Origin of the sequence: Nonomuraea sp. NPDC049655 (genome assembly GCF_044465465.1) — a bacterium.
GTDB lineage: Bacteria > Actinomycetota > Actinomycetes > Streptosporangiales > Streptosporangiaceae > Nonomuraea.
Window position 1 is genome coordinate 1 of record NZ_JBITLS010000014.1, and the last position, 113,784, is coordinate 113,784.

The 113,784-nt window shown below is 72.8% G+C and carries 100 protein-coding genes and 1 pseudogene (1 of these 101 only partly in view); 45 read left to right on the forward strand and 56 right to left on the reverse strand.

Annotated elements, in window-relative coordinates:
* The 8 genes from ACIBQ6_RS37460 to ACIBQ6_RS37495 form a co-directional block, all read left to right on the forward strand.
* Nucleotides 1-2,382 (forward strand): response regulator (locus ACIBQ6_RS37460; protein WP_397217896.1); only part of this gene is annotated, 2,382 nt, incomplete at its 5' end.
* Nucleotides 2,383-2,407: 25 nt separating this feature from the next.
* Nucleotides 2,408-4,756, forward strand: coding sequence for a SpoIIE family protein phosphatase (locus ACIBQ6_RS37465; RefSeq protein ID WP_397217898.1), 2,349 nt, complete (start codon nucleotides 2,408-2,410; stop codon nucleotides 4,754-4,756).
* 114 nt (nucleotides 4,757-4,870) lie between these two features.
* The gene (locus tag ACIBQ6_RS37470; RefSeq protein ID WP_358299243.1) at nucleotides 4,871-5,347 is read left to right on the forward strand and encodes an ATP-binding protein; all 477 of its coding nucleotides are present in this window, start codon (nucleotides 4,871-4,873) and stop codon (nucleotides 5,345-5,347) included.
* A 19-nt stretch (nucleotides 5,348-5,366) separates the two neighbouring features.
* Complete coding sequence (locus ACIBQ6_RS37475; RefSeq protein WP_352331477.1) at nucleotides 5,367-5,711, forward strand: YciI family protein; 345 nt, start codon at nucleotides 5,367-5,369, stop codon at nucleotides 5,709-5,711.
* Entirely contained in the window at nucleotides 5,708-6,934 is a 1,227-nt protein-coding gene (locus tag ACIBQ6_RS37480) for an RNA polymerase sigma factor (RefSeq protein ID WP_397217900.1), read from the forward strand. The genes ACIBQ6_RS37475 and ACIBQ6_RS37480 overlap by 4 nt, the downstream gene beginning before the upstream one ends.
* A 32-nt stretch (nucleotides 6,935-6,966) precedes the next feature.
* Nucleotides 6,967-7,554, forward strand: coding sequence for a helix-turn-helix domain-containing protein (locus tag ACIBQ6_RS37485; RefSeq protein ID WP_358299237.1), 588 nt, complete (start codon nucleotides 6,967-6,969; stop codon nucleotides 7,552-7,554).
* 1 nt (nucleotide 7,555) lies between these two features.
* Nucleotides 7,556-8,281, forward strand: a complete 726-nt coding sequence (locus ACIBQ6_RS37490; protein WP_397217902.1) for an SRPBCC domain-containing protein — start codon at nucleotides 7,556-7,558, stop codon at nucleotides 8,279-8,281.
* 7 nt (nucleotides 8,282-8,288) lie between these two features.
* Nucleotides 8,289-8,771, forward strand: coding sequence for a metallophosphoesterase family protein (locus tag ACIBQ6_RS37495; protein WP_352329954.1), 483 nt, complete (start codon nucleotides 8,289-8,291; stop codon nucleotides 8,769-8,771).
* Here ACIBQ6_RS37495 and ACIBQ6_RS37500 read toward each other — a convergent pair.
* From ACIBQ6_RS37500 to ACIBQ6_RS37530, 7 genes and pseudogenes are all read right to left on the reverse strand, one after another.
* Complete coding sequence (locus ACIBQ6_RS37500; protein WP_397217904.1) at nucleotides 8,764-10,857, reverse strand: molybdopterin-dependent oxidoreductase; 2,094 nt, start codon at nucleotides 10,855-10,857, stop codon at nucleotides 8,764-8,766. The two genes, ACIBQ6_RS37495 and ACIBQ6_RS37500, sit on opposite strands and share 8 nt — an antisense overlap.
* Before the next feature lie 93 nt (nucleotides 10,858-10,950).
* Nucleotides 10,951-12,246, reverse strand: coding sequence for a M1 family metallopeptidase (locus tag ACIBQ6_RS37505; protein ID WP_358299255.1), 1,296 nt, complete (start codon nucleotides 12,244-12,246; stop codon nucleotides 10,951-10,953).
* Nucleotides 12,243-16,025: a Pls/PosA family non-ribosomal peptide synthetase gene (locus tag ACIBQ6_RS37510; RefSeq protein ID WP_397217906.1), complete on the reverse strand. Its 3,783-nt coding sequence runs from the start codon at nucleotides 16,023-16,025 to the stop codon at nucleotides 12,243-12,245. Before ACIBQ6_RS37510 ends, ACIBQ6_RS37505 begins: the two co-directional genes overlap by 4 nt.
* Before the next feature lie 217 nt (nucleotides 16,026-16,242).
* A complete protein-coding gene (gene add, locus ACIBQ6_RS37515) occupies nucleotides 16,243-17,181 on the reverse strand; it encodes an adenosine deaminase (RefSeq protein ID WP_397217909.1) in 939 nt (312 codons plus the stop codon).
* 11 nt (nucleotides 17,182-17,192) lie between these two features.
* Entirely contained in the window at nucleotides 17,193-17,951 is a 759-nt protein-coding gene (locus ACIBQ6_RS37520) for a class I SAM-dependent methyltransferase (RefSeq protein WP_358299223.1), read from the reverse strand.
* Nucleotides 17,952-18,301: 350 nt separating this feature from the next.
* Nucleotides 18,302-19,204: pseudogene (locus tag ACIBQ6_RS37525) on the reverse strand (RNA polymerase sigma factor); the annotation flags it as partial.
* Between the two features lie 531 nt (nucleotides 19,205-19,735).
* Nucleotides 19,736-20,170, reverse strand: coding sequence for a hypothetical protein (locus ACIBQ6_RS37530; protein ID WP_397217911.1), 435 nt, complete (start codon nucleotides 20,168-20,170; stop codon nucleotides 19,736-19,738).
* 267 nt (nucleotides 20,171-20,437) lie between these two features.
* Between ACIBQ6_RS37530 and ACIBQ6_RS37535 the strand changes: the two genes are divergently transcribed.
* From ACIBQ6_RS37535 to ACIBQ6_RS37555, 5 genes are all read left to right on the forward strand, one after another.
* Nucleotides 20,438-21,166, forward strand: coding sequence for a hypothetical protein (locus ACIBQ6_RS37535; RefSeq protein WP_397217913.1), 729 nt, complete (start codon nucleotides 20,438-20,440; stop codon nucleotides 21,164-21,166).
* A gap of 49 nt (nucleotides 21,167-21,215) precedes the next feature.
* A complete protein-coding gene (locus tag ACIBQ6_RS37540) occupies nucleotides 21,216-22,208 on the forward strand; it encodes a hypothetical protein (RefSeq protein WP_397217915.1) in 993 nt (330 codons plus the stop codon).
* Between the two features lie 406 nt (nucleotides 22,209-22,614).
* Nucleotides 22,615-23,181: a TetR/AcrR family transcriptional regulator gene (locus tag ACIBQ6_RS37545; RefSeq protein ID WP_397217917.1), complete on the forward strand. Its 567-nt coding sequence runs from the start codon at nucleotides 22,615-22,617 to the stop codon at nucleotides 23,179-23,181.
* A gap of 87 nt (nucleotides 23,182-23,268) precedes the next feature.
* Nucleotides 23,269-25,098, forward strand: a complete 1,830-nt coding sequence (locus ACIBQ6_RS37550) for an MFS transporter (protein WP_397217920.1) — start codon at nucleotides 23,269-23,271, stop codon at nucleotides 25,096-25,098.
* 56 nt (nucleotides 25,099-25,154) lie between these two features.
* Nucleotides 25,155-26,501: a carotenoid oxygenase family protein gene (locus ACIBQ6_RS37555; protein ID WP_397217922.1), complete on the forward strand. Its 1,347-nt coding sequence runs from the start codon at nucleotides 25,155-25,157 to the stop codon at nucleotides 26,499-26,501.
* Nucleotides 26,502-26,610: 109 nt separating this feature from the next.
* On the opposite strand, the gene ACIBQ6_RS37560 is transcribed toward ACIBQ6_RS37555, so the two are convergent.
* Nucleotides 26,611-27,084: a MerR family transcriptional regulator gene (locus ACIBQ6_RS37560; RefSeq protein ID WP_397217924.1), complete on the reverse strand. Its 474-nt coding sequence runs from the start codon at nucleotides 27,082-27,084 to the stop codon at nucleotides 26,611-26,613.
* 19 nt (nucleotides 27,085-27,103) lie between these two features.
* Nucleotides 27,104-27,976, reverse strand: a complete 873-nt coding sequence (locus ACIBQ6_RS37565) for an SDR family NAD(P)-dependent oxidoreductase (RefSeq protein ID WP_358299198.1) — start codon at nucleotides 27,974-27,976, stop codon at nucleotides 27,104-27,106.
* Nucleotides 27,977-28,416: 440 nt separating this feature from the next.
* Here ACIBQ6_RS37565 and ACIBQ6_RS37570 point away from each other — a divergent pair, with 440 nt between their 5' ends.
* A complete protein-coding gene (locus tag ACIBQ6_RS37570; RefSeq protein ID WP_397217926.1) occupies nucleotides 28,417-29,109 on the forward strand; it encodes an L-2-amino-thiazoline-4-carboxylic acid hydrolase in 693 nt (230 codons plus the stop codon).
* Nucleotides 29,110-29,323: 214 nt separating this feature from the next.
* On the opposite strand, the gene ACIBQ6_RS37575 is transcribed toward ACIBQ6_RS37570, so the two are convergent.
* Entirely contained in the window at nucleotides 29,324-29,545 is a 222-nt protein-coding gene (locus tag ACIBQ6_RS37575) for a hypothetical protein (protein ID WP_397217928.1), read from the reverse strand.
* 381 nt (nucleotides 29,546-29,926) lie between these two features.
* Entirely contained in the window at nucleotides 29,927-30,571 is a 645-nt protein-coding gene (locus ACIBQ6_RS37580) for a TetR/AcrR family transcriptional regulator (RefSeq protein ID WP_358299192.1), read from the reverse strand.
* A gap of 91 nt (nucleotides 30,572-30,662) precedes the next feature.
* Between ACIBQ6_RS37580 and ACIBQ6_RS37585 the strand changes: the two genes are divergently transcribed.
* The gene (locus ACIBQ6_RS37585; protein WP_397217931.1) at nucleotides 30,663-31,325 is read left to right on the forward strand and encodes a hypothetical protein; all 663 of its coding nucleotides are present in this window, start codon (nucleotides 30,663-30,665) and stop codon (nucleotides 31,323-31,325) included.
* Between the two features lie 248 nt (nucleotides 31,326-31,573).
* Nucleotides 31,574-32,113, forward strand: a complete 540-nt coding sequence (locus ACIBQ6_RS37590) for a hypothetical protein (protein ID WP_397217933.1) — start codon at nucleotides 31,574-31,576, stop codon at nucleotides 32,111-32,113.
* 678 nt (nucleotides 32,114-32,791) lie between these two features.
* Here the strand turns inward: ACIBQ6_RS37590 and ACIBQ6_RS37595 are convergent.
* The 4 genes from ACIBQ6_RS37595 to ACIBQ6_RS37610 all read right to left on the reverse strand — a co-directional run bounded on the left by ACIBQ6_RS37595 (nucleotide 32,792) and on the right by ACIBQ6_RS37610 (nucleotide 35,973).
* Nucleotides 32,792-33,358: a DUF4291 domain-containing protein gene (locus ACIBQ6_RS37595; RefSeq protein ID WP_397217935.1), complete on the reverse strand. Its 567-nt coding sequence runs from the start codon at nucleotides 33,356-33,358 to the stop codon at nucleotides 32,792-32,794.
* 175 nt (nucleotides 33,359-33,533) lie between these two features.
* Nucleotides 33,534-33,776: a hypothetical protein gene (locus ACIBQ6_RS37600; protein ID WP_397217937.1), complete on the reverse strand. Its 243-nt coding sequence runs from the start codon at nucleotides 33,774-33,776 to the stop codon at nucleotides 33,534-33,536.
* A gap of 494 nt (nucleotides 33,777-34,270) precedes the next feature.
* Entirely contained in the window at nucleotides 34,271-34,846 is a 576-nt protein-coding gene (locus tag ACIBQ6_RS37605; protein ID WP_397217939.1) for an exonuclease domain-containing protein, read from the reverse strand.
* Between the two features lie 71 nt (nucleotides 34,847-34,917).
* Nucleotides 34,918-35,973, reverse strand: a complete 1,056-nt coding sequence (locus ACIBQ6_RS37610) for a winged helix DNA-binding domain-containing protein (RefSeq protein WP_397217942.1) — start codon at nucleotides 35,971-35,973, stop codon at nucleotides 34,918-34,920.
* Nucleotides 35,974-35,982: 9 nt separating this feature from the next.
* Between ACIBQ6_RS37610 and ACIBQ6_RS37615 the strand changes: the two genes are divergently transcribed.
* Entirely contained in the window at nucleotides 35,983-37,161 is a 1,179-nt protein-coding gene (locus ACIBQ6_RS37615; RefSeq protein WP_358299171.1) for a cysteine desulfurase-like protein, read from the forward strand.
* A gap of 48 nt (nucleotides 37,162-37,209) precedes the next feature.
* Complete coding sequence (locus tag ACIBQ6_RS37620) at nucleotides 37,210-37,806, forward strand: NUDIX hydrolase (protein ID WP_397217944.1); 597 nt, start codon at nucleotides 37,210-37,212, stop codon at nucleotides 37,804-37,806.
* Between the two features lie 25 nt (nucleotides 37,807-37,831).
* Here ACIBQ6_RS37620 and ACIBQ6_RS37625 read toward each other — a convergent pair whose 3' ends face one another.
* From ACIBQ6_RS37625 to ACIBQ6_RS37635, 3 genes are all read right to left on the reverse strand, one after another.
* The gene (locus ACIBQ6_RS37625; RefSeq protein WP_397217946.1) at nucleotides 37,832-39,421 is read right to left on the reverse strand and encodes a thiamine pyrophosphate-dependent enzyme; all 1,590 of its coding nucleotides are present in this window, start codon (nucleotides 39,419-39,421) and stop codon (nucleotides 37,832-37,834) included.
* Nucleotides 39,422-39,537: 116 nt separating this feature from the next.
* Nucleotides 39,538-39,846 (reverse strand): hypothetical protein, encoded by a 309-nt coding sequence (locus ACIBQ6_RS37630; RefSeq protein WP_397217948.1) that lies wholly within the window; start codon nucleotides 39,844-39,846, stop codon nucleotides 39,538-39,540.
* Nucleotides 39,847-39,939: 93 nt separating this feature from the next.
* Nucleotides 39,940-41,901 (reverse strand): HelD family protein, encoded by a 1,962-nt coding sequence (locus ACIBQ6_RS37635; RefSeq protein WP_397217950.1) that lies wholly within the window; start codon nucleotides 41,899-41,901, stop codon nucleotides 39,940-39,942.
* Nucleotides 41,902-41,967: 66 nt separating this feature from the next.
* Between ACIBQ6_RS37635 and ACIBQ6_RS37640 the strand changes: the two genes are divergently transcribed.
* From ACIBQ6_RS37640 to ACIBQ6_RS37660, 5 genes are all read left to right on the forward strand, one after another.
* Nucleotides 41,968-42,582: a TetR family transcriptional regulator gene (locus ACIBQ6_RS37640; protein ID WP_358299156.1), complete on the forward strand. Its 615-nt coding sequence runs from the start codon at nucleotides 41,968-41,970 to the stop codon at nucleotides 42,580-42,582.
* A 239-nt stretch (nucleotides 42,583-42,821) separates the two neighbouring features.
* Nucleotides 42,822-43,499, forward strand: a complete 678-nt coding sequence (locus tag ACIBQ6_RS37645) for a lysophospholipid acyltransferase family protein (protein WP_358299153.1) — start codon at nucleotides 42,822-42,824, stop codon at nucleotides 43,497-43,499.
* Nucleotides 43,500-43,578: 79 nt separating this feature from the next.
* The gene (locus tag ACIBQ6_RS37650) at nucleotides 43,579-45,153 is read left to right on the forward strand and encodes a penicillin-binding transpeptidase domain-containing protein (RefSeq protein WP_397217953.1); all 1,575 of its coding nucleotides are present in this window, start codon (nucleotides 43,579-43,581) and stop codon (nucleotides 45,151-45,153) included.
* A gap of 87 nt (nucleotides 45,154-45,240) precedes the next feature.
* The gene (locus ACIBQ6_RS37655) at nucleotides 45,241-45,885 is read left to right on the forward strand and encodes a GntR family transcriptional regulator (protein WP_358299147.1); all 645 of its coding nucleotides are present in this window, start codon (nucleotides 45,241-45,243) and stop codon (nucleotides 45,883-45,885) included.
* Nucleotides 45,882-46,349 (forward strand): OsmC family protein, encoded by a 468-nt coding sequence (locus ACIBQ6_RS37660; protein ID WP_397217955.1) that lies wholly within the window; start codon nucleotides 45,882-45,884, stop codon nucleotides 46,347-46,349. The genes ACIBQ6_RS37655 and ACIBQ6_RS37660 overlap by 4 nt, the downstream gene beginning before the upstream one ends.
* A 24-nt stretch (nucleotides 46,350-46,373) precedes the next feature.
* On the opposite strand, the gene ACIBQ6_RS37665 is transcribed toward ACIBQ6_RS37660, so the two are convergent.
* Nucleotides 46,374-46,652, reverse strand: a complete 279-nt coding sequence (locus tag ACIBQ6_RS37665) for a DUF3040 domain-containing protein (RefSeq protein WP_352328164.1) — start codon at nucleotides 46,650-46,652, stop codon at nucleotides 46,374-46,376.
* A gap of 134 nt (nucleotides 46,653-46,786) precedes the next feature.
* Between ACIBQ6_RS37665 and ACIBQ6_RS37670 the strand changes: the two genes are divergently transcribed.
* The 8 genes from ACIBQ6_RS37670 to ACIBQ6_RS37705 all read left to right on the forward strand — a co-directional run bounded on the left by ACIBQ6_RS37670 (nucleotide 46,787) and on the right by ACIBQ6_RS37705 (nucleotide 60,876).
* The gene (locus ACIBQ6_RS37670; protein ID WP_397217957.1) at nucleotides 46,787-47,821 is read left to right on the forward strand and encodes an Rv2578c family radical SAM protein; all 1,035 of its coding nucleotides are present in this window, start codon (nucleotides 46,787-46,789) and stop codon (nucleotides 47,819-47,821) included.
* A 150-nt stretch (nucleotides 47,822-47,971) separates the two neighbouring features.
* Complete coding sequence (locus ACIBQ6_RS37675) at nucleotides 47,972-50,377, forward strand: GTP-binding protein (protein WP_397217959.1); 2,406 nt, start codon at nucleotides 47,972-47,974, stop codon at nucleotides 50,375-50,377.
* A gap of 276 nt (nucleotides 50,378-50,653) precedes the next feature.
* Complete coding sequence (locus tag ACIBQ6_RS37680; protein ID WP_397217961.1) at nucleotides 50,654-53,836, forward strand: PDZ domain-containing protein; 3,183 nt, start codon at nucleotides 50,654-50,656, stop codon at nucleotides 53,834-53,836.
* Nucleotides 53,837-53,970: 134 nt separating this feature from the next.
* A complete protein-coding gene (locus ACIBQ6_RS37685; RefSeq protein WP_397217963.1) occupies nucleotides 53,971-55,329 on the forward strand; it encodes a glycosyltransferase family 4 protein in 1,359 nt (452 codons plus the stop codon).
* A gap of 101 nt (nucleotides 55,330-55,430) precedes the next feature.
* Entirely contained in the window at nucleotides 55,431-55,757 is a 327-nt protein-coding gene (locus ACIBQ6_RS37690) for a PadR family transcriptional regulator (protein WP_397217965.1), read from the forward strand.
* Complete coding sequence (locus tag ACIBQ6_RS37695) at nucleotides 55,754-56,806, forward strand: hypothetical protein (RefSeq protein ID WP_358299126.1); 1,053 nt, start codon at nucleotides 55,754-55,756, stop codon at nucleotides 56,804-56,806. Before ACIBQ6_RS37690 ends, ACIBQ6_RS37695 begins: the two co-directional genes overlap by 4 nt.
* A gap of 79 nt (nucleotides 56,807-56,885) precedes the next feature.
* A complete protein-coding gene (locus tag ACIBQ6_RS37700) occupies nucleotides 56,886-57,599 on the forward strand; it encodes an HNH endonuclease family protein (protein ID WP_358299124.1) in 714 nt (237 codons plus the stop codon).
* 91 nt (nucleotides 57,600-57,690) lie between these two features.
* Complete coding sequence (locus ACIBQ6_RS37705) at nucleotides 57,691-60,876, forward strand: S8 family serine peptidase (RefSeq protein ID WP_397217967.1); 3,186 nt, start codon at nucleotides 57,691-57,693, stop codon at nucleotides 60,874-60,876.
* 129 nt (nucleotides 60,877-61,005) lie between these two features.
* Here the strand turns inward: ACIBQ6_RS37705 and ACIBQ6_RS37710 are convergent, their stop codons facing one another.
* The 3 genes from ACIBQ6_RS37710 to ACIBQ6_RS37720 form a co-directional block, all read right to left on the reverse strand.
* Complete coding sequence (locus ACIBQ6_RS37710) at nucleotides 61,006-61,872, reverse strand: CU044_5270 family protein (protein ID WP_397217969.1); 867 nt, start codon at nucleotides 61,870-61,872, stop codon at nucleotides 61,006-61,008.
* The gene (locus ACIBQ6_RS37715) at nucleotides 61,865-62,428 is read right to left on the reverse strand and encodes an RNA polymerase sigma factor (RefSeq protein WP_358299118.1); all 564 of its coding nucleotides are present in this window, start codon (nucleotides 62,426-62,428) and stop codon (nucleotides 61,865-61,867) included. The genes ACIBQ6_RS37710 and ACIBQ6_RS37715 overlap by 8 nt, the downstream gene beginning before the upstream one ends.
* A gap of 119 nt (nucleotides 62,429-62,547) precedes the next feature.
* Nucleotides 62,548-63,378 (reverse strand): SGNH/GDSL hydrolase family protein, encoded by an 831-nt coding sequence (locus ACIBQ6_RS37720; RefSeq protein WP_358299115.1) that lies wholly within the window; start codon nucleotides 63,376-63,378, stop codon nucleotides 62,548-62,550.
* A 218-nt stretch (nucleotides 63,379-63,596) separates the two neighbouring features.
* Here ACIBQ6_RS37720 and ACIBQ6_RS37725 point away from each other — a divergent pair, with 218 nt between their 5' ends.
* Nucleotides 63,597-64,832, forward strand: a complete 1,236-nt coding sequence (locus ACIBQ6_RS37725) for an isochorismate synthase (protein ID WP_352329030.1) — start codon at nucleotides 63,597-63,599, stop codon at nucleotides 64,830-64,832.
* 6 nt (nucleotides 64,833-64,838) lie between these two features.
* On the opposite strand, the gene ACIBQ6_RS37730 is transcribed toward ACIBQ6_RS37725, so the two are convergent.
* Complete coding sequence (locus ACIBQ6_RS37730; RefSeq protein ID WP_352364154.1) at nucleotides 64,839-65,459, reverse strand: YigZ family protein; 621 nt, start codon at nucleotides 65,457-65,459, stop codon at nucleotides 64,839-64,841.
* Between the two features lie 135 nt (nucleotides 65,460-65,594).
* Between ACIBQ6_RS37730 and ACIBQ6_RS37735 the strand changes: the two genes are divergently transcribed.
* The 3 genes from ACIBQ6_RS37735 to ACIBQ6_RS37745 all read left to right on the forward strand — a co-directional run bounded on the left by ACIBQ6_RS37735 (nucleotide 65,595) and on the right by ACIBQ6_RS37745 (nucleotide 70,592).
* On the forward strand, nucleotides 65,595-67,622 hold the full coding sequence (locus ACIBQ6_RS37735; RefSeq protein WP_397217972.1) for a hydantoinase/oxoprolinase family protein: 2,028 nt from the start codon (nucleotides 65,595-65,597) through the stop codon (nucleotides 67,620-67,622).
* Entirely contained in the window at nucleotides 67,619-69,247 is a 1,629-nt protein-coding gene (locus ACIBQ6_RS37740; RefSeq protein ID WP_397217974.1) for a hydantoinase B/oxoprolinase family protein, read from the forward strand. Before ACIBQ6_RS37735 ends, ACIBQ6_RS37740 begins: the two co-directional genes overlap by 4 nt.
* Before the next feature lie 124 nt (nucleotides 69,248-69,371).
* Nucleotides 69,372-70,592 (forward strand): right-handed parallel beta-helix repeat-containing protein, encoded by a 1,221-nt coding sequence (locus ACIBQ6_RS37745; protein WP_387680324.1) that lies wholly within the window; start codon nucleotides 69,372-69,374, stop codon nucleotides 70,590-70,592.
* A gap of 22 nt (nucleotides 70,593-70,614) precedes the next feature.
* Here ACIBQ6_RS37745 and ACIBQ6_RS37750 read toward each other — a convergent pair whose 3' ends face one another.
* The 9 genes from ACIBQ6_RS37750 to ACIBQ6_RS37790 all read right to left on the reverse strand — a co-directional run bounded on the left by ACIBQ6_RS37750 (nucleotide 70,615) and on the right by ACIBQ6_RS37790 (nucleotide 80,028).
* Nucleotides 70,615-72,120: a PucR family transcriptional regulator gene (locus ACIBQ6_RS37750; protein ID WP_387680322.1), complete on the reverse strand. Its 1,506-nt coding sequence runs from the start codon at nucleotides 72,118-72,120 to the stop codon at nucleotides 70,615-70,617.
* On the reverse strand, nucleotides 72,117-73,172 hold the full coding sequence (locus tag ACIBQ6_RS37755; RefSeq protein WP_397217977.1) for a DUF917 domain-containing protein: 1,056 nt from the start codon (nucleotides 73,170-73,172) through the stop codon (nucleotides 72,117-72,119). The genes ACIBQ6_RS37750 and ACIBQ6_RS37755 overlap by 4 nt, the downstream gene beginning before the upstream one ends.
* Nucleotides 73,169-74,104, reverse strand: a complete 936-nt coding sequence (locus ACIBQ6_RS37760) for a hypothetical protein (protein WP_397217979.1) — start codon at nucleotides 74,102-74,104, stop codon at nucleotides 73,169-73,171. The genes ACIBQ6_RS37755 and ACIBQ6_RS37760 overlap by 4 nt, the downstream gene beginning before the upstream one ends.
* On the reverse strand, nucleotides 74,101-75,432 hold the full coding sequence (locus ACIBQ6_RS37765; protein ID WP_397217981.1) for an MFS transporter: 1,332 nt from the start codon (nucleotides 75,430-75,432) through the stop codon (nucleotides 74,101-74,103). Before ACIBQ6_RS37765 ends, ACIBQ6_RS37760 begins: the two co-directional genes overlap by 4 nt.
* Nucleotides 75,433-75,618: 186 nt before the next feature.
* Nucleotides 75,619-76,035, reverse strand: a complete 417-nt coding sequence (locus ACIBQ6_RS37770; RefSeq protein ID WP_358299091.1) for a nuclear transport factor 2 family protein — start codon at nucleotides 76,033-76,035, stop codon at nucleotides 75,619-75,621.
* Between the two features lie 88 nt (nucleotides 76,036-76,123).
* A complete protein-coding gene (locus tag ACIBQ6_RS37775) occupies nucleotides 76,124-77,083 on the reverse strand; it encodes an alpha/beta hydrolase (RefSeq protein WP_397217983.1) in 960 nt (319 codons plus the stop codon).
* A 107-nt stretch (nucleotides 77,084-77,190) separates the two neighbouring features.
* Entirely contained in the window at nucleotides 77,191-77,946 is a 756-nt protein-coding gene (locus tag ACIBQ6_RS37780; RefSeq protein ID WP_358299085.1) for an ATP-binding cassette domain-containing protein, read from the reverse strand.
* Nucleotides 77,943-78,983, reverse strand: coding sequence for an ABC transporter permease (locus ACIBQ6_RS37785; RefSeq protein WP_387680308.1), 1,041 nt, complete (start codon nucleotides 78,981-78,983; stop codon nucleotides 77,943-77,945). Before ACIBQ6_RS37785 ends, ACIBQ6_RS37780 begins: the two co-directional genes overlap by 4 nt.
* Before the next feature lie 64 nt (nucleotides 78,984-79,047).
* Nucleotides 79,048-80,028, reverse strand: a complete 981-nt coding sequence (locus ACIBQ6_RS37790; protein ID WP_358299080.1) for a sugar ABC transporter substrate-binding protein — start codon at nucleotides 80,026-80,028, stop codon at nucleotides 79,048-79,050.
* A gap of 130 nt (nucleotides 80,029-80,158) precedes the next feature.
* Here ACIBQ6_RS37790 and ACIBQ6_RS37795 point away from each other — a divergent pair, with 130 nt between their 5' ends.
* Nucleotides 80,159-80,797: a TetR/AcrR family transcriptional regulator gene (locus ACIBQ6_RS37795; protein WP_358299078.1), complete on the forward strand. Its 639-nt coding sequence runs from the start codon at nucleotides 80,159-80,161 to the stop codon at nucleotides 80,795-80,797.
* On the opposite strand, the gene ACIBQ6_RS37800 is transcribed toward ACIBQ6_RS37795, so the two are convergent.
* Both ACIBQ6_RS37800 and ACIBQ6_RS37805 read right to left on the reverse strand, forming a co-directional pair.
* Nucleotides 80,794-81,630, reverse strand: a complete 837-nt coding sequence (locus ACIBQ6_RS37800; RefSeq protein WP_397217986.1) for an HpcH/HpaI aldolase/citrate lyase family protein — start codon at nucleotides 81,628-81,630, stop codon at nucleotides 80,794-80,796. The two genes, ACIBQ6_RS37795 and ACIBQ6_RS37800, sit on opposite strands and share 4 nt — an antisense overlap.
* Entirely contained in the window at nucleotides 81,627-82,814 is a 1,188-nt protein-coding gene (locus tag ACIBQ6_RS37805) for a CoA transferase (RefSeq protein WP_358299074.1), read from the reverse strand. Before ACIBQ6_RS37805 ends, ACIBQ6_RS37800 begins: the two co-directional genes overlap by 4 nt.
* Nucleotides 82,815-82,874: 60 nt before the next feature.
* Between ACIBQ6_RS37805 and ACIBQ6_RS37810 the strand changes: the two genes are divergently transcribed.
* The 4 genes from ACIBQ6_RS37810 to ACIBQ6_RS37825 all read left to right on the forward strand — a co-directional run bounded on the left by ACIBQ6_RS37810 (nucleotide 82,875) and on the right by ACIBQ6_RS37825 (nucleotide 85,840).
* Nucleotides 82,875-83,537 (forward strand): GntR family transcriptional regulator, encoded by a 663-nt coding sequence (locus tag ACIBQ6_RS37810; RefSeq protein ID WP_397217988.1) that lies wholly within the window; start codon nucleotides 82,875-82,877, stop codon nucleotides 83,535-83,537.
* Between the two features lie 110 nt (nucleotides 83,538-83,647).
* Complete coding sequence (locus ACIBQ6_RS37815) at nucleotides 83,648-84,373, forward strand: hypothetical protein (protein ID WP_397217990.1); 726 nt, start codon at nucleotides 83,648-83,650, stop codon at nucleotides 84,371-84,373.
* Nucleotides 84,370-85,071, forward strand: a complete 702-nt coding sequence (locus ACIBQ6_RS37820; protein WP_358299068.1) for an HAD family hydrolase — start codon at nucleotides 84,370-84,372, stop codon at nucleotides 85,069-85,071. The genes ACIBQ6_RS37815 and ACIBQ6_RS37820 overlap by 4 nt, the downstream gene beginning before the upstream one ends.
* A gap of 28 nt (nucleotides 85,072-85,099) precedes the next feature.
* Complete coding sequence (locus tag ACIBQ6_RS37825) at nucleotides 85,100-85,840, forward strand: GntR family transcriptional regulator (protein WP_358299066.1); 741 nt, start codon at nucleotides 85,100-85,102, stop codon at nucleotides 85,838-85,840.
* Here the strand turns inward: ACIBQ6_RS37825 and ACIBQ6_RS37830 are convergent.
* The 3 genes from ACIBQ6_RS37830 to ACIBQ6_RS37840 form a co-directional block, all read right to left on the reverse strand.
* A complete protein-coding gene (locus ACIBQ6_RS37830) occupies nucleotides 85,784-86,431 on the reverse strand; it encodes a DedA family protein (RefSeq protein WP_352324749.1) in 648 nt (215 codons plus the stop codon). The two genes, ACIBQ6_RS37825 and ACIBQ6_RS37830, sit on opposite strands and share 57 nt — an antisense overlap.
* 174 nt (nucleotides 86,432-86,605) lie before the next feature.
* A complete protein-coding gene (locus ACIBQ6_RS37835) occupies nucleotides 86,606-87,109 on the reverse strand; it encodes a MarR family transcriptional regulator (protein WP_352364113.1) in 504 nt (167 codons plus the stop codon).
* Between the two features lie 84 nt (nucleotides 87,110-87,193).
* Nucleotides 87,194-89,305, reverse strand: coding sequence for an FUSC family protein (locus ACIBQ6_RS37840; RefSeq protein WP_397217992.1), 2,112 nt, complete (start codon nucleotides 89,303-89,305; stop codon nucleotides 87,194-87,196).
* Nucleotides 89,306-89,597: 292 nt separating this feature from the next.
* On the opposite strand from ACIBQ6_RS37840, the gene ACIBQ6_RS37845 reads away from it, so the two are divergent.
* On the forward strand, nucleotides 89,598-89,996 hold the full coding sequence (locus ACIBQ6_RS37845; RefSeq protein ID WP_397217994.1) for a hypothetical protein: 399 nt from the start codon (nucleotides 89,598-89,600) through the stop codon (nucleotides 89,994-89,996).
* A gap of 25 nt (nucleotides 89,997-90,021) precedes the next feature.
* Here ACIBQ6_RS37845 and ACIBQ6_RS37850 read toward each other — a convergent pair whose 3' ends face one another.
* Complete coding sequence (locus ACIBQ6_RS37850; RefSeq protein WP_397217996.1) at nucleotides 90,022-92,112, reverse strand: alpha-galactosidase; 2,091 nt, start codon at nucleotides 92,110-92,112, stop codon at nucleotides 90,022-90,024.
* A gap of 270 nt (nucleotides 92,113-92,382) precedes the next feature.
* On the opposite strand from ACIBQ6_RS37850, the gene ACIBQ6_RS37855 reads away from it, so the two are divergent.
* Together ACIBQ6_RS37855 and ACIBQ6_RS37860 are read left to right on the forward strand one after the other, a co-directional pair.
* Entirely contained in the window at nucleotides 92,383-92,715 is a 333-nt protein-coding gene (locus tag ACIBQ6_RS37855) for an STAS domain-containing protein (protein WP_358299060.1), read from the forward strand.
* Nucleotides 92,716-92,751: 36 nt separating this feature from the next.
* Nucleotides 92,752-94,167, forward strand: a complete 1,416-nt coding sequence (locus ACIBQ6_RS37860) for an RNB domain-containing ribonuclease (RefSeq protein ID WP_358299252.1) — start codon at nucleotides 92,752-92,754, stop codon at nucleotides 94,165-94,167.
* A gap of 118 nt (nucleotides 94,168-94,285) precedes the next feature.
* On the opposite strand, the gene ACIBQ6_RS37865 is transcribed toward ACIBQ6_RS37860, so the two are convergent.
* The 10 genes from ACIBQ6_RS37865 to ACIBQ6_RS37910 all read right to left on the reverse strand — a co-directional run bounded on the left by ACIBQ6_RS37865 (nucleotide 94,286) and on the right by ACIBQ6_RS37910 (nucleotide 104,713).
* Nucleotides 94,286-94,456 (reverse strand): hypothetical protein, encoded by a 171-nt coding sequence (locus ACIBQ6_RS37865; protein WP_352331507.1) that lies wholly within the window; start codon nucleotides 94,454-94,456, stop codon nucleotides 94,286-94,288.
* A gap of 198 nt (nucleotides 94,457-94,654) precedes the next feature.
* Nucleotides 94,655-95,233: a helix-turn-helix domain-containing protein gene (locus ACIBQ6_RS37870; RefSeq protein ID WP_358299056.1), complete on the reverse strand. Its 579-nt coding sequence runs from the start codon at nucleotides 95,231-95,233 to the stop codon at nucleotides 94,655-94,657.
* A 128-nt stretch (nucleotides 95,234-95,361) separates the two neighbouring features.
* Complete coding sequence (locus ACIBQ6_RS37875; protein ID WP_358299054.1) at nucleotides 95,362-97,011, reverse strand: ABC transporter ATP-binding protein; 1,650 nt, start codon at nucleotides 97,009-97,011, stop codon at nucleotides 95,362-95,364.
* Between the two features lie 574 nt (nucleotides 97,012-97,585).
* Nucleotides 97,586-100,312: a DEAD/DEAH box helicase gene (locus ACIBQ6_RS37880; RefSeq protein WP_358299052.1), complete on the reverse strand. Its 2,727-nt coding sequence runs from the start codon at nucleotides 100,310-100,312 to the stop codon at nucleotides 97,586-97,588.
* Between the two features lie 79 nt (nucleotides 100,313-100,391).
* Complete coding sequence (locus ACIBQ6_RS37885) at nucleotides 100,392-101,276, reverse strand: YegS/Rv2252/BmrU family lipid kinase (protein ID WP_352364096.1); 885 nt, start codon at nucleotides 101,274-101,276, stop codon at nucleotides 100,392-100,394.
* 16 nt (nucleotides 101,277-101,292) lie between these two features.
* Nucleotides 101,293-102,174 (reverse strand): twin-arginine translocase subunit TatC, encoded by an 882-nt coding sequence (tatC, locus tag ACIBQ6_RS37890; protein ID WP_397217999.1) that lies wholly within the window; start codon nucleotides 102,172-102,174, stop codon nucleotides 101,293-101,295.
* Between the two features lie 32 nt (nucleotides 102,175-102,206).
* Nucleotides 102,207-102,557 carry a Sec-independent protein translocase subunit TatA gene (gene tatA / locus ACIBQ6_RS37895; RefSeq protein WP_358299048.1) on the reverse strand — a complete coding sequence of 117 codons (351 nt, stop codon included), beginning with the start codon at nucleotides 102,555-102,557 and terminating at the stop codon, nucleotides 102,207-102,209.
* A gap of 13 nt (nucleotides 102,558-102,570) precedes the next feature.
* Nucleotides 102,571-102,789, reverse strand: coding sequence for a hypothetical protein (locus ACIBQ6_RS37900; RefSeq protein WP_397218001.1), 219 nt, complete (start codon nucleotides 102,787-102,789; stop codon nucleotides 102,571-102,573).
* Nucleotides 102,786-103,754, reverse strand: coding sequence for a WYL domain-containing protein (locus ACIBQ6_RS37905; protein WP_364341813.1), 969 nt, complete (start codon nucleotides 103,752-103,754; stop codon nucleotides 102,786-102,788). Before ACIBQ6_RS37905 ends, ACIBQ6_RS37900 begins: the two co-directional genes overlap by 4 nt.
* The gene (locus tag ACIBQ6_RS37910) at nucleotides 103,751-104,713 is read right to left on the reverse strand and encodes a WYL domain-containing protein (RefSeq protein WP_358299042.1); all 963 of its coding nucleotides are present in this window, start codon (nucleotides 104,711-104,713) and stop codon (nucleotides 103,751-103,753) included. The genes ACIBQ6_RS37905 and ACIBQ6_RS37910 overlap by 4 nt, the downstream gene beginning before the upstream one ends.
* Before the next feature lie 38 nt (nucleotides 104,714-104,751).
* Here ACIBQ6_RS37910 and ACIBQ6_RS37915 point away from each other — a divergent pair, with 38 nt between their 5' ends.
* Entirely contained in the window at nucleotides 104,752-105,819 is a 1,068-nt protein-coding gene (locus ACIBQ6_RS37915; protein ID WP_397218003.1) for a DUF3866 family protein, read from the forward strand.
* On the opposite strand, the gene ACIBQ6_RS37920 is transcribed toward ACIBQ6_RS37915, so the two are convergent.
* The 8 genes from ACIBQ6_RS37920 to prcB form a co-directional block, all read right to left on the reverse strand.
* On the reverse strand, nucleotides 105,765-106,244 hold the full coding sequence (locus ACIBQ6_RS37920; protein ID WP_358299038.1) for a DUF3291 domain-containing protein: 480 nt from the start codon (nucleotides 106,242-106,244) through the stop codon (nucleotides 105,765-105,767). The genes ACIBQ6_RS37915 and ACIBQ6_RS37920 overlap by 55 nt on opposite strands.
* Nucleotides 106,245-106,277: 33 nt before the next feature.
* Nucleotides 106,278-106,925, reverse strand: coding sequence for a helix-turn-helix domain-containing protein (locus ACIBQ6_RS37925; protein WP_358299036.1), 648 nt, complete (start codon nucleotides 106,923-106,925; stop codon nucleotides 106,278-106,280).
* A 19-nt stretch (nucleotides 106,926-106,944) separates the two neighbouring features.
* Complete coding sequence (locus ACIBQ6_RS37930; RefSeq protein WP_397218006.1) at nucleotides 106,945-107,868, reverse strand: FKBP-type peptidyl-prolyl cis-trans isomerase; 924 nt, start codon at nucleotides 107,866-107,868, stop codon at nucleotides 106,945-106,947.
* A 94-nt stretch (nucleotides 107,869-107,962) separates the two neighbouring features.
* On the reverse strand, nucleotides 107,963-108,871 hold the full coding sequence (locus ACIBQ6_RS37935) for an FKBP-type peptidyl-prolyl cis-trans isomerase (RefSeq protein ID WP_397218008.1): 909 nt from the start codon (nucleotides 108,869-108,871) through the stop codon (nucleotides 107,963-107,965).
* 119 nt (nucleotides 108,872-108,990) lie between these two features.
* On the reverse strand, nucleotides 108,991-110,349 hold the full coding sequence (gene pafA, locus ACIBQ6_RS37940) for a Pup--protein ligase (protein WP_125642647.1): 1,359 nt from the start codon (nucleotides 110,347-110,349) through the stop codon (nucleotides 108,991-108,993).
* A 136-nt stretch (nucleotides 110,350-110,485) separates the two neighbouring features.
* A complete protein-coding gene (locus tag ACIBQ6_RS37945; protein ID WP_397218010.1) occupies nucleotides 110,486-111,058 on the reverse strand; it encodes a hypothetical protein in 573 nt (190 codons plus the stop codon).
* Nucleotides 111,059-111,210: 152 nt separating this feature from the next.
* Nucleotides 111,211-112,089 carry a proteasome subunit alpha gene (gene prcA / locus ACIBQ6_RS37950; protein WP_397218012.1) on the reverse strand — a complete coding sequence of 293 codons (879 nt, stop codon included), beginning with the start codon at nucleotides 112,087-112,089 and terminating at the stop codon, nucleotides 111,211-111,213.
* A gap of 21 nt (nucleotides 112,090-112,110) precedes the next feature.
* Nucleotides 112,111-112,959, reverse strand: a complete 849-nt coding sequence (gene prcB / locus ACIBQ6_RS37955; RefSeq protein ID WP_352364073.1) for a proteasome subunit beta — start codon at nucleotides 112,957-112,959, stop codon at nucleotides 112,111-112,113.
* 170 nt (nucleotides 112,960-113,129) lie between these two features.
* On the opposite strand from prcB, the gene ACIBQ6_RS37960 reads away from it, so the two are divergent.
* Nucleotides 113,130-113,784: the start of an extracellular solute-binding protein gene (locus tag ACIBQ6_RS37960; protein ID WP_397218014.1), read on the forward strand. Its footprint extends 710 nt past the window's final position; only the first 655 of its 1,365 coding nucleotides appear in the window; the start codon lies at nucleotides 113,130-113,132; its stop codon lies off the right edge, out of view.

Genomic DNA, 113,784 nt, shown 5'->3' on the forward strand with positions numbered 1-113,784 from the left:
CTCAAGTCCAACCTGGCCCGCATGTCGGGGCTGATGCAGGGCCACCGTGACCTGGCGGCCGTCGCCGAGCTGGTGATGAACGAGCTGGCCCCGCTGGTCAGCGCCCAGTACGGCGCGTTCTTCCTGGCCGAGGAGAACGAGCTCCAGCTCATCAGCGCCTACGGCTACCCGGCCGACCCGGGCAGGCCGACCCGGTTCCGGCTCGGCGAGGCGCTGGTCGGCCAGGCCGCCCGCAGCCGCCGGGTCATCGCCGTCGACGACGTGCCCTCCGGCTCCGTCCGGATCTCGACCGGCCTCGGCACGATCGAGCCCGCCTCGGTGGTGGTGCTGCCGATCGTGGTCGAGGAGCAGGTGCTCGGCGTGATCGAGCTGGCCTCGGTGCAGGCGTTCACGCCGGTCCACCGGGCCTTCCTCGACCAGCTCATGGAGACGATCGGCGTCAACCTCAACACGATCGTCGCCAACGCCCGCACCGACGAGCTGCTGGCCGAGTCGCAGCGGCTCGCGGCGGAGCTGCAGGCCCGGTCGGAGGAGCTGCAGCAGCAGCAGGAGGAGCTCCAGCGCTCCAACGCCGAGCTGGAGGAGAAGGCCACGCTGCTGGCCCGCCAGAACCAGGACATCGAGACCAAGAACCTGGAGATCGAGCAGGCCAGGCAGGAGCTGGAGGACCGCGCCCACCAGCTGACGCTGGCCTCGACGTACAAGAGCGAGTTCCTGGCGAACATGAGCCACGAGCTGCGCACCCCGCTCAACTCGCTGCTCATCCTGGCCCAGCTGCTGGCCCAGAACCACACGCGCAACCTGACGCCCAAGCAGGTCGAGTACGCCGAGATCATCCACTCGGCCGGCTCCGACCTGCTCCAGCTGATCAACGACATCCTCGACCTGTCCAAGGTCGAGGCGGGCAAGATGGACATCAACCCCGAACGCGTGCCGTTGCGGCAGCTGCTGGACTACGTCGAGGCCACGTTCCGGCCGATGACGTCGCAGAAGAGCCTCGACTTCACGATCACCAACGCCCCCGGCATCCCGGTGGAGGTCGTGACCGACGACTCGCGGCTGCGCCAGGTGCTGCGCAACCTGCTGTCGAACGCGGTCAAGTTCACCGAGACCGGCAGCGTCGAGCTGCGCATCGAGCCGGCCGCCCAGGACGAGCTGCCCGCCTCGGTGCGTCAGCACGGCGCGGCCATCGCCGTGCGGGTGGTCGACACCGGCATCGGCATCGCCGCCCAGCAGCTCGAAGCCATCTTCGGCGCGTTCCAGCAGGCCGACGGCACCACCAGCCGCAAGTACGGCGGCACCGGCCTCGGCCTGTCCATCAGCCGCGAGATCGCCCACCTGCTCGGCGGCGCGATCGGCGCGCAGAGCACGCCGGGCCAGGGCAGCGTGTTCACCCTCTACCTGCCGATCGCCCGGCCGGACTTCATCGGGCTCTCCCCGAAGAAGGCCCTGGCCGGCCCCTCGGTGATCGTCGAGGCGGCCCGCGTCACCACGCCCGAGCAGGAGGCGGCCGCGCCGGCCAGGTCCCACCAGCCGCAGCCGCGCCGCCTGCTGGTGATCGAGGAACGGCCGCAGGGCCTGCTCTCGCACGTGGCCGAGAGCGTGGTGACCGAGCTGGCGCTGAGCAAGGACGAGACGATCGAGATCGTCACGGCCGCCGGAGCGCAGGAGGCCGCGGCCACGCTCGCCGCCGACCCCTGCCACTGCATCGTGCTCGACCTCGACCTGCCCGACCAGAGCGCCTACCGCCTGCTGGAGGCCATGGACGGCGACCAGGCCCTGAACTCGGTGCCGGTCCTGGCCTACAACAACTGGCGGGCCAGCTCCCAGCAGGCGGTGCCGTTGCAGACGCGCGAGGGCGGCCAGCCGCTGGAGCTGCTGTCCAGCCTCGACGAGCTGCGCGAGCGCATCGCCCTGCACCTGACCGCCGACCAGCCCGGCGACGTGCTGCCGCTGATCCGGGCCGGGAACGTCAACCAGCTCGCCGGGGCCGAGATCGACACCTCGCTGACGGGCCGGACGGTGCTGATCGTCGACGACGACGCCCGCAACCTGTTCGCGCTGACCAGCATGCTGGAGGTGCACGGCATCGACGTGCTGCACGCCGAGGACGGCCGCAAGGGCATCGACACGCTCGTCGCCCACCCGCAGATCGACCTGGTGCTGATGGACGTGATGATGCCCGAGATGGACGGCTACACCGCCACCGCCCGCATCCGCGCGATGGCACAGTACGCCGACCTGCCCATCATCGCGGTCACGGCCAAGGCGATGCCGGGCGACCAGGAGAAGGCGCTGGCAGCCGGCGCGAGCGACTACGTGACCAAGCCCGTCGAGGCCGACCATCTGGTCGAACGCATCCGTCACTGGCTCGGCGCCTGACCCGTCCCCCTCAAGGAGCAACGCAGTGCACCACCAGCACGATCCGGCGGCCGCCGTGCCGCCGGAGCGTACCGAGCCGCCCAATCTCGGCCGCCTGGCCGCGACGGTCGACCGCCTGCACAACCAGATCCTGGAGGCCCAGCGGGCCGCCGAGGGCCGCGCCCTGGTCGAGGTCGCCAAGGGCGTGCTGGTCGAGCGCCTGCAGTGCAGCCTGGCCACCGCCGCCAGGCAGCTCGCCACCCTGGCCGACCAGGCGGGGGTGACGCAGCTCGAACTGGCCGCCGACATCATCAACCAGGCCGCCCACGACCGCATCAGCGAGGCCGCCCGCGACTTCCTCAGCTCGGCCCGCACCCAGGAGTCGGCGGAGGTGGCGGTGCGGCTGCGCACCGCCGAGAACGGGGCGCTGACCGCCACCGACGCGCAGGCCGTGGCGCAGTCGCTGCTGGAGCAGGCCCTGTCCGCGCTCGGCGCGACGACGGTGGCCATCTGGGAGGCCGGGCCGGACGCGTCGCTCACCCTGGCCGGGTACGCGGGGCTGGCCGACGAGGAGGCCAGGCGCTGGCGTTACGTGCCGCCGGGCGTGGCCACGCCGGCCCGCCGCGCGCTGCTGGAACGCGGCACGGTGTGGCTGGACGACCTGGCCGCCGTCGGCCTGCCCTCGATCGGGCAGCGCCAGACCCCCGGCGCGCGGGCGACCGCCCCGGCCGGGACGGGCGGCCGGATCCTGGGCGTGCTGGAGATCGGCTGGCCGCACGCGATGCCGCAGCCCGACGGGCGAATCGTCAAGCAGATCGAGGTGCTGGCCGACCTGTGCGCCCACACCTTCGAGACCACCGACCAGGCCGTGCACGAGCCGCAGGTGCTGCCCGAGCTGATCGACCTGGCCGACGCGCTGCCGGACGCGGCGCTGGTGCTGCGCCCGCAGCTGGGCACCGAGGGCCGGCTGACCGACTTCCGCATCGTGCACGCCAACCCGCGCTTCCTCGACCCCGCCGGGCGGCCGCGCGGCGAGGTCGTCGGGAGCCTGTTCCTGGAGGCGTACCCGCTGGCCGCCGAGGAGGGCGCGCTGCTGGCCAGGATCGAGCACGTGCACGCCACGGGCGAGACCTTCAGGGCCGAGAAGATGACGATCACGGCCCTGGTGGACCAGATCCCGCTGCACACCGTCGCGGGCATCGCGATCATCCGGCTCGGCGACGGCGTGCTGCTCATCTGGCGGCTGCAGGACCAGGACGCCCAGCTCGCCAACCTGCTCCAGCACGCCCAGCGCCTGGGCCGCATCGGCGGCTTCGAGGAGAACCTGCTCACCGGCGAGATCGTCTGGAGCGCCCAGCTCCACGACCTGTACGGCATGTCCCTCGACGAGCCGCCCATCCCGCTGGAACGCCTGGCCACGCACGCCCACCCCGACGACGCCGTGGCCATCGGCCGGTTCGTCCGGGCCGTGCTGCACCACCGCCGTCCGGCCTCCACCGCCTACCGGCTGCAGCGGTCCGACGGCACGGTGCGGCACATCAGAGTGGTCGCCGAGCCGGTCTTCGACGACAGCGGCCTGCTGCTGTCCATCCGCGGCGCCTACCAGGACATCTCCTCCCAGCACTGGACAGAGGTGGCGCTGGCCGCCACCCGCGACCAGCTCGCCCACACCGAGCAGCAGGCCGCCGAGCGCAACCGGCTGGCCCTGCAGCTCCAGCAGGCGATCATGCCGCCGAGCCGGGAGCCGCTGGAGGCGTTCGACCTGCAGATCGCCGTGCGCTACCGACCGGCCGAGAAGGAGCACCTGGTCGGCGGCGACTGGTACGACGCGGTCGTGCTGCCCACCAAGCAGATCCTGCTGTCGGTCGGCGACGTCGCCGGACACGGCATCGAGGCGGCCACCGGCATGGTCGTGCTGCGCAACGCGCTGCGCGGCCTGGCCGCCACCGGCGCCGGGCCGGGCCAGCTGCTGACCTGGCTCAACCTGGTCGCCCACCACCTGACCGCGAACGTCACGGCCACCGCGATCTGCGGGCTGTTCGACCCCCGCACCCGCGTGCTGCGCTACGCCAGGGCCGGGCACCTGCCGCCCATCCTGGTCCGCGACGGCCAGGCCAGGGAGCTCGACCTGACCAAGGGCCTGCTGCTCGGGGCGGTCGCCGAGGCCGAGTACGAGGAGACGCACGTCCAGCTCGCCTCCGACGACATCCTGCTCATGTACACCGACGGCCTGATCGAACGCCGGGACGTCAACCTGCACGAGTCCCAGCAGCGGCTCCTGGACATCGCCCGGCACCCCGCGGCCACCCTGGAGCAGCGCCTCGACCACCTGCTGACGCACAGCAACTCCGACACCGACGACGACACGTGCATCATCGGCGCCCGCCTCCAGTAGCCGTCCGCGCCGCGGCCGGGCGGCCCGGGAGTTTGCCGGGCTTGCGTCTGGTAAGCAACCAAAGCCGGGTCCCCCGCCACGCCACACCCAGGCAGGACTGATCAGACCATGGGCATGGAACCGGAGCTACGCTGTCCCATCAGCACCGATCTCGACGCCATCCGCCGCCTCGTGCGCGACCACGCCGGCCGCGGCGGGCTGTCCGGTGAGCGCCTGGACAACTTCGTGCTGGCGGTCAACGAGGCGGTCACCAACGTCCTCGACCACGGCGGCGGCACCGGCACCTTGCTGGCCCGCACCGACTCCGGCGGCGTCACGGTGGAGATCGCGGACGAGGCCGGCCGGCTCAGCGCCGCCCACCTGGCCGCGGCCGCGCACGGCCGCGCCCACTCGGCGGGGTTCGGCTTCGGCCTGTGGCTGATCCAGCACCTGTGCGACCGCGTCGAGCTCGACCAGAGCCCGCGGGGCTCCCGGTTACGCCTGCACATGAGCGTGCGGACCGCCGCCGACCGGCCGCCCGGCACCCTCGTCCCCCAGGGCTGCGACTCGGTTGAACCCGGCCGGGCCCGGCCGGATTTCCCGGAACCCTAGGATGAGGCAGGTGAAATACATGCTGCTCATCTACAGCAACCCCGCCGCCCAGCAGGCCGTCGCCGACGGGTTCGACCAGGTCATGGCCGAGGTCGACGCGCTCATGGCCGAGCTGGAGGCCAACGGCGAGCTGGCCGGGGGCCAGGCGCTGGGCGACCCCGCCTCCTCCAAGACCGTGATGGTGCGCGACGGCGTGCCCGCCGTCACCGACGGCCCCTTCCTGGAGGCCAAGGAGTACCTGGCGGGCTATCTGATCGTCGACTGCGCGAGCGTCGAGCGGGCCACCGAGATCGCCGCGCGCTGGCCGGACGCGCGTCTGTGCGCCATGGAGGTGCGGCCCGTCATCGACGAGGTGGCGGAGTGATCGAAGGGCTGCTGCGCGAGCTGGCGCCGCAGGTGCTCGGCGTGCTCGTCCGCCGTTACGAGCAGTTCGACGCCTGCGAGGACGCCGTCCAGGAGGCCCTGCTCGACGCCGCCGTGCAGTGGCCCGACCAGGGCGTGCCGGACAACCCGCGGGCCTGGCTGATCACGGTCGCCTCCCGCCGGGTCATCGACCACTTCCGCAGCGAGAGCGCGCGCCGGCGGCGGGAGGAGAGCGCGGCGGTCGCCGTCCCGGCCGACGAGTTCGTCGAGCCGGCGCCGGGCGAGGAGCGCACGCCGTCCGGCGACGACACGCTGACGTTGCTGTTCCTGTGCTGCCACCCGTCGCTCTCGGAGCCCTCGCAGCTCGCGCTCACGCTGCGGGCCGTGGGCGGCCTGACCACGGCGCAGATCGCGGCGGCGTTCCTGGTGCCGGAGGCGACGATGGCCCAGCGCATCAGCCGGGCCAAGCAGCGCATCAGGTCCACGGGGGTGCCGTTCGGGCCGCCGCCGGAGCCGGAGCGGGCCGAGCGGCTGCGCGTGGTGCTGCACGTGCTCTACCTGATCTTCAACGAGGGTTACACCGCCACCTCCGGGCCCGACCTGCAGCGGCCCGAGCTGACCGCCGAGGCGATCCGGCTGGCCCGGCTCGTCCACCGGCTGCTGCCCGGCGACGGCGAGGTCGCCGGGCTGCTGGCGCTCATGCTGCTGACCGAGGCGCGGCGGGCGGCGCGCACCGGGCCGGACGGCTCGCTGGTGCCGCTGGCCGAGCAGGACCGCTCGTCGTGGGACCGGCGGCTGATCGAGGAGGGCGTCGAGCTGGTCAGCAAGGCGCTGGCCACCAGCGCGCTGGGCCCGTACCAGTTGCAGGCGGCGATCGCGGCCGTGCACGACGAGGCGCCCACCGCCGCCGAGACCGACTGGCCGCAGATCCTGGCGCTCTACGGCGTGCTGGCCGGGCTGGAGGACAACCCGGTGGTGCGGCTCAACCAGGCCGTGGCCGCCGCCATGGTGCACGGCCCGCGGGCCGGGCTCGACCTGCTCGACGGCCTGGCCGCCGACGACCGGCTCGCAGGCCACCACCGGCTGGCCGCGGTCCGCGCCCACCTGCTGGAGATGGAGGGCGACGCGGAGGGGGCGGCGCTGGCCTTCCGCGAGGCGGCCCGGCGCACGCTCAGTCTGCCTGAGCAGCGCTATCTGGAGGGCAAGGCCGCCCGGCTGGCTTGACAACGATTTTTTTCGGTGCGATCGTTTCAGGCATGCACGAAGTGGCAGCGATCGAAGACGCGGCGGCCGCCGAGGCGTCGCTCGACCCGATGCGGTCGAAGTTGCTGGCGGAGCTGGTCGAGCCGGGCTCTGCCACGTCCCTGGCCGCCAAGGTGGGCCTGGCCCGGCAGAAGGTCAACTACCACCTGCGCACCCTCGAACGCCACGGGCTGGTCGAGCTGGTCGAGGAGCGCAGGAAGGGCAACGTCACCGAGCGCGTCATGCAGGCCACGGCCGCCTCCTTCGTGATCTCCCCCACGGCCCTGGCCGCCGTGCAGCCCGATCCCGCCCGGTCCCCCGACCGGCTGTCGGCGCGCTGGCTGCTGGCCCTGGCGGCGCAGCTCGTCCGCGACGTCGGCACGCTGATCACCGGCGCGGCCAAGGCGCAGAAGAAGGTGGCCACGTTCGCCATCGACGGCGAGGTGCGCTTCGCCTCGGCCGCCGACCGGGCCGCGTTCGCCGAGGAGCTGGCGCAGTGCGTCACCTCGCTGGTCAGCAAATATCATGACGAGTCCGCGGAAGGCGGACGGGACCATCGTCTGATCGTCGCCGTGCACCCGTCCGTGAAGAAGGGTTCCTGAGGTGGGGCGCGAGTTCGAGATCCCCCTCGAGTCCATGGTCGAGGCGACGCCCGAGCAGGTGTGGGCGGCCATCACCACCGGGCCGGGCATCGACTCGTGGTTCATGGGCCGCAACGAGGTCGAGGGCGGCGCGATCCGCACCGCCTTCGCCGGGGCCGAGCTGCCCGAGTCCAGGGTGACCGCCGAAGACCCGCTCAAGCGCTTCGCCCACTCCGGCATCCCGGGCCCCGACGGCCGTTTCGTGGCCTACGAGTTCCTGCTGGAGGGCCGCGGCCAGGGCAGCACCCTGCTCCGCATGGTCACCAGCGGCTTCCTGCCCGGCGACGACTGGGAGCAGGAGTACGAGGCGATGTCCACGGGCCTGGCCCTGTTCTTCGCGACGCTGACGGAGTACCTCGGCCACTTCGCCGGCCGGGCCGCGACCCCGATCACCGAGTCCGGCCCGCCGGTGAGCGACTGGCCGCGCGCCTGGCAGGCCCTGTACGCCGCCCTCGGCGGCCGCCCCGAGCCCGGCGACACCGTCCGGCTCGCGCCGCCCGGCCTGCCCCCGGTCCAGGGCGTGGTCTACGTCCGCAACGCCCAGAGCGTCGGCGTCCGCACCCCCGACGCCCTCTACCGGTTCGTCCAGGGCATGGGCGGCAGCCTGCTCGCCATGCACCTGCTGTTCGGCGACCCCGCGGGGCAGGCTCCGGCCTGGCGGGCCTGGCTGGAGGATCTGCGGGCATGACTTCCGGATGAACGTGGTGGCGCTGTCCGACACCCACGCGCCCCGGCGGTGGCGCGCCTGCCCGCCCCGGGTGGCCGAGCACCTGCGCGGGGCCGACGTCATCCTGCACGCCGGGGACGTCTGCGTGCGCTCGGTGCTCGACGAGCTGGCCGCCTACGCCCCGGTGCACGTGGTGAAGGGCAACAACGACGGCCCCGACGTGGTGGCGCCGGAGACGCTGGAGCTGACCCTGGAGGGGCTGCGGATCGGGATGATCCACGACAGCGGGCCCGCCAAGGGCCGCCTGGCCCGGCTGCGCCGCCGCTTCCCCGAGGCCGCCCTGGTGGTCTTCGGCCATTCGCACATCCCGCTCGACGAGTCGGGCGAGGGGCTGCGCATCTTCAACCCGGGCTCCCCCACCGACCGCCGTCGCCAGCCGCACGGCACGATCGGGCTGCTGACCGTCGAGGACGGCGTCCTGACCCGCGCGGAGATCGTGCCCGTCAGCTGAGCGGCTCGACGGTGACCGGCACGCCGTTCAGCGCCGCCGTGCCGGTGAGCTCGTCCAGGAGGCAGGGGTCGGTGAGGTCGTTGGCGCTGGCACCCCCGAGCGTGGCCGCGACCGACAGCAGCACGCCCGGCCGGTCGTGGCCGTAGCCGTGGGGCAGGCTGACCACGCCGGGCATGACGTCCTCGCTCGCGCTGACCTCCACCGTCACCTCGCCGCTGCGGGAGCGCACCCGGACCGGCGCGCCGTCGGTGAGCCCGCGGGCGCGCAGGTCGCCGGGGTGCATGAGCAGGTGGTGCCGGGGCCGGCCCTTGGCCAGCCGGGCGGAGTTGTGCAGCCAGGAGTTGTCGTCGCGCAGGTGCCGGCGGCCGATCAGCAGCAGCCCGGCGGGGGCGGGGGCCAGCAGCTCGGCGCGGGCGCGGGCGAGCCCGTCGAGCAGGACGGGCGGCGCGGCCTGGACTCGGCGGCCCGGCGTGCGCAGCCGGCCCGGCAGGCTCGGCTTGAGCGGGCCCAGGTCCAGCCCGTGCGGGTGGCGGCGCAACCGCGCCACGCTCAGCCGGTACGGCCCCGCCCGCAGCCCGAGGTCCACGATCCGCTCCGGCGAGAGCCGCAGCATGAGCCGGTCGGACAGCGACCCGGCCCGGACCAGGCGGCCGTATTGCCGGGCCAGCTCGCGCAGGATCTCCCAGTCGTGCCGGGCGCCGGGCGTCCTGGGCAGCACGGCCGGGGTGTAGCGGGCGTGGTCGCGGACCGCGACCAGGTTGAAGACGAGGTCGTAGTGGTCGCGTTCGAGCAGGTCGGTGGGCGGCAGGATGACGTCGGCGTGCCGGGTGGTCTCGTTGACGTAGAAGTCGAGGCTGACCATGAAGTCGAGTCCGGAAAGGGCCCGCGACAGCTCGTGCCCGCCGGGGGCCGAGCGCACCGGGTTGCCGGCGATGGTCACCAGCGCCCGCACCTGCCCTGCGCCGGGCGTGCGGATCTCCTCGGCGAGCGCCGCGGCGGGCAGCTCGCCGCCGAACTCCGGCAGGCCGCGCACCCGGCTGCGCCACCTGCCCTCGTGGCCGGGGTCGATCAGGCGGTTGCGCACCGGGTCGACGGCCGGCCTGCTCATCAGCGTGCCGCCGGGCCGGTCGAGGTTGCCGGTGACCAGGTTCAGCAGCTGGATCCCCCACTGGCACAGGGTGCCGAACCGCTGGGTGGACACGCCGATCCGGCCGTAGGCGGCGGCGGTGGGGGCGGCGGCGAACTCGGCCGCGATCCGGGTGATCACCTCGGCCGGCACGCCGGTGACGGCCGCGGCCCGCTCCGGCGTGAACGCCTCCAGCGCCGGGGCCAGCCGGTCGAGCCCGTCCACGTAGGGCGCGGGACGGGCGGCGCCGCCGGCGACGATCAGGCCGACCATGGCCAGGATGAGCGCGGCGTCGGTGCCGGGACGGACGAAGTGGTGCTCGTCGGCGAGGCGGGCGGTCTCCGTGCGGCGCGGGTCGAACAGCACCATCCGGCCGCCGCGGGCGCGCAGGTCGCGGATGCGCCGGACGACGCCGGGCGCGCTCATCACGCTGCCGTTGGAGACGGCCGGGTTGGCGCCGAAGGCCAGGAAGTAGGCCGTGCGGTCGATGTCGGGCACGGGGAGCAGCCACTGGCTGCCGTACAGGTGGCGGGCGACGTACTGGTGCGGGAGCTGGTCGAGGGAGGCGGCGGAGTAGCGGTTGCGGGTGCCCAGCAGGCGGGCGAACGGCGGCGCGTGCGTCAGCGCGCCCAGGCTGTGGACCACCGGGTTGCCGAGGTAGACGGCCACGGCGTCGGGGCCGTGCACGATGCGCGTCCCGGCCAGCCGGGCGGCGACCAGGTCGAACGCGTCCGCCCAGGAGACCTCGCGCCAGCCGTCCGGGGTGCGGACCACGGGACGGCGCAGCCGGTCGGGGTCCTCGCGCACGTCCTGCAGGGCCACCGCCTTGGGGCACAGGTGCCCGGCCGACAGCGGGTCGTCCTCGTCGCCGCGGATGCCGGTGATCCGGTCGCCGTCCAGGTCGACGCGCAGGCCGCACATGGCCTCGCACAGGTTGCAGGTCGCGAGCCGGGTCACCATGCGACCAGGCTATGAGCGGACGGGCCCGTCCCCGAGCCGCCACCCCGGCGACCGTCCGACCAGGTCGGCGCGGTACGCGCGGCTCGGGGCCGGTCAGGCGCCGCGGTCGCGGGTCAGGGCGCCGCCCGCCATCGGCGGCAGGGGCCGGTCGTGCAGCCACGCGGTCAGCAGCGCGCCGGCCGGGACGTGCCGCTCGGCGTGCGCGGCGAACTCCCGCGTGGTGACGCTGCCGTACCGGCGGCTGTCGGCCCAGGAGCGCAGGAGCGTGAAGAACGCCTGGTCGCCGGCCGCCCGGCGGAGGGCGTGCAGGGTCAGCGCGCCGCGCTTGTAGACGCGGTCGTCGAACAGCGCGGCCGGGCCGGGGTCGGCCAGCACGAAGTCCTGCGGCAGGGCGGCGAGCCTGCGGTGCCAGCGCAGCGCGTGCTCGTCCGCGGGCGGGCCGCCCGAGCGTTCCGACCACAACCACTCCGCGTACGTGGCGAACCCCTCCTGCAGCCAGATGTCGGCCCACCCCGCCACGGTGAGGCTGTTGCCGAACCACTGGTGGGCCAGCTCGTGCGCGACCAGCCGCTCGCAGCCGCGCGCGCCGTCCACGTGGTTCCTGCCGAAGATCGACATGCCCTGCGCCTCGACCGGGATGTCCAGGTCGTCGTCGGCCACGACGACGGTGTAGCCGCTGAACGGGTAGGGCCCGAACAGCTCGCCGAACAGCGCCATCATCTCGCCCTGGCGGCCGAAGTCGTGCCGGGCGCGGGCGGCCAGCCGCGCGGGGTGGGCCAGGCGCGCGCCGCCCGCCTCCGACAGCTGGTAGCGCCCGATCTGCACGCTGGCCAGGTACGTCGCCATCGGCTCGGCCTGCTCGTAGACCCACGTCGTGGTCCCCGACGCCCGCCGCCTGGCGGTGAGCACGCCGTTGGCGATCACCTGGTACGCCGGCGCCGTCGTCACCGAGATCCGGTAGGGGGCCTTGTCGTCCGGCCGGTCGTTGCACGGGAACCAGGAGGGCGCGCCGATCGGCTGACCGGCCACCAGCGCGCCGTCGGTCAGCTCCTCCCAGCCGAGGCCGCCCCACGGGCTGCGCACCGGGACGGGCGTGCCCGCGTACCGCACCTCGACGACGGCCCGCTCCCCGGCGGCCAGCGGGCCGGGCAGGGTGAGGCGCAGCTTGCCCTGGCCGTGCGTGTGGCGGACGGCCCGGCCGGCCACCGTGACGCCCTGGACGCGGAAGTGGCCGAGGTCGAGGCCGAGATCGGCGAGCGGCTCGGCGGCGCGGACCGTCAGGCGGGCGGTGCCGTCGAGCCGGTTGGCCGCGAGCCGGTAGTGCAGCGCCAGGTCGTAGTGCTCGACCGCGTACCGGTGGTCGCCGTGCCCGGGGAAGTACGCCGTCATCGCCACGCCGAGACGGGGTTGCCGAACCACCGGCTGCCGCCGGGCAGCGCCTCGCCGCGCATGACCAGGGACGCCGGCCCGACCGTCGTGCCCGTGCCCACCCGCGCGGCGGGCAGGACGACGCCGTGCGGGCCGAGCGTCGCGCCGGCCTCCAGCGTCACCGTGTCGATGCTCATGACCCGGTCGTGGAACAGGTGCGTCTGCAGCACGCATCCCCGGTTGACGCACGCGCCGTCGCCGAGCGCCACCAGATCCGCCTCCGGCAGCCAGTACGTCTCGCAGGTGACCCCACGTCCGATGCGTGCCCCGAGGGAGCGCAGCCACACGTTCAGCGGGGCGGTCCCCAGCCACGGCTGGGCGAACCAGGGCGCGGCCAGCACCTCGACGAAGTTGTCCGCCAGCTCGTTGCGCCACACGAACGAGCTCCACAGCGGCCTGTTCCCGGCCTTGATCCGGCCGACCAGCGCCCATTTGGCGGCCGTGGCGACCGCCGCGGCGAGCACCCCGGCGGCCAGCACCACCAGCCCGCCGAGCGCGGCGGCCACGGCGAAGCCGTGACCGGCGGCCAGCCACTCGAACGCCGCCACCGCCAGCACGGCCAGCGCGACCACGCCCATCGCGGGCACCACCCGGCACACCTCGACCAGCGCCCGCGCCGCCCGGTACCGCGCGGGCGGGTCGTAGGTCCTGCTGCGGTCGGCCTCCTCGGCCGTACGGCGCAGCTCCATGGGCGGCATGCCCACGTACGAGGAGCCCGACTTGGCCTTCTTGGGCGTCGCCGACAGCACGCCGACCAGGCCGTCCTTGGGCACCTTGCGGCCGGGGGCGGTCATCCCGGAGTTGCCGAGGAAGGCGCGCTTGCCGATCCGCGCCGAGGCCAGGCGCATCCAGCCGCCGTCCAGCTCGTACGGGGCCACCATGGTGTCGTCGGCCAGGAAGGCGCCGTCGCCGACGGAGGTCATCGTGGGCAGCGCGAGCACCGTGGACAGCTCGGCGCCGCGGCCCACCTTCATGCCGAGCGCCCGCAGCCAGACGGGCGTCAGGACGCTGGCGTACAGCGGAAACAGCCACACCCGGGCCGAGGCCATCAGCCGGCCGGTCACCCACGCCTGCCAGGCCGGACGGCTGTGCACCGGATGGTGACCGGGGTGCAGCCCCAGGCCGAGCAGCCGCACGCCGGCCAGCGTGACCAGCGCGAAGGCGGCCATGCCGGCGACCGTGGCCAACGGCACGGCGGGCAGGGCGGCGGCCAGCGCGCCGCCGAGCGTCGGCTCGTCCCCGGCGAAGGCGGCCAGGACGGCGAGCGCGACACCGGCCGCGGCCACCGGGAGCAGGCTGAGCACGACCGCGCTCACCCCGTACAGCGCGACCCACGGGCGGGAGCGGGCGGCGCGCTCCGCCGGCCGGGAACGGCGCGGCTTGCCCTGGCGGAAGGCCGGGACGCCGGCCCAGCGCTCGCCCGACGGGACCGTCCCGGCCACCGCGGAACCGGGGGCGACCTGCGCGTTCTTGCCGACGCGCGCGCCGGGCAGCAGGGTCGAGCGGGAGCCGACGGTGGCGCCCGCGCCGATGCGGATCTCGCCGACGCGCAGCAGGTCGCCGTCGTACCAGTGGCCGGACAGGTCGACCTCCTGCTCGACGGAGGCGCCCCTGCCCAGCTTGAGCAGGCCGGTGATCGGCGGAGGCGAGTGCAGGTCGGCGTCCGGGCCGACGGTGGCGCCGAGCAGCCGGGCGTACCAGGCCATCCACGGCGCGCCGGCCAGGTCGGGCACGCCGAGCCGGTCGGCGAACCGCTCGGCGAACCACAACCGCAGGTGCACGCCGCCGCCGCGCGGGTGGGGGCCGGGGCGCACGCCGCGCAGCAGCAGCCGGGCGACCGCCGCCGACAGGCCCATGCGTCCCATGGGGGTGACGAACGCCAGCGCGCCGAGCGTCACCCACCACCACGACAGCCGCGGCGCCCACGGCGGGGCGAGCACGTTGCCGAGCGCGGCCAGCGGCACGACCCAGCGCAGCGCGCCCACGGTGAGCAGCGGGATCATCAGCGCGGTCTGCGCCAGCGCGGCGCGTTTCGGCATGGGGGCGGCCGCGGCGTGCGCGGGGGCCTGCGTCCCGCCCCTGGCGGCCAGCAGCTCGGCCAGTCCGGCGAGGGTCGGGTGGGCGTAGACGTCGCCGACGGCCACGTCGGGGTGGGTGGCCCGGAGCACGGAGACCAGGCGGGCGGCGGCCAGGCTGGTGCCGCCGTCGGCGAAGAAGTCCGCCCCGGGCCCTTCCGGGCGCACGCCGAGGATCTCGGTCCACTGCGCGGCCAGCAGCGCCTGGGCCGGGGTCAGGCCGGGGTCCGCGGCGGCCGGGCCGTCCAGCGGCCACGGGAGCGCGTCCCGGTCGATCTTGCCGGAGGTCCTGGTGGGCAGGGCGTCCACAGGGGCCAGGCGGGGCACGAGCGCGGCGGGCAGCGAGCCGGCCAGCAGCTCGCGGGCCCGTCCGGCGTCGAAGCCGGGCCCGGTGACGACGTAGCCGACGAGCACCTGGTGGCCGCCGCCCGCGGTGCGGACGGCCGCGGCCGCGCCGGTGACGCCGGGCAGCGCGTTCAGCGCGGCGTCCACCTCGCCGAGCTCGATCCGGCGTCCGCCCAGTTTCACCTGGTCGTCGGCGCGGCCGGCGAAGACGAGACCCTCGGGCTCGGCGCGGACGAGGTCGCCGCTGCGGTAGGCGCGCTCCCAGCCCAGGGACGGCAGCGGCGCGTACTTCTCGGCGTCCTTGGCCGGGTCGAGGTAGCGGGCCAGGCCCACGCCGCCGATGATCAGCTCGCCGGTCTCGCCCATGGCGACCGGCTCGCCCGCGCCGTCCACGACCGCCAGGTCCCAGCCGTCCAGGGGCAGGCCGATGCGTACGGGCCCCTCCCCCGTCAGGCGGGCGGCCGAGGCCACCACGGTCGCCTCGGTGGGCCCGTAGGTGTTCCACACCTCGCGGCCGGGCACGGCCAGCCGTTCGGCGAGCTCGGGCGGGCAGGCCTCGCCGCCGAAGACGAGCAGCCGGATGCCGTCGAGGTGCGCGGGGGGCCAGAGCGCGGCCAGCGTCGGCACCGTCGAGACGGCGGTGACGCCCTGCCCGGCCAGCCAGGGGGCCAGGTCCATGCCGGTGCGCACGAGCGCTCTGGGCGCGGGCACCAGGCAGGCGCCGTGCCGCCAGGCCAGCCACATCTCCTCGCAGGAGGCGTCGAAGGCCACCGACAGCCCGGCCAGCACCCGGTCACCGGGGCCGAGCGGCCGGTCCTGCAGGAAGAGCCCGGCCTCGGCGTCGGCGAACGCGGCGGCCGAGCGGTGCGTCACCGCCACGCCCTTGGGCCTGCCGGTGGAGCCGGAGGTGAAGATGATCCAGGCGTCGTCGTCCGGGGTGGGCCGCTCGGGCGTGGCCGCCTGGCGGGCGGGCGTGACCGGGCCGCCGTCGAGCACGGCGTCCACGGCGGCCTCGGCGAAGACGAGTTCGGCGCGTTCGTCCGGGTCGTCGGCGTCCACGGGGACGTACGCGGCGCCGGCCGCGAGCACGGCGAGGATGGAGACGTACAGCTCGGCGGTGCCGGAGGCGATGCGCACGCCCACCCGGGAACCGCGCCCGACGCCGGCCGCGGCCAGCTCGGCGGCGACCCGGTCGACCTCGGCGCGCAGCGACCGGTAGTCCAGGCACACGGCGCCGTCGTCCAGCGCGGGCGCGTCGGGGTGGCGGCGGGTGGTCTCGTCGAGGATGTCGATCAGCGTGCGGGGCGGCGCGGCCAGCATGCCCGCCGGGTATACCGCCGACGCGGTCCTGAGTCTTAAGTCTGCCGAGTCGGTGCGCAAACGCTGCTCCTTCGGTCGGGCGGTCGGCCCCGGCCCGTCGAGGCCGCGGGCTGCCACTGTCGTGGCGTTCGCGCCACCTCCGTTCGCAACGGTCGCCGATTCGCCAACTATTCCACGATGTGACGGAGATCGCCGTGCCCGGCGGGGGCCGGTCGGGTCAGCGGAGCCAGGCGTCGACGGCGGCCAGCAGGTCCGTCTTGAGGGCGTCCGGGGCGAAGGAGGCCCTGATCGAGGCGCGGGCCAGCTCGGCCAGGACGTCGTCGCCGTACCCGAAGACCTCGCGCAGCCGCAGGTACTCGTCGGCCAGCGCCGTCTCGCCGTCGGTGTTGACCGTGACCGCGAGCCCCGCCTCGCGCAGGCGCGGCAGCGGGTGCTCGGCCAGTGACGGCACCAGCCCGAGCAGGACGTTCGACGTGGGGCAGACCTCCAGCGGGACGCCGCGCTCGCGCACCTCTGCCACCAGCGCCGGGTCGTCCAGCACCCGGATGCCGTGGCCGAGCCGCTCGGTGCGGCCGAGGTCCAGCGCCTCGCGGATGCTCGCCGGCCCGGCGGCCTCGCCCGCGTGGTGCACCAGGTGCAGGCCCGCGTCCCCGGCCGCGGCGAACACCTCGGCGAAGGGGGCCAGCGGATGGGCCTCGTCGCCCGCGAGCCCGAGGCCGATCACCTCGTCGTAGCGGGTGGCCAGCTCGTACGTCCGCCACAGCCGCTCCAGGGGCCGCCGCCTGGAGTGGTCGAGCAGCACCCGGGCCTCGACGCCGTACCGCCTGCCCTCGGCCAGGCCGTCGAGCACCGCCTCCAGCGGCATCTCCGGGGCGCCCAGCCGTTCGCCGTGGGCGGCGGCGGTGAAGGTGACCTCGACGTAGCGGGTGCCCTGGGCGGCCTCGTCCTCGCAGAACTCCAGGGCGACGCGCCGGAAGTGCTCAGGGGTGCGCAGCAGGCCGCGCACCTTGGCCCGCTGGTCGGCGAACTCGCGGAAATCGGCGAACGGGCCCTCGGGCTCGGGCGGGCCGCCCAGCTCGCGCACGGTCGCGGGCCGTACGGTGCTCTCCAGGTGGACGTGCAGGTGGGCCTTGGGCAGCAGGCGGAGGTCTCTCACTCTCCGGGAGGTTATCGCCGGGTGATGCGGATTTTCGACTGCTTATGTGGGCCCTGCTCCCAGTCGTCCATGAACGTCGCTTTCAGACCGTGCTTGCGGGCCAGTTCGACCAGCGTCTCGGTGCGGTAGTAGAAGTCCTCGCGCAGGACGTGGTGCTCCTCGCCCTCGGTCCGGTCGAAGGTGAAGTCGAACCAGCCGTCCGGCTTCATGACCCGGCCCACGTTGGCGAAGCACTCCTCGATGACCTCGATCGGCGAGTGCGAGAAGACGCTGTGGGCGTGGACGACGTCGAAGTACTCGTCCGGCAGGAACGCCAGCCGCAGGTCGCGCACCGGCGCCAGGTACGGCAACTTGTCCTGCAGGGCGTGCTTCTCGACCGTGTCCTGGGCGGCCAGCAGGATGTCGGGCGAGATGTCGATGCCGTAGTAGTTGCCGGTGAACAGGTAGCCGATGAACAGGCGGCCGGCGCGCAGGTTCCCGCAGCCGATCTCCAGCATCCGGCAGTCGGGCTTGAGCCCGTGCTCCACCAGGTAGTCGAACTGCATGCGTCCCAGGGCGAGCCAGCGCCGGTGCCGGTGCGACCCCACGGCGCCCTCGGGGTCGCGGGCCGTGTCGGACCTCATGACGGCGCGGTAGTAGGTGACGTGGTCGTGGGTGCGGAGCCGGAACCAGGTGTCGCGGGCCAGCCGGCGCAGGTGGGGGGCGATCCTGTGGGGGTGCCGGAACGCGTAGGCGGCCTGGTGGACGAGGCTCGTACGGGAGCGTTTCACGTTGGGCAGAGTAGGTCCGGCCCACCCGGCCCGCTCCAGGCTCCACACACTCCAGAGCGCCCTTTTACCCGCCCTTTCCCACCCCTGGACCGCTCTTCCCCGTGGGTGACGGGCGCGTCGCCGTGGCGCGCGGCACGCGGCACGCGGGTGCTCGGGTGGCCGTCGCCGGGGTGGACGGAGGTCGTGCCTGTCGCTGGTCGCGCCGGCGTCGCGGCGGCTGGTTCGGTCGACAAGGCGGTGACGCTCCACGTCCACGCGGCGAGCCCTGCTCGGCGTGTCGCGTGATGCCGTTCCCGGGCGGGAACGATCGGCTCAGGCAGCGGCGTGCCGCCGCTCCCGGGACCGGGCGGTCAGCTCAGGTAGTCGCGCAGCGCCATGGCCCGGGAGGGGTGACGCAGCTTGGACATGGTCTTGGCCTCGATCTGCCGGATGCGCTCACGGGTGACGCCGTAGACGCGGCCGATCTCGTCGAGGGTGCGCGGCTTGCCGTCGGCCAGGCCGTAGCGCATCGTGATCACGCCCGCCTCGCGCTCGGAAAGCTGGTCGAGCAGGCTGTGCAACTGCTGCTGCAGCAGCGTGAACGAGACCGCGTCGGCCGGGGAGACGGCCTCGGTGTCCTCGATCAGGTCGCCGAACTCGCTGTCGCCCTCCTCGCCGAGCGGCGTGCTCAGCGAGATCGGCTCCCGGCCGTAGCCCTGCACCTCCGACACCCGCTCGACGTCGAGATCGGTCTCGGCGGCGATCTCCTCGGGGGTGGGCTCGCGGCCCAGGTCGGACTGCAGGCGGCGCTGCACGCGGGCCACCTTGTTGATCAGCTCGACCATGTGCACGGGGATGCGGATCGTCCGGGCCTGGTCGGCCATGGCACGGGTGATGGCCTGCTTGATCCACCAGGTGGCGTAGGTGGAGAACTTGTAGCCGAGCCGGTAGTCGAACTTCTCGATCGTCCGGATCAGGCCGAGGTTCCCCTCCTGGATCAGGTCGAGGAAGAGCATGCCGCGGCCGGTGTAACGCTTGGCGATGGAGACGACGAGCCGGAGGTTGGCCTCCAGCATGCGGCGCTTGGCACGAAGGCCGTCGTCGGCGATCCACTCCAGGTCGGCACGCAGCTCGGAGGGCAGGCCGGGCTCGCTGTCGAGCCGTTCCCTGGCGAACAGGCCGGCCTCGATGCGCTTGGCCAGCTCGATCTCCTGCTCCGCGGTGAGCAGCGGGACGCGCCCGATCTCCTTCAGATAGGTCTTGACCGAGTCGGCGCCGACGGCCGTGCCACCGTCGGCGATGGTGTCGTCCAGTTCGAGAACCTCTGCTGCTTGGGACAAAATTCTCTCCTCGCTCGCGTTGGGTGGACGCTCAGTGACTGAGCCGGCCTGCGGGCAGGGCCGGCGGGGAAACGTAGCGGGCCGATAGGCGTCGGAACCTTCAGGGCATGAGGGAACGGAAGAAGCGGGGCCTGGCAGGGCCGTCTCTGACCAGGCTACCCAACACTTCCTCGAACGTGGCTTCGACGAACACCCGATCATCGCTTCCCCGCCGGCGCCGTCCACCCCCTGACCAGCCCCCCAACCCCGTCCCCTCGCCACCACCCCCGCCGGCCGACGGCACTCCAGAAGACGCCCGTCCCCTCGCCCCGCCCTGGCCTGCTTCACGGCCTGCACGCTTCGATGAGAGCCGGTCGCCACGCGCATGCGAAGCTGCGGACCGCGGATGCGCGTGCTGCCGCCCGGTACGACACGGACGTCCACTGCAACCCCGGTTGCGTCATCCGACGCGGCCTTCCGGCTCGGTCACGCGCCACCCGTCCAGGTGCCGTTACGTGACCGAGCCGGAAGGGACCTACTTCCGATGCACCAGGGGCATTGGATCATGCCGCCGCCGTCTCCTTCGCTGGAGACCTGGCTGAAGTGGATGTAGCGGTCCGGCTGGCCCTGGCCGCCACGCCAGGTGTACCAGCGGTTGTCCCCGCCGCTGTAGTCTCCACGAACCCAGCAGCGCGGGTAGATCTGCGTCCCCGCATAGCAGGTGAAGAGGAAGTTGGGCTGTCCGAGCCGGGGAGAGCTGCGGACGTTGCCGTCGTACTTGCACTTGAAGATCAGGGCGGTGGCTGTGCTGGCCGAGGCCACTGCGGGAGTCGCGGTGAACAGCACACCGACACCACCCAGCGCTACGACGGCGCTGCCCAGACCGGCGGCCAGACGTCGCAGCGGCATTTTATCGATCACGGATTGCCTCTCGCGGCTCGATGAGGAGGCACGCCCCAGTAGGCGTGTCAGGGCTCAGCCTTGGCGGCTGCTGGATTGTCCGGAACCGGGCTTCACCGGCCCAGACAAACGTCGTCCGCGGAGTGGTCGCAGCAGTTCATGACGTCGGGCTCAGGATCGTCACCGAGTTCCGGCCCCGCCCGGGACCCCACGGTCACGGTTCAGCTTGACAGTTGATCTCGTAGGCACAAGATTGTTGCGCCCTCCCACCATCTCCAGAGGAACGTGATGAAGCGGACCGTCATGGGTGTCATCGTGTCCACCGCGAAGGCGGACCACGGTCGCGCCGGGTCCTACACCCTGGCCCTGGACGGCACGGTCGGGTTCGGGCCGCAAGGCGAGATCGCCTCTGACACGTCCCAGCGCGTGCGGTTCAGCAAGACGGTGATGAGCGGTCTGAAGAAACTCGGCATGGCCGAGGACGCCGCCGCTGAAGAGCTGCCCCTGAGGGTGATCTCGTCAGGCCACGACGACTACGTCTCCGGCCCCCGATTCGCCGACGTACTGCCGCAGGGCACGAGCTGGGTGCGCTATCCGCACACCGATCTGCCGGCCAGCAACCCGCTGCTGGAGGTGCTGGAGCCCGCCACGCTCAAGACGCTGCTGGCCCACCGCACGTCCTGGCGGGGCGGGGTGGTGAAGGGCATGATCAAGGCTGACAAGCTGGTCAAGGTGTCGCGTTCTTTCGCCTCGCGCTTTCGCGGCTACTCCTTGAGCGAGCCCGTCAGCACCATCTCCTACACCATCCGCCTGAGCACGGCCGGACTGGTGGAGCGAGTCACGGCCAAGGGGGTCATGCACCACTGGAAGGGGTCCGTGTTCCGGCTCACGGCGGACACCCGCTACTCCACCTGGGGACGGCAGGTCACCGTTGCGCTGCCTCTGCAGAGCGAGGTGCTCGATCAGGAGCAGCTCGAAGGCAAGGTGCCCTACGGGGTGCCTGGTGCCTGGAACTAGCCGCTTGGCGCTGTTGCGACACCATGATCACGTGCGGTATTGATCACGGATGTCCTTGATACGGGTGATCACGGCCGCGGCCGAGCTGCTCGACAAGACCTCGCGGATGCGTCCGGGCCGGTCGTGGGACGATCCCGCGCTGGAGCAGGCGCTGCGCCAGGTGCGGGCCGGACGGCTGGAGGCGGGCCTGGAGCTGGTCCGCCAGGCGCGCGACGACCACGAGGTGCGTGCGCTGCGCGTCGAGCAACTGGGGATCGCCGCCCGTGCGCACACCGAGGCGCTGCTCCGCCTGGCCGGCGACGACCCCGACGCGTTGCTCTGGCTCGGCGCCGCCCGGATCAGGCAGGCATGGGCGATCCGCGGCGGCTCCTACGCCGCGTACGTGGGCGACCAGCGCTTCGCCCGCTTCCACGAGGTGCTGGCGGACGCCGCCGTCCCGCTGCGGCAGGCCGCCGAGGCCCGTCCGGACGATCCCGTTCCGTGGGAGCGGCTGCAGTGGCACGCGCTCGGCGCGCAGGCCGGCCGGCAGGAGCTCGACCGCCTCTGGACGGAGCTGACCGCCCGCGCTCCGCACCTGTATCCGGGCCACTACACCCGCGTCCAGGTGCTGTGCGGCAAGTGGTACGGCTCCGACGACGAGGTGCTGGCCTTCGCCCGCCACGCGGCGGACGCGGCGCCGCCGGGCGACCCGGTGACGGCAACGCTGGCGCTGGCCCACTTCGAAGTCGCGTGGGGCCGGATCGGCGAGTCGGAGCGTACGGCGCGGGAGATCCTCGAAGGCTACTTCGGCGACCCTGAGGTGGCCGGCCCGCTGGTTGCGGCGGCCGACAAGTGGCGCGCGAGCGCCCGGCCGCATCCTAGGGCGCTGGACGCCGCGCACCTGTTCGGCGCGGCGCTCTACCACGGCGGCCACCTCACCGGCGCGCAGCGCCTGCTGGAGGGCTTGGGCAGGCGCATGCCGGAGAACCAGCCGTGGGCGGTCGGCAGCCTGCTACCGGGCCGCCACTACGCCCGCGTGCGGCGGGACCTCGGCCTCGCCTAGGTGTCCGGCCTGCTGCAGCAGAGCCCGGCGCTGGAGGCGGCCGCCGAGCAGCCCGCCGCTCTGGCCCCGCCGGTCACGATCTGGGTCGCTGATCCGGCGCCGCCACCTTGATCTCGAGCGCGATCTGGAAGACGTCCGGCACGGGCACGCGACGGCGACGCCGTCTGTGGGCTCACCGTCCCGGAGACCGCGTTCAGCGCGCGGTACGAGCCGCCGCGGAAGCCGCCACGACTGCGGGGAAGCCCTCCAGCCGGGCCCCACCCGCATCGACGTCGTGGCGACGACCCGGTGCCGCACGGTGAAGGCCGCCCGGACGGTGCCGGCGCGAGCCGTCGCCGCCCCGGATCGGGGGCGGCGGTCGAGTGGCTGGCTTGACGCCAGGAAGTGTGAGTGGTTTATTACTCACATGACGACGAGCCGAGCGCGACAGCTGTCCACCGCCGAGGAGCGCCGGGAGACGGTGCTCGCCACCGCCATCGGCGCCTTCGCGGCCCGCGGCTACTGGGGCACGACCACGACGGAGGTCGCCAAGGCGGCAGGCATCTCCCAGGCCTATGTCTACCGGCTGTTCCCGAGCAAGGAGTCGCTGTTCGTGGCGGTCGTCGAGCACTGCTTCGTGAAGGTGCGCAGCGCGCTGGAGCAGGCGGTGGCCACCCATGCCGGCGGCTCGGCCGAGAGCGTCCTGCGCGCGATGGGCGACGCCTACGCGCATCTGATCAGCGACAACGATCTGATGCTGATCCAGCTGCACGCCCAGGCGGCGGCGGTGTCCGAGCCCGCCGTGCGCGAGGCGGTCCGGCAGGGCTACGCCCGTCTGGTGGAGTACGTGCGCGGCGCCTCCGGTGGCAGCGAGGCCCACGTCCAGGACTTCTTCGCCCGGGGCATGTTGTGCCACCTGCTGGTGTCCACCGGCGCCGACGAGGTGCAGGCGCCCTGGGCGCGGACCCTCTCGGCGGGCATCACGCACTATTGAGCCATCCCGGGCGACGTCGGCGGGGCGCGAGCCCCGCTTCTTTCCCACGCAAGACTGAGTGATTAACCACACACACTGGAGTCGGAGATGCGTAAGACAGCCACTGGCCCAGCGCTCGCCGCCTTGGCCGCGGCGCAGTTCCTCGTCGTGCTCGGCAACTCGATCGTGAACGTGGCGCTCCCCCAGATCCGGGACGGCGCCGGTCTTTCCGACGACGCCACGACGTGGGTCGTCAACGCCTACGGGCTGGCGTTCGGCGCCCTGCTGCTGGCCGGCGGGCGGGCCGCGGACCTGCTGGGCCATCGCAGGCTCCTGCTCGGCGGGCTGGCGGTCTTCGGGACGGCCTCGGCCGCGTCGGGTCTGGCGTCCTCGGCGGGTGTGCTGATCACGGCCCGTGCCGTGCAGGGGATGGGAGCGGCGGCGATCGCCCCGGCTGCGCTGGCCGTGGTGATGGGCCTGTTCCCGCCTGGCCCCGGCCGGGGCAGGGCGCTGGGGGTGTGGGGCGCGGTCTCGGGCGCCGGCGGCGCCGCCGGGGTGCTCCTGGGCGGTCTCCTGGCCCAGGCGTGGGGCTGGCGGGCGCTGTTCTTCGCCGTCACCGCCGGTACCTTCGCGGTGCTGCTGGCCGTCGCGCTCGGCACCCCGCGTGCCCAGCCGCGCCGCGGCGGCCGGTTCGACCCGCTCGGCACCCTCACGATCACTCTGTCCCTGACTGGCCTGGTATGGGGTCTGAGCACGGCACGCGCACAAGGCTGGACCGACGGGCGCGTCCTGGGCGCCCTCGCCGTGGCCGCCGTCCTCGGCGCGGTGTTCGTCCTGGTGGAACGCCGTCATCCCGATCCGCTGGTGCCGCCGCGGCTGGTGCGGGGCGGCCGGGTGGCCGCCGGCAACCTGCTGATGGCCGTGTTCGGGTCGGTGTGGCTCGCGCTGTTCTTCTTCCTGCCGCTCTACCAGCAGGAGGTCCTCGGCGAGAGCCCGCTGGTCACCGGCCTGGGCCAGCTTCCGCTCGCCGGCGCCGTCATGGTCGGTTCCGCCCTCTCCCCCCGGCTCACCGCCCGGCTCGGATCCCGCCGGACGCTGGTGTCCGCCCTGCTCGTGCAGGCCGCCGGGACGCTGTGGCTGGCGCAGATCAGCGCCGCAAGCAGCTACCTCGCCGACGTGCTCGGTCCGAGCCTGCTCATCGGGCTCGGTCTCAGTGTCGCCTTCATCCAGCTCACCGACCTGTCCATGGCCGAAATCGCCAAGGAGGACTCCGGAACGGCCGGCGGGCTGGTGAACACCACCCGCCAGGTCGGCGGCGCGATAGGGCTCGCCGTCCTGGCCACGCTGGCCGGGTCGGTCACCGCAGGCTCCTCTTCACCGCAGCTCCAAGCCCTCACCGACGGCTACCGCGCGGCGTTCGCCGCCTCGGCCGCCGTCCTGCTCGCCACGGCCGTCCTGGCCGCCTGGCTGACCCGTTCGACCGAAAGGAACCCCGAAATGCGCACCATCGACGAGACCGCTCCGGTGATCGTCCGCCTGTCCACCACCATCGACGCCCCGATCGATCGTGTGTGGGCGCTGCACACCGGCATCGACGCCTGGCCGACCTGGAACGACGACATCGACACCGCCACGCTCATCGGCCCGGTGGAGCCCGGCGGCTCCTTCCGGTGGACCACCCACGGCCTGGACATCACCTCCACCGTCTTCGAGGTCGTCCCCGGCGAGCGGATCGTGTGGGGCGGCCCGGCCGGCGGCATCGACGGCGTGCACGTGTGGACGTTCACCGCCGACGGCGACCGCGTCACCGTCCACACCGAGGAGTCGTGGGCCGGGGCGCCCGTCGAGGCCGCCGCCGAGCAACTCGGCCAGGCCCTGCACGCCTCACTCGAATCCTGGCTCGCGGCCCTGAAGACCCACGCCGAGCAGCCCGCCTGATGACGACCCGTGTCACCGCAGAACACCCGCACCACATCAAGGAAGAGGAATTCCCCATGACCACCAAGCCCTACCTGACCGGCCATTACACCCCCGCCGTCGACGAGATCACCGCGACCGGGCTGACCGTCGAAGGCCACCTGCCGCCCGAGCTGAACGGCCGGCTGATCCGTAACAGCCACAACCCCAAGCCGGGCGTCGCCCCGACGCACTGGTTCAAGGGCAGCGGCATGGTCCACGGGATCCGGCTGCGGGACGGCCGGGCCGAGTGGTACCGCAATCGGTGGGTCCGCACCCCCGCCCTGGACGGCGCCCCCTACATGACCGAGCACGGTCCGGACCTGACCGCCAGCCCGGCCGGCACGCACGTCATCGAGCACGCCGGACGCCTGCTGGCCTTGTGCGAGGCGAACTTCCCGTTCGAGCTGGACGCCGAATTGGAGACCGTAGGCGCCTACGACTTCGACGGCAAGCTGCGCAGCGCGATGACCGCCCACCCCAAGACCGACCCCGTCACCGGCGAACTGCACTTCTTCGGCTCCTCGCCGTTCCCGCCCTACCTCCTGTACTACATCGCCGACGCCAAGGGGCAGATCGTGCACAGCGCCGAGATCTCCGGCGCCTCGGCCTCCCTCAAGCACGACTTCGCGATCACCCGCCACCACGTGGTCTTCGTCGAGGGCTCGGTCACCTTCGACCCGACCGAGCACTCCGGCATCCCCTATGGCTGGAGCGACGCCCAGCCCTCCCGCATCTGCGTCATGCCGCGCACCGCCGACGGCGCCGCCAAGATCCGCTGGTTCGACATCGAGCCCGGCAACATGCTGCACGCCGCCAACGCCTATGAGGACGGCCAGGGCCGCATCGTCCTGGAGGGCCCCACCGTCGACCGGCAGGGCTTCCAGTTGTCCTGGAACTGGTGGGTCGGCGCGCCGGGCCGCGGCACCGAGCCCAACACCCGCTCCTACACCCGCCGCTGGGTCGTCGACCTCGCCCAGGGCAGCGTCGACGAGCAGACGATCGACGACCTCGCCGTGGAGTTCCCCACCCTCAACGAGGACTACCTCGGGACCGAGAACCGCTACACCTACGCCATCTCCTTCCCTGACCAGGACGGCTTCGGCGGCTACGGCGTCGTCAAGTACGACCGCGCGACCGGCGCCCGCCGCGTCCACCAGGCCGGCGACGCCCGCCTGCCCAGCGAGGCCGTCTTCGTCCCCGCCGAAGGCGCCACCAGCGAGGACGACGGCTTCCTCCTCACCGTCGTCTCCGATCTCAAGCAGGACGCCTCGCAGCTCCTGGTCCTGGACGCCACCGGCCTCGACCGGATCGCCACCGTCCACCTGCCCCGCCGCGTCACCGGCGGCATCCACGGCTCCTGGATCCCCGACACCGACCAGTAGCCGAGCCCTATGAACCGTCAGGCACGTCAGGCCAATTCGCTCCAGCAGACGTGCACGACACGTTGTCCAGGCTCGTCAGGGCTTGTTGCGCGGTCACCCCGGCGGCCGGTCAGCCTTCTGGGTGCCCGTCGTAAACGCGGATCTTGTATTCGGTCGTCTCCAGGGCGAGAGTGAGCTCGCGGATCTGCCGCACGATGCGGTCGCGCTGGTCGAGCATGATGTGCCGGCGTTCCGGGACGGTGCTCGGGCCCTGCTCGACGAGGGCGATGTAGCGCTTGAGATCCTGCATGGTCATTCCCGACAGCCGCATCCGGGTGAGGAAGATGAGGCGGCGCAGGTCGAACGCCGAGTATTCGCGGTAACCGGAGGCGTTGCGTGCCGGCCGCAGCAGTCCCTCCTGCTCGTAGTAGCGGAGGGTGTGGGGGGACAGGCCGATCAGGCGGGCGGCCTCGGCGACGCTCCTGGGCGTCGCCGAGGCCTCGATCGCGGTGTCGTCCAGGAGTTCGTGCAGCGCGTCGATGACCGACGCGGACGGTTCGTCGCCGGCCGCGAGGATGCGCTCGATCAGGTCTTCGGTGGCCATGTTCGACAGGGTACGGAGCTCAGAACGCGCGCAGCGCGGGCGGCATGCCGGGAAAGTCGGCCGTCTGGCTTACATGCGCCCACTTCTCGACGTCGCTGAGCGCGTTCGTGTAGCTGCGGGTGAGATTGCGCACGGCCTCGGCGCCGAGCGGAAGCCTGAGCGGCGCGCCGGGCGTGTCGAGGATGTCGCGGATGGCCAGGGCGGCGCGTGCCGGGTCGCCCTCCTGGACGCCGTCGGCCTCGGCCATGTTCGCGCGGACGGCGCCGAGCACCTCGTCGTAGACCGGGTGGTGGTCCACGGTCCTGAGCACGTCGGCGGAGTTGAAGGCGGTGCGGAAGCGGCTGGGCTCGGCGATGAGGACGCGGACGCCGAACGGCGCGACCTCGCCCGCCAGCGCCTCCGACCAGCCTTCGAGCGCGAACTTGCCGGCCGAGTAGCTGCCGACGCCGGGGAAGGACATCCGCCCGCCCTGACTGCTCATCTGCACGATCGCACCGGAACGACGCGCACGCATGTGCGGCAGCACCGCGCGCACGTAGGCGGCCGGACCGAAGAGATGCTGGTCGAGCATGTCGCGCAACTGCGCGTCCGTGACCTCCTCCGCGGCGCCCACCTGCCCGGCTCCGGCATTGTTGACGAGTACGTCGACGTGCCCGAACGCGTCGAGCGCACGCCGTACGACCGCCGCGGCCCCGTCCGTGTCGCGCACGTCGTGCTCGACCGGCAGCAGCCGGTCACCGTACCGAGCCCGGAGCGCGTCGAACCGGCCGGCCCGCCGCGCCGTGCCGAGCACCTGCTCGCCCGCGGCCAGCGCCGCCTCGGCCAGCGCCAGGCCGAGCCCGGAGCTCGCGCCGGTGATGATCCATGTCTTGGTCCCGTTCGTCGTGGTCATGACGCCGAAGATAGACATTCGAGCGCGCTCGAAGGCAAACAGGCCTTCCGGCGGCGCGACGATGATCGTCGCTCTTGGACGGCCGGGGATCGTGGGAGGCGGCGTGGCCGGTTCGGTGGACGTTCGTGCGGCCGCAGCGAACCGCTGAGTGCGCCGGCGGAGCAGGCGCACCGGGAAGCGCGAGCCGGCCATGGCTGGGGTGTGCCCTCCCCGACTGACGGCGGGCGGCGGTCGGGCGCGCGCCGGGCTTCGTCGGCCGCCGGATGGACATGATCGTCGGGGGTGTGGCAGGCTGGCGCCGAAACATCACCACAAGTTCGTCAGCGCCTGGTCGGTCGGTGGAGCGCGCTGGCGTGCCTGCTTGGCCGCGGCACGACCAGTCACCCCTCCACGCGGGATCGCGGTCGTGTACGCGCCGAGCCGTACACGAAAGGATGACCATGTCCACCGACCAGTTCGGGCTCGCCGAAGGCGCCTACGTCCCCGCCCCCGACCGGGACACGACCCTGCTCCTGGACGCGTTCTACGACCATCTCGCCGCGCTCCTGCATGAGCGCGCGCTTCCTGGCGATCTCGTGTCCGCCATGCGGGCACGGCAGAGCGAACTCGAAGCGGCTCAGCAGTCCCTGATCGTTGATGAGCCCGCCCGCCACAACCTGCGCATGACCCTGGCCCTGGTGGCCGCCTACGCTTTGCTCCTGCCCAGGCTGGGCCGGGAGGCGGCCGTCGCCGTCGTACGAGCGTCGTTCATCGAACCGCTCGGCGACGCTCTGCAGGAGGGCACCCAGGCGGTGCTGGACAACGCGCCGGACGCCTTCGCCGCCATGGTCGAGCTGAGCAGGTCACGCGAGGAGTACGCGTTCGGGAAGGGATTCGTCTTCGACCGGACCGTCGAGGACGACGAGCGCTACCACCTCGACGTGCACCGGTGCTTCTACCACGACGTTCTGGTCGCCAACTCGGTGCCGGAGCTGACCCCGGTCATGTGCGCGTTCGACATCAACTGGATCGAGTCCATCGCGCCCGACCGGCATGGCTTCCGGTTCGATCGCCGGACCACCATCGGAACGGGCGGCACGCACTGTCCCTTCCACTTCAGTCGAAACCGCAGCCGGAATGGGGCAACGGGCTGATGCTCTGACGGTCACGCCGTCCGGGGGCTTCTTCGCGGTCGCGGCGGAGCCCCCACGCGCCGCGGCGGCCCTTGGGCGCCCCGCGCGATAGGTGAGACATCTCCTGCTCAGGCGCAGCCACAGCGACGGTGACGCCCGGCATCAAGGGTCACGTAGCACCGGTCGCCGCCGCTCGGGCGGCCCCCTCGGGACAGGGCGTCGTCGAAGGCGTCGCTCAGCAGGTGCCGTTGGACGGTGTTGAAGAGCAGGGATCGAGCCCGGCCGCTCCGGCCATCAGCCAGAACTCGCCGAGGGGGCAGGAGACGATCGCACTACGACGCCGGGAGTAGCGCCACCTCGGCGACCGCGAGGTGACCGGCGGCGACGAACTCGCTCCCCAGGCCGCCACCCCGAGGATCGCGAGCAGCGGCGTGTGCGGCCGTCGTCCACCGCTCACGCGGCCTTCGCGCTGAACGCGGCGGGCGACTGGCACGGGTTCCGCACGGCGGCGGCGCCCCGCCGATGGCACCTCATATCATCAGGCTGGGGTCCCCAGCCTCGTCATGGCGGTCACCTCGCCGTGCGGCAGCCGCCTGGAGACACTCGCCGACCGGCCGGAGTCGATGTCCTCCAGCTGAGGATCACCGACTCCACAGGACCGGTGTCAGCGGCCAGGAGGTGGTCGCCGACGCGCCTCAGGGCGCCTGGAGCGCAAGAGCGTCGCCGATCGCACCGACGGCCGGCCTGACCTGATGGTGACAGTCGCAGGCTCTGAGGCGGGCGCGAACCCTGAATCTGCTGCCGGGTGGCCGCTGCCGCTTGCCCGAGCCGTCACTGATCACGTCGGCTGCCTGCGACCTTGGGGGATGAGGCTTTCGATGGCTGTGCAGAGCAGGTGGATGCTTCGGTGGAACTTCTCGTCCTGGCCGTGTCCGGGGGCTTCTTCGAAGGTCAGGGGGAAGCGGGTACGCAGGTCGGCGTAGTGCTCCGGGGTGAGGGCGGGGGGTTCGGAGTCGCTCTGTTCCTGGAGGGCGAATCCGGTGATGTGGCTCAGGAGGGTGTCGGCGGCTGTGACGCGGTGCGGGTCGGGGACGCCGGCGTCCAGCAGGGTTCGCAGGAGGCGCTCCATGAGGGACAGACTCCCGGTGCTGAGCATCTTGGGGCTGTCGGCCAGGAGGATGGCGCCACCGGGGTGCTCGAGGAGGCTTCGGCGGAGGGTGAGGGCCTGGACTTCGATCTCCTCGCGCCAGGTGGATTCGGGCGGAAGTGCCTCCAGGGCGGCTGTGGCGGCGTCGTATGCCTGCCGGCAGACGCGGTCGGCCATCATCGTCAGCAGGTCGCTCTTGCTTTTGACGTGGTAGTAGAGGCTGCCCGCCGTGGCGTCGAGGCGCATGGCCACCTGGCGCATGGACAGGCCGTGGTAACCGCACTCGGCGAACGTGGCCATCCCCGCATCGACGATTCGCTCCTGGGTGAGCTTCATGTCCCCACCGTAACGCATTTTGAACGCTGTTCAAATCTTGTGCTAGCCTCCGCTGCAACGGTTTTGAACGGTGTTCGAAATGGGGTCTGCCTTGAGTGAGTTGCTGTTCTTCGCCACCACGGCCGCGCTGATGGTGATGATGATCAACGCTGGGCTGGCCTTGGGGCCGTGGCGCGGCCGGCCCGTCCCGTGGGTCGCGGTGGTGCTGACGGCGCTGGCCGTGAGCGGAGTGCTGATCCAGCTGGTGTGGCCTGGCGCCATGGACACCCTCGACAACGACCCCGCCAAGACCGGATGGTGGCGAGTCGTGACCTCGGTCTTCATGCAGAACGGCGGCGTCGCCGGAGCCGTGTGGAACATCGCGACGCTCGCCGCCGTGGCGGCCTTGGCGCAGTGGTTCTGGGGTGGGCCGCTGACGGCGGCGCTGTTCGCGGGCGGCATCTTTCTGCCGGAGCGGGTCGACGCACTCCTCGGGATGGGCGGCCCCAGCACCGACCCGCGTAATTTCGCCGGCAGCTCGGGGGCCACCTACTTCCTGGGGGCGACCCTGGCCACGGCCCTGTTGATGCGGACCCGGCTCGTCAAGGAGCGGCTGCTCGCGGTCGGCGTGCCGGCACTGGGACTGGTGATGTGGTTCGCGCAGGGCAACGGACACGGGCTGGTAGCGGTGTACGGATTCGCGGCCGGCCTCCTGGCGTGGGTGGCGTGGCGAGGGATCGCGACCTTCCGGGACCGGCTCCCGCGCGCAGCCTGAGGCCTCCTGGCCGCGCGGCGCGTCTCGCGCGGGCCGACCGCCGCGCCCCGCTGACCCGGGTGAGCCTGGTCATCTCGGGCTCCGCGATGGCCACGTCGAGTCCGACGCGGGACATCGCCGGCTGGCACGGCACCGCTGGACGCGCTGGGCAGGACCATGGTCGTGCTCCCGGCGAGTGCGTCCTCAGCCGGCTTTCCACTCGATGAAGTCGGAGATGGTCCCCGTCCCGGGCTCGGCGCCCGCCGAGCTTGCCCCTGGCCGTACGCGCGCAGCTCTACGGCGAGACCGACCGCATCGACCCGCCGGCCGTGTCACTCGACGAGGACGGCTGGCTGGAGGCGCTCCCGGCCGCTCGGCCGGGGGTCGTGGTCATGGACGGGCTCTACCTGGGGATGACCAAGCCCACCTTCGTCCGGCTGCTGCGCCGGATCACCGCCCACTTCGAGCGCAGCGAGGTCTTCCTGCTGGGCTCCTCCAAGCTCTCCAGCCGGATGATGCGCACAGTCGTGCCGGCCATCAAGACGATCGGAGCTCCCGTCAACGAAGGCTTCGACGACCCTCGCGACGTTGAGCGCTGGAATCCCGACCTGCGTCTGGTCGAGCAACAAAGGATCATCAGCTCTCCCGAGGTGGCGAAGATGCCGCGCGGCGAACGGATCCGCTGCCGGATCATGCGGGCGATCCCCGGCATGGCCCGTATGGACAAGGGCATGCTCCGAAGCCGGTTCTGTAGGTTCCTTCGGGCGAGCACTCGGCGTCGATCTGGCCCGAAACCTGCTCCCCGGTAACGAAACCGAAGATCCTTCCGCCAGCTCGCTCGCAGGTGCCGCGCCAGTGCAGGGTGATGTCCTTGGGGGAGGGCGTTCCGCGGGCACCTGTGAAGGAGAAGGCGCCTTGTGCGGCGGCCTGCGCGGTGTGGGCTTGGGCGGGCGCCACCGCGCCGACCAGCGCGCCGATCGCCGCGGTGGCCACTGTCGTCGCGGCCAGGCGTAGGAGGTGCTTCATGGCGGGCTTGCCTTTCTGCTTGGCTGAGGCGAGCAGGTCGAGGGCGTGCTCGGCTTGGGGGCAGGTCTCTATGTTGCGGTGGGAACATGGCGCCTCCGGGAAGAGCATGATCGGACACTCCCAGCATGCGATAACAATGAGTAGTTGAACTATGGCCGTCTGATCACTTTGCGCTACCGCACCCCACCCCGACACCCGCCGCGGCGACCACGCCATCCCCGCCGGCCGCCTGGAGACGCTGTTCACCGGCCCCGCGCATGCGCTGGGTGAACGGTTGCTGTGGAGGCTGCTTCACGAGACCGCGGCCATGACCGAAGAGATCCTGTCGCCGTCCCGGCCCTGTATCCGTCGTCGTCATCCCTCCGAAGGGCGGGCCCTGCGGCGTCCGCGACCGGCCAGAACCGCGGCGAACGGCACACCCATGCGCTCATGGCACGGTTCGCCTCCTCGCCGACCGGCCGTCATCTGCCCGGGGACAGGAGGCTTTCCAGCGTCCGCGGAAGTGGATACACCCGCTCGGCGGGGAACAGCCGCTGAGCCTTGGCAGCGTGCCCGGTTTGTGTCAATACGGTGGCCTTGCGGACCTGGGAGGTGAGGTCGGTGAGGCTGACGATCCAGTCGTCGGTGAACGTGCGGATCAGCTTGCGGCCGATGCCGACCTGGATGCTGTAGTGGTTCAGTGCCGCTCCGCGCAACGAACGTTCCGGGTCCCACTGGACATGGACGGCTGCCTGGGCCACAGCCGCCGGATCCGCTGTCGTGAGCACGGCCTGGGACAGAGCCTCCTCCCAGCCCCGCCGGGTCATCCGCACTGCGAGAACGCGCTCCTGACCGGCTTTGCGGGCCCAGTTGCTGCGATGCATGAGCCACAGGAACGAAGGCTTGATCCAGGTCATCCTGTGGAAGGAGAACGGCGCGACGAAACGGCCCGCTCGCAGCGCCGCGTCGGCTATGGCGGGTGCATACGCCTGGTAGACCACGATCGTGTCAGCGTCGTAGTCTGCGCGAATCTGGTACTGGGGTGCCATGCGCTGCACCCTGCCATCCGGTGCACTCACATCGCGAAGCCTTTTGCGCCCGTCAAGGCGACTTGCTGACGGCTGTTTCGGGCTCCGGCAGCGTGGCGTCATGTCGATGTCGATGTGATCAAATGCTTGGCGTCCGCACGGACCCGAAGCAGCAGCCGCCCGAGAACGCCGCTCGTCAGCAGGAAGGCCCGGGACCAAGCGATGCGATCCAGGACGCGAAGCCCGCGGCCACGACGTCGAAGCCCGCAGGATCCAGATCGCCCAGACCGGAGGAGAACACGGCGGAGTCCGGGTCGTCGGCACGCAGAAGGAACCCGCAGCCGCCGCTGTCATCGCCGACGAGGAGGAATCCTGGTGCATACTGCGCGACTTCGTAGGTGGCGTTGCGTTCACCGATGTCTCCCGCCGAGTACACCACGACACCGGACTCTGTGTGCAGGCCGTCCCGCACCCTCCACAGTGCCACCAGTGGAGCCGGAAGGCTCATCGCCGTCTCGGCCCGCGCCCGCATCACGTCGTCCGGCGTAGCCGCCGCCGGCCTCGGAACCGCCCCCGCCACCCTGCACCCCTCCCGCCAGAGTCCGGGCCCAACATGATCACCGACGTGCCCGCCCGCAGACGCGGCATCGGCTGCATGATCCGGGAGAAGGCCGTCCAAGTCCCCGTCCCCCAAGAAGCGCGGTTCGCCAGAGCACGTGGCATGGCGACGGGTTACGCAGGTCGATGCTGAGAGGGCAGGGGTTGTGCTCGTCCAGTCCGGCCAGTCGATTTCCTCGTCCGCGCCGAGATCCGCAGGCAGGATCTCGGTCAGCGCTGCGATACCTGTCGGGTCTTCCACGGCGATCCCTTCGACGACGTGGCCGGGGAGTCTACGAGGCCGCACCGACACAACCGGGTCAGTCCCACCAGGAGCTAGAGGCCCGGCCATGCCCCGCGGTCCAACAGGTCGAGGACGAGTGCCGCGATGTTCCACGCGTCGTCCTCGCCGCGGTGATGGCGTCCCTCCAGCGGCAGTCCGGCGATCTGCAGAGCGTGATCCATGCCGGGTTTCTTGCGCAGTCCGTACGCCGCCGCGAACACGGCCTTGGCGTTGGTATGGGTGCGTTCCGTTGGATAGCCGAACGGGTAGGCCACTCCGTCGGCCTGACTCTGCCGAGCGAACTGCCGGCGGTCGTACTCGCCCCAGCTCGCCCAGGGACGCTCCCCGGCGTCGTACTCCTCGGCGAGGATCCGGCAGGCCTCGGCGAAGGTGACACCCCGTTCCACCTCGGCCTGCGTCAGGCCGGTCAGTTCCGTGCAGAAGTCACTCACCGCCGATCGGACAGGGCGGACCAGGATGCGGTGCCGGGACACCCGGCTCCGCGCCGACACGTCCACGACGGTGAGGCCGATCTCGATGATCTCGTTGACGGAGCCGGGCGGCGGCTGCCCGTCCCAGCAGGTGGCTTCCACATCGATGACGTTCAACAGGGCGGATTCGTGACGCATGGGCCGAGGGTAGGGATGCACCCCCGGCTCCGGCATCTCAATTTCACACGTTCGTTCTTCGGGCGGGGTGGTCAGGCGGGTGGGGTGTGTTCGAGGGTGTAGGTGGTCGCGTCCGGTTCGGCGAAGGCGAGGAGCGCGAGCCCTTCCTCCTCCAGGACGTCCAGAGGCGTCGGCGCGGCGAAGGGGCTGATGAGGAGCTTGGCCTTCTTGCCGGACCGCTTGATCTGCCAGGTCCCCGCCGCGAACCCGTCCACCAGGTACGTGGCCTTGATCCGCAGGTTCTTGGTCGCGACCAGCGGCCTGAACTCGTCCGCCAGCACCCGCGTACGGTCGGCGTGCCCCAGGACGAGGTTGTCGAAGTCGGGCAGGAAGCGCACCGGCGCGGGCACGTCGCCGCCCGGCCGCGGCGCGCCGGGCAGGTCGAACAGTTCGCGTCCCGTCTCGTCGGCGAGCCTGTCCAGCTCCATCCCCTTCATGACGGCCCGCATCCCGCCCAGTCCCGACCAGGTCTGGACGTCGGCGGGGGTGGCCGGGCCGAACGCGGCGAGGTACCGCTCGACCAGGCGTTCCATGCTGGGCGCCGGGTCCAGTTCGACGCCGGGCAGCCCGAAGGCGGACTCGCGCGGGAAGCTCCACCGGTCCTGCGTCGGCACCATGACCAGCGGCGTCATCATGCGCACGGCGTAGCCGAGCACCCGTTCGTCCGCGCCGGGGAACTCCTTCACCAGCAGGGGCCGCAGCTCGTTGAAGGTGAGCGGCCCGTCGGCGAGCAGCCGGTCGGCGACCGCGGCGACGGCCTCGAAGTCGACGCCCTCGAACCGGCGTGCCGCGGCGGCCAGCATGGGGCGCAGCAGCGGGCGGAAGGACGCGTAGTCCTCCGCCGTCACCAGGTGCAGCGTGGCCCGCATCATCGTCGCCCGCACCAGGCCGCCCGCGTGCAGCGAGTCGTGCAGGTCGTCGCGCCGGAAGCCGGCCAGCCGCGTCCACACCCCCAGGTAGGGCGGCCGCGGCTCCTGCGCCTGCAGCCCGGCCAGCCGGTGCACGACGTCGGCCGGGCGGCCCTCGTGCCGGGCGAGGAGGTGCTGCCGGGCCAAGGTGGCGCGGTTGAGGTCTCTGAGGGTGAGCATCTACTTATCATGCCTTTCCCCCTGGAGTCCGTACGTTCCTCCTATCCTGCGCTTTCCGATGGTTTCGCCTACCTTGACGGCGCGGCCGGCACCCAGACGCCCCAGCCGGTGATCGACGCCATCTCCGCCGCCTACCGGGCGGGTCTCGGCAACGTGGGCGGGGCCTTCCCCGCCAGCCGCCGGGCGGACGAGATCGTCGCCGCCTGCCGTGCCGCCGTCGCGGACCTGGTCGGGGGCCGCCCCGACGGCGTGATCCTCGGCCCGAACATGACGACGCTGACGTACCGGCTGGCCAGGGCGCTGACCGGGCCCGGCGACGAGGTGGTGGTCTCGCGGCTGGACCACGACGCGAACGTGCGTCCGTGGACCCAGACGGGCGCCGCCGTCCGCTGGGCCGAGGTGGACGCGGTGACCGGCGAGCTCCCGGTCGACCAGTACGCCGACCTGATCGGCGAGCGGACCAAGGTCGTCGCGGTGACGGCGGCAAGCAACATCCTCGGCACCCGTCCCGACGTGGCCGCCATCGCCGAGCTGGCCCACCGCGCGGGCGCCCTGCTGTACGTGGACGGCGTGCACGCCACCCCGCACGGCCCGGTGGACATGCGGGCGCTGGGCGCCGACTTCTACGCCACCAGCGCCTACAAGTGGTCGGGGCCGCACGTGGGGGCCGTCGTCGCCGACCCGGCGCTGCTGGAGACGGTCCGCCCGGCCAAGTTGCGGCCCTCCCCCGACACCGTGCCGGAGAGGTTCGAGACGGGCACGTCCGCGTTCGCCGACCTGGCCGGGGTCACCGCGGCCGTCGACCATCTGGCCGCCATGGTCCCCGGCGCCGGCACCCGCCGCGAACGCCTGCTCGCCTCGATGGCCGCCGCCGAGGAGCACGAGCTGGAGCTGTTCGCCGCCCTGATCTCCGGCCTGGAGACGATGCCGCACGTCACCCTGCTCGGCAAGCCCGCCAGGCGCACCGCGACCGCCTACTTCACCGTCGCCGGGCACACCCCGCGCCAGGTCGCCGAGCATCTGGCCGGGCTGAGGGTGAACGTCTGGAACGGCCACAACTACGCCTGGGAGCTGACCGGCGCGCTCGGCGTGCGCGACTCGGGCGGCGCCGTCCGCGCGGGCCTGGTCCACTACAACGACCGCTCGGACGTCGACCGCCTCCTGGAGGGAGTGGCCGCCCTCTCCTGACGGGCCCTCGGCCCGTCAGGAGAGGGCGGGGCGTGAGATCCTGAGGGGATGCTGCCCCCGATCGACGTGCTGCGCGAGCAGGTCACCGCGCATCTCGCCGCCTTCGACCGCCGGGAGGTGCCGCCCGTCCCAGGGGTGCGCCGGGCGGCCGTGACGGTGTGCGTGCTGGAGGACGCCGAGCGCGTCCCGTACACGGTGCTGATCCGCAGGGCGGCGCGGGGGCGCAACGCGGGGCAGTGGGCGCTGCCGGGCGGGCGGCTCGACGACGGCGAGCTGCCGGTGGAGGCGGCGCTGCGCGAGCTGGCCGAGGAGGTCGGGGTGACCGGCGTGGCGGTGGCCGGGCTGCTCGACGACTTCGTCGCCGACTCCGGGTTCACGATCACTCCGGTGGTGGCGTTCGGGGGCCGTCAGGAGCCGGTGGGCGACGCCCATGAGGTGGCCTCGGTGCACGCGGTGCCGCTGGAGCGCTTCCTCGCGCCCGGCGTGCCGCGCTGGCAGGGCGAGCTGCTGCAGATGCCGCTCGGGCCGGACATCGTGATCCACGCGCCGACCGGGGCGATCCTGTGGCAGTTCGCCGAGGTGGCGCTGCGCGGGCGCGAACAGCGGGTGTTCGACGTCGCCCAGCCCCACTGGACGAGAACCTGACCCACATGCCCCTGGGAACGGCCGGTCAGAAGGGACCGGTGAGTCCGCCGAGCTTGCCGGTCAGCTCCACGTTGGCCGCGTAGTCGACGGGCACCGCGATCACCGACACCGTCTCGTCGGCCAGCGCCTTGCGCAGCGTGGGCAGCAGCTCTCCGGCGCTGGTGATCCGGTAGCCGCGGGCGCCGAAGCTCTCGGCGTAGGCGACGAAGTCGGGGTTGCCGAAGCGGATGCCCGAATGACGGCCGAGCTCCAGGTCCATCTTCCACTCGATCAGCCCGTACGCGTCGTCGACCCACACCAGGACCGTGATCGGGACGCGCTCGCGGACGGCCGTCTCCAGCTCCTGGGAGTTCATCAGGAACGCCCCGTCGCCGGTGGCGGCCAGCACCTTGCGCTCGGGGAAGGCCAGCTTGGCGGCCAGCGCCCCGGGCACCGAGAACCCCATCGAGGACAGCCCGTTGGAGACCAGCATCGTGTCGGGCTCGTACGTCGGGTACATGCGGGCCATCCACATCTTCACCGCGCCGGTGTCGGCCAGCACGATGTCCTCGCGGCCCATGGCCTCCCGGATGTCGGCGACCACGCGCCGTGGCGACAGCGGAAAGCCGTCCTCCGAGCGCCCCTGCTCCAGCTCCTCGCGCATCAGGCGGCGGATCTTCTCACCGGTGCCGTTGAGCTCGAAGCGGCGCGGGACGGCGTCGGCGAGCGCGTCCAGCGACCGGGAGATGTCGCCGTGCACGCCGCCGACGGACACCGGGTAGTGGTCGTCGACCTCGGCGGGGAACCGGTGAAGGTGGATGATCTCCTTGTCGCGGTTGGGGTTGATCTTGACGGGGTCGAACTCCTGCAGCTCGTAGCCGACGCTGATCAGCACGTCGGCCTCGTCGAAGCCGAAGTTGACGTAGTCGTGCCGCATGAAGCCGACCGCGCACAGCGCGTGGGGGTGGTCGTCGGGGAAGACGCCCTTGCCGTTGAACGTGGTGGCCACCGGCAGCCCGAGCCGTCCGGAGAAGCGCACCAGCACGTCGGCCGCGCGGGCGATCTGCGCGGCGGAGGGGTCTTGGGGGCGTACGACGTTGACCGGCAGCGGCCCGAGGTCGGCCGGCACGGAAGCCGACTCGACGTCTTCGGGGATGGCCAGGTAGACGGCGCCGGGCCGCTCGGTCTGGGCGGTCTTGAACGCCTTGCGGATCATCTCGGGCAGGGCCAAGGCCGTGGGGGCGAGGTCGGCCCACTTGGTGATCGGCCGGAACAGCGACACCAGGTCGACCGCCTGGTGCGACTCCTTGTAGATGCGGTCGAGGCCGACCTGGGCGGTGATCGCCACGACGGGGGTGCTGTTGGTGGTGGCGTCGGCCACGCCGAGCTGCAGGTTGATCGCACCGGGGCCGAGCGTGGCCGAGGCCACCCCCGCCTTGCCGGTGAGCCTGCCGTAGATCTCGGCCATGAACGCCGCGCCCTGCTCGTGCCGGACGAGGATGTAACGGATGGAGGAGTCGTTGAGCGCGTCGACGAAGTGGATGTTCTCCTCGCCGGGGATGCCGAAGACGTACTCGACGCCTTCCGCCTCCAGGGCTCGCACGATCAGATGGGCCGCGTCCGCCTGCGGGGACATGGTCAACGCCTTCTTCCATGAGCGACTGCGTCCCTGACAGCATCCGGGAGGCGCGCTTCATTCCGGGACGCGTCCCTGTGCCCGCGCGACGGCGGATCTCACGCGGGCACAGCGGATCAGGAGCCCAGCGCGCGCGTGGCCAGCGCGCCGAGGACCATGCCGACGACCATGCAGGCCGCGGCGGCGATGGCGGCCCACCTGCCCAGGGACTCGCCGCGGGTGTGGCCGACGATGCCGAGCACGATGCCGGCCAGGCCGAACAGGATCGGTATGAACAGGATGGCCACCGCGGCGCTGACGAACCCGATGATCGACAGGACCTGGGCGCCCTGCCGCTGCGGCCGGGTGTAGGGCGGCGGCTGCGGCCGGCGCCCTTCACGCGTGTGCTCGTCGTCGCCCTGGGGCGGGTCTTGCGAAGCGGTCATTCTCCGGCTCCCTCGTGAAGTGAGTCACATCACACACCAGAGCCGGAGACCTGTCGAGCCGCCGAGTCCAGACATCTGCCCATTTCAGAAGGGTTATGACGGGCGGGAAAACTGAGGGGGAAGGGGTTCGGCGTGGACGACGTCGAGCCGGGAGACCGCGCGGGTGAGGGCGACGTACAGGCGGTTGAGCCCGCGCGGCTCGGCCGCGACGACGGCGGCCGGCTCGGCGAGCACCACATGGTCGTACTCCAGGCCCTTGGCCATCGAGGCGGGCATGACGCTCAGCCGCTCGCCGAGGTCCAGCCCCTCGTTCCAGAGCGCGCAGGTGATCGCCTCGACGTGCGCGTCGGCCGCGATCACCCCGATCGACCCCTCGAACCCGCCCGCCTCCCGTACGGCCGCCACGACCCCCTTCTCCAGCTCGGCCGTCGCGATGACGCGCAGCCTGCCGTCGGAGCGGTGGGAGCGGGTGGGGGGCACGTCGGCGTCGAGCGCGGCCAGCAGCGTGTTGGCCAGCTCCACGACCACGCCGGGCACGCGGAAGCCGGTGGTCAGCTCGACGATCCGGCCGCCGGGGCTGCCGAGCAGCTCCAGGTGCTCCGGCCACGACCTGGCCGCCCACGGCGTGGTGCCCTGGGCCAGGTCGCCGAGCACGGTCAGCGAGCCGTGCTCGCTGCGCCTGGCCACGGCGCGGCACTGCATGGGCGACAGGTCCTGGGCCTCGTCCACGATGACGTGGCCGTAGCCGCGGGGACGTTCGAGCAGGCAGGCCAGCTCGTCCAGCAGCACCAGGTCGGCCTCGGTCCACTTGGCGCTCTTGGCCCCGCGCGGCGGGCCGGGCCAGGCGAGCGCGGCGCGTTCGGCGTCGGTCAGCAGGCCCTCGGGCGGGGCGCTGAGGACCTCGTGCAGCACGTCCTCGGGGCGGACGGCGGGCCAGGTCGCGTCGAGCGCCGGGGTGAGCGCCCGGCCGATCCGGCGTTCCCAGGCGGCGTCGCAGGTCTGACCGCGGGCCTCGGCCTGGCGCCGCATCGCCGCCACCATTCTGGCCCTGACGCGTTCGCGGCCGACCCCGTACGGGAGCGCGGCCCGCCTGGTGTCCTCCACGATGCGGCGCAGCTCGTCCTCGCCGACGCGCCAGCGGTAGGAGCCGTCGGCCACCATGGCGGGCTCGGCGGGCCTGCGGATGCGGCCGTACAGCGCGCGGCGCAGCACCTCGGCCATCCGGACGTCGTGCTTGACCGCCGCGGCCGCCGCGGAGTCGACGGCCCGTACGGGATGGGCGCCGAGCAGCCCTTCCAGGGTGGTCTGCTCGACGTCCACCTCGCCGAGCGCGGGCAGCACGGCCGAGATGTAGCCGAGGAAGGTCCGGTTCGGGCCGAGCACCAGGACGCCGGAGCGTTCGAGGCGGCGGCGGTGGGCGTACAGCAGGTAGGCGGCCCGGTGCAGGCCGACGGCGGTCTTGCCGGTGCCGGGGGCGCCCTGGACGCAGATGGTGGTGTCGAGGTCGGCGCGGACGAGGTCGTCCTGCTCGGGCTGGATGGTGGCGACGATGTCGCGCATCGGGCCGACGCGGGGGCGTTCGATCTCGGCGGCCAGGAGCGCGCCGCCGCCCTCCTCCCCCGCGCCGAGACGCTCGTCCTCGAAGCCGGTCAGCGTGCTGCCCGACCAGCCGAAACGGCGGCGCACCTCGACGCCCTGGGGGTCGCGGGCGCCGGCCCGGTAGAAGGCGCGCGCCACGGGCGCGCGCCAGTCGATCACCACCGGCGGCCCGCCGTGCTCGCCGGCGATGTGCCGCCGGCCGATGTGGTACGCCCGCCCGCGGTGCTCGGCCGAGTCCTGGCCGAAGTCGAGCCGGCCGAAGAACGGCGGCCCGTCGGGCTCCTCGCTCAGCTCCTTGGCCAGGCTCTTGAGATGGCGGCCGAGCCGCTCCGCGCTGTAGCGGTCGCCGGCGACGGTCTCGCCGACGATCACGTTCTCCCGCGCGCCCTCCAGCATCCTGCGCAGCCCCGCCCTGCACCGTTCGACGTGACGCCGTTCGTCGTCGAGCGTTCCCATGCCCACCCCCAAAGCGTTAACTCGGTTAAGACATTGACCAGGTTAACACTTTGATAGAGTGCGGTCATGACGGGACTGCGGGAGCTGCAGCGGCAGCGGGTGCACGAGGCCATCTCGACGGCGGCGATCGCGCTCTTCCTGGCACGCGGCTTCGACGAGGTGCCGGTGACCGAGATCGCGGCGGCGGCCGGGGTGTCCAAGCCGACACTGTTCAAGTACTTCCCGACCAAGGAGGACCTCGTCCTGCACCGGTTCGCCGACCACAAGGGCGAGGCCGCCCGCGTGGTGCGCGGCCGGGCGCCCGGCGAGCACCCGGTCGCCGCGCTGCGCCGCCACCACCTCGACGGCCTGGCCGCCCACGACCCGGTCACCGGGCTCAACGACCACCCCGAGGTGCTGGCCTTCCACCGCATGGTGTTCGACACGCCCAGCCTGGCCGTCCGCCTGTTCCACCACATGACCCAGGACGAGGCCGAGCTGGCCGAGGCCCTGGCCGAGAGCATGGACGAGCTGACCGCCGCGCTGCTGGCGGCCCAGGCGCTGGCCGTGCAGCGGGTGCTGGCCCGCCGCACCTGGGCGCAGCTCGCCGGGGGCCGGCCCCTGGCCGAGACGGAGGCCGACGCGGTGCGCGCCGCCGAACACGCCTACGCCCTGCTCATGGACGGCCCCGCCGGCCCCTGAGCTCCGGCGCGCAGGTCACGCGCGCCCCATCCGGCGGGCACGATTACCTCCAACGCCAGAGGCTGTGCTTAACTCGGAAATGCCGATGTGGCTGTGTCCCCCGGGCCGCAAATTACCGCCTTCACGGAATACCGTTCGGCTGGAACCGTGTTGTGCACCTCGCCGAGGAGGCGACCACCACATCGGCCTTAAAGCTTTCCGGGCGTCCCGCTGCCTTAGGGTGGCAAGGTTGACTGCCCATGATCCAGGAGAGCCCGTTGCTGTACGAAGTGGTCAAGTTCGCCGCCGCGCCGCTCGCCCACGCGATGTGCCGGCCGCACATCACCGGCGCCGCGAACGTACCGAGGGTCGGCCCGGCCATCCTGGCGGCCAACCACCTCTCCGTGCTCGACTCCTTCCTGCTGCCCGCGCTGCTCCCCCGGCACGTCACGTTCACCGCCAAGAACGAGTACTTCGACGGCAACCCCGTCTCCGGCTTCTTCATGCGCCTGGGCGGCAGCCTGCCGATCGACCGCGAGAGCGCCCACGCCGCCCAGGCCATGCTCGACGCCGCCGCCGAGCTGCTGGAGCGCGGCGAGCTGTTCGGCATCCACCCCGAGGGCACCCGCTCCCCCGACGGCCGCCTCTACCGCGGCAAGGTCGGCGTGGCCTGGCTGGCGCTCAAGACGGGCGCGCCCGTGCTGCCGGTGGCGCTCAAGGGCACCGAGAAGGTGCTGCCGGTCGGGGCCAAGGTGCCCAGGCCCGCCAAGATCGGCATCTCCATCGGCCGGCCCATGCGCTTCGAGGGCGACCACACCAAGGCGCGCGACCGGCGCCGGGTCACCGACGAGGTCATGGAGGCCGTCCAGAAGCTGTCCGGGCAGGAGTACGTGCCCGCGTACGCCTCCAGCTTCAAGACCGCCAATGGAACGACGTGACCGGTCACCGCTAGGCTCTGACACCTGACGTCGAGGACCGGGGGGCTGACCAGTGGCGCGGGGCCGTACCATCGCGATCGTGTCGGTGTCCGCCGTGCTCGTGGCGGGGGCCGCGGGCGGGGGCGCCTACTACCTGCTGCGCACCAAGGGCACACCGGGCGAGACGGCGCAGCGCTTCGCCGCCGCCTGGCAGGCCGGCGACAAGGCCGCCATGACCGCCGAACTGGCCAGCCAGCAGCAGCTCACCGCCTACGACCAGCAGCGCGCCGCGCTCGGCGTCGAGTCGGCCACGGTCAAGCTGGGGCGGGTGGTCGAGGGCGACGGCCGGGCCAAGGTCCCCTACACCGCGACCCTGGCGCTGAAGAACATCGGCTCCTGGTCCTACGACGGGCAGCTCGACCTCGTGGTGGCCGACCGCATGTGGAAGGTCGACTGGCGGCCCACGACGCTGCACCCGCAGCTGACCCCGGGGGCGGCGTTCGCCGTCAAGACGAGCTGGCCGCAGCGCGCGAAGATCACCGACGCCGACGGCGGCCGCATCGACACCGGCACGTCCGGCGGCTCGGTGCAGCAGCTCGTCGGCTACCTCGACAAGGCCACCAAGAAGGACGTCGCCAAGCTCGGCGCCTCCTACAAGCCGGGGCAGGCGATCGGGCGCGGCGGCCTGCAGGAGACGTTCCAGAAGCGGCTGGCCGGCACCCCCACCACCCAGATCCAGCTCGGCGGCAAGACCCTCGGCACCATCGAGGGAACCGACGGCAAGCCCGTCGAGACCTCGCTCGACCCGCGGGCGCAGGCGGCGGCCGTCACCGCGGTCAAGGACGTCCCCAAGCCCACCTCCATGGTCGCCATCCGGCCCTCCACGGGCGAGATCCTGGCCGTGGTCAACAACCAGGGCGGCTTCAACCGGGCCCTCGACGGCCGCTACCCGCCCGGCTCCACGTTCAAGGCGGTCACCGCGATCGGCCTGCTGGCGGCCGGCCTGTCACCCAGCGACAAGGTCACCTGCCCGATGTACGCCACCGTCGGCGGGCTGAAGATCCGCAACTCGGAGAAGGAGGAGTTCGGCTCGCTGTCGTTCCTCGACTCCTTCGCCCACTCGTGCAACACCACCTTCGCGCCGCTGGCCGAACAGCGACTCGGCGCCGACAAGCTGCTCAAGACGGCGGAAGGCGTCGGCTTCAACCAGCCGCTCAACATCGGCGTGCCGGCCACGAAGGCCAGCTTCCCGCGGGCCCAGTCCGACGCCGAGCTGGCCGCCGAGTCGTTCGGCCAGGCCAGGATCACCGCGAGCCCGCTGTCGATGGCCTCGGTCGCCGCCGCCATCGCCGACGGCACGTGGCGGCCGCCCACGCTGGTGCCCTCGCTCAAGCAGAAGGCCGGCGAGCAGGCCCTGCCCAAGGGGGTCAAGGAGCAGCTGCACAGCATGATGGCGGCCGTGGTCTCCAAGGGCACCGCCAGGGGCAGCGGCCTGCCCGCCGGCACCCACGGCAAGACCGGCACGGCCGAGTTCGGCACCGGCGACAAGCTCGACACCCACGCCTGGTTCATGGGGTTCAAGGGCGACGTGGCCTTCGCGGTGGTCGTGGAGGGGGGCGGCACGGGCGGCAAGGTCGCGGCCCCGGTGGCGGCGACCTTCCTCAAGGGTCTCTGACCTCTCCTCAAGGACAGCTCGAAGCTTCTCTCTCACACCAGCCGCATGCATTGCATGCAATGTATGCAAAGCGTTAGAGTCGGGTCCGTGCAGAGCGATGTGGCCTGGAGCCGGTTGCGGGAGCTGATCCTCGACGGGACCTACCCGCCGGGGGCGCGGCTGACCGAGACGGAGGTCGCGGCGAGTCTGGAGATGAGCCGCACCCCCGTGCGCGAGGCGCTGCGGGCGCTGACCGCCGACGGCCTGGTGCGCCCGGCCGGGCGCGGGGTGGTCGTCGTGGCCCTGGAGCCGTCCGCACTGGAGGACGCCTACCAGGTGCGGGCGGCGCTGGAGGCGCTCACGGCCGAGCTGGCGGCCACCCGCCAGGGCGAGGGCCGCATCGCCCCCGCCGACCTGGCCTCGCTGCGGCAGGTCGCCGACGCCACGGCGGCCGCCACCGCGCAGGGCCGGCTCGGCGAGGCCGTCGGGCTCAACCGCCGATTCCACCGGCGGATCGCCGAGCTGGCGGCCAACGCCATCGCGCTGCACACCCTGGAGCGCGTGTGGGACCAGATCCAGGTGTCCACGCTGCGCTCGCTGGCGCCGCCATCCCGTCCGGCGCACGTCTCCGGCCAGCACGAACAGCTTCTCGCCGCGATCACCGAGGCCCGGCCGCAGGACGCCGCGGCCATCGCCCGCGCGCACGTCCTCGACACCCGCGCCGTCACTCACAGCAAGGACGAACCCGCATGACCCGCCACCACACGTACACCACCACCGTGACCTGGACCGGCAACCGGGGCACCGGCACCAGCGGCTACCGCGACTACGACCGCGACCACGACCTGTCCGCCGAGGGCCCGCAGGTCATCGCGGGCAGCTCCGACCCCGCCTTCCGCGGCGACCCCGCCCGGTGGAACCCCGAGCAGCTGCTGGTCGGCTCGCTCTCCCAGTGCCACATGTTGTGGTATCTGCACCTGTGCGCCGAGGCGGGCGTCGTGGTCACCGCGTACGCCGACCACGCGGCGGGCACCATGGCCGAGAGCGGCGCCGGCGGCCACTTCACCGAGGTCGTGCTCCGCCCCGAGGTGACCGTGGCCGCGCCGGAGATGGCCGAGACCGCCGCCCGCCTGCACGAGGACGCCCACAAGGCGTGCTTCATCGCCGCCTCGGTCAACTTCCCGGTACGCCACGAACCGACCGTTCGCACGGCCTGAGGCAGGCCGACCGTTCGGGAGAGGTCAGCGCGAGGCGGCCAGGGCCACGGCGGTGGCGGCCTCGTGCTGGAGCACCATGATCAGCAGGGTGGCCACCAGCGTCGCGATGAGCACCCAGCTGATCACGATGATGACCGTCGACCGGCGTGGCCGCCTGTGGCCCGGCTGCCCCTTCGCCCGCGCCTCGCTGCGACGAGCCCGCTCGTTGAACGACTCGAGCCGGGCGACGAGCCGCGGATCGTCGTCGACGAGGTGCTGCTCGATCTGGGCCAGCATTCGCTCCTCGTCCTGCGACCAGGCCATAGACGTACCTCCGGAACGCAAGCACTGTGGCGTGTTCCTCCCCAACCATGAAGATCATTAGCCTTGACGTGACCCCCTAATTACCGCCTCTTTTCGGTTTGCGATCACGCTCGAACTTTTGTTCTAATCATGGGATGCGCTGGGACAACCTGCGCCTGGCCGGGCCCGGTCAGGCCGATCCAGCCGTGCCGTTGTTCGCCCGCGGCGCGGTCACCCGTACGTTCGACACGCCCGAGTTCAGGGGGATGACCTTCTACGAGGTCCAGGCCCGGTCCATCATCAACCGGGTGCCGGGGGCCAGCCGGGTGCCGTTCGAGTACACGATCAACCCCTACCGCGGGTGCGGGCATCGCTGCGTCTACTGCTTCGCCCGCAAGACGCACGAATACCTCGACCTCGACGCCGGGGCCGACTTCGACTCGAAGATCGTCGTCAAGGTCAACGCGGCCGAGCTGGCCCGCAAGGAGCTGGCCGCGGCCCGCTGGGGCGGCCACCACGTGGCCATGGGCACCAACGTCGACTGCTACCAGCGCGCCGAGGGCCGCTACCGGCTCATGCGGGGCATCCTGGCCGCGCTGCGCGACGCCGCGAACCCGTTCTCGGTGCTCACCAAGGGCACGCTGATCCTGCGCGACCTCGATCTGCTCACCGAGGCGGCCGAGGTCACCGACGTCAGCACGAGCGTGTCGGTCGGCTTCGTGGACGAGGCGGTGTGGCGCGAGGTCGAGCCCGGCACGCCCAACCCGCGCCGGCGGCTGGAGGCGTGCGCCACGCTCAACGACAACGGCGTGGCGTGCGGGGTGCTGATGGCGCCGATCCTGCCGTACCTGACCGACTCCCCCGCCCAGCTCGAACGCACGGTCAAGGAGATCGCCGAGGCCGGCGCCACCCACCTCGCCCCGATCGTCCTGCACCTGCGGCCGGGGGCGCGCGAGTGGTGGCTGAGCTGGCTCGGGCGCGAGCACCCGCGCCTGGTGCCGCGCTATCTGGAGCTGTACGGCCGCGGCGCCTACGCCCCCGCCTCCTATCAGGACCGCGTCGTCGCCCAGGTCAAGGAGCTGGCCCGCCGCCACGGGGTCGGCAGAGCCACGCCTGCCATGGCCCGCCGCGTGCCGCCCCGCCGAACGCCCGGCACCGTCGCAGAGCCGGAGCAGCTTCGCCTGTTGTGACCCGGTTTAAATCGGTGGTCCGCCGGCCCGCCCCGGTGACAGGATGACCGGGCACCCAGCCGGACGACGTTCAGGAGCATGAGATGCGGCGCCGCCCAGAGATCTTCCAGCGCCCCATTGGCACGAGAGTTCTCGAGGGCTCCACCACTCATGCACATCCTGAACATCGGCATCCTCGCGCACGTAGACGCGGGCAAGACCAGCCTCACTGAGCGGCTGCTGTTCGAGACCGGGGTCATCGCGCGCCTCGGCAGCGTCGACGACGGCAGCACGCAGACCGACAGCGGCGAGATCGAACGCCGCCGCGGCATCACCATCCGCTCGGCGGTGGCCTCGTTCACCATGGGCGACCTGCGGGTCAACCTGGTGGACACGCCGGGCCACGCCGACTTCGTGGCCGAGGTCGAACGCGCGCTCGGCGTGCTCGACGGCGCCGTCCTGGTGGTGTCGGCCGTGGAGGGCGTGCAGCCGCACACGCGGGTCCTGATGAAGACGCTGCGGCGGTTGCGGCTGCCCACGCTGATCTTCGTGAACAAGATCGACCGGATGGGGGCCCGGGGGGCGGGGGTGCTCGCCGAGATCCGGCGGTGGTTGTCGCCGCGGGTGGTCCCGCTCAACACGGTGAGCGGCATCGGCGGCCCGTCCGCCACCACCCACCCCTTCACCTTCGCCCCGCCTCCCTTCGGCACCGCCCCGAGCCCCACGCCCCCTCACCCCCTCACCTCCACTCCCCCGCCTCCGGGCTCCACTCCCTCGCCTCCGGGCGGTACTCCCTTGCCTCCGGGCGGTACTCCCTTGCCTCCGGGCGGTACTCCCCGCGAGCCGGCTCACTCCAGTCCCGTCACCTCCGTTTCCCCGCCCTCCGGGGCCGCTCCCCGCGACGCGGCCTCCGCCACCGGACCTTCCTCGACTTCCGGGGCGGCTTCCGGCGACCCGGCCGTCGCCACCCGCTCCCCCGTCTTTGCTCCCCCCTCCTCCGGGGGTGCTTCCCGCCCAGGGGTGGCGGGCGGCGGCTCGGAGGAGGTGGTGCGGGCCGCTGGGCCCGTCGAGGCCGAGCCCGCCAGGACGGAGGCCGACCTGGCGGCCGCTGCCGGGGCCGAGGCAGAGGGCGGCGCAGAAGGCCGCGCGGAAGGCGGCGCGGAAGGCGGCGCGGAAGGCGGCGCGGAGGCTGCGGGGATGGTGGCGGCTGAGGTGTTGGCTGAGGGGGATGACGGGCTGTTGGAGTTGCTCGTCGATGACGTGGTTCCGGGGGCGGGGCGGGTGCGGGAGGCGCTTGCGGCGCAATGCGCGGCGGGCGATGCGCATCCGGTGTTGTTCGGGTCGGCGCTCACCGGCCAGGGGGTGGCCGAGCTGCTCGGGGCGGTCCGGCTGCTGCCCGCGGTTCCCCAGCCGCCGCTCGGCGCGGATGGAAGCGCCGACCGCACGACGGCGACGGCGACGGCGACGGCAGCTGTGGCTGTGGTGTTTGCGGTGGGGCGGGGGCGGGGTGGGGAGAAGATCGCGTATCTGCGGATGTGGGGCGGGGAGCTGCGTGCGCGGGAGCGGGTGACGTTTCTGCGGCGGGAGCCGGGTGGGGGCGTCCACGCGTACGAGGGGCGGCCGAGCGGGGTGGCCGTCGTCGGGTCCGGGACGCGGGTGGCGGTGGCGGGCGACATCGCCACGGTCCGGGGCGTGCCCGAGATCCGGGTCGGCGACCGGCTGGGCGAGCCCGGCCCGGCGGGGCAGGCCCACTTCACGCCGCCCAGCCTGGAGACCGTCGTACGCCCCCGGGTCCCCGGCCAGGAGCCGCGCCTGCACGCCGCGCTGGTCGCGCTGGCCGAGCAGGACCCCCTGATCGGCACCCGTACGCTGCCCGGCGGCCGGACGTCGGTCCTGCTGTACGGCGAGGTTCAGAAGGAGGTCATCGGCGAGACCCTGGCCAGGGACTTCGGCGTGGAGGCGGAGTTCGAGCCGAGCCGTCCGGTGCACTTCGAGCGTCCGGCGGGCACCGGCGCGGCCAGCGAGGAGATGCGTCAGGCCGGGGACGCGTTCATGGCGACCGTGGGCCTGCGGGTCGAGCCGGCCGCGCCGGGCTCGGGCGTGCTCTACCGGCTGGAGGTCGATCTGGGCTCGCTGCCCCTGGCCTTCCACCGGGCGATCGAGGAGAGCGTCCGGCACGGCCTCGGGACGGGCCCGCGGGGGTGGCCGGTCACCGACGTGCTGGTCACGCTGACGGCGACGGGTTACGCCTCCCCGGTCACGACCGCCGGCGACTTCCGCGGGCAGGCCCGGGTCGTGCTGGCCGAGGCGCTGCGCAGGGCCGGGACCAGGGTGTACGAGCCGTGTCACCGCTTCGAGGCGGAGGTGCCCGCCGACGCCTTCGCCGCCGTGTCGTCCCGCCTGGCCGGGCTGGGCGCGATCCTGGACGGCACGAGCAGACGGGACGGCACGTGGGTGCTCGAAGGGGAGATCCCGGCGGCGGCCGTGCACGAGGCCGAGCGGCGGCTGCCGGGCCTGTCGCGCGGCGAAGGGGTTTGGTGGTCACGCCCGTCCGGAGATCGCCCGATTCGTACGTGATAGGTGGTATGTCGGATATCAGGGATAGATGGGTATTAATCCGCCATAGTGTGCCAATCGGGCGCAACCGTTACAGGGGGAAAACGATGGCTGATACGAAGAAGAAACCGGCCACCAAGTCGGGCAAGGCCAAGAAGCAGGCGATCAAGACGAGCCGGCAGGCCAAGGAGACCAAGAAGGAAACCCGAAGGACCGACGAGGGATGACCCCGTGAGGTGAATCGCGCAGCCGGGGGCCGGCGGCCCTCGGCTGTCCGGTGGAAGAGGAGCTGCGCACATGTCGGCCTATCTCCGCTTTCCCACTGTCTTTCAGGACGTGGTGGTCTTCGCCGCCGAGGACGACCTGTGGATGGTCTCGGCCCAGGGCGGCCGCGCGTTCCGCCTGACCGCCGGGGCGGCCGAGGCCGGCTACCCGCGCATCTCCCCGCGCGGCGACCAGATCGCGTTCGTCGGCCGGGAGGAGGGCCCGGAGGAGGTCTACGTGATGCCGGCCGTCGGCGGCGCCGCGCGCCGGGTCACCTTCCACGGCGCCCGCTGCACGGTCACCGGCTGGGACCACGAGGGCCGCATCCTGTACGCCAGCGACCAGTCCCAGCCGTTCGCCGGGCGCAAATGGCTGCACCGCGTGGCGCCGGGCGGGGTGCCGCAGCGGCTGCCGTACGGACCGGCGAACTCGATCGCCCACGGCCCCGACGGGATGATCGTGCTCGGCCGCAACACCGCCGACCCCGCGCGCTGGAAGCGCTACCGCGGCGGCACGGTCGGCGACCTGTGGATCGACACCGACGGCGACGGCGAGTTCAGACGGCTGATCCGGCTGCCGGGGAACCTGGCCTCGCCGTGCTGGAGCGGCCGCCGGGTGTGCTTCCTGTCCGACCACGAGGGGGTCGGGAACGTCTACTCCTGCCTTCCGGACGGCGGCGACCTGCGCAAGCACACCCACCACGAGGACTACTACGCGCGCAACCTGTCCGGCGACGGCCACCGGCTGGTCTACCACGCCGGCGCCGACCTGTACCTGCTGGAGCCGGACGACGGGCCGGACGACGGGCCGGGTGACGGGCCGGGCGACGGGCCGGGCGACGGGCCGGGCGACGGGCCGGGCGACGGGCCCAGGCGGCTGGACGTGCGGCTGGCCAGCTCCAGGACGCAGCGCAACCGCCGGTTCGTCGACGCCGAGGACTTCCTCGACAGCGCGACCCTCAGCCCGGACGGCAGCGCGCTGGCGATCACCTCGCGCGGCAAGGCGTACGCGATGGCCGACTGGGAGGGCCCGGTGAGCCAGCACGGCGAGCCGGACGGCGTCCGCTACCGCTTCCTGACCTGGCTGAACGACGGCGTGCGGCTGATCGCCGCGGCCAGCGGCGAGTCCGACGAGGAGACGCTGGTCATCCTGGAGGGCCACGAGGGCGGCTGCGGCGTCGAGGTGGCCCGGCTGGGCCGGATCAACGAGCTGGTCCCCGACCCCGCGCACGACCGCGTGGCCGTGGTCAACCACCGCCACGAGCTGTACCTGCTGGACCTGACCACGGGCGCGGCCACGCTGGTGGAACGCAACCCGCACGGGCCCCCCGAGGACCCGGCCTGGTCGCACGACGGCGAGTGGCTGGCCTACGCCGGGCCGCTCAACGCCCAGACGACCGCGATCAAGCTGCACCACCCGGAGACCGGCCGGACGGTGGCCGCCTCCGAGCCGGTGCTCAAGGACTCGATGCCGGCCTTCGACCCCCAGGGCCGCTACCTGTACTTCATCGGCCAGCGGGTCTTCTCGCCCGTCTACGACCAGTTGCAGTTCGACCTGGGGTTCCCGCTGGGCACCCGGCCGTACGCGATCGCGCTGCGGGCCGACGCGCCCGACCCGTTCGTGCCCGGACGTCGTCCGCTCAACGGCAAGGACGAGGAGGAGGACGAGCCGGTGGAGGCCGTCCGGGTGGACCTGGACGGGCTGGCCGCGCGCGTCACCGCCTTCCCGCTGCCGGAGGGCCGCTACGAGGGGGTGGCCGGGCTCAAGGGCAAGGCGCTGCTGCTGACCAGCCCGCTGGAGGGCGAGAACACCCTGCACCTGTACGACTTCGCCAAGGGCAGGAACGAGACGTTCGCCGACGGCGTCACCGCGTTCGAGCTGGGCCGCGACCACAAGACGCTGCTGTACCGGGCCGGCAGCCGGCTGCGCGTGGTCAGGGCCGGCGAGGTGCCCGAGCACGACGACGACCCGCCCGGACGCGAGAGCGGCTGGATCGACCTGTCGCGCGTCAAGGTGTCGGTGGCGCCGGAGTCGGAGTGGCGGCAGATGTTCCGCGAGGCGTGGCGGCTGCAGCGGGAGAACTTCTGGACCGAGGACATGGCCGGCGTCGACTGGCCGGGCGTGTACCGGCGCTACGAACCGCTGGTGGACCGGGTCACCACCCGGGGCGAGTTCTCCGACCTGCTGTGGGAGCTGCACGGCGAGCTGGGCACCAGCCACGCCTACGAGAGCGGCGGGGAGTACCGTCCCGGGCCGGACTACAGCCAGGGCAAGCTGGGCGTCGACTGGGACTACCGCGACGGCGTCTACCGCGTGCGCGCGATCGTCACCGGGGACCCGTGGGACCCCGAGGCCACCTCGCCGTTGAACCGGCTGGGGCTCGACGTACGGCCGGGGGACGCGGTGCTGGCCATCAACGGCGCGCCCATCGGCCGCGCGGCCACCCCGAACGAGCGGCTGGTCAACCAGGCCGGCGAGGAGGTGGAGCTGACCCTGCGGCGCGAGGAGCGGGTGTTCACGGTGACCGTGCGCGCGCTGGCCGACGAGCAGCCGGCCCGTTACCGCGACTGGGTGAACCTCAACCGCGCCGAGTGCCACGAGCGTTCCGGCGGGCGCATCGGCTACCTGCACGTCCCCGACATGGGCACCGAGGGGTTCGGCGAGTTCCACCGGGGCTTCCTGGCCGAGTACGACCGGCACGCCCTCATCGTGGACGTGCGCTTCAACGGCGGCGGGCACGTCTCGGCGCTGCTGCTGGAGAAGCTGGCCAGGCGGCGGCTCGGCTACGACTACCCGCGGTGGGGGGACCCGGAGCCGTACCCGCCCGAGTCGCCGCGCGGGCCGCTGGTGGCCATCACCAACGAGTGGGCGGGCTCGGACGGCGACATCTTCAGCCACACCTTCAAGCTGCTCAAGCTGGGCCCGCTGGTCGGCAAGCGCACCTGGGGCGGGGTGATCGGCATCTGGCCGCGCCACCGGCTCGCCGACGGGACCGTGACCACGCAGCCGGAGTTCTCCTTCGCCTTCGACGACGTCGGCTGGCAGGTGGAGAACTACGGCACGGATCCCGACATCGAGGTGGACATCACCCCGCAGGACTACGCCAAAGGCGTGGACACGCAGCTGGAGCGGGCCATCGACGTCGCCCTGGGCCTGCTTGCCGAGCATTCGCCGCATACGCCGGATCCGTCGCATCGGCCAGGTATGCAACCTTAGGAAGCTCTTGGGCGTCTAAAGATCATAGGCGGGGAAAGCGCACAGGGGATGACATGTGCACTCCGCTCGCGCGCGGCCTGACGACCGGCTCCGCGCGCATGCGAATGCAACCGAGCACAAGGGGGATCGTCCAGGTGCGCGCACTGGCACGCAGGGGGAAGTCGGCGATGGTCCGGTTGTACCGGGGGTACAACCGCCGCAAGGCACGCAACGCGCCGCCGCCGTCGACCGACCGCATCAGGATCCTGCTCCTGCACGCCAACGGCATGGGCGGCACGATCAGGACGGTGTTCAACCTGGCCGGCTACCTGGCCGAGAAGCACGACGTCGAGATCGTCAGCATCCTGAAGGAGGCCGAGGAGCCGTTCTTCCCGATCGACCCGCGGGTGCGCTTCCGCTTCCTCGACGACCGGCTCAAGCCCAGCCCCGATCCGCTGCGGGCGATGTTGTCGAAGTTCCCCAGCAAGCTGATCCCGCCGGAGGAGACGGCCTACCACCGCTTCACCCTGTGGACCGACTACAAGCTGGCCCGCTACATCCGCTCGCTCGACAGCGGCGTGCTGATGGCCACCCGTCCCGGGCTCAACCTGGCCATGGCGCAGTTAGCGCAGCCGGGCGTGATCACCATCGGGCAGGAGCACGTGGCCCTGCGCACCCAGGCCGAGCCGATGCAGAAGCTGATCAAGTGGCGGTACCGGCGGATGGACGCCCTGGTCACCCTCACCAAGGCCGACCTGCGCGACTACCGCAGCACGCTGCCGAAGAAGCCGAAGAAGCTGGCGCGCATCCCCAACGCCGTCCCGCCGATGAGCGGCGAGGTGTCCAGGCTGGACGCCAAGGTCGTCGTCGCCGTGGGCCGGATGACCCGGCTCAAGGGCTTCCACCGGCTGATCACCGCATGGGAGACCGTCGCCGCCGCGCACCCCGACTGGAAGCTGCGCATCTTCGGCGCCGGGCCGCAGGAGGACAACCTGGCCGCGCAGATCGTCGAGGCCGGGCTTGAGGGCAAGGTGGAGCTGCCGGGGCCGACCAGCGACGTGGGGGCCGAGCTGGAGAAGGCGTCGATCTTCGTGCTCAGTTCGCGGCACGAGGGCTTCCCGATGACGATCCTGGAGGCCATGGCCAAGGGGCTGGCCATCGTCAGCTTCAACAGCCCGCACGGGCCCAAGGAAATGATCACCGACGAGGTGGACGGGCTGCTGGTCAAGCCGCGTACCAACGCCAACCTGGCGGCCTCCATCATGCGCGTCATCGAGGACGAGCCGCTGCGCCGGTCGCTGGCGGCGGCGGCGCTGGAGACGGCGCGCACGTACGACGTGCACGCGGTGGGCCAGAAGTGGGACGAGCTGCTGGCCGAACTGGTGGCCCGCCGCAACGGCACGTACGTCCGCCCGCCCCGCCCCGAACCCGAAGCCGCCCCCGAAGCCGCCTCCGAACCCGACGAGGCCACCGGGCCCGTCGAGGCCACCGGGCCGGCCGGGCCCCGGGCCTAGCGGGGCGGGCGGCACACCGCCGGGCCGGACCTGCACCGGCTCGGCGAAGGGCGGCGTCGAGGGATCTGGCGGCCCGCGGCACCCCTAGGTAGAATTAGACCATGGGAAGCCTTCCCCGCATGACCATGCCGACCATGCTCGTGCTCCGCGCCCTGCTCGATGAGCCCACCCGCGCCATGTACGGCCTGGAGATCTGCGCGGCGGCGGGGCTGCCCAGCGGCACCATCCATCCGATCCTGGCCCGGCTGGAGGGCTTCGGCTGGCTGGAGTCGAGCTGGGAGGAACTGGATCCGCGCGAGGAGGGCCGCCCGCGCCGCCGCTACTACCGCTTCACCCCCGACGGCGCCCAGCTGGCCAGGCAGGCGCTCGACCGCTCCGCCGCCAAGCGCGCCGCCCTGCGGCTGCGGCCCTCCGGCGGTGTGGCGTGAACACCTTGGCACCGGCCAGGCGCGGCCTGTCCGGCGAGGCGTTACGCGAGACCCGGCGGATCGGCCACCGCCTGGAGGCGGCGAGCGCCGGACTCGCGCAGGTCGAAGCGCCGCTGACCGAGCTGCGCGGACTCGACCTCGGCACCGCCGACCAGCGCGCGCTCGGCCGCCGCCTGCCGGGCGGCGGCCCGCACGGCACCCTCGAACTGCTCACCACCGTGAACCTGCATCTCCGCATCGCGCACGAGGGCACGAACCACCTGATCACGCTCGTCGAACAGGACCTTCGGGGAACGCCGGCCGAGGACTCCGGGCTCGTTCGCGCCTTGGAGGGCCTGCTCGTCCTCGCCCGCTCCCTCGACGCCCGCCTGCGCGAGGACCTGCTCGTCGTCCACCGCCTGTTCCGGGCCGTCGAGACCGCCGTCGTCCGCGACCTGGCGCCCGCCTACGAGACGGCCCGCGCCCTGCTCGGTGGCTTCCCCGGCGCGTGGGCCCTCGGGGCGGGGCTGCACCGGCGGCTCGCCGACCAGGCGGCCACGTTCTCCGCGCAGGACCCGGCGGGCCCACCGCCGCGGAACACCGCGACCGGCGTCGCCGCCGCGCGGGCGGTCACCGCCGCACGCCCGGCGGAGAAGCTCATCGACGTCGAACTCCGGTTGCTGCCACCCGCCCACAGAGCCCGGTACGCCGAGGAGTTCCACGCCGAGCTCCACCATCTCGCGCGGGCCGGAGCCACCCCCGCCGGGCAGTCCCGGTACGCCCTGCGGCAACTGCGCGGGGTGTGGCGGCTCCGGGCGGCCCTGAAGGAGCCGCTGCGTCCCCGATGGTTCCGGCTGCACCGTCTGGCGTGCTGGGTCCTGGGCTCGGAGTGGCGGACGTGGGGCGTGCTGGGCCCGCCGTTGCTGCTGGCGATCGGCAACGTGTTCCTGCAGCAGGGATGGGGATCGGCGGTCTTCACGATCCCGGGCGTCGTCGTGTACTGGGCAGGCGTGGAGAAGCTGCGCGAGCGGTGGGGAGTGCGGGTGAGGCGGCGCGGGGTCGATCAGTGACGGAAGCCTTCCTGTGTCAAATCCGGCGATGGCGGGAATTCTCTAGACAACTTCGCCCGCGGGAGCCACGGAGGGCTGCTTGAGCACGAAGGACGCCATCGCGATCCTCGCCGGAGCCGTCATCGTCGCTTCCTTCATCGGCAGCGCCAAGAGCCCCGCCGCCACCGCCGCCAGCCCCCTCGGCAACGCCAGCGGGACGCTGCCCGGCCTCGCCCCCGTCCTGTCCGACGGCGACAAGGCCAGGGCGCGCGCCCTCATCGGCCGCTTACGCGTCAAGGACCGCGGCCCCAACACCGGCTACGCCCGCAGCCGGTACGGCGAGAACTGGGCCGACACCGCCACCGGCGTCCCCTACGCCCGCAACGGCTGCCGCACCCGCGACGACCTGCTCGCCCGCGACGGCACCGGCGTCGAGTACCGGCCCGGGTCGAGCTGCGAGGTCGTCGCCATGGAGCTGACCGACCCCTACACCGGCCGGCTCATCTCCTGGCACAAGGCCCAGGCCGACGAGGTGCAGGTGGACCACGTCGTGCCGCTCAACTACGGCTGGCGCATGGGCGCGCCGCGCTGGCCGATGTCGAAACGCCTCGACTTCGCCAACGACCCGCTCAACCTGTTACCCGTCGACGGCCGCGCCAACGAGGAGAAGGACGCCTCCGGCCCGGCCGGATGGCTGCCTCCCCAGCGCCGGGTCCGCTGCGCGTACGTCACCCGTTTCGCCCAGGTCGCGCTCAAGTACGACCTGCCCGTGACCAGGGCCGACAAGAACGCCATGCTCGCGCAGTGCCGCTAGCTCGTCCCCCGCCTCAGGGGCCCAGGGAAGAAGAATCCGCCTTACGCGGAAGAGGAGAGAAAGCGATCGTTTTCTCTTCTTGCGAGGATCAATGACGTTAGGCAAGGGACTGCTGGCAGCGGTCCTGGCAGGCACGCTGAGTGTGGGCGCGACAACGGGAACCGGCACGGCCGACGCGGGCCAGGCACGGCCCGGACAGCCGCGCTCCGGCCCGGCGGGCAGTGTGACGCTGCTGACCGGCGACCGGGTCGTGGTCACGGGCAGGAGCTTCCGGGTGGAGCCGGGCACGGCCCGGGAGGTGCACTTCTCCTCCGGCTACCGCGACGGGCACCTGTACGTCGTCCCGTCCGACGCCGCGCCCCTGGTCGCCCAGGGGGTGCTGGACGAGCGGCTGTTCGACGTCACCCAGTTGCTCGCCTGGCGCTACGGCGACGCGGACACGCCCGACATCCCGCTGATCACCCAGTCGCCGCAGGGAAGCGCCCCCGCGCTGCGCGGGGCGGCCACCACCCGGCGGCTGGCCGCCCTCGACATGATGGCCCAGCGGGTGGCCAAGAAGGGCGCGGGCGAGGCGTGGCGGAGCCTGCTCGGCGGGGCGTCCACACTGGCCGCGGGCAAGGGCAGGATCTGGCTCGACGGCCGGCGTACCTACACCCTGGACCGCAGCACCAGGCAGATCGGCGCGACCGAGGCGTGGCAGCGTGGTTTCACCGGACAGGGCGTCACGGTCGCCGTGCTCGACAGCGGGTACGACCTCACGCATCCCGACCTGAAGGACGTGGTCACCCAGTCGCGGAACTTCTCCGACGAGCCTGACATGAGCGATCGACTCGGGCACGGCACGCACGTCACCTCGATCATCGCCGGCGCCGGCGAGAAGTACCGCGGCGTGGCGCCGGGAGCCCGCATCGCCTTCGGCAAGCTGGGCACGCAGATCAGCGACTCCGCGATCCTGGCCGGGATGGAGTGGGCCGCCACGGAGGTCAAGGCCAAGATCGTCAACATGAGCTTCGGCTCCCCCGACGAAGCCGGCCTCGACCCGATCGAGCAGGCGGTGAACACCCTGTCGCAGGCCACGGGCACCCTGTTCGTGGCGGCCGCGGGCAACGAGGGCGAGCAGAGCGTGGGCAGCGTGAACAGCCCCGGCAGCGCGGACGCCGCGCTGACCGTCGGCGCGGTGGACCGCTCCGACCAGGTGGCCGACTTCTCCAGCACGGGCCCGCGGATCGGCGACCACGCCGTCAAGCCGGACGTCACCGCCCCCGGCGTGGACATCATGGCCGCCGCCGCGGCGGGCACCGCCGACGGAACCCACGTGGCGATGAGCGGCACGTCGATGGCCAGTCCGCACGTGGCGGGAGCGGCGGCCATCCTCGCCCAGCGCCATCCCGACTGGAGCGGGCAGCAGCTCAAGGCGGCGCTCGTCGGCAGTGCCCGGCCGACCGACGGCGCCACGCCGTACCAGCAGGGCACCGGGCGGGTGGACGTGCTCCGCTCGCTGGCCCAGGAGGTGATCGCCACTCCCACCGGCGTGTGGGCCGCCTTCCCCTGGGACCAGCCGGGCGAGCGGCGGGCCACCGGGAAGATCACCTACAGCAACACCGGGGCCACCCCCGTCACCCTGGACCTCGCGGCCGGCTCCGACGTGCTCACGCTGTCGCCGCGACGACTGGAGGTGCCCGCGGGCGGGCAGGCGTCGGTCACGGTGACCATCGACGCCGAGGGCAAGGGCCCCGGCGACCATCCGGGCATCGTCACCGCCACGGCCGGTGACACCGTGGTCCGCACCCCGGCCGGGGCCTATGTGGAGCCGGAGTCCCATGACGTCACGGTGACCGTCCAGGACAGGGACGGGGCCGCCACCGAGTATGCGCAGGGCGTCGTCTACGACCAGGCGACCGGCGCGCCGCGCAACCTCGTCTTCCACGGCGGCACGGCCAGGATCAGGCTGCCGAAGGGACGCTGGAACCTCTACACCGAGATCCTCGGGAGGGCGGAGCACAGCTTGACGCTCGCGCACCGGCCGTTCGAGGTCGGCGATGCCGACGTGTCGCTGACGGTCGACGGCCGCCAGGCGAAGCGGATCACGTTCACGGTGGATGACCCCACCGCCGTCCCCGATGCCGGATTCGCCCTCTCCGTGGCCAACGGGCCCTGGAGGACCGCGATGATCGCGTTCGGCTACTCCGGCGGGTTCTACGTCGTCCCGGTGCGGCAGCCGGGGCTCACCTACCTGGCCCAGTCCACTTGGACCAAGAAGGACACGACGCCCAGCCCGTACCGCTACGACCTCGTCGACCACAGGACGGACGGCTTCCCCGACGCCCCCGGGTACGCCGCGCGGACCCGGGACCTGGTCAAGGCGACCGAGACCTACCGCTCGACCGTCCCGGGCGCCACCGGCACCCTGATCACGGCGCCGGTGCTGCCCGGCGACGCCCTCTCGCCAGGAATGGGCATCTGGGACGACATCCCGCTGCCGAGCAGCGTGACAAGGTACCTCACCCCGGGATTCGCGTGGAACGACGAGTTCGTCACGGGCGGCCTGACCGAGCTCGGCACCGGCCCGGTGCGCGACAGGAACTTCACCCAGGTCTGGAACGCCGCGGTGACCGGCCCCTCGTTCGCCGCCTCTGGCGGCAGCCGGGCCGGCGACACCCTGGCCTTCCCCGCCCACGGGCTGTACAGCAGCGGAGCCGCCGGACGCACCGGCATGGACGCGACCGCGACCGGCACCCTCACCCTGACCGGGAACGGCAAGCAGATCGCCACGACCGGCATCACCGGCTGCCTGCCCTACCCCGGCCAGGAGTGCACGCTCACCGCCACGTTGCCGCAGGCCGACACCGCCTACACCCTGACCGCCTCCACCCGGCGATCGCAGGCCGAGCTGTCCACGGGCGTCGACGCCGTCTGGACCTTCCGCTCGGCCCGTACGGCCAAGCCCGAGCCGCTGCCGCTGATGGCCGTGCGCTACGCGCCCCAGGGCCTCGGTGACGCCAACCGCGCCAGGCCGGGATCACGGACCACCGTCCCGATCCAGGTCGAACGCGCTCCCGGCGCCGCCAGGGCGGCGGTCTCCTCGATCAAGCTGGAGGCGTCCGCCGACGACGGCAGGACGTGGCGGCCGGTGCACGTCCGGGCGAGCCGATCGGGCTGGACGGCGTGGCTGGACAACCCCGCCACCGCGGGGTACGTCTCGCTGCGCGCGACCGTCACCGACAAGGCGGGCGACGGCGTCACCCAGACCGTGACCCGCGCCTACGCCGTGGGCTGACCCGTACGGCCGACAAGCTGAATCACGACGCGTCCGCCCCCCGGGCCTTCCAGCCCGGGGGGCGGACGCGTGCGGGAGAGGAGGACCGTCAGCGGTCGCGATCACCCGCGGGGCTCACGGCATCCCGCCTCAGCTCTTCACCGCGGGAAGCTGGTCCGTCCACTCGGTGGTCACGGAGATGAATTGGGCGCTGAACGCCAGGTCGCCGTCGTCGACGAGGATGAGGTTGGCGCGGACCACCCGGGCCTCCTCGGGATCGATGACCAGTTCGATGTCCGTGTCGCCGTCGGGGTCGGGAATGCGCAGATGCTGACCGCCCTCGACCGCGCCCGCGTTCTCCACCCCCGGTGTCGCGGCGAGCGCGCGGAACGCCGCCGAGCGGACCTCCCCGGGCGCCGGCAGGTCCGTGATCAGCGCGAGCAGGGTGAGGGTGGGATCGCCGCGCATCTCGGACGCGGACATGTCCCTCTCCTGGCCCTTGCGCGCGACGAGCGACGCCTTCAGCGCCTCGGGGTCCGTCGGCAGCCCTTCGAGCTCCTCGAAGCTCACCCTGGCGCCCTTGAGCCTGAGCGTCTTCCCCTCCGGCGCGGGGATGACGGCGCCGGCGGGATCCCCCGGCACGGCCCTGGTCCAGCGCTTGCCGTCGCGCCTGGTCCAGCTCTCTATCGGCGGGGCGTCCGACGAGAGCCACCGGCGCGTGACGTGCCAGTACGTCCCGGAGCCCTGCGGGGTGCGTTCCGCGCGGACGGCGGCCATGAGCAGGACCTCCTTGCCCGTGACCGGTGCGCCGTCGTTCGTGGGCGCCCCCGTGGCGAACACGACCGCGGCGACGGCACCGGCGGCGGCCAGGGCCACTCCCGGGACGAGCCAGCCGGCGCGCCGGCGCGCCCGGCCCGCCGGCACCCTGCGCTCCAGACGCTCCCTGCCGCGCGCGACCGCCCCGGCGGACGGCTCCGGCTCGTCCAGCAAAGCGGCGATCTCTTCCAGGTCACGCATGAGGGGTCTCCTTGTCGGTGAGGGCGTGGATCTTGGCGCGGGCCCGGCTGAGCCGCGAGCCCACCGTGCCGAGGGAAATGCCGAGCGCCTGGGCGATCTCCAGGTAGCTGAGCTGGCCCAGCGCCAGGAGCAGCAGCACGTCACGCTCGCCGCCGTTCAGCGAGGCGAGCGCCATGGCCAGGTACGGCTGCGCGGTCGCGGCGGTGACGACCCGGTTCTCGTGCCCCTCCACGACCGGCACGGGGCCGAGCCGGGCCAGCGTCCGGTACCGGCGGGCCTCCTTGTGGCGGTGCCGGGCCACCAGGTTCGTGGCGATGCCGAGCAGCCAGGGCCGCAGAGCACCTTTTTCCAGCGCGAAACGGTCACGCCGGTCGAACGCCAGCAGAAACGTCTCGGCCGCGATGTCCTCGGCCACTTGGGCGCCCAGGCGTCCCGCCACGTACCGGTAGACGTCACGGAAATACCGGTCATACACGGCGGTGAACAACTCAGGGTTCCGCCGGTAGCCGGCGACGAGGTCGGCGTCGGTCACCTGCTCGCCCACGTCGGCGGTCATGTGCCCGTCTCCGTCATGAGTGTGCCTTCCGGTGGGTGATCATTGCTTTCACCCATCCTTCGCGGCGCACGCGGCTTTTCTTCCCGCGCGCCGGAAGGCGGCCACTCACCCGGGTCGGGCTAGCGCGGGTCCTCCCAGACGAAGCCGTGCTCGAACGTCTGCTCGGCCAGCGCCTTCTGCCCGGCGAGGTTGGGATGGAAGAAGTCCCACTTGCTGACGTGGTCGAGCGTGAACGGGAAGGAGAAGATCGCGCCCTCGTCGGTGTCGCACGAGGGCCCCATCGCCTCGCACGCCAGCGCCGCCTCCCTGTTGTAGGCCATCACCCGCGCCCGCACCCGGGCCCGCCGCTCCACGTCGGCCTTCTTCACCGAGGCCGGGTCGGCCAGCATGGTCTGGCAGATCCTCCCGACGGTCCAGAACGTGCGGGCCAGCGGGTTGCCCTTGCCGACCTGCCACAACCGCCGCAGGTCGGGCACGCTGGCGATGAACACCCTGGCCTGCGGCATGCCGGCACGCAGGGCCGACAGCGCGGCGTCCATGCGCCGGCGGTACAGCGCGACCGGCGTCATCTCCCGCTCGGTGCGCTTGCACGCGTCCTGGGCGCCTATGAGGATCGTCACATAATCGGCCTTCGCCGCGATCGCCTGGTTGACCTGGCCGAGCAGGTCGGCGCTCGTCGAGCCGGGCACCGCGAAGTTCTCCCGGTGGAGCGTTCCAGCCAGGCCCCGCAGCCGGAGGTAGTGACTGTCCACCTGCGCGTTGTCGCCGGCCGCCCAGGAACGGGCCGCGCAGGAGACGTACCAGCCGCAGGAGTTGAAGCCCGTGGAGATCGAGTCGCCCAGCGCCGCCATCGTCTCAGGGACGGGCTGAGCTGCGACGACGGCCTGCGCGGGGCCCGAAGCGGCCAGGACGAGGACGGCGGTGACGACAGGGGACAGACGACCGATCATGGCCCCAAAGGTAGGGAGTCGATCAAGGACGCACCATGACCTTCAGGCGAGGTCTGCCATTTCAGGACCATCTTCCTATCGCCGCTTGACAGTGCCTCCGCGAGCTGGGCGCCCCCAATGAACGTCAAGATCCGGTTATTTCCTGGCTCGTGGGCAGTAACACCGCATTCACGGGGGTCCGAGTCGAACGTGTTCAGTTCCCGCATAGAGTGTCTTGAGTGAGTGTCGCGCTCGGAACAACCCGCCCGCTACCGGTTCGCACCACCCCTGTCGGCGACCCCGGTGACCTGCTGGCATCCCTCCCGAAGACGGCGCCCTACGCCTGGATCAGGAACGGCGAGGGCCTGGTGGGATGGGGCCAGGCCGCCCGCGTCGCCGTGCCGCCGGGCCCCGGCCGCTTCGCCTGGGCCCGCGAGTGGCTGCGCACCGTCCTCGGCGACGCGCCCGCCGACGACGCCGGGCGCGCCCCCGGCTCCGGCTCCGGCCCCGTCGCCTTCGGCAGCTTCACCTTCGACGAGGACGCCCCCGGATCCGTGCTCGTCGTCCCCCGCGCAGTGCTCGCCCGCCGCGGCGGCCGCGCCTGGCTCACCACCGTCGGCGAGGCCCCGCTGGAGACGTTCAGCCCCATCCGCGAGCCCGGCCGCATCAGCTACGGCGACGGCAGCCTCACCGCCCCCCAATGGGAGCACGTCGTCGCCCGGGCCGCCCGCCGCATCCGCGACGGCGAACTGGAGAAGGTCGTGCTCGCCCGCGACCTGCTCGCCACCGCCGAGCACCCCATCGACGTGCGCCTGTTGCTGACCCGGCTGGCCCGGCGCTACCCCGAGTGCTACACCTTCTCCGTGGCCGGCCTCGTCGGCGCCACCCCCGAGCTGCTCATCCGCCGCACCGGCCAGGAGATCGAGTCCCTCGTCCTGGCCGGCACCACCGCCCGCGGCACCGGCCCGGCCGACGACGTCGCCCGCGGCGCCGCGCTGTTCGCCTCCCAGAAGGACCGCCACGAGCACGAGTGCGCCATCGCCTCCGTGCGCCAGACCCTGGCCCCCCTCTGCTCCTCCCTGCACACCCCCGACGAGCCCGAACTCCTCGTGCTGCCCAACGTCCAGCACCTGGCCAGCCACGTCACCGGGCGGCTGGCCGACGGCGCGTCCGTCCTCGACGTGGTGGCCGCCATGCACCCCACCGCCGCCGTCGGCGGCACCCCGACCGACACCGCCATCAAGGTCATCCGCGAGCTGGAGGGCATGGACCGCGCCGGCTACGCGGGCCCGGTCGGCTGGATCGACGCCCACGGCGACGGCGAATGGGGCATCGCCCTGCGCTCGGGGCTGATCGAGGGCAACCGCGCCCGGCTCTTCGCCGGCGGCGGCATCATGGGCAACTCCGACCCGGCCGCCGAGCTGGCCGAGGCCCAGGCCAAGTTCCGCGTCATGCAGTACGCCCTGGAGGGCTGAGCGGCCTCAGCCGGGCACGTGCACGCCCTCGCCCACCTCGACGCGGGCCCGGCCGGCCGTCAGCGCGGCCACCCACTCGCCGAACGCCGCCACCTCGTCCTCCCCCACCGCCACCGAGAACGTCACCCCGGCCGCGTAGGTCACCTCGCGCAGCGCGTAGCGGGAGGCGCGCAGGTCGTTCTCCACCCGGCCGGCCTGGTCGTGGGCCACCGAGACGCTCACCAGCCTGGCCGGGACCATCCGCACCGGCTCCACCAGGTCGAGCGTCTCGGTCACCGCTCCCCCGTAGGCGCGCACCAGACCGCCCGCGCCCAGCAGGACGCCGCCGAAATAGCGCGTGACCACCGCGACCACGTCGTTGAACCCCCGGCCGACCAGCGCCTGGACCATCGGCGTGCCCGCCGTGCCGCCGGGCTCGCCGTCGTCGTCGCCCTTCTGCAGCCGCCCGCCGATCACGTACGCGGTGCAGTTGTGGGTGGCGCCGGCGTGCTCGCGGCGGCGGGCGGCGATGAAGGCGGCGGCCTCCTCGACGGTACGGGCGGGGGCCAGCGCGCAGACGAACCGGGAGCGGCGCACCTCGGTCTCGTGCTCGACGCCGGTCGCGAGGGTGAGGTACGACTGGGACACGCCCGCCAGGCTACCGCCTTTACGTTGTAGATTTTCGGGTGGGCGCACCGGGTTGAGCGCGATGCACGGGAGACGTCCCTTCCCTGTGCAGGACGCCCATGATCGCGGCGCCGCCCCGCGCGTACGGTGCGGCGCATGACCTATCGCGTCGCCATGGACATCGGCGGCACCTTCACCGACGTCGTCTGCTACGACGAGCGCACGGGGGCCGTCACCGCCTCGAAGGCGCCCACCACGCCGGGGGACCTGGCCGAGGGCGTGTTCGCCGCGCTCGGCCGGGTCGTGGACGACCCCGCGGCCATCTCCTTCTTCGTGCACGGCACCACGCAGGGACTGAACGCCCTCCTGGAGCGCAAGGGCGCGCGGGTGCTGCTGCTGGCGAGCCGGGGCGCCGGGGACGTCTACCGGATCGCCCGCGGCAACCGCGACCGCATGTTCGACCTGCGCTACCGCAAGCCGTCGCCGCTCGTGCCGCGCCAGGACGTCATGGAGGCCGGCGGCCGCCTCGACCACCGGGGCCGCGAGCTGGAACCCCTCGACGAGGAGGCGGTGCGGCTGGCCGCGCGGCGGGCCCGCGAGGAGGGCTTCGACGCCGTCGCCGTGTGCCTGCTGTTCTCCTTCGCCGACCCCGCGCACGAGCTGCGCGCGGGCGAGATCCTGCGGGCCGAGCTGGGCGAGGACGTGCTCGTGGTGCTCTCGCACGAGGTCGCGCGCGAGTGGCGCGAGTACGAGCGCACCTCCTCGGCGGTGCTGGAGGCCTACACCGGGCCGGTCGTGCGCAGGTACCTGGCCAGGATCGAGCGGCGCTTCGCCGAGCGCGGCCTGTCGGTGCCGGTGCACGTGATGCAGTCGTCGGGCGGGCTGGTCAACGCCTCGTACGCGATGCGGCGGCCGTTGCAGACGCTGCTGTCGGGGCCGGTCGGCGGCACGATGGGCGGCGTCGCCGCGGCCCGCATGCTGGGCCGGGAGAACGCGATCTGCGTGGACATGGGCGGCACCTCCTTCGACGTCTCGCTCGTGGTGAACGGGCGGCCCGACGTCAGCGCCGAGGCCCGCATCGAGGGCTACCCGGTGCTCATGCCCATCGTGAACCTGCACACCATCGGCGCGGGCGGCGGCTCGATCGCCTACGCCGAGGCGGGCGCGCTGCGCGTCGGCCCGGAGTCGGCCGGGGCCGTGCCGGGCCCGGCCTGCTACGGCCGGGGCGGCACCCGGCCCACCGTGACCGACGCGAACGTGGTGCTCGGCCGGGTGGACCCGGCCTGGTTCGCGGGCGGGCTGATGACGCTGGACGAGGAGGCGGCGGGCGCGGCCGTGGTCACGCTGGCGCGGGAGCTGGACCTGGACCCGCTGCGGCTGGCCGAGGGGGTGTGCGACGTGGCCAACGCCAAGATGGCCCAGGCGATCCGCACGCTGACGGTCGAGCACGGGGTGGAGCCGCGCGAGTTCGCGCTGGTCGCCTTCGGCGGCGCGGGCGCGATGCACGCCGTCTTCATCGCCCGCGAGCTGGGCATCTCCGAGGTGGTCGTGCCGCGGTTCCCGGGCGCGTTCTCGGCCTGGGGGATGCTGGAGGCGGACGTGCGGCGGGACCTGACGCACCCGTACTTCCGGCCGCAGGACACGCTCGACGGCGACGACATGTCGGGGCATCTGGCGACGTTGGAGCGGGAGGCGCTGGAGGCGCTGGCCGGGCAGGGCGTCCCTGAGGAGCGCCGCCGGGTCGAGCACGCCGTGGACATGCGCTACGAGGGCCAGGACTACACGCTCACCGTCCCCTTGCGCGACGCCGCCGAGCCGGGCGAGCCGGGCTTCCTCGCCGCGGTCGCGGCCCGCTACGCCGAGGCCCACACCAGCCGGTACGGCCACGCCACCCCCGAGGCGCCGGTCGAGTTCGTCATGCTGCGCAGCACCGGGTTCGGCTCGTTCCCGCGCGCCGCCGCCGGGGCCGCCGAGCCGCGCGAGGAGACGTCAGGGAACGTCCGGGACGTGATCTTCGACGGGGTGGTCCACCGCACGCCCGTGTTGCGGCGGGCGGGCCTGTCCGGCTCGTTCGCCGGGCCCGCGATCGTGGTCGAGGAGACCGCGACCACGGTCATCCCGCCGGGCTGCCTGGCGGCCGTCGACGACAACGGTTTCCTCATCGTGAAGGTGGACGTCCAGTGATCGATCCAGTCACCACCGAGATCATCCGATGTGCTCTGCTGCAGGCGGCCGAGGACATGAACACCACGCTGATCCGCAGCTCGTACACGCCGGTGATCTACGAGGCCAAGGACTGCGCGGTGGCGCTGCTCGACCGCGACCACAACGTGCTGGGGCAGTCGTCCGGCCTGCCGATCTTCCTGGGCAACCTGGAGGTGTGCACCCGCGAGACCGAGCGCATGTACGGCCGCGAGGTGTGGCAGGAGGGCGACGTGTGGGTGCTGAACGACTCCTACGTCGGCGGCACCCACCTCAACGACGTCACCGTCTACGGCCCGATCTTCGCCGGCGGCGAGCTGGCCGGGTTCGCCGCCTCGCGCGCCCACTGGCTGGACGTCGGCTCCAAGGACCCGGGCGGCTCGATGGACTCCACCTCGATCTTCCAGGAGGGCCTGCGGCTGGGCCCGGTGAAGGTGTACGCGGGCGGGCGACCGTGCCGCGACCTGCACGAGGTGATCGCCCGCAACGTGCGCTTCCCGCACGCCACGCTCGGCGACATGCGGGCCCAGGTGAGCTGCGCGATGACCGGCCAGCGGCGGCTGCAGGAGATCGTCTCGCGCTGGGGCCTGGAGACGGTCATGGCCGCCCGGGACGAGATCTTCGCCCAGACCGAGCGCATGGAACGCCAGGCCATCGCCGCGATCCCCGACGGCGTGTACGAGGCGTCCGGCTTCCTCGACAACGACGGCATCGACCTGGCCACGCCGCTGCCGGTGAACGTGCGGGTCACGGTGTCGGGCGAGTCGATGCACGTGGACCTGACCGACTGCGCCGACCAGGCCCGCGGGCCGGTCAACTGCGGCGCGGCGCAGGCCGTGGCGGCGGTGCGGGTGGGGTACAAGCTGCTGGTGTCGGGGGACGTGCCGCTGAACGGCGGCTCCTTCCGCCCGCTGAGCGTCGAGACCCGGCCGGGCTCGATGCTGGCCGCGCGGTCGCCGGCCGCCTGCCAGTACTACTACTCCCACCTCGGGCTGCTCATCGACCTGGTGGTCAAGGCGCTGGCCCCGGCGCTGCCGGGCAAGGCGGCGGCGGCCTCGTACGGGGACTCGATGATCGTGCAGTTCACCGGGACGGACCCGCGTACCGGGAAGTTGTACGTCTCCCAGGAGGCCACGGTCGGCGGCTGGGGGGCGTGGGAGGGCGGCGACGGCGAGTCCTGCCTGATCAACAACGTCAACGGCTCGCTGCGGGACATGCCGATCGAGGTGCTGGAGACGCTGTTCCCGGTCCGGGTGCGCCGCTACGAGATGCGTCCGGGCACCGGCGGCGCCGGTCAGTGGCGCGGCGGCAACGGCGTGGTGCGGGAGTACGAGTTCTGCGGCGACACCTCGTTGTCGTTGTGGTTCGAGCGTTCGGTCACGCCCGCGTGGGGCCTGGCCGGTGGCGCGGCGGGCGCTCCGCCACGGGTGACGCTCAATCCGGGCACGGCGGGCGAGCGCCGGATGCTCAAGGTCAACGCCCTGCCGGTGTCGGCCGGCGACGTGCTGCGCTGCGAGTCCGGCGGAGGCGGCGGCTACGGCCCGGCCGACCGGCGCTCCCCCCTGGCGCGGGCGGCCGACCTGGCCGAGGGCATGATCACGAACTGATCCGCATTCGACCGAAAATCGCACGGATTGTTCTCCGGTCTGTGAAGATGATCGACAACGCGGGGGCACGCGAAGCCTGGGGAGGCTGTGTCCCCGTCATGACCATCTTCACGAGGGGACTCTCATGACTGCGTTACGAACGCGCCTGCTCGCGGGCTCGGCCGCGCTCGCCGCGGGCCTGGCCGGCGTCGCCGTGCTGACGCCGGCCGCGCCCGCCTCGGCCGCCAGGGTGGAGGCCGCCTGCTCCGACGCCCCCGGCGACGCCGCGGCGATCCAGGCCGCCATCGACTCCTCCAAGGACGGCGACGAGATCGTCATCAAGGGGCCGTGCCTGATCAACGCCACGATCAGCCTGGCCGACCGGCGCACCTACCGGGGCGACGCCAAGGCCGGCACGGTGCTCAAGCAGGCCGACGGCGCCAACCTGCCCGCCGTGCTGGCCTCCAAGGGCTGGCTGGAGGACACCGAGTTCAGCGGCGAGAGCGTGCGGGTCGAGCGGCTGACCATCGACGGCAACCGCGACCACAACACCGGCACGGTCGGCCTGCTGCTGCGCTCGTGGAACACCCGGGTCTACGACGTGGACATCTACGGCACGCCGTCCGACGGCATCCGCATCAGCAACCCGTCCAGGAACGGCACGACGCTGCGCAACACCATGGTCAACAGCGTCATCAGCGACGTCTACATCGAAGGCGCCGCCGAGGCCGGGATCCGCGTCGTCGACCCCGGCAACTCCGTCACCGACTGGACGCTGCAGCGCTCCTGGATCGGCTTCAGCGGCACCAGCGCCATCCAGAGCGACAACGCGGCCGGCTGGACGATGAGCGGCCTGCACCTGTACGGGACGCCGAAGAACGCCATCGACGCCCACCGCTGCTTCGGCACCTCGATCCAGGACAACTACATCGAGGACTTCGGCGCCGAGAGCACGGCGGGCCAGACGTACTACGGCATCCGCTGCGACCTGCAGGGCGATGCCGCCACCACGATCACCGGCAACCGCGTGCACAAGTTCCTGCCGCCGCCCAACGCGCTGGCCGAGCTGCGCAAGGCCCGCCAGAGCGGCGCGGCGCCGCCCGAGCGCAAGATCGCCGCGACCGGCCCGCTCCCGGACGGCGTGGACTTCGTCTACCTGGCGCTGGACGCGGTCAACTACGGCGCGGGCCACGCCGCGATCACCGGCAACACCGTCGTCGGCCACGGCACCAAGCAAGAGACCGGCATCCTGCTGGCCAAGGGCGAGGGCGAGTCGATGTCGATCGCCTCCTCGGGCAACCTCCTCGACGGCGTCGGGAAGCGGCGCAAGGTCGGCGCGGGCGTCCACCTCACCAGGGGCTACTGACCCGGCGACGCCGCCGCCCGGCTCAGCGCAGCAGCACGTGGCAGGCGAGCTGCAGCGCCAGGCGGGTGGCGGCGTCGTCCAGGTCGAAGCCGGCGGCCTTGATGCGGTCCAGGCGGGTGGTGACCGTGTTGCGGTGCACGCCCAGGCGTTCGGCGGCCTTGAGCGCGCCGCCCTCGTCCAGGACGGCGGCCAGCGTCACCAGCAGCGTGCCGTCCTTGTCGACGGCCAGCAGCGGCTGGAGCACGACGGTCGCCGGCGCGCGCAGCACCCCCGCCGGGAGCGCGCCGAGCAGCTCGGCCGGTCCCATCCGGTCGGCGCGGGCCACCGTGCCCGCGCCGGCCACGAACGCCGCCGCCTCGGCGCCGAGCAGCGACTCCCCCACCGCCTCCAGCCCCTCCACCGCCGCGCCCACCCCGGCCGCGCACGGCCAGGGCATGCCGTGCACGCAGCGCCGCAGGTGCTCGGCGAGCTCGCCGGGCGGCTCCGGCGACCACCCGGCCCAGCCCTCGCCGCGCCGCAGCACAGGCACCTGACCCAGCGCCGCGGTGACCAGCGCCTGCACCAGCGGCCCGTCGTCGGCCAGCGCCCCCATCGGGCGGACGTGGTAGGCGGTCAGCGTGCCGCGCACCCCCCACCCCAGCGCCACGGCCTCGGCCGGGGCCCCTTCCAGCCAGATGCCGCCGTCGCCGGCCGGTTCGTGGGCCGGCCGGCCCGCCGCGAGCAGCCGCCGGGCCAGCGCCGACTGCAGCGCGAAGTCGCGCGAGGCGCGCAGGCGCTCCTGGGCCGCCCACGCCGCCAGCGGGGCCACCGCCAGGCCCAGCACGGTCCGCACCACCGCGGGCCAGCCGGGCGAGCGGGACGTGCCGGCGGCCACCAGCGTCCCGAGCGCCGGGCCCTCCTGGCCGGGCACCTCGACCTCGGCCGCCCACCGGGACCCCGGCGGCCGGGCCGGCTCGTGCTCGCCCGGCGCGCGGGTGGCGCTCTGGCGGCCGGCGACGTGCAGGCCGTACCGGTCGAGGAAGGCCACCGACGTGCCGGGCAGCTCGGCGTTGAGCACCCCGAGCACCCGCCGCGCCGAGGGGCCCGCGTCGGCCAGCCGGGTCGCGCAGCGGGCGACGAGCTGGGTGCGGGCCGCCTCAGGCCTGGAGGCCGCCGAGGCCACCCGGACGGCGACGATCAGCGGGTCCTCGTCCACGAAGATCAGGGTGACGCCGAGCCGTTCGGCCAGCACCTCGCCCGACCCGGCGCTCAGGCCGCCCGACGGCGCGATCACGCAGGCCGCCGCCTGCTCCCAGGCCCGGCGCATGGCCATCTCGACCGCCCAGCCGCCGCCGGCCGCCGCGCCGATCAGCACGACCGCCGTGTGCGGCGTCACCGCGCCGAACACCGACAGGTCGTCCACGATGCGGACCTGGTGCACGGGGTTGTCGCCGCTGCCGTACATCCTGGCCCCGGCCAGCGGGCCGGCGTTGACCAGCTCCGCCACCGTGACCGGCGCCTCCCAGCCGGGCTCGCGCAGGCCGCTCACGGCGACTCCGCCCGCTGCTCGAACGGGATCCCGAACGCCCGCAGCCCGCCCAGCGCGAGCCCCGCGTCCGTGTGCCAGACCGGCGCGGCCTTGACCACCATGACCTCCACCTCCATGCCCGGCGCCGCCTTGTCGACGTCCACGACCAGGCCGTCCGCGGACGAGATCATGCAGATCTGGTCCGGCGCCATCGCCACCGGCGCCCCGTCGGCCAGGGCGAGCACGATCTCGTTGTGCGCCTCCAGCCGGACGAGCCTGCGCAGGCCGCCGGTCTCCTGCACCACGATGCTGGAGGGCAGCGAGGGCATGGCCACGTCGGCGCCGTGCCCCGTGCTGCCCTCGACGGCCAGGATGCGGCCCGCGCACAGCGTGCGCACCCCGTACGGGGCGGCCGCCGAGCGCGGCGCGCCGGGCACCCCGGCCGCCAGCAGCAGGCTGACCGTGCCCGGCACCAGCACCCGGGCCAGGTCCCGCGCCGCCATCGGGTAGCAGGCGGCCACCGCCCACCCGCCCACCGCCAGCACGACGGGACGCAGCAGCTCCTCCACCCGGCCGCCCGCGGTCTCCAGCAGCACCAGCTCCCCCGACGCCCCGGCCAGCGCCAGCGGGGACGCGCTCAGCCCGCCCAGTGTGTACGTCGTCTGCTCCACCAGCGGGAACACCCGGCCCGTCCCGTCGCCGTCGACCAGCGGCACGCCCAGGGCCGCGGCGGCGACCAGCGGGATCAGCGCGTTCTCGGCCGCCAGGTTGAGCGCCGCCACGGCTCCGGCCCGCTCCCCCAGCCGCCGCTCCAGCGCCCGCACCGCCCGTACGGGCTCGTCGCCCGCGGGCAGCTGCTCGCCCAGCGCGGTCGTGGACCCGACCAGGCTGACCACCATGCACAACGTCCCGGGGTCCAGCTCGTGCGCGGCGGCCAGCTCGACGCCGTCGCCGAGCACCGACTCCGCCCAGGCCAGGGTGAGGCCGTAGGAGGACTCGCCCGCGCCCGTCGCGAACAGCCGAGACCCCGCCGAGAAGCGGCGCAGCTCTTCGGGGCCGACGAGCCGGGTCACGGCGTCGCGCCTTCGGCCGTGACGCGCACCCGGTAGAAGCCGTCGGGCAGGTAGGACAGCGGGTTGACGGTGGTCTCGGCGATCCGGGCGAAGCCGGGCGCGGCGCCGGCGCTGACCACGCGGGTCAGGGCCTCGTCCCTGGCGTCCTGCAGCGCCCGGTCCAGCTCGGCCCGGCCGCGGGCCTGCACGATGCGCTCCACCTGGGCCTCGGGACGGGCGAGCGCCGCGCCGTAGGCCGCGGCCAGCAGGTCGTCGCCCGCGGACTCGATCACCTGGAACGGCGCCGGGACGTCCGCCGTGGCCAGGGCGGCCCGGCCGCGGCGCAGGCTGGTCGTCCCGCCGCGGTCGCAGGCCCGCGGGAACCTGCGGAAGTAGTGCGCCGACACCAGGCCGCTGCCGGTGCGGGCGAAGAACACCGGCACCCCGGGCAGCTCCCGCGCCACCTGGTCGGCGATCCGGCCCGCCTCGGGGCCGAGCGCCGCGTTCCGGATCGCGTGCGCCTCGCGTTCCCGCAGGCCGGGGCGGCCGAACTCGTACGACAGCGTGATCCTGGCCGCGGGCACCTCGGCGGCGATGATCGCGGCCACCGCCAGCTCGTGGTCGGCCAGCATCGGCGAGCCGGTCGCCGTCACCGCGAAGTCGACCAGGCCGCAGCCGGCGGCGAACTCGCGTACCGCGCCGGTGTCCAGCGGCGCCAGCGGGCGGCCGGTCAGGCTGTGCCCGCCGCGCACGATCGTGGCCACCCCCGGGTCGGCGACCGGCCGCAGCACCGGCGGGCACGGTCCGCCGACGCGGATCGCGGCCACCGGCGCGCGGGGGATCCCGTCGAGGTCGACCGCCACGCAGGCGCGTACGGCCTGCGACGGCGGCGCGCCGTCGCCGACGGCCACCACCGCCGGCGACGGCCCGTCCAGCGCGACGCCGAGGATCACTCCAGCTCGCGCCCTTCGGTCTCGGGCAGCGGCATGGCCAGCAGCGCCGTGGCCACCATGAACGCGTTGATCACCAGCATCGTCGCGGTGAAGCCGGTGGCGTGGGCCAGCAGCGCGCCCACGGCCGACGGCGCGACCGTGGTGGCCACGAGCTGGGAGGCCGTGGCCCAGGAGTAGCCGGTGCCGCGCAGGGCGGTCGGGTAGAACTCGCCGTTCCAGGTGTTCCAGACGCCCCACGCGCCCAGGCTGAAGAACGACAGGACGAAGTTGCCCAGGTACAGGCCGGTCAGGCTGCTCGCGGTGGCGAACCACAGGCCGCCCAGCACGGCGGCGACGACGTAGAACAGGAAGACCTTCTTGCGGCCGAACCGGCCGGTCAGCAGGGACGCGCTCACGTAACCGGGGATCATCATCAGCGCGCTGAGCGCGGCGAAGCCGAGCGAGGCCGACAGCGACAGGCCCTTGGCCTGCAGCAGCGTCGGCAGCCAGGTCTGCAGCCCCCAGTAGCCCCAGTTGAAGACGAAGTTGAGCAGCAGCATGAGCACGGTGATCCGGGCCAGCCGGCCGCGGAACAGGTCCATGGGGTGGCCGGCGCGCGCGCTCGCCGCCGTTCCGGCGGTCGTGCCGGCCATCGTGAACGTGGCCTCGGCGTCGGGGCTGCCCAGGACGCGCAGCACGGCCCGCGCCTCCTCCTGCCGTCCGCGGGCGGCCAGCCAGTACGGCGACTCGGGCACCCACGCCCTGATCGCGAACGCCCACAGCCCGGCCGCCGCGCTGGCGATGACCACGACGTGCCAGCCGAGCCCGCCGAGCGTCACCGAGGCGGCGATCGCCGCCAGCATGCCGATGGGCCAGCCGATCGACAGGTAGACCGCGGCCCGGCCCCGGTGCCTGGTCGGCAGCAGTTCCAGGAAGAGCGGGAAGGTGATCGTGTAGACCCCGGCCAGCGCGAGCCCGGAGCAGACGCGCAGCGCTACCAGGGTCGCCATGTTCGGCGCGAACGCCGAGGCGAGCGCGATCACGCCGTAGGCCAGCAGCGACCAGAACGCGGTCGGCCGGCGCCCGACGCGGTCGGCGAGCGGCCCCCAGACCAGCACGCCGGGGATCATGCCGAACGCCACCGCCGACAGCACGACGCCGATCCCGGCCTCGTCGATGCCGAACGCCGGCCCGAGGTCGCCGGAGACGTAGACCAGGGCTAGCTGTTCCCAGGACTCGATGACGAAGGCGATGAACAGGGCGAGCGCGATGAGCACGTGCCGGCGGGAGAACGGCATCCGGTCGAACGCCGCCCCGATGGGGAGCGTCGGTGCGTCGGTGGCGGTCATGCAAGCTCCTCGGAGGGGGGCGCGAAGTATTGCCGCACCATAGGGCCGTCCCCCTTCCGCCTCGGTGTGCGCGACGCCCGGCCGGAGCCGGCCCGGCTGTGCGCGGCGCACTGCCGGGTCGCTGCCGGGTCGCTGCCGGGGTTCCTGCCCTGGGCCGTCGCGCGACGCCCGCGCCCGGTCAGGTCGTCAGGGCGTGTCCGCGCGCGCGTCGTCCGTGTGCGGCCTGGTGCACGAGCTGAGCGTGTTCTCGTGCACGTGGACGATCTTCCACTCGCCGTCCACCAGGCGCAGCACGCTGGTCGTCCGGACGAGTTCGGGGTCGCCGTGCTCGAAGTCCACCTGCAGCAGGTACCGGGCCAGGGCGGTGTCGCCCCACACGTCCACGATCTCGTCGATGGCCCGGACGGAGGTCTCCGCCGGGCCGTCCGACGGCCGCGCGTCGCGCACTCTTTCGAGCTGCCGCCTGCTGGTGATCAGGCCGGGCTCGGCGGAGTCCCAGATCGTGGCCTCCGGGTGGAGGAGCCGGTCGATGCCCTGCCTGTCGCCTCGCGCGTAGGCGTCGTACATGCCGGTAATAACGGCCCAGACAGCGTCGCGTGCCACGCTTCCGTACTCCTTCGTCTTGGTGGAGAAATATGGTTCTTTCTCACCGTATGGGCAGCGTGGAACGCAGGCGTCTTTACGTTGTAGATCAGGCGTTCAGCCACTCGCGCAGCTTGGCCACCGCCAGGCTCATGGCGGCCTTGTTGGCGTTGGTGTCGCGCAGCAGGTCCACCATGGCGAAGTCGTGCACCATCCCCGCCAGCTCGACCGCCGTGACGTCGTTGCCCGCCTCCCGCAGCCGGGCCGCGTACGCCTCGCCCTCGTCCCGCAGGACGTCGGCCTGGCCGTTCAGCACCAGGGCCGGCGGCAGGCCGCGCAGCTCCTGGTCGCTCGCGCGCAGCGGCGAGGCGTGGCTCTCCGCGCGCTGCGCCGGATCTGTCGTGTACTGGTCCCAGAACCACTTCATGCCGTCCCGGTTGAGGTAGTAGCCCGTGGCGAACTGCTTGTAGGACTCGGTGTCGAAGTTCGCGTCCGTGACGGGGTAGAACAGCACCTGGCCGAGCAGCCGCACGTCACCGCGCTCCTTGGCCATGAGCGTGAGCACGATCGACATGTTGCCGCCCACCGAGTCCCCGGCCACGGCCATGCGGGAGGGGTCCAGGCCCTTCTCCGCGCCGTGCTCGGCCACCCACTGGGCGGCGGCGTAGTTCTGCTCGATCTGCGTGGGGTACTTCGCCTCGGGCGCGCGGTCGTACTCGGGGAAGACGACGGCGGCGCCGGTCCGCACGGCCAGCTCGCGCACGAGCCGGTCGTGCGTGTGCGCCGAGCCGAACACCCAGCCCGCGCCGTGGATGTAGAAGATGACCGGCAGCGTGCCCGTGGCGCCCTTGGGCTTGACGATGCGCACCGGCACGATGCCCGTCGGGCCGCCCTGGACCTGGATCCACTCCTCGTCGATCTCCGGCTTGGGCACGCCCGGGTCGGACTGCAGCTTCTCCAGGACCTCGCGGCCCTGCTCGGGCGGCAGCTCGTAGATGAAGGGCCGCTTGGCGTTGGCGTCGGCGAACTCCCGCGCCGCCTTCTCCAGCACGATCTGCTTGCTGATCATCGTCGTCACGGTGGCCGCCCCCGGTCGTCAGTGTGGTCCACCCGGTTCCTGCCTTGGCCTACCTCGATCCGATCGCCCGGTTTCGTCAAATTCCGATCAAGCGGTGCTCATTCGCGCCGGAGCTCGTGGTCCAGCTCCGCCAGCTCCGCGCCGCCGGCCATCAGCGCGGTCAGCTCGTCCTTGCCGATGTCGGACTTGGCGTACTCGCCCATGCCGGTCCCGCGGTTGAGCAGCAGGAACCGGTCGCCGACCGGGTAGGCGTGGTGCGGGTTGTGGGTGATGAACACCACGCCGAGCCCCCGGTCGCGGGCGCGGGCGATGTAGCGCAGCACCACGCCCGCCTGCTTGACGCCCAGCGCCGAGGTGGGCTCGTCCAGGATGAGGACCCGCGCGCCGAAGTGCACGGCCCTGGCGATGGCGACCGACTGCCGCTCGCCGCCCGACAGCGTGCCGACGGGCTGGTCGACGTCCCGGATGTCGATGCCCATGGCGCGCAGCTCCTCCGCCGCCACCCGGCGGGCCCTGGCCACGTCGAAGGCGAGTCCTTTGCGGGGTTCTGAGCCGAGGAAGAAGTTCCGCCAGACCGACATGAGCGGGATCATCGCCAGGTCCTGGTAGACGGTGGCGATGCCGCGGTCGAGCGCCTCGCGCGGGCCGGTGAAGCGCACCTCGGCGCCGTCCACCAGGTACGTCCCCGTGTCGTGCTGGTGCACCCCGGCCAGGATCTTGATGAGCGTGGACTTGCCGGCCCCGTTGTCGCCGAGCACGCAGGTGACCGAGCCCGCCTCCACGCCCATCGACACCCCACGCAGGGCCAGCACCGAGCCGAACGTCTTGCCGATGTCGCGGGTCTGCAGGATCAATGCCGCACCTCCTCGGCGTAGCGCCGGACCATCCGGTTGGCCAGCGTGGCGAGCAGCAGCATGGCTCCGAGGAAGAACTTGAACCAGTCGGCGTCCCAGCCCAGGAACACGATGCCCTTGTCGGCCATGCCGAAGATCACCGCGCCGATGGAGGCGCCGACGGCGGAGCCGTACCCGCCGGTCAGCAGGCAGCCGCCGATGACGGCCGCGATGATGTAGACGAACTCCTGCCCGATGCCGATGTTGGCCTGGACGGAGGTGTAGCGCAGCGCCAGGATCGAGCCGACCAGCCAGGCGGCCACCGCCGTGGTCATGAACAGCGCGATCTTCGTCCGGGCCGCCGGCACCCCGACCGCCCGCGCGGCCTGCTCGTCGCCACCCACGGCGAAGATCCAGTTGCCCGGCCGGGAGCGCATGAGCACCCATGTGGCCAGCGCGGTGATCGCGATCCACCACAGGATCGCCACCCGGAACGACGTGCCGCCGATCTGGATCGTGCCCGCGAGGAGCGCGCTGGCGCCGTCGAACCCGGCCGCCCGGCGCAGCCCGCCGACCTGCACGGTCCCGGTGACGGCCTTGGTGACGCCGAGGTTGACGCCCTGCAGCATGAGGAACGTGCCCAGCGTGACGATGAAGCTGGGCAGCTTCGTCCGGGTCACCACCAGGCCGTTGGCGAACCCCACGGCGAGCGCCACGACCAGCCCGGCCAGCATCGCCGGCCACACGCCGAACCCGTAACGGGTGGCCAGCGTGACCAGGATCAGCCCGCTGGTGCCGGTCAGCACGCCCGCCGACAGGTCGAACTCGCCGCCGATCATGAGCAGCGCCACCGCGACCGCCATGATCCCGAGCGTGGCGGCCGGGTCGAGCCAGTTGGCGATCCCGGCCGGCGAGCGGAACACCTCCGACTGCGCGGCGAAGAACGCGAACACCACGACCAGCCCCACCACGGCGCCGAGCTCGGGCCGCACGATCAGGCGGCGGGCCAGGCCGACGCGGGCGACCCGCTCGTCGGCCCGCGCGGGAGCGGCCGTCATCGGCGGCCCTCCCCGTGCCCGGCCGCGTCCCCGGCCGCGTCCCCGCCCGCGTCCCGGCGGCCGCTCATCGGGTGCCCGCCTCGGCCAGCTTGGCCACCTGCTCGGCGTTGTCCTTGGTGACGAACCCGGGCCCGGTGTTGACCGGCAGCCCGCCGCCGACGGTGTTGAGGTTGTCCTTGTACAGCTTCAGGAACGTGATCGGCAGGTAGCCCTGCAGGTACTGCTGCTGGTCGACGGCGAACAGGATCTCGCCGTCCTTGATCGCGGCGACCACGTCGCCCGACAGGTCGAAGGTGGCGAGCCTGGCCTGCGACCCCGAGTCCTTGATCGCGTCCCTGGCCGCCACGGCGACCGCCGGGTTGAGCGCGAGCACGCCGTTGACCTGCTTGTCCGACTGCAGCTTGGCGGTGACCTTGGAGGTGACATCGGCCAGGTTGGCGACGTCCACCTGCAGGCGCTCGACCGTGCCGCCCAGGGTCTGCTCGGCGCCCTTGCAGCGCTGGTCGAGGCCGACGTTGCCGGCCTCGTGCACGACGCACAGCAGCTTGGTGACGCCCGCGGCCTTGAGCTGCTCGCCGGCGCCGCGCCCGGCCACGTCCTCGGACTGGCCGACGTGGGTGAGGGCGCCGAACGCCTTGGAGGAGTCGGCCCCGGAGTTGATGGTGACGACCGGGATCTTCGCCGCGACGGCCTTGCCGACGGCCTCCTTGAGCGCGTCGGGGTTGGCCATGGAGACGACGAGGCCGTCCACCTTCTCCGCGACGGCCTGGTCGATGAGCTGCGACTGCTTGGCGGGGTCGCCGTCGCCCTGGTAGGTGACCTTGACGCCGTACTGCTTGCCGGCGGCCTCGGCGCCGTTCTTGACCACGTCCCAGAAGGCGTCCCCGGCGCCGCCGTGGGTGATGACGGCGAAGCTGCCGCCGCCGGCCGCCGGGGCGGCGGCCGAGCCGGGCGCGGCGCTCTGCGCGCCCTGCTCGGCGGAGGAGGAACAGCTGGTCAGGGCGAGTACGCCGGCCAGCGCCAGCACGATCGGGGTACGTCTCATCGAATACCTCCAAGACCAACGGGCTAGCCTGGTTCTACCGCAATGTGATCTCTTTGTATAGACATACGGACCAGCGCTCCGATCTTCGTCGGAAGTAGAACGGAATCTTTCGTTCCCGTATGCTGCAGGCATGACCAGCGCACCCATGAGCGGCCGCAAGGCGCAGGCCGCCCGCAACGACGAGCTGATCCTCCAGGCGGCCAGGGCGGTCTTCACCGCCGATCCGGGCGCCCCCATCGCGGCCGTGGCCGAGAAGGCGGGCGTCGGGATCAGCGCGCTCTACCGCCGCTACCCCAGCAAGGAGGCGTTGCTGCAGAAGTTGTGCGGCGACGGGCTGAAGCTCTACGCCGCCGTGGCCCAGCGGGCGATGGACGACGAGGGCGACCCCTGGGAGGCGTTCGCCTCCTACCTGCGCGGCATCGTGGACGCCGACACCAACTCCCTGACGATCAAGCTGGCCGGCACCTTCCAGCCGACGGAGGAGCTCTACCACGACGCCGTCCGCGCCGGCGACCTGGCCGCCCGGCTGCACCGCCGGGCGGTCGAGGCGGGCGTGCTGCGGGCCGACGTCACGGTGGCCGACATCGCGCTGCTGTTCGAGCAGATCGCCTCGATCAAGCTCGGCGACGAGGAGCGCACCTCCCAGCTCCGCCACCGCTACCTGACGCTGATGATGGACTCGCTGCGGGTGCCGCCCGCCCACCGCGACCTGCCCGGCCCGGCCCCGGCGGACGAGGAGCTGCAGGTCCGCTGGTACCCGTCGCGTTAACCGGGTCCTGGCCGGTCCGCGGGGGCGAGCCGGCGGGCCAGGTCCAGCACGCGGCGGGCCCTGGCGAGGACCGGGGCGTCCACGAAGCGGCCGTCGGGCAGGGCCACCGCCCCCGCGCCCGAGCCCGCCCGCTCGGCCGCCTCGACGATCTCGGCGGCCCTGGCCGTCTCCTCCTCGGTGGGGCGGAAGGCCCGGCGGATGGCCGGGAGCTGCGCGGGGTGGATGGCGGTCCTGCCGAACAGGCCGAGCGCGCGGCCGGCCCGGCAGGAGGCGAGGAGCCCGTCCTCGTCCTTGATGTCGGGGTAGACCGACATGGGCACCGGCGGCAGGCCCGCGGCCGCGGCGGCCAGGACGACCTGCAGCCTGAGGTGGTTCATGGCGGTCTCGTCGGTGAGGGACAGCTCGGCGGCCAGGTCCTGCTCGCCCAGCGCCACGCCGGCCACCCGCGGGTGCGCGGCCACGGCGCGGGCCTCGACGATCCCGGCCGCCGACTCCAGCAGCGCGTACAGGGGGGCCATGCCGGGCAGGGCGTCCAGCGCGGCGGCCGACTCGACCTTGGGCAGCCGTACGGCGTCGGCCAGCTCGCCCACGGCCGCCAGGTCGTCCAGGCCGCGCGCGGTCGTCACGTCGTTCACCCGGACGTGGATGCGCGGCCCGGCCTGCCTGGGCCCGCGCAGGTAGGCGACGGCGTGGGCGCGGGCGGCGTCCTTGGCGGCGGGCGCGACCGCGTCCTCCAGGTCGATGATGACGACGTCGGCGCCCGAGGCGGCGGCCTTGGCGAAGCGCTCGGGACGGTCGCCGGGCACGTACAGCCAGGTGACGGGGGCGTTCACGCGATCACCCCGGCCTCGCGCAGGGCCGCGACGGTCTCGGCCGGGTAGTCCAGCTCGCCGAGCACCTCGTCGGTGTCGTGGCCGAGCGGGCGGCCGGGCCAGCGGATCTCGCCGGGCGTCTCCGACAGGCGGAACAGCACGTTCTGCAGGGTGACCGTGCCCAGCTCCGCGTCCGGCAGCTCGACGAACGTGCCGAGCGCGGCGTACTGCGGGTCGGTCGCCAGGTCGGTGACGTCGTAGATGGGGGCGACGGCGGCCTGGGCCTCCTCGAAGCGGGCGATCACCTCGTCGGCGTCGCGGGCGGCGATCCAGGTGGCGACCGCCTCGTCCAGCTCGTCCACGTGCTGGACGCGGCCGTGACCGCTGGCGAACCAGGGCTGCTCGACCAGGTCCGGCCGCCCGACGAGGGTGACGACCCGCTCGGCGATGGGCTGGGCGCTGGTGGAGATCGCCACCCAGCGGCCGTCGCGGGTGCGGTAGGTGTTGCGCGGGGCGTTGCTGCTGGACCGGTTGCCGGTGCGCCGCGGCACCACCCCGAGCGCCTTGTAGGCGGTCATCTGCGGCCCGAGCAGGCCCAGGATCGGCTCGATGATGGCCAGGTCGATCACCTGCCCGCGGCCGGTCGCCGCGCGGGCGTGCAGGGCCACCATGATCGCGTACGACATGGCCAGGCCGGCGATGCCGTCGGCCAGGGCCAGCGGCGGCAGGGTCGGGGGGCCGTCCGGCTCGCCGGTCATGGCCGCGAACCCGCTCATGGCCTCGGCCAGCGTCCCGAACCCCGGCTGCCCGGCCATCGGGCCGATCTGCCCGAAGCCGGTCATCCGGGCCACGATCAGCCGCGGGTTGGCCTTGAGCAGGTCCTCGGGGGCCAGGTTCCAGCGTTCCAGGGTGCCGGGACGGAAGTTCTCGATCAGCACGTCGGAGCGCTCGGCCAGGCGGCGCAGGATCTCCTGGCCCTCGGCGCGGGAGAGGTCGACGGCGGCGGTGCGCTTGTTGCGGGACAACGACTTCCACCACAGGCCGACGCCGTCCACCGAGGCGCCGTGGCCGCGCGAGGGGTCGCCGCGGCGGGGGTGCTCGATCTTGATCACGTCGGCGCCGAAGTCGCCGAGCATCATCGCGGCGGAGGGACCGGCGAACAGCGTCGCCGCGTCGATGACCCGCAGGTCGGCCAGACTTGTCATAGTTTGTAAGTTATAAGAAATAATTTATAGCCGCGACCGGCCGTGCGAGAGACTGGGGACATGACAGCCAGCGAGCCGACGCCTCCCATGCCGCCCATGAGCAAGGCCGACTACGTCTACAGCGTGCTGCTGGACGAGATCCGCGGCGGCCGCATCCCGGGCGGCACCGCCCTGCGCGCCGGGGCCGTCGCCCGGCGGCTCGGCGTCTCGGTCACCCCCGTGCGCGAGGCGCTGCGCCGGCTGGAGAAGGACCGGCTGATCAGCTACGAGGCCCACCACGGCGCGACCGTCATCGACCTCGGCGACGACGCCCTGGCCGAGTACTACGGGCTGCGCGCGGTCGTCGAGGGCCTGGGGGCGCGGCTGGCCGCCGCCCGGATCACCGCCGACGACCTCGCCGGGCTGCGCGACCTGCACCGCGAGATGGCCGCCGACGCCGAGCAGGGCAGGCACGACCGGCTGGCCGACCAGAGCAGCCGCCTCCACCTGCGCATCGTCGACATCGGCGGCCCGGCCTTCCTCGGCGCCCACGCCAGGTCGGTGCGCAACGGCGTCCCGGTGCCCGCCGAGGCGTCGCTGTGGCTCGACCCGGAGCAGGTCGGGCGGCAGCTCCAGGCGCACGAGCGGCTGCTGGCCGCGCTGGAGGCGGGCGACGCCGACGCCGCGGAGCGCGTCATGATCGACCACATCCGGCAGGCGGGCGAGTACCGCAAGCACCACTGATGACAAACATCATCGTTCACCCCCGGTTCATTGATTCACCGTGACGGGTGTTGCACGATGAGTCACTCTGATGGTCTTGCCGCGACCCCGACGCCGAAGGAGCCGACACTGTGGCGGACGTGTGGACGCTCAATCCCGACTACCGCACCCCCCGGGTCCCCACAGACCAGGCCACCGAACCCGGCCCCTGGCGCCACCCCGACGGCCAGGTGATGAACGGCGCCTACGAGCGCAGGCGTCCCAAGCGACGCACCGAGGTCGTCACCGTCTGGTACGGCTACGCGCTGAGCCGCTGCCTGGGCCCCCGCATGCCGCGTTTCAGCAGCCCGCTGGTCTCGGCCTGGAACCCGGTGCTGGCCCAGGGCCTGAGCTGCGACCCGGGGTCGCCGACGCCCTACCGCGACGAGCACTGGTGCGACCGCTGGATCGCCGAGGCCCTGCTGTACGGGCGCAAGCCGTACGGCACCTTCACCCTGCCCGCCGAGGAGGCGCTGCGCTGGTTCGCCAAGAGCGGCGGCACCGGCCTGGTCTACCGGGCGCGCACCGAAGGCGCGGCCGTCCGGGTCGTGGCCGGCACCACCGAGCCCTACGAGCGGCTCTTCGACCTCGACTCCCTGATCGCCGACTACCACGAGGCCCTGCCCCCCGGCCGGGCCGCGGCCGAGGTGGCGGCGCTGGAGTCGCATCGCGGCCTGTCCCCCGCCCTGGCCTACGTGCTGGGCGAGGACGCCGAGGCGCGCTTCGCCGCCGCGCCGCGCTCGGTGCGCGGCCTCACCCTGGGCTACCCGCCGCGCGAGACGGCCGCCCGCGTCGCCGCCGATATGCTCGCCGGGTGAGCGGCACCATCAAGGGCATCCTGTTCGACCTCGACGGCACTCTGCTCGACCATCGCGGCGCGGCCGACGCCGCGATCACCGCGTGGGCGTCGGAGCTGGCCCCCGGCCATCCCCGCCTGCCCGAGGTCGCCTCGCTGTGGGCGGCGCTGGAGATCCCCCACCTGGCCGCCTGGCAGGCTGGCGAGTGCTCCTGGCAGGAGCAGCGCCGCCGCCGGGTGCGCGCCCTGTGCCGGGAGCTGTCCGTGGAGGCGCCCGCCGACCTGGAGGCCGCCTTCGCCGGCTACACCGACCACTACCGGCGCGGCTGGGCCGCCTACCCCGACGTGGCCCCGGCGCTGGCCGGGCTGCGCGGCTACACGCTGGGCGTCCTGACCAACGGGTCACAGGGCGTGCAGGAGGCCAAGATCCGGGCGCTCGGCCTCGACGTGGGCCCGGTGCTGACCGGCGAGTGCCTGGGCGGGCACTTCAAGCCGTCCGCCGCCTGCTACGCCGCCGCCGCGCGGGCCCTCGGGCTGCCGCCCGAGCAGGTGCTCCTGGTGGGCGACGACCTCGACAACGACGTACGCGGCCCGGCGGCGGCCGGCATGCCCTCGGTGTGGCTCGACCGGCTCGGAGTCGAGGCGGCGCCGGCCGGGTTCCCCCGCCTCACCTCGCTCGCCGGGCTGCCCGCGCTGCTCGCCACTCGCTATTTGTCTTGACATTCTGACCTCGGTTAGGCTGATCAGCATGACCCCGAACCTGGCCATCGACCTGGACCGATCCAGCCCTGTGCCGCTCTACTTCCAGGTGGCCGAGCAGATCGCCGAGGCGATCCGGCGCGGCGACCTGGCGCCCGGCTCCCGGCTGGACAACGAGATCCTGCTCGCCGACAAGCTCGGCCTGTCCAGGCCGACGATCCGCCAGGCGATCCAATACCTCGTGGACAAGGGCCTGCTGGTGCGCAAGCGCGGCGTCGGCACGCAGGTGGTGCACGGCCAGGTCAAGCGCTCGGTCGAGCTGACCAGCCTCTACGACGACCTGCGCCGCTCGGGCCAGGAGCCGGCCACGCAGGTGCTCGCGCTGGAGCCGCGCCCGGTCGAGGAGGACAAGGCGGCCATCCTGGGCGTCGAGCCCGGCACCGAGATCCTCTACCTCGAACGCCTGCGCTTCGCCGCCGGCGAGCCGCTCGCCGTGCTGCACAACTGGCTGCCGCTGGGCCTGGCCCCGCTCTCGGCCGCCGACCTGGAGGGCCGCGGCCTGTACGAGCTGCTGCGCGGCGCGGGCGTGCGCATGCGGGTGGCCAACCAGCGCATCGGGGCCCGCGCCGCCGGCCAGATCGAGGCCAAGCTGCTCGACGAGCGCCGCGGCGCGCCGCTGCTCACCATGATCAGGACGACGTACGACGACCAGGGCCGGGCCGTCGAGCACGGCTCACACGTCTATCGGGCCTCGCACTACTCCCTCGAGGTCACCCTCATCGAGCGCTGAGGCCGCGCGGCGCTTGAGATAGAGCGTGGTGCCGATGCCGAACAGCACGGCCACCCCGAGCCCGACCCAGGAGAAGCCCTTCAGCCACTTCTCGGCCACCATGCCGAGATAGTAGATCACCGCGGTGGTGCCGCCCGCCCACACGATGCCGCCCAGCACGTTCGCCACGGCGAACCGCCAGTACGGCATGCGCAGCGCCCCCGCCAGCGGCCCGGCCAGGATGCGCAGCAGCGCGATGAAGCGGCCGACGAACACGGCCCAGACGCCGTACCGGTGGAAGTAGTTCTCGGCCTTGGCGACGTGACGGGGGCCGAAGTGGCGGGGGAAGCGGCGGCCCAGCCGTTCGAACAGCCGGCGGCCGCCCTTGCGTCCGATGGCGTAGCCGGCGGAGTCGCCCACGATCGCCCCCGCGCTCGCGCACACGCCGACGGCGACCGGGCTGACCACGCCCTTGGCGGACAGAATGGCGGCGCTGACCAGCACGATCTCGCCGGGCAGCGGGATGCCGAGGCTCTCCAGGCCGATCACGAGCGCGACCATCGCGCACAACCAGGCGGCGGGGATCGCTTGCAGCCATTCGTCGATATGCACGCGGCCACCCTAACCCCGCTCCCCGCCTCCTCCATCCGTCCGCCACCCGAACCGCACTCCTTGGGCCGCGCTCCTGGGGCGGCACTCCCGGGGGCCGCGCTCCCCGGTCCGCTCCCGGGCCGCCCGTCGGCGGGCACGCCGTGCGGCGATGGGGGTGCTTGAGGTGGCGGGCGCTCAGCCGAGCAGGCCGCCGAGGCGGCCCTCCAGGACGAGCAGCAGTTCGGCCAGCAGGTCGGCGAGCTGGCGTTCGCGGTCGCGGGGAAGCCCTTCCAGCAGCTCGGTCTCGTAGTCGAGCTGCTCGGGCAGCAGGCGCAGGATCAGCTCCCTGCCGCGTCCGGTCAGCGAGAGGTGGGCGACGCGCCGGTCTCGCTCGTCCACCCGCCGGGCGACCAGGCCGATCTCCTCCAGCCGCCTGACCCGCTTGGTCACCGCCGCTCCCGAGGCGAACGTCTCGCGGGCCAGCCTGCCCGGCGTCAGCTCGCCGCCGACCCTGAGCAGGGCGCACAGCAGGTCGTACTCGGGGCGGCTCACCCCGGCGCGCCCGAGCGGGGCGTCGGCGGCCTGCTGCAGGAGCGCGGCGCAGCGGTTGAGCCTGCCGATGACGGCGATCGTGTCGAGGTCGGCGTCGGGAAGGACCTGCCGCCATTGCCGCAACGCCTTCGCGACGGCGTCCTCCACGTGCTCGTTCCTCTCATCGTGCCGATCTTCCGGTGGCTCCGATCGTACGCGCCGACGGCGCCGCTCCGGCCCCGGGTTGAACGATCACGCGTACAGGGTGGCGAGTCTGCGGTGGCCGGCGCGCTCGGCGGCGGCGATGCGCTCATGGGGCAGCGCCCCGGTCCACCACTCGCCCGAAGCGACGTCGGCCGCTTCGCGGACCTCCACCAGCGCCGCGCGGAGCCGGTCGCGGTCCCCCGGTTCCGGCGTCCCGGCCAGCATCCGTTCCAGACGTACGAGCCCCGCCCGTACGCGCCTGGCCGCCCTCCGGTCCGGCACCAGCACGCAGGCCAGCAACCCCGCCACCGCGCCGAGACACGTGTCCAGCCAGCGATCGGCCACGAGCTCGGCCACGGGCCGCGTCCCGGCGAACTCCCCCATGAGGATGGCCATCGGCGTGACGAAGACGCTTCCCAGCCAGTAGTTGCGCGTGATGGCCGCCTCCGTCGCGAACTGCAACGCCAGCACGGCCATGACGAGCGCCACCGCGCCCAGCCGGGTCACGGGGGCGACCAGGGGGAACAGCCCGACGCCCAGCAGGTTGCCGACGACACGCTGGATCGCGCGGCTCCAGGAGAGGGTGGTGTTGGCCGCGAACACGGCCGCCGCCGTCACCACCGCCCAGTACGGCCTGCCCACCCCCAACGCCATCGACCCCCACCCGGCCACAGCGGCCCCGGCGGACACCATCCCGACAACCCGCCACCGCCTCACCACCTCGCCCACCACCCGCACGACGCCACCCCCTGTCCCACGCCGGACTCCCTCGCCCGATCCACGCACCCCGCCGCCCGCCGCCCCACGCCGCACTCGGCCAGCCGCTGCCGCACGTCCCGGCCTGTCCGCTTCGGTCATCGCGGACTCGTCCCGTCCAGCCGCGACGCCTTCGAGTTCGGCCCACTCATCCGCAGGGAGCGCGAGCTCGCGCGGGGACGGCAGCGGGCGCCCTTTGCGCAGGTCGCGGGCCCAGCCGGCGAGCTCTCTGGAGGTGACCCGCCGCACCGCACCGGAAGCCGCAGCCCCAGGAAGCGCCCGAACCCGCGAAACACCGGGCACACCCGGAACACCCGGAGGGCCAGGAGCGCCAGGAGCGCCAGGAACACCCGGAAGGATCCGAAGACCCGGAAGGCCCGGAGTCCTCGCAGCGCCCGGACCGGTCTCCCCGACAATCCCAACGGCGGCCGACTCGGCGCGGACCAGCAGCCGGGCCAGCGCGTCACGGCGCCGAGCAGGGACGCCGGAGCGCAACAGCGTCTGCCAGGCGGCGTTGACCGCCGCCGCAGCGGCATGGCGCGCCTGGTGGACCGCGGCGGCCTCGCGCCCCTCAAGGACGTCGCGGGCCTCCGAGAGGTCGCAGGTCTCGGAGAGACCGCACCCCTCGAAGAGGCCGCGGATGCCGGAGAGAGCACGCCCATCGACGAGGCCACGGGCGCCGGGGAGGCTGCGGGTGCTGAGGAGGCTGCGTCCTTCCAGGAGAACGCGAGCCTCGGGGAGAGTGCATGTCTCGGGAAGAGCGCGAGGCTCGAAGAGAGCGCGGGGCTCGAAGAGAGCGCGGGGCTCGGGGAGGGCGCGCGTCTGCGGGAGGGTGCGGGGCTCGGGGGTCGTACGCAGGAGGTGGGCGGTGGATTCGAGGGCGCGGGCGACGGCGATGCGTTCGGGGCCGTCGGGGCGGAGGAGGACGGGGGCCATGCCGACCGTCCAGGCGAGGAGCCCGCCGAGCAGCCCGAGGCCGACGTGGGCCGGCACGTCGCCCAGTTCCTGCGGGACGAACACCGCGCCGGCGGCGACGAACGTGAGCACGACGTTCCCCGGCGGCCCGATCCGGGTGGCGTCGCAGACCGCCTTGTGCAACCCGGCCAACAGGGCGGCCACCGCCACCCGGACGGCGACCGAGCCGGTGAGGGCCGAGGCGACCAGCGCGACCGCCGTGCCGGACGTCATTCCCAGCACCACCCAGGCCAGCGCCCTGGCACGGGCCGCGTACGGCAGGCCGTGACCGTACAAGGCGCACATCGAGCCGGCGGCGGCGTAGGGCACGAGGTCGAGCCGTCCGGCCCACAGAAGGGCGAGCAGCGGGACGGCGAGGGCCACGACGGCGCTGAGGGCGGGTTTGTGCCAGATGTCACCGACGGGCCCCAGCCGCAGCGCCGCACGCACAGGCAGCCGCGCCCGCCACCCCGCCGACGCCCCCACCGGAGACCGCGATGAGGGCCCCAGCGAAGGCGAAGGCGAGGCAGGGGTCAGCAGGGATCGGGCACGGGGTCGGAGGGCTCTGCTCATCCCCAAAAGGTTACCCAGGTGTTTTACCTGTGAAATAAACCAGGTCGACGCCGGGATCTTGCAACCGGCGATCAAGCGGCGGTCAAGCCGTCCCGGCTAGAAAGTCCTTCGAGATCAGACGGAACGAGCCGCCCGGACGCCGGGCGGAGGACAGAACTGGGGAAGCACAGTGACCACGGGAATCTTGCTGGCTGTGGCGATCACCGCCGGGACGACGCTGATCACGGCCGCGGTCGGCGTGCCGTTCCTGATCATGGCGAGGAACGGCCAGCGACTCCTGGCGACCGGGATTCCCGCGCAGGCCGTGGTGGAGTCGATGGCCGACACCCACATGTCCGTCAACGACCAGCCCGTCGTCAGCTTCGGGCTGGTGGTGCAGCCGCACGAGGGCCCCGCCTACCGGGTCGCCCACCGTCAGACGCTGCCGCGCATCCCCATGGGCCTGGTGGTCCCGGGCGCGGTGCTGCCCGTGAAGGTGGATCCGGCCCGGCCGGACCGGATCCGCATCGACTGGGCAGCCTGGCGCCCCTCCCCCGCCGACGCCCCCTGGCGCCCGGCCACCCACTGACCGCCGGGGTACGGCGGTCGAGCGGCTAGCTCTGCCGGCCCCCTGCCACCCGTTCGACCTCGAAGACCAGTGCCGAGGCCGGACGCAGCGCGGGCCCCGGCAGCCCCAGCTCGGCCAGCGCCGCCCCCGGCAGCCGGGCCGGCGCGAACACCCACTGCGGCAGCCCCGCGCCCTCCGGCAGCGGCCCCGCGGCGCGCACCTCGTACAGCGCGGCCGGGTCGAGCCCCGGCAGCCGCAACGGTTCGGGGCTGACGGTGACGCGGCTGGTGAGCTGGACGCAGGCGAACACGGCCCGTTCGGGCAGCACGACCCCGTGCACCAGCGTCGAGGGGTCGGGATGGTCGGCCCGCACGACCCGCCCGGCGTGCAGCACCGGCCGCAGCCGCTTGTGCAGCGCGATCCAGACGCCCAGCTCCTCCAGTTCCTGCGGACTCGCCGAGGTCAGGTCCCACTCCACGCCCATGTGGCCGAACATCGCGGTCGCCGCCCGGAAGGCGAGCGGCAGCGCGCGGCCGGTGATGTGGTCGTGGGGCGCGCCGACGTGGCAGCCCATGCGGTCCGGCGGGACCAGCAGCCCGGTCCAGCGCTGGATGGCCTGCCGGTCGAGGGCGTCGTTGCTGTCGGAGGCCCACACGCGGTCGGTGCGGGCCAGGACGCCGTAGTCGATGCGCGCGCCGCCCGACGAGCACGACTCGATCTCCAGCCCGGGGTGGCGGCGGCGCAGCTCGTCGATCAGCCGGTAGACCGCGGCCGTCTGCGCGTGCACGCCGGGCGTCCCGTCGTGGACGGGCTCGGCCAGGTCGCGGTTGTGGTCCCACTTGATGTAGTCCAGCGCGTACTCGCGGGTCAGCGTGTCCAGGCGGTCGAGGAGGTAGTCGTAGACCTCGGGCCGGGCCAGGTCGAGCACCTGCTGGTTGCGCCAGAGCGCGGGCGGACGGGCGGCGCGGGCGAGGATCCAGTCGGGGTGGGCGCGGGCCAGGTCGGAGTCGGGGTTGACCATCTCGGGCTCGAACCACAGGCCGAACTGCAGGCCCAGCTCGCGTACGTGCTCGGCCAGCGGGTGCAGGCCGCCGGGCCACACGTCCTCGTCGACGTACCAGTCGCCGAGCCCGGCGCGGTCGTGGCGGCGGTGGCGGAACCAGCCGTCGTCGAGCACGAACCGTTCGACGCCGGCGGCGGCCGCCTTGTCGGCCAGCTCGCGCAGCCGGTCGAGGCCGTGGTCGAAGTAGGTGGCCTCCCAGTTGTTCAGGGTGACCGGGCGGACCGGGAGCGGCCGGGCGGCGCGCAGGTGGTCGTGCAGGCGGCCGGCGGCCTCGTCCAGGCCGCTGCCGGACCAGGTGAAGTAGACCCACGGGGTGGTGTAGGCGCCGTCCTGGGCGAGGGTGATCTCGCCGGGTTCGAGCAGTTCGCCGGCGGCCAGCACGGCCTGCCCCTCGACGAGCCGTTCGGCGTAGTGGACGTGGCCGCCGCTCCAGCCGGCGTGCACGGCCCACACCTCGCCGGAGCGGAACCCGAAACCGGGCGTGCCGGCCACGAGCAGGCCGGTCGCGTCGTGCCCGGTCCGGCCGCGGCGGCTCTCCCGCGACCACACCCCCTGCCCGAACTCCCTGCGCTGCGGCACCTTCTCCAGCGCCCACCGTCCGGTGAAGTCCAGCAGCTCCCCGGCCCTGGCGGGCAGCGGCAGCGCGCACGTCAGCCCCTGCAGCCGGTACGGCGAGGCGGCGGTGTTGGTCACCGTGTGCCGCATCATGACGACGCCGGAGGCGTCCATCACCAGCTCGCTGAGCAGCCGCAACCCCGCCTCGGCGTCCACGGCGGCGACGGTGACGCGGCCGCCCGCGCCCGGCTCGGCCGCCGTCTCGACGCTCTCGGCGCTCCAGCGCACCGGCCAGTGCTCACCGGCCCGGTCACCGGACAGACCCGGCCGGCCGAACCAGGACTCGTCCTGGCCGGGCAGCAGCGCCGGCGCGGGGGTCAGCGACAGCAGGGCGGGCGCCAGGTCGGCTCCGGCGACCGCCCCGAGGTCGGCGCCGTAGTGCCGCACCCGCGGCAGCCCGGGACCGGAGTCGTCGAGCACCAGGGCCGAACCGGCGGCGGAAAGGATGACGGGGGGCACGTCACGCTCCTCTATGTCAGTAGATCAGGTGGAACGAGACGTTACCGGGCAGTACGCCCCCGCCCGCAACGCCCGTGGCGCCGGTCGCCGCGGGCTCTTCGCACGGAGGGGGCCTGCTCCGCGAGCCCGGACAGGAGGGCATGTACACTCCTCTTCGGAAACAGACCGTAGCGCTGCGTGACGATCATCGCATCCGGCGCCTTCGGCCAGGGGCGGGTCCCCGTAGTCAGCACCACCTTCCTCCGCCCGGACCAACAGCGGGGAGCCGACATGGATTCTCTTCACCTGACCACCAGCCGCCACGACACGACCGTGACCGTCTCCCTGAGCGGCGAGCTCGACATCGCCACCACCGAGGCCGTCCGCGGCCACCTGCTCGGCGTGCTGGAGGAGGCCGGGCGGGCGCGGCGGCCGGACATGTCGGTGGTGATCGAGGTGGGCGGCCTGTCCTTCATCGACGCGGCCGGGCTCGGCATCCTGGTCTCCCTGCACAACCAGGCCGCCCGCCGGCACACCAGCCTGCGGCTGGCCAACGTCCCGCCGAACATGAAGCGCCTGCTGCGGATCACCGGCCTCGATGCCCACCTGACGCCCCAGTCGTGACGGTACGCCCGCCTTGAGTAGGTTGTGGGCGTGTCGATGATTCAGGTTCCTGGCCCGATCCCCGCCAGGCTGGAGGACGGGTTCGACCGCGTGCTGCGCGAGCAGCGGCTGCCCGCCGGGTTCCCCCAGGACGTGCTCGACGAGGCCGACTGGGTGGCGCAGGTGCCCAGGCTTGACGCCAAAGACCTGACCGACGTGCCGTTCGTGACCATCGACCCGCCGGGCTCGATGGACCTCGACCAGGCCCTGCACCTGGAACGGCTGCGCGACGGCTACCGCGTCTGGTACGCCATCGCCGACGTCGGGGCCTTCGTCCGGCCGGGCGGCCCGATCGACGTCGAGGCCCGGACCAGGGGTGAGACGGTGTACCTGCCGGTGGGCAGGGTGCCGCTGCATCCCAAGGTGCTGTCGGAGGGCGCGGCGAGCCTGCTGCCGGGCGCGATCCGTCCGGCCGCGGTCTGGCGCGTCGACCTCGACGCCGAGGGCCGGATCGTCGGCGCGGACGTGCAGCGCGCCCGGGTGCGCAGCCGCGAACGGCTCGACTACGCCTACGTGCAGGCGGCCGTGGACACCGGCACCGCCGACGGCACCCTGAGCCTGCTGGCCGAGATCGGCGCGCTGCGGCTGGGGCTGGAGCGGGCGCGTGGCGGCGTCACCCTGCCCACGCCCGAGCAGGAGGTCGTCCGGGACGCCGACGGCGGCTACCGGCTGGAGTTCCGCGTGCCGCTGCCCGCCGAGGCGTGGAACGCCCAGATCTCGCTGCTGACCGGCATGGCCGCCGCCTCCATGATGCTGGACGCCGAGGTCGGCATCCTGCGTGTGCTGCCCGCGGCGCAGCCGGACGACCTGGCCAAGGTGCGCAGGGTCGCGCAGGCGCTCGGCGTGCCGTGGCCCGAGGGCGCCGGTTACGGGGAGGTCGTGCACGACCTCGACCCGAAGAACCCGCAGCAGGCGGCGTTCCTGCAGGAGTCGAAGGTGCTGCTGCGCGGCGCCGGGTACGCGGCCTTCGACGGCGCGCCGCCCAAGCTGGCCGAGCACGCGGCGGTGGCGGCGCCGTACGCGCACGTCACGGCGCCGCTGCGGCGTCTGGTGGACCGGTACGCGACCGAGGTGTGCCTGGCGGTCGCGGCGGGCGAGCCGGTGCCCGCCGAGGTACGGGCCGCGCTGCCGCTGCTGCCCGACATCATGTCGGCGACCGGCCGCCGCGCCGGGGCGGTCGACCGGGCCTGCGTGGACCTGGTGGAGGCGTTCCTGCTGCGGGAGCGGATCGGCCAGTCGTTCGAGGCGATGGTGATCGACGTGGACGAGCGCCGCGGCGGCGGCCAGGTGCAGCTCGTCGAGCCGGCCGTGATCGCCCGCTGCGACGGCGTCCTGCCGCTGGGCGAGCGGGTCACCGTCCGCCTGACGCAGGCCGACCCGGCCACCCGCGAGGTCCGCTTCACCCTGGCCTGAAGCCCGCCGCGGGGCCGGTGCCCGCAGGCACGGCGAGGGCCGTGCCGCCGGGCGCCGACGGGCACGGCGAGGGCCGCGCGCTCGGCGACCTGGCGCGCGGCCCCTGGTGGACCTGCCCTCACCGCTTGAGCGGCGACCATCCCGCGCCGACCCCCAGCAGGTGGAGGGCGACGCACAGCAGCCCGGCCGTGGTGAGCGTGCCCGCGGTGAGCACGTTGCCGACGGCGGTGCCGGCGATGTCGAAGATCAGGGCGAGCAGGAAGAACAGGGCGGCGATGAGAGCGAACACGGGTTACCTCCCGAGCTGACCGGACCCCGGCCCGATGGGCCTGAAGGGGGATCCCTTTCCTACGTCTTGGGGATGTCCGCCGGATTCGGCGGAGAAACTGCCCCGAGGGTGACGATCTGTAGCCATATGACGACAACCCCTTGACCGGCCGGTCAGTCGGCTGTGGCCGCTGGGATGCGCGGCGGGACGGGCGGCCGGTCAGTCGGCTGTGGCGCGCATGCCGTCGCACATCACGGCCGCCATCCGCCCTGCCGCGCCCCTGCCCCGCGCATGGCGTTCGGCCGCCAGGGCCCCGCGCAGCAGGTCACGGACGTCGTCGGCGGAGAGATCACGGCGCACGGCCCCGGCGCGCTGCGCGCGGGCCAGCAGCCGCCCGACCGCGTCGGCCAGGTCGGCCTCCAGCGCCGCGCCGGGCCGCAGTGTCTGCCCCGCGCCGCCGGCCAGCAGGTCGCACAGCGCCTGGTGGGCCGCGGCCTGCTCGGCGACCCGGCAGAACCAGCCGAAGAAGGCCCGCCCGGCGTCCTCGGCGGTGGCCAGCGCGCGGGCGTCGGCCACGAAACGTTCGGCCCGCCCCAGCAGCACGGCCTCCAGCAGCGCCTCCTCGGTGGGGAAGTGCCGGTGAACGGTGCCGACCCCGAACCCGGCGCGGCGGGCGATCTCGTCGAGGGAGATGGTCAGCCCGTCGGCGGCCAGCGCCTCCTGCGCGATCTGCAGCACCCGCTCGCGGTTGCGGCGGGCGTCGGCGCGTAACGGCCGGGCGGAGCTGTGGTCGCCCATGGGGAACCTGCCTTCGGCAAGCGGAGGGAGGGCTCCGATTCTACCGGGCGGTAGCCAGGCGTGGCGCGGCCGCCCGCCCTGGCCGGAGCCAGGAGGGGCGGCCGCGTGGGACCTGTCGCACCCGCCGCTCAGGGCGGCGTCGTCAGCCGCGGCCTGAGGCCGAACGAGCCGACGCGCTTGAGCCGGATGCGCTCCTCGCGGGGCACCGGCTCCAGCTCCACGGCTCGCGCGCCCTCGGGCACGTGACGCAGGTCGTGGGTGATGAGGATGGTCGTGCGCCCGGCCATCAGCCGCCGCAGCGGCTTCATGACCTGGGCGACGGTGGCGTCGTCCAGCCCGGTCATCGGCTCGTCGAGCACCAGGACGGGCGCGTCGCGCAGGATGGCCCTGGCGATCCCGATCCGCTGCCGCTGGCCGCCGGACAGCAGCCGGCCCCGCTGCCCGACCGGGGTGTCGTACCCCTGGGGCAGCAGCTTGACGAAGTCGTGCACGCCCGCCGCCTCGGCCGCCCTGATCACCTCGTCGAGCGAGGCGCCCGGCCGGCCGTAGGCGATGTTGTCGCGTACGGACCCCGAGAACAGCAGCGTCTCCTGGTGCAGGATCGCCACGTTGGCACGCAGCGACTCCCGCGTCAGGCCCCTGATGTCGCGGCCGTCGAGCAGGATGCGCCCGCGTTCCGGGTCGTAGAACCGCAGCAGCAGCTTGGCCAGCGTCGACTTGCCGCTCCCGCTGGGCCCGGTGCAGACGATGAGCTCGCCGGGCCCGGCGGTGAACGACACATCGCGCACGGCTGGTCGGGTGCGTCCCGGATAGGTGAAGCCGACGCCGTCGAACTCCACCCGTCCCTCGGCCCGGCCGGGCAGCGCCACCGCCCCCTCGGGGTCGGTGACGAGGGGCCGGACGTGCAGGACCTCGATCACCCGGTCGGATCCCGCCGCCGCCTCCGACACCGTCAGCGCGAGCTCCCCCAGGCTCTGCACGGCCGGGTAGAGCATCGCCAGGTAGGCGGCGAAGGCGAGCAGGCCGCCCAGGGTGAGCCGTCCGGAGACGATCTCCCAGGCGCCGAACCCGATGATGACGATCAGGCAGACCGTCTCGATGACCTGGACGACGGGCTGGTAGAGCCCCGACAGCCAGGCCTGGGACAGGTTGGCGCGCAGCCAGCGGCGGCCCTCGCCGTGCAGGCGCCCGGACTCGGCCCCCTGCCGGTTGTAGGCCTGGACGAGCGCCTGGTTGGCCAGGCCCTCCTCCAGCACGCTGTTCATGGCGCCGTTGCTGAGCCGCTCGCGCGCCGCCGCCGTCCTGAACCTGGCCGCGAACAGCTTCGAGACGACCAGGAACGCCGGGATCAGCGCCATCGTGACGAGGGCGAGGTCCCAGCGGATGAGGAAGGCGGCGCCGGCGAAGAACACCACGCTGGCCGCGGTGGTGAACAGTTTGACCAGGCCGGAGCCGACCAGTTCCTCGATGGCCTGGATGTCGTCGGTCAGCCGGGCCATGAGGTCACCGAGCCGCCGGTTCTCCGAGAAGTCCGGCGACAGGGTCTGGATGTGCGCGAACACGCGGTCGCGCAGGGCGAGCAGGAAACGTTCCGCGCCGTAGGCCGTGGCGTACGTCCCGACGAAGGACGTCAGCCCGGCGAAGGCGGCGAGCCCGAGCCAGGTGAAGGCGGGCGCCCAGAAGGCGTCCAGATCGCGAGTGGCGAGCACGTCGTCCGTGATGTGCCCGAACAGGCGGATCGCGGCGACCTCGCAGAGTGCTGCAAGGACGGCGAACACCACGCCACACGCGAAGAACCGGCGCAGACCTTTGGTGTCCGGCCAGAACTCGCGAAAGGTTCGACGGATGGAAACGGCAGGAGCGAGTTCACGGCCGGAGAGCGTAAGGGAGAGCCGGCGGCTGGGCCGCCGGCTCTCACGGGGTTGCTCTACCACCCCCAGCCCCACCACCTGCGGTAGCAGCAGCGACGGCGGTACCACCGGCGACGGCGGCAGCGCCAGGACTCCTGGAAGCCGGGCTGGGTCAGCTGGTTGTTAGCCATGTTTTCCTCCCCCGTATGGCTGTTCCATTCGACAAATGGGACGATACCCACGAATTCGCCGCAAATCACCAGAAGTTCGGACTTAAAGGGAGAATTGACCGGTGAATCCCGGCCACAAAGGCACTGCTGCCGACCACTTAAATGAGCCGTAAATCGTGAAATCCGCTGATAGCGGTAACGGAACGCCCAAAGATGCTACTCAGAACTGGTTCTCACCTAATCGGAAAACCCGAAGGGCGGGCGGATCCGGCCGGATCCGCCCGCCCTTCGGGGACATTCCCGCGGCTCAGGTGAGCCCTCAAGATGAGTCCTCAGGTGAGCGACGAGTACGCAACGACGCCGCGTCGCATGGCGTCCATCGCCTTGCCGGCGGTCTGCTTGATCTTGCTGCCCTCGGGAGCCGCGTTGCCGAGCTGGCCGAGCAGGTCCATCAGCTGCTTGATCCACCGCACGAAGTCGCCGGCCGCCAGCTCGTTGCCGGCCACGCCCTCCAGCAGCACCGCGTCGAGGCTGTGGCCCTTGGCCCACCGGAACGCCGCCCACGCGAACCCCAGATCGGGCTCACGGATGGTGGACAGCCCGTGGTCGGACTCGATGCCCTCCAGCTCGCCCCACAGCCGGATCATCGACGACAGCGCGTCCTCGGCCCGCCCGGCCGGGATCTTGGGACGGCGCGCGTCGTCGGACTGCCGCGACTCGAACACCAGCGCCGACACGCACGCGGCCAGCTCGGCCGGTTCGAGCTCCTCCCACAGGCCGCCGCGCAGGCACTCGGCGGTCAGCAGGTCGAGCTCGGTGTAGAGGCGGCCCAGGCGGCGGCCCTCGTCGGTGACGGCCTCGCCGTCGAGGTAGCCCAGCTGCTCCAGCACCGAGCAGATGCGGTCGAAGGTGCGGGAGATGACGTGGGAGCGGCCCTCGACTCGGCGGCGCAGCCCCTCGGTCTCGCGCTGCAGCTTGTAGTAGCGCTCGGCCCAGCGGGCGTGGTCCTCCCGCTCGTCGCAGCCGTGGCAGGGGTGCTGGCGGATGCTCCGGCGCAGCTCGTTGACCTCGTCGTCGTCGACCGAGTGGTCGCGCGCCCTGGCCGGCTTGCCGAGGTCGCGATCGCCGATCTTGGCCAGCAGGGTGGAGACGAGGTTGGCGCGCTCCTTCGGCGAGCGGCCGTTGAAGTTCTTCGGGATGCGCAGCTTCTCCAGCGGCTCGACCGGGACCGGGAAGTCGGCCGGGTCGAGCTTCTTGACCTGCTTGCCGATGGTCAGCACCAGCGGGCTCGGGCCGTGGCCGCGCGGGTTGCGCCCGGGGTCGAGCACGATCGCCAGGCCCGCCCGGCGCCCGCCCGGCACCCGGATCACGTCGCCCGGCTGCAGCGCCTCCAGCGAGCGCACGGCGGCCGCCCGCCGGGCCGCGCCGCGCTGCTTGGACAGCTCGGCCTCACGGTCCGACAGACGCCTGCGCAGCGCGGCGTACTCGGGGAAGTCGCCCAGGTGGCACGTCATGGCCTCCTGGTAGCCCTCCAGGGCCTCCTCGTGCTTGCGCAGCTGCTTGGCCAGGCCCACGACCGCCCGGTCGGCCTGGAACTGCGCGAAGGACTCCTCCAGCAGCGTGCGGGCGCGCTCGCGGCCGAACTGGCCCACCAGGTTGACGGCCATGTTGTAGGACGGCTGGAAGCTGGAGCGCAGCGGGTAGGTGCGGGTGCCGGCCAGCCCGGCCACCGACAGCGGGTCCATGCCCGGCTGCCACAGCACCACCGCGTGCCCCTCGACGTCGATGCCGCGCCGCCCGGCCCGCCCGGTGAGCTGGGTGTACTCGCCCGGGGTGAGGTCGGCGTGGGTCTCGCCGTTCCACTTGTCGAGCTTCTCGATCACCACGCTGCGCGCGGGCATGTTGATGCCGAGCGCCAGCGTCTCGGTGGCGAAGACGGCCTTGACCAAGCCCCGGGTGAACAGCTCCTCGACGACCTCCTTGAAGGCCGGCAGCATGCCCGCGTGGTGGGCGGCCAGGCCGCGCTCCAGGCAGTCGCGCCACTCCAGGTAGCCCAGCACGGCCAGGTCCTCGTCGGGCAGGTGGGCGGTGCGCTCGTCGACGAGCTGCCTGATCTCGTGGCGCTCGCGGTCGGTGGTCAGCCGGATGCCGGCGTAGAGGCACTGCTGCACGGCCGCCTGGCAGCCGGCCCGCGAGAAGATGAACGTGATCGCCGGGAGCAGCCCCTCGGAGTCGAGCTTCTCGATCACCTGGACGCGGTCGGGCGGGCGCGAGCGGTGGACCTTGCCGTAGCCGCCGCGCCCGCGCCGCCCGGCCATCAGCCGCTCGGCGTCGCGCGTCACCCGCATCAGCGCGGGGTTGATGCGCGGCGTCAGGTCGTCGGTCATGAACATGTCGTAGACGCGGTTGCCGACCATCATGTGCTGCCACAGCGGCACCGGCCGGTGCTCGTCGACGATGACCGTGGTGTCGCCGCGCACCTCGCCCAGCCACTCGCCGAACTCCTCGGCGTTGCTGACCGTGGCCGACAGCGCCACCAGGCGCACCGACTCCGGCAGGTGGATGATGACCTCTTCCCACACCGCGCCGCGGAAGCGGTCGGCGAGGTAGTGGACCTCGTCCATGACGGCGAAGCCCAGCCCGGCCAGGGTGGCCGAGCCGGCGTAGAGCATGTTGCGCAGCACCTCGGTGGTCATGACCACGATGGGGGCCTCGCCGTTGACGCTGTTGTCGCCCGTCAGCAGGCCGACCTTGGCCGTGCCGTAGCGCTTGACCAGGTCGTTGTACTTCTGGTTGGACAGCGCCTTGATGGGGGTGGTGTAGAAGCACTTGCGGCCCTGCTCCAGGGCCAGGTGGACGGCGAACTCGCCGACGACCGTCTTGCCCGACCCGGTGGGCGCGGCCACCAGGACGCCGTCGCCCGCCTCCAGGGCCCGGCAGGCGTCGAGCTGGAAGTCGTCGAGCTCGAAGTCGTAGAGACCGCGGAACGATCTCAGCGCCCCTCCGTCGTCTCCGTGCTTCTGACGGAAGGCCGCGTAGCGTTCCGCTGGCGTTGTCATACCCGTCAGCCTACCGAAATCGCCATTCCGGTCCGTCCCGGCGGACTCGGCCCGCGGCGAACAGCCTTCACGTCGTGGATCAGGTGATCACGCGCAGCGCGCCGGGCTGGATCTCGCAGCTGACCGGCACCGGCCCCACGCGCTCGCCGTCGGCGTAGGCCACCACGTCGGCCGCCTCCAGCGTGACCCGGCGGGCCCGCCGCACCGACACCGCCGGGTGCCCCACGTGGGTGCCCCGGTAGACGCCCGGGAAGACGCGCAGGAACTCGCCCTTGGACACCGCGCCGACCATCATCACGTCGAGCAGGCCGTCGTCGGGCGAGGCGTCGGGGCACACGCGCATGCCGGCCCCGTAGGAGCGGGTGTTGGCCACGGCGACCATCATGGCCTCCTGCTCGACCACCTCCCCGTCGTCGAGGGTGACCCGGAACGGGATGGGCCGGAAGGCGCGCAGCTCCTCGGCCACCGCCACCAGGTAGCGGCCCTTGCCGGGCGGCCAGGTGCGCCGGTTGGCGCGTTCGTTGACGCGTGAGTCGAAGCCGCAGCAGAGCACCCCGGCGAACAGCTCCTCCGACTCCCCGGCCCGTACGCGGGCCGCGTCGACCGGCCGGGCCCGCATCCGCAGCACGGTCCTGGCCGCGGCCAGCGGGTCGCGCGCCAGCCCAAGGGCGGCGGCGAAGTCGTTGCCGGTGCCGGCCGGGATGATGCCGAGCGGCACGTCGGTGCCCGCCACGGCCTGGACGGCGAGGTGGACCAGCCCGTCGCCGCCGAAGGCGACCAGCGCGTCGGGGCGCTCGGCGACGGCGGTGCAGGCACGTTCGAGGGCGTCGGCGGCGTCGGCGCCGACGATCACCGACAGCTCGGCGCCGCCGGCCCGCAGCCGGCGGGCGACGGGTTCGAGCAGTCGCAGGGTGCGCCCGCCGCGTGCGGCGGGGTTGACGAGCAGGGCGATTTGGGGGGCCACGCCCGGAACCTATCGCCTATCGGGCGCCGCCGGAATCCTCGGCGTCGGACGCGGCGTCGGCCGGGGCGTCCGCCAGCGGCGAGGCCTCGTCGTCGGACAGGTGCGAGAAGTCCTCGCCCGCGGGCCTGCGGCGCTCCCGCACGTACATGAAGAGCTCGGCGAGGAAGTACAGGATGATCATCGGCGCGGCCAGCGCCATCATGGTGAGCGGGTCGCCACCGGGGGTGATGACCGCCCCGAACACGAACATCGCGAAGATCACCGTACGCCGGTGCTTCTTCACGGTCGCGTGGGACAGGACGCCGATGACGTTGAGGAAGACCAGCAGCAGCGGCAGCTCGAACGACACGCCGAAGATCATCAACATGATCAGGACGTAGTCGAGGTACTCGTCGATCGAGATCGTCGCGACGGTGTCTTCAAGCGAGAAGCTCAGCAGGATGCCGAGGCTGGTGTCCATGATGACGTAGGCCAGGCCCGCGCCGAACACGAACAGCGGGACGGCCAGGCCGAGGAAGGCGATCGAGTAGCGCTTCTCGTTGCGGTAGAGGGCCGGGGTGACGAAGGCCCAGATCTGGTAGAGCCAGACCGGTGAGGCCACCACGACGCCCACCATCGCCGAGACCTTCAGGGTGATGAAGAAGGACTGGAAGATGCCGTTGTAGACCAGGCTGCAGTGACCGTTGAGCTGGCGCGACTGCACCGTCTCGCAGTAGGGCGCGCGCAGCGCCTCCCACACCGGGTCGAACAGCATCCAGCCGACGACGATGCCCACGACCACCGCGAGAACCGAGATGAGCAGCCTGTTGCGCAGTTCGCGCAGGTGCTCCATGAGCGGCATCCGGCCCTCGGGGTCGGGGGCCGATCCGGAATCTCTCGACCGTTTGAGCAGCGCCATTCGCACGTCCAGGGGTGAAGGAGGAAGGGGGGTCAGCCTTGCTTGTCGGCCTGGGCGGCGCTGGCGCGCAGGCGGGCGGCCTGCTCCTCGAGCTGGCGGGCCTGCTCCTCGGCCGAGAGCGCCGGGGCGGCGGCGGGGGCCGGGGCGGGAGCGGGGGTGATCGGCTGCGGTGCGGCCTGCTGGGCCGGAGCCGGGGCCGGCTGCGCCTGGACCGTGGTGTGGGGCGTGTCGTCGTCGTCATCGCGGAGCTTGGCGGTCTCCGACTTGAAGATGCGCAGCGACCTGCCGACGCCCCTGGCCACGTCGGGCAGCTTCTTGGCACCGAACAGCAGGACGAGCACGCCTGCGATGATCAGGAGCTCGGGAACTCCAAGGTTCGACATGAAACGTCCTTTATCAGCGAGTGCCGGTCTTCAGCCCCGATGGTACGCCCCCAGGGGCCGTGGTCTCATCCTTCCGGGGCGTCAATCTGACCTGCCCCCGCTCCAGACGCGCCTTCGCCGCGGCGACCTCGCTCTTCAGGGAACGTGCCGCGGCGGCGGCCCTGGCGCCCGCGACGCCGAGCACGGCCAGCCCGGCCAGGACCAGCCCGGCGGCCAAGAAGATCCACGTCATGGGTGCTGAGCGTACAGGGCCAGGGCCCGCTCGGCCTCCCCGCGCACGGTCTCGGCCATCGCGGGCGGGAAGACGACTCGGCCGGTGTCGCCGAGCCGCAGCGCCAGCTTGACGATCCAGTCCTCGTCACGCGCCCGCAACGAGATCTTCAGCCGTCCTTCACCGAGCTCGGTGACCTCCTCGCACGGGTAGTACTCGGCCACCCACCGCCCGGCGGCGCTGACCTCCAGCTCTACCAGCTCGTCGGTCGGCGAGGGACGGAAGACGCCGCGGGTGACGTCGATGGGCTCGGCCTCGGCCGGCGGGTCGGCCGGCACGTCGAGCACGTCGACGCCGAGCACCCGGTCGAGCCGGAACAGCCGCATCGCCTCGGCCCGGTAGCACCAGCCCTCCAGGTAGGTGCGGCCGTCGACGACCACGACCCGGGTCGGGTCGACCTCGCGCGGGGTGACCTCGTCGCGCCCGGGCACGTAGTAGCGCAGCGACAGCCGGCGCCGGGCGGTGAGCCCCTCGCGCACCCGGCCGAGCGCGTCGGGTGCGGCCTCGACGTCGAAGGCGACCTGGCTGCTGACGGTGGCCGCGCCCTCGCCCGCGGCGCGCTCCAGCTTGGCCACCACGCGCGGCAGCGCGTCGCCGGCGGCCACGTCGGCCAGCTCGGGCGTGGCGGCCAGCATGCGCAGCGCGACCAGCAGCGCGCTGGCCTCGTCGATGCCGAGCCGCAGCGGCCGGGCGATGGTGTCGGCGTTGTCGATGATGATCTCGCCGCCGTCCCAGGAGACGTCGATGAGGTCTCCTGGGGTGTGGCCGGGCAGGCCGCACATCCACACCAGTTGCAGGTCGTCGATGAGCTGCTTCTCGCTCAGCCCGAACACCTCGGCGACCTCGCCGACCTGGGCCCCCGGGTGGGACATCAGGTACGGCACCAGCGCCAGCAGCCTGGGCAGCCGGTCAGCCGAACCGCTCATGCCAGGGCTCCCTTCAGTCGGCGGATGACGGCCTCGCGGGCGTCGGGCGGCCCGACCACCTCGACGTCGGCGCCGAGGCTGGCCATCCAGCCCGCGAGGCGTTCGGGGTCGGCGAAGGCCAGCTCGGCCTCGTCCCAGCCGTCCTCGCGCGGGTGCACGGCCCTGGCGAGCTGGCGCAGGCCCTCGCAGGTTCCCCGGCGCACCCGGATGACGGCGACGCGCTCGTCCACGGGCTCCTCGGGGAAGCCGACCATGGCCCGCAGGTCGACCCCGTGGGGCACCTCGACCACGCCGGGGCGGCCGAGGGCGGTGACCGGACCGGCGATGCGGCTGAGCCGGAAGGCGCGCGGCGCGGCGCGGTCGCGGTCGAACCCGGCCAGGTACCAGCGCCCGCGCCGGCTGACCACGCCCCACGGCTCGACGGTGCGGGCGCGCACGGTCTCGCTGCCGGAGGCGCGGTAGTCGAAGCGCACCACGCGGCGGTCGCGCACGGCGTCCCACAGGGCGGGGAAGGCCGGGTCGCGGGTGTCGACGCGCAGTTCCAGGGCGCCGCCGCCGATCGGGCCGCCGACCGGCTCGTCGGTGGCCACGCCGGCGGCGCGCAGCTTCAGCAGCGCCCCCGAGGCGGCCTCGGCCAGGCTGGCCCGCTGCCACACCTGCGCCGCCAGGCCCAGCACGGCGGCCTCGTCGGCCTCCAGGGTGATCTCCGGCAGCTCGTAGGACTGCGGGTCGATGCGGTAGCCGGGCTCGTCCTCCCACGGGTCGCGCACGACGTCGATGGGGATGCCGATCTCGCGCAGCTCGTTCTTGTCGCGTTCGAACATGCGCTGGAACGCCTCGTCGCCGTCGCGGTCGTAGCCGGGAACCGCCTGGCGGATCTGCTCGGCCGACAGCGGGCGACGGGTGGCGAGCAGGCAGATCACCAGATTCAGCAACCGCTCGGTCTTACGGCGCGACATCTGCCTCACTCCTCCTTCATCGACGCTACCCTGCCCCCGTGATCAGATGGCGCAAGGGCGAGGTTGTCCGGATCCGACGCGAGTGGCCGGGAGCGGTGGAGCTGGATGTCGCCGTTCCCGAAGGTGAGTGCCGGGCACTGGCCTACCCCCCGTTGGTGGGCCGCCCGGAACCCGGTGACGAGGTGCTGCTCAACACGACCGCACTCGCGATGGGTCTCGGTACGGGAGGTTACGCCATGGTGGTGGCCGTCCCGAACCGTTTGCCGCAAGATCCGGTGGGTCCGGGGCACCTGGTGAAGGCCCGCTACACGCCGCTGCAGGCCACGGTGCTGGGCGCCGACGAGCAGGATTCGCCGTTCCACGACGTCCTGAGCCAGGCCGACGACCTGGCCGGGATGCCGGTGATCGTGGCCGATCTGCACTCCGCGCTGGCCCCGATCCTGTCCGGCCTGTACGACGGCGCCCCCGGCCCGCGGGTGGCGTACGTGATGCAGGACGGCGGCGCGCTGCCCGCCTGGTTCTCGATGTCGGCGGCCCGGCTGCGGGAGACCGGCTGGCTGGCCGGGGTGGTGACGACGGGCCAGGCGTTCGGCGGCGACGTCGAGACGGTCACCGTCCACACCGGGCTGCTGGCGGCCAGGCACGTGCTGCGGGCCGACGTGGCGATCGTCACGCAGGGCCCGGGCAACCTGGGGACGGGCACCCGCTGGGGCTTCTCGGGCGTGGCGGCGGGCGAGGCGGTCAACGCCGCCGGGGTGCTGGGCGGCCGTCCGGTGGCGGCGCTGCGGGTCAGCGAGGGCGACGCGCGCGAGCGGCACGTCGGCGTCTCCCACCACTCGCTGACCGCCTACGGCCGGGTCGCGCTCTCGCCGGCCGACGTGGCGGTGCCGCAGCTGCCCGGCGCGTTCGGCGAGCGGGTGCGCGAGCAGGCCGAACCGCTGGCGGCCCGGCACCGGCTGGTGCCGGTGCCGGTGGACGGCCTGCACGAGGCGCTGCGCGCCGCGCCCGTGAAGCTGTCCACCATGGGCAGGGGCCTGGAGGAGGACCTGCCCTACTTCCTGACCTCGGCGGCGGCGGGCAGGCTGGCGGCCTCGCTGCTGTCGTAGGAGTCCTTGTACGTGAACGCCTCGGGGCTCGGCCCCTCGGTCCTGAGGCGTTCCAGCCGCCGCATGCCCTCGGCCAGCGACGGGATGTGCCCCTCGGGCACCCACCACATCACCATGTACGGCTCGGCCACGCGCAGGAACCACTCCCTGCGCCGGCGCAGCACGCCCAGATGGACGCTGCGGTAGGTGAAGTCCCACAGGGTCTGCAGCGACTCCCACACCGAGAAGTTGATCAGCAGGTGGTCGCCGTAGTCGTGCATGACGGTGGCGGTGGGGTCGCTCTCGCTCTCCTTCATCCGCCACACGAAGCCGGGGGCCTCGTCGGCGACGGCGTTGACGGGTTCGAGCAGGGCGACGAACTCGGCGAGTTCGGGGGCGTCGATGGGCGCGCGCAGGTGCGCGACGTTGAGCTGGGCCAGATGCATGGGGCTCAGCACATCACTCTCGCGGCTTCTATGTCAATCTTCATTTGTTTTAGAAAGCGAGACGCAGCACTCCCCCGGCCGCGGATCCAGCCGCGCCCTGCCCGGGTCCTCGCCCATGCCCTCCAGCAGCCCCTGGCACAGCGCCAGGTTCATCGAGCACACCAGCAGCGGCTGCTCCTGCGACAGCAGGTGGAAGGGGCAGTTGCGCAGCCGCAGCGCGCCGCCCTCGTCGTAGGGCTCGTAGCCGCGCTCGCGCAGCACCCGGCCGACGGGCTCGCCGCCGCGCCCCCTGCCGATGCGCGCACCCGCCCGGCGGGCCGCCTGCTCGGCCTGCTCCTCGGCGCCGAGCAGCTCCACCACGTCGGCCAGCACCGCGGCGGGCGTGGCGTAGTCGCGTGGGGGGAGGCTGACCGTGCGCTCGCCCTTGGCCCTGCGGTAGACCTTGGCCGGGCGGCCGCTGCCGGGGCCCTTCCTGTCCTGGGGACGAAAGCCGCTCTCCAGCAGCCCGGCCTCGACGAGCTTGTCGAGGTGGTGGCCGGCCAGCGTCCTGGACACGCCGGCCGCCTCGGCGGCCTCGCCCCTGCCGACGTCGCCGCCGCCGGCCGTCACGGCCTCGTACAGGCTGCGGCGCACGGGGTCGTGCAGCAGGCCGAGCGCCTGCAGGTCGTCGTCACTGCTCACAGCCGGAGTCTACGGAGCCTCAGTAGGCGGCCAGGACGTCCACGACGAACACGAGGGTGTCGGAGCCCTTGATCCCGTACGCGGGATGGCCCGGCGCGCCGTAGCCGTAGGCGGGCGGGACGACCATCAGCACCCGGCTGCCGACCGGCACGCCGACCAGCGCCTTGTCCCACGCCTTGATCACGGTGCCGTCGCCGATCCGGAACGCCTTCGGCAGGCCGGTCGACCAGGTGGCGTCGAAGACCTCGCGCCGGGCCCAGACCGCGCCCTCGTACTGGGTGACCAGGAGCTGCCCGGCCCGCGCCGGGCCGCCGCTCCCCCGCCGCAGCACCTTGGCGGCGAAGGCGCGCGGCGGCGCGGCGGCCGGGATCGACACCTTCGGCCGCTCGCCGCCGGTCACCCGGACGCCGGCCAGCGACCCGCCGGCCGCCTCGACCGAGGCGCCCTTGCGGTGGGCGCCCAGGATGTCCACGACGTAGACCAGGTCGTCGGCCGGGCCGACGCCGCGCGGCGGGGCGGCGCCGAAGCCCTGATCGGGCGGGACGGCCGCGAGCACCCTGCTGCCCACCGTACGGCCGCGCAGCGCCCTGCCGAGCCCCGGCAGCAGCGAGCCCACCGGGAAGGCCGCCGGGACGCCCCGGTTGAAGCTGGAGTCGACCAGGCGGTTGTCGCGGCCGTCCCAGACGTGCGCGGTGTACTGGACGACCGCGACGTCGTCCTCGCCCAGCCGGTCGCCGCCGCCCGTGGTCAGCTCGTCCACCTGGAGATCGGCGGCGGGCCGGCCGGCGGGGAAGACGATCGTGGGCCGGGCGCCGAACGCGCCGCCCACCTTCAGGTCGAGTTTCTCCGCCGCCTTGGGCGCGGGCTCGCCGGCCGTCGGGCCCGTGCAGGCGGCGGCCAGCAGCAGCGACGCCAGCGACGGCACGATCGTACGGCGGCGCATCTGCCCTCCCACGACAAAGTGGCCCGGCGGCGAGACGCCACCGGGCCACGAGATGCTACCGCGTCGTCGGACGGCCCGTCAGGAGATCACCCGGTCAGGAGGCCGCCAGCACGTCGACCACGAACACCAGCGTGCTCTTGGCGGGGATCTTGTCCTGGGCCTGGTCGCCGTAGCCGAGGTCCGGCGGGATGCTCATCACGACCCGGCTGCCGACCGGCACCCCGGCCAGGCCCTTCTGCCAGCCCTGGATCACGTTCGCGAGCGGGAACTCGGCCGGCTCGCCGCGCTCCCAGCTGGAGTCGAACTGGCTGTCAGTGCCCCAGATCTTGCCCGTGTAGTGGACGGTCAGCGTCTGGGTGGGCTGCACCTTGGCGCCGGTGCCCTCGATGATGGTCTTGACCACCAGCTCCTTGGACGGCTTGTCGCCGGTCTTGGTGGTCAGCGTCGGGGCCTTCTCCCCACCCGGGTTGTCCACCTTGACGCCCTTGAGGGTCTGGCCGGTCTCCTTGCCCGTGGCCGCCTTCAGCGCCGGGGGCCGGGCGCCGACCACGTCGAGCACGAACACCTTCGTCGGCTCGGCGCCGGCCGTGGCCTGCCCCGCCGGGGCCGAGTCGTTGGCCAGCACGGCCAGCAGCCGGCCGCCGTGCTTGACCTTCGTGAAGCCGTCGCGCAGCACCTGCGGCAGCTGCTCGTTGACCGGGACGGTCTCGGGCTGCTTGGTGTCGTAGGAGGAGCCCTGGATCGCGTTGCCCTTGCCGTCCCAGTTGTAGACGGTCAGGTTGACGATCAGCTTGTCGCCGGTCTTGACCTCCGGGCCGGTGCCCGGCTGGATCACCTTGTAGGACGACTTCGTCGCCGGCGAGCCGGCGGGGAAGGTCACCGTGGGCTTGACGCCCACGTTCCCGGTGACGGTGAGCCCGGCCGCGTCGGTGCCGGTGGTGGCGCCTCCGTTCGCCCCGGCGTCGGTGTCGCCGCACGCGGCGGCGACGAAGATCAAAGGCACGGCTGCCAGTACGGCCAGAGCGCGGCGCATGGACTTCCCTCGGAAAAGACGTCAGATTCGCGTCACCCTACCCGACATCGAGGTAGGGCCGAGGTAAACACCACGCCCCGGCCGTCGCCTCACATGCCGGCGATGAGCTTGTCGACGCGCTCGTCCACGCTGCGGAAGGGGTCCTTGCACAGCACCGTGCGCTGGGCCTGGTCGTTCAGCTTCAGGTGAACCCAGTCGACGGTGAAGTCGCGCCGCTTCTCCTGCGCCTTGCGGATGAACTCGCCGCGCAGACGCGCCCTGGTGGTCTGCGGCGGCACCGACTTGGCCTCGAAGATCTTCAGGTCGGAGGCCACCCGCTCGACCGAGCCGCGCTTCTGCAGCAGGTAGAACAGGCCGCGCTTGCGGTGGACGTCGTGGTAGGCCAGGTCGAGCTGGGCCACCCTGGGCGAGGACAGCGGCAGGTCGTACTTCTTGCGGTAGCGCTCGATCAGCTGGTATTTGGTCACCCAGTCGATCTCGCGCGAGACCAGGTCGAGGTCGCCGGTCTCGACCGCGCGCAGCGTGCGCTCCCACAGCTCCAGCACCCGGCGGGTGATGGCGTCGCCGCCGCGCCGGTCGACGAAGTCCTGTGCCTTGGACAGGTACTCCTGCTGGATCTCCAGGCTGGAGGCCTCCCGGCCGTTGGCCAGGCGCACCCGGCGGCGGCCGGTCATGTCATGGGAGACCTCGCGGATGGCCCTGATCGGGTTCTCCAGGGACAGGTCGCGCATCACCGTGCCGGCCTCGATCATGCGCAGCACCAGGTCGGTCGCGCCGACCTTGAGCAGCATCGTGGTCTCGCTCATGTTCGAGTCGCCGACGATCACGTGCAGGCGGCGGAAGCGCTCGGCGTCGGCGTGCGGCTCGTCGCGGGTGTTGATGATCGGCCGGGACCGGGTGGTGGCGCTGGAGACGCCCTCCCAGATGTGCTCGGCCCGCTGCGAGACGCAGTAGACGGCGCCGCGCGGCGTCTGGAGCACCTTGCCCGCCCCGCACACGATCTGCCGGGTCACCAGGAACGGGATCAGCACGTCGGCCAGGCGGCCGAACTCGCCGTGCCGGCCCACCAGGTAGTTCTCGTGGCAGCCGTAGGAGTTGCCGGCCGAGTCGGTGTTGTTCTTGAACAGGTAGATGTCACCCGCGATGCCCTCTTCGCGCAGGCGTTTCTCGGCGTCGACGAGAAGGCCCTCAAGGATGCGCTCGCCCGCCTTGTCGTGGGTGACGAGTTCGATGACGTTGTCACACTCGGGTGTTGCGTACTCAGGATGGCTGCCCACGTCGAGGTAGAGACGTGCGCCGTTGCGGAGGAAGACGTTGCTCGATCGGCCCCAGGACACGACCCGCCGGAACAGGTAGCGCGCGACCTCGTCGGGGGACAGCCTGCGCTGTCCCCTGAACGTGCAGGTCACGCCGTACTCGTTCTCCAGCCCGAAGATGCGACGATCCATCACCTCACACTATGCCCACGGATCGGCGATCGGGAGAGATCTTCACAGGTGTTTTCCGGTGGACGTCCCATTTGCCAGATTTGCTGGGTGGGTTTTACCAGGTCCGCGCCCGCCCCCGCGAAGCGCGGAGCCGGGATCACGGGGTGTAGATCTCCTGCACCTTGACGATCTTGCCCTGGTGCACCGTGATGAGCGACGGCTGCCGCTGCTTGTCGTGCCGCTTGACCAGGACGGACGCGGGGCAGCGCTTGGCGCCCAGGCCGGTGTTGCGGTCGACGGTCATGGCCGCCATCACCGGCTTGCAGCCGTAGGCCGACAGGAAGACGACGTCCTTGGCGATCGGGGAGGCGTAGGCCGTCACGTCGCCCTCGGGCGGGCCGACGAAGTAGCCCTCGGTGGTCTTGGACCGCTTCCACTTGATGGGCTCGTACTCGGCGACGCCGTCGCGCACGTCGGTGATCCAGCCGCGCAGGATGCCGTTGTGGCGGGAGTGGATGCCCTTGGTGAAGTCGTGGCCGGGGTCGGCCTGGAAGCTCGTGCCGAAGATCGCGGGCTTCTTGTACGCCGGGTAGGCGGTGGCGGCCTGGCTCGCCGTGGCCGTGGCCGTGGCGGTGGCGGTGGCGGTGGCCGCGTGGGCGGCGACGCCGGAGGCCAGCAGCGCGGCGGCGGCGGTGCCGCCGGCGAGGAGGGTGCGCATCGTTGTGTTCACGCTTGCTGAGATCCCACCTCGCGCCCCGGGGTTCACCGCCACGCCAGTGATACAGGTCACACAGCGCGGGCCCTGTCGCGGGCGGTGAGCTCACGGGAAAGGGCGAGGGCCGTCATGGTGGCCCTCGCCCTTTCCCGGCGGTCTTCGAAGGCTCAGAGCGGCCCGGATCCGTCGTCGACGTCGCCTTCGGGGCCCGTGGGCGGACCGGTCGGCGGCGCGGCGGGCGGAGTGGCGGGCGGAGTGGCGGGCGGGGTGGCGGGCGGGGTCTCAGGCGCCGTCTCGGACGACTCCGCGGCGGGCCCGGTCGGCGGGGCCTCGGGCGGCGTGGCGGGTTGCGTGGCGGACGTCGTCGTCTGGGCGAGCAGGCGCTCCAGCCGCGCGCCCGTCAGCCGCAGGAACTTGCGGTGCTCGCGGTTGCGGTCGAGCACCGCGACCTCCAGCTGGCTGACCGGCGGCCGCTCGCCGCCCGGCTCGGTGAGCGCGGCCAGCGCCACCTCAAGGGCGTCGGCCAGCGACATCGACTCGCGGTAGCGCTCCTTCAGCCGCCCGGCCACGGCGTCGGCCTGGCCGCCCATGGCCGCGAAGCCGTGCTCGTCGAACACCGAGCCGTCGAAGGTCAGCCGGTAGATGGCGTCGCCGTCGGGCGTGTCGCCGACCTCGGCGACGACGACCTCCACCTCCAGCGACTTGATCGACTCGGTGAAGATGCGGCCCAGGTTGGAGGCGTAGAGGTTGGCCAGCCCGCGGCCGGTCACGTCGGAGCGGTCGTAGGTGTAGCCGTTGATGTCGGCGTAGCGGATGCCGCCGAGGCGCAGCTCCTCGAACTCGTTGTAGCGGCCGACGGCGGCGAACCCGATGCGGTCGTAGATCTCGCTGATCTTGTGCAGCGCCCGCGACGGGTTGGGCGCCACGAACAGGATGCCGTCGACGTACTGCAACACGACGACCGACCGGCCCCGCGCGATGCCCTTGCGCGCGTAGTCGGCCTTGTCCCGCATGATCTGCTCAGGGGACGCATATCCAAAAGGCATGGACACGGGCAGTGGTCCTTTCTAGCGCAGCGGGGCGATGGGGCCGTCGGGCGAGATCATCCGGGCCTCCAGCATCTGTTCGACCTTGGCGGCCACCTGCTGATCGGTCAGCCTGCGGAAGCCGTCGGCGTCGATCACCGACACGATCGGCCAGATCTTCCTGGACACGTCGGGCCCGCCGGTCGCCGAGTCGTCGTCGGCCGCGTCGTAGAGGGCCTGGATCACCGTCATCACCATGTCGTCGGCCGAGGCGCCGTCGCGGTAGAGCTTCTTCAGCGAGCCGCGGGCGAAGATCGAGCCGGAGCCGATGGCGTCGTACCGGTCGCGCTCGTAGGGGCCGCCCGCCACGTCGTAGCTGAAGATGCGGCCCTCGTCGCGGTCGGGGTCGTAGGCCGCGAACAGCGGCACCACCACCAGGCCCTGCATCGCCATGCCGAGGTTGCCGCGGATCATGGTGGCCAGGCGGTTGGCCTTGCCCGCCACCGAGAGCGTGCGGCCCTCCATCTTCTCGTAGTGCTCCAGCTCCACGCGGTAGAGGCGGGCCATCTCGATGCCGGTGCTGGCCGTGCCCGCGATGCCCATGCACGAGTAGTCGTCGGAGCGGAACACCTTCTCGATGTCACGCTGCGAGATGATGTTCCCCGACGTGGCCCGCCGGTCGCCCGCCATCACCACGCCGCCGGCGAAGGTGGCGGCCACGATCGTGGTCGCGTGCGGGACCTGGTCGCCGATCGGAGTGGCCAGCGCCTGGTGACGCTGCGGCAGCAACTCGGGCGCGTAAGAGCCGACGAACTCGGTGAACGAGGAGTTCCCTGAGTTTCGGAAAAGCTGGTCCACCAGGCCGACGGGCAGATCCCTGTTCGGTGCCACGCGACTCCCTCCCAACATCAGTGTCTCTAGGCCGACCCTACTCATGTTGCGTTGCTGTCTGCACTTCCCACGATCAGCTCACGGCGAACCGTTCATCAGATCGTTTCTTTACGCCCGCCACACCCCGTGCGATTGTCGGTATGTCTGCACGTCCTGAACAGGAGGCCGACTTGCGACTTCCCAGCCGGCCCGCGCTCGTCGCGGCCGCAGCCGTCCTGGCCCTCACCTCCTGCGGCTCCGGCACCCAGTCCGGGGGCAGCATCACCCTCACCATCACCGCCAACTCCATCGAGGGCGGCAAGAACTCCGAGTCCGCCGCCTGGATCAAGAAGTGGGTCATCCCCGAGTTCGAGAAGACCCACCAGAACGTCAAGGTGCTCTTCCAGGGCAACGGCGTGGACGACGAGCAGTACAAGACCAAGATCGCCCTCGACCTCAAGTCCCGGACCGGGGCCGACGTCATCGACCTCGACGGCATCTGGGTCGGCGAGTTCGCCCAGGCCGGATACATCAAGCCGCTCACCGAGGTCGGCGGCGCCGGCGTCGAGCAGTGGGAGGGCTGGTCGCAGATCCCGCAGGCCGTCCAGGGCCTCGGCATCTTCGACGGCAAGAAGTACGGCCTGCCCCAGGGCACCGACGGCCGCGTGCTGTTCTACAACAAGGCGCTGTTCAGGAAGGCCGGGCTGCCCGAGACCTGGCAGCCGACCAGCTGGCAGCAGATCATCGACGCCGGCGTCAAGCTCAAGGCCGCCGGGGTGCCCACGCCCCTCCAGATCGACGCCGGCACCGCCATGGGCGAGGCCACCACCATGCAGGGCGTGCTGC

Excerpts from the sequence above, each read along its gene's own strand:
- ACIBQ6_RS37470 (WP_358299243.1), top strand. The coding sequence starts at position 4,871 with ATGGAACCGGAGCTACGCTGTCCCATCAGCACCGATCTCGACGCCATC.
- ACIBQ6_RS37475 (WP_352331477.1), top strand. The coding sequence starts at position 5,367 with ATGCTGCTCATCTACAGCAACCCCGCCGCCCAGCAGGCCGTCGCCGAC.
- ACIBQ6_RS37485 (WP_358299237.1), top strand. The coding sequence starts at position 6,967 with ATGCACGAAGTGGCAGCGATCGAAGACGCGGCGGCCGCCGAGGCGTCG.
- ACIBQ6_RS37495 (WP_352329954.1), top strand. The coding sequence starts at position 8,289 with ATGAACGTGGTGGCGCTGTCCGACACCCACGCGCCCCGGCGGTGGCGC.
- ACIBQ6_RS37500 (WP_397217904.1), bottom strand. The coding sequence starts at position 10,857 with ATGGTGACCCGGCTCGCGACCTGCAACCTGTGCGAGGCCATGTGCGGC.
- ACIBQ6_RS37505 (WP_358299255.1), bottom strand. The coding sequence starts at position 12,246 with ATGACGGCGTACTTCCCCGGGCACGGCGACCACCGGTACGCGGTCGAG.
- ACIBQ6_RS37510 (WP_397217906.1), bottom strand. The coding sequence starts at position 16,025 with ATGCTGGCCGCGCCGCCCCGCACGCTGATCGACATCCTCGACGAGACC.
- ACIBQ6_RS37535 (WP_397217913.1), top strand. The coding sequence starts at position 20,438 with ATGAAGCGGACCGTCATGGGTGTCATCGTGTCCACCGCGAAGGCGGAC.
- ACIBQ6_RS37540 (WP_397217915.1), top strand. The coding sequence starts at position 21,216 with ATGTCCTTGATACGGGTGATCACGGCCGCGGCCGAGCTGCTCGACAAG.
- ACIBQ6_RS37545 (WP_397217917.1), top strand. The coding sequence starts at position 22,615 with ATGACGACGAGCCGAGCGCGACAGCTGTCCACCGCCGAGGAGCGCCGG.
- ACIBQ6_RS37550 (WP_397217920.1), top strand. The coding sequence starts at position 23,269 with ATGCGTAAGACAGCCACTGGCCCAGCGCTCGCCGCCTTGGCCGCGGCG.
- ACIBQ6_RS37555 (WP_397217922.1), top strand. The coding sequence starts at position 25,155 with ATGACCACCAAGCCCTACCTGACCGGCCATTACACCCCCGCCGTCGAC.
- ACIBQ6_RS37560 (WP_397217924.1), bottom strand. The coding sequence starts at position 27,084 with ATGGCCACCGAAGACCTGATCGAGCGCATCCTCGCGGCCGGCGACGAA.
- ACIBQ6_RS37565 (WP_358299198.1), bottom strand. The coding sequence starts at position 27,976 with ATGACCACGACGAACGGGACCAAGACATGGATCATCACCGGCGCGAGC.
- ACIBQ6_RS37570 (WP_397217926.1), top strand. The coding sequence starts at position 28,417 with ATGTCCACCGACCAGTTCGGGCTCGCCGAAGGCGCCTACGTCCCCGCC.
- ACIBQ6_RS37580 (WP_358299192.1), bottom strand. The coding sequence starts at position 30,571 with ATGAAGCTCACCCAGGAGCGAATCGTCGATGCGGGGATGGCCACGTTC.
- ACIBQ6_RS37595 (WP_397217935.1), bottom strand. The coding sequence starts at position 33,358 with ATGGCACCCCAGTACCAGATTCGCGCAGACTACGACGCTGACACGATC.
- ACIBQ6_RS37605 (WP_397217939.1), bottom strand. The coding sequence starts at position 34,846 with ATGCGTCACGAATCCGCCCTGTTGAACGTCATCGATGTGGAAGCCACC.
- ACIBQ6_RS37610 (WP_397217942.1), bottom strand. The coding sequence starts at position 35,973 with ATGCTCACCCTCAGAGACCTCAACCGCGCCACCTTGGCCCGGCAGCAC.
- ACIBQ6_RS37615 (WP_358299171.1), top strand. The coding sequence starts at position 35,983 with ATGCCTTTCCCCCTGGAGTCCGTACGTTCCTCCTATCCTGCGCTTTCC.
- ACIBQ6_RS37620 (WP_397217944.1), top strand. The coding sequence starts at position 37,210 with ATGCTGCCCCCGATCGACGTGCTGCGCGAGCAGGTCACCGCGCATCTC.
- ACIBQ6_RS37625 (WP_397217946.1), bottom strand. The coding sequence starts at position 39,421 with ATGTCCCCGCAGGCGGACGCGGCCCATCTGATCGTGCGAGCCCTGGAG.
- ACIBQ6_RS37630 (WP_397217948.1), bottom strand. The coding sequence starts at position 39,846 with ATGACCGCTTCGCAAGACCCGCCCCAGGGCGACGACGAGCACACGCGT.
- ACIBQ6_RS37635 (WP_397217950.1), bottom strand. The coding sequence starts at position 41,901 with ATGGGAACGCTCGACGACGAACGGCGTCACGTCGAACGGTGCAGGGCG.
- ACIBQ6_RS37640 (WP_358299156.1), top strand. The coding sequence starts at position 41,968 with ATGACGGGACTGCGGGAGCTGCAGCGGCAGCGGGTGCACGAGGCCATC.
- ACIBQ6_RS37645 (WP_358299153.1), top strand. The coding sequence starts at position 42,822 with ATGATCCAGGAGAGCCCGTTGCTGTACGAAGTGGTCAAGTTCGCCGCC.
- ACIBQ6_RS37660 (WP_397217955.1), top strand. The coding sequence starts at position 45,882 with ATGACCCGCCACCACACGTACACCACCACCGTGACCTGGACCGGCAAC.
- ACIBQ6_RS37665 (WP_352328164.1), bottom strand. The coding sequence starts at position 46,652 with ATGGCCTGGTCGCAGGACGAGGAGCGAATGCTGGCCCAGATCGAGCAG.
- ACIBQ6_RS37670 (WP_397217957.1), top strand. The coding sequence starts at position 46,787 with ATGCGCTGGGACAACCTGCGCCTGGCCGGGCCCGGTCAGGCCGATCCA.
- ACIBQ6_RS37675 (WP_397217959.1), top strand. The coding sequence starts at position 47,972 with ATGCACATCCTGAACATCGGCATCCTCGCGCACGTAGACGCGGGCAAG.
- ACIBQ6_RS37680 (WP_397217961.1), top strand. The coding sequence starts at position 50,654 with ATGTCGGCCTATCTCCGCTTTCCCACTGTCTTTCAGGACGTGGTGGTC.
- ACIBQ6_RS37690 (WP_397217965.1), top strand. The coding sequence starts at position 55,431 with ATGGGAAGCCTTCCCCGCATGACCATGCCGACCATGCTCGTGCTCCGC.
- ACIBQ6_RS37705 (WP_397217967.1), top strand. The coding sequence starts at position 57,691 with ATGACGTTAGGCAAGGGACTGCTGGCAGCGGTCCTGGCAGGCACGCTG.
- ACIBQ6_RS37710 (WP_397217969.1), bottom strand. The coding sequence starts at position 61,872 with ATGCGTGACCTGGAAGAGATCGCCGCTTTGCTGGACGAGCCGGAGCCG.
- ACIBQ6_RS37715 (WP_358299118.1), bottom strand. The coding sequence starts at position 62,428 with ATGACCGCCGACGTGGGCGAGCAGGTGACCGACGCCGACCTCGTCGCC.
- ACIBQ6_RS37720 (WP_358299115.1), bottom strand. The coding sequence starts at position 63,378 with ATGATCGGTCGTCTGTCCCCTGTCGTCACCGCCGTCCTCGTCCTGGCC.
- ACIBQ6_RS37735 (WP_397217972.1), top strand. The coding sequence starts at position 65,595 with ATGACCTATCGCGTCGCCATGGACATCGGCGGCACCTTCACCGACGTC.
- ACIBQ6_RS37745 (WP_387680324.1), top strand. The coding sequence starts at position 69,372 with ATGACTGCGTTACGAACGCGCCTGCTCGCGGGCTCGGCCGCGCTCGCC.
- ACIBQ6_RS37765 (WP_397217981.1), bottom strand. The coding sequence starts at position 75,432 with ATGACCGCCACCGACGCACCGACGCTCCCCATCGGGGCGGCGTTCGAC.
- ACIBQ6_RS37775 (WP_397217983.1), bottom strand. The coding sequence starts at position 77,083 with ATGATCAGCAAGCAGATCGTGCTGGAGAAGGCGGCGCGGGAGTTCGCC.
- ACIBQ6_RS37785 (WP_387680308.1), bottom strand. The coding sequence starts at position 78,983 with ATGACGGCCGCTCCCGCGCGGGCCGACGAGCGGGTCGCCCGCGTCGGC.
- ACIBQ6_RS37790 (WP_358299080.1), bottom strand. The coding sequence starts at position 80,028 with ATGAGACGTACCCCGATCGTGCTGGCGCTGGCCGGCGTACTCGCCCTG.
- ACIBQ6_RS37795 (WP_358299078.1), top strand. The coding sequence starts at position 80,159 with ATGACCAGCGCACCCATGAGCGGCCGCAAGGCGCAGGCCGCCCGCAAC.
- ACIBQ6_RS37805 (WP_358299074.1), bottom strand. The coding sequence starts at position 82,814 with ATGACAAGTCTGGCCGACCTGCGGGTCATCGACGCGGCGACGCTGTTC.
- ACIBQ6_RS37810 (WP_397217988.1), top strand. The coding sequence starts at position 82,875 with ATGACAGCCAGCGAGCCGACGCCTCCCATGCCGCCCATGAGCAAGGCC.
- ACIBQ6_RS37825 (WP_358299066.1), top strand. The coding sequence starts at position 85,100 with ATGACCCCGAACCTGGCCATCGACCTGGACCGATCCAGCCCTGTGCCG.
- ACIBQ6_RS37855 (WP_358299060.1), top strand. The coding sequence starts at position 92,383 with ATGGATTCTCTTCACCTGACCACCAGCCGCCACGACACGACCGTGACC.
- ACIBQ6_RS37860 (WP_358299252.1), top strand. The coding sequence starts at position 92,752 with ATGATTCAGGTTCCTGGCCCGATCCCCGCCAGGCTGGAGGACGGGTTC.
- ACIBQ6_RS37870 (WP_358299056.1), bottom strand. The coding sequence starts at position 95,233 with ATGGGCGACCACAGCTCCGCCCGGCCGTTACGCGCCGACGCCCGCCGC.
- ACIBQ6_RS37880 (WP_358299052.1), bottom strand. The coding sequence starts at position 100,312 with ATGACAACGCCAGCGGAACGCTACGCGGCCTTCCGTCAGAAGCACGGA.
- tatC (WP_397217999.1), bottom strand. The coding sequence starts at position 102,174 with ATGGCGCTGCTCAAACGGTCGAGAGATTCCGGATCGGCCCCCGACCCC.
- tatA (WP_358299048.1), bottom strand. The coding sequence starts at position 102,557 with ATGTCGAACCTTGGAGTTCCCGAGCTCCTGATCATCGCAGGCGTGCTC.
- ACIBQ6_RS37900 (WP_397218001.1), bottom strand. The coding sequence starts at position 102,789 with ATGACGTGGATCTTCTTGGCCGCCGGGCTGGTCCTGGCCGGGCTGGCC.
- ACIBQ6_RS37905 (WP_364341813.1), bottom strand. The coding sequence starts at position 103,754 with ATGAGCGGTTCGGCTGACCGGCTGCCCAGGCTGCTGGCGCTGGTGCCG.
- ACIBQ6_RS37910 (WP_358299042.1), bottom strand. The coding sequence starts at position 104,713 with ATGTCGCGCCGTAAGACCGAGCGGTTGCTGAATCTGGTGATCTGCCTG.
- ACIBQ6_RS37920 (WP_358299038.1), bottom strand. The coding sequence starts at position 106,244 with ATGCATCTGGCCCAGCTCAACGTCGCGCACCTGCGCGCGCCCATCGAC.
- ACIBQ6_RS37930 (WP_397218006.1), bottom strand. The coding sequence starts at position 107,868 with ATGCGCCGCCGTACGATCGTGCCGTCGCTGGCGTCGCTGCTGCTGGCC.
- pafA (WP_125642647.1), bottom strand. The coding sequence starts at position 110,349 with ATGGATCGTCGCATCTTCGGGCTGGAGAACGAGTACGGCGTGACCTGC.
- prcA (WP_397218012.1), bottom strand. The coding sequence starts at position 112,089 with ATGCCTTTTGGATATGCGTCCCCTGAGCAGATCATGCGGGACAAGGCC.